The organism is Nonomuraea sp. NPDC052129 (genome assembly GCF_040680095.1).
Taxonomy (GTDB): Bacteria; Actinomycetota; Actinomycetes; order Streptosporangiales; family Streptosporangiaceae; genus Nonomuraea.
On sequence record NZ_JBFAVX010000014.1, the window covers coordinates 169,204 to 260,817 of the forward strand.

79 protein-coding genes (1 of these 79 only partly in view) are annotated in these 91,614 nt (G+C 70.6%); 32 read left to right on the forward strand and 47 right to left on the reverse strand.

Features of this window, described 5'->3' with window-relative positions:
- The 3 genes in view from AB0L53_RS29185 to AB0L53_RS29195 are tightly spaced (each overlapping or abutting the next) and all read right to left on the reverse strand, a layout consistent with a single transcriptional unit that may run on beyond the window.
- Window positions 1–779, reverse strand: partial view of an FAD-dependent oxidoreductase gene (locus AB0L53_RS29185; RefSeq protein ID WP_364000255.1) — the 5' portion only. It extends 538 nt beyond the left edge of the window; only the first 779 of its 1,317 coding nucleotides appear in the window; the start codon lies at window positions 777–779; the stop codon falls past the left edge of the window.
- Window positions 776–2,155 carry an NAD(P)/FAD-dependent oxidoreductase gene (locus AB0L53_RS29190; RefSeq protein ID WP_364000258.1) on the reverse strand — a complete coding sequence of 460 codons (1,380 nt, stop codon included), beginning with the start codon at window positions 2,153–2,155 and terminating at the stop codon, window positions 776–778. Before AB0L53_RS29190 ends, AB0L53_RS29185 begins: the two co-directional genes overlap by 4 nt.
- Window positions 2,152–3,609: an FGGY family carbohydrate kinase gene (locus AB0L53_RS29195; protein WP_364000260.1), complete on the reverse strand. Its 1,458-nt coding sequence runs from the start codon at window positions 3,607–3,609 to the stop codon at window positions 2,152–2,154. Before AB0L53_RS29195 ends, AB0L53_RS29190 begins: the two co-directional genes overlap by 4 nt.
- A 122-nt stretch (window positions 3,610–3,731) precedes the next feature.
- Between AB0L53_RS29195 and AB0L53_RS29200 the strand changes: the two genes are divergently transcribed.
- The gene (locus AB0L53_RS29200) at window positions 3,732–4,466 is read left to right on the forward strand and encodes a GntR family transcriptional regulator (protein WP_364000263.1); all 735 of its coding nucleotides are present in this window, start codon (window positions 3,732–3,734) and stop codon (window positions 4,464–4,466) included.
- A gap of 29 nt (window positions 4,467–4,495) precedes the next feature.
- Here AB0L53_RS29200 and AB0L53_RS29205 read toward each other — a convergent pair whose 3' ends face one another.
- Window positions 4,496–5,131, reverse strand: coding sequence for a TetR/AcrR family transcriptional regulator (locus AB0L53_RS29205; RefSeq protein WP_364000266.1), 636 nt, complete (start codon window positions 5,129–5,131; stop codon window positions 4,496–4,498).
- Window positions 5,132–5,225: 94 nt separating this feature from the next.
- Between AB0L53_RS29205 and AB0L53_RS29210 the strand changes: the two genes are divergently transcribed.
- Entirely contained in the window at window positions 5,226–5,627 is a 402-nt protein-coding gene (locus AB0L53_RS29210) for a hypothetical protein (RefSeq protein WP_364000269.1), read from the forward strand.
- An 89-nt stretch (window positions 5,628–5,716) separates the two neighbouring features.
- Here AB0L53_RS29210 and AB0L53_RS29215 read toward each other — a convergent pair whose 3' ends face one another.
- On the reverse strand, window positions 5,717–6,349 hold the full coding sequence (locus tag AB0L53_RS29215; protein WP_364000272.1) for a TetR family transcriptional regulator: 633 nt from the start codon (window positions 6,347–6,349) through the stop codon (window positions 5,717–5,719).
- 67 nt (window positions 6,350–6,416) lie between these two features.
- Here AB0L53_RS29215 and AB0L53_RS29220 point away from each other — a divergent pair, with 67 nt between their 5' ends.
- The 6 genes from AB0L53_RS29220 (at window position 6,417) to AB0L53_RS29245 (ending at window position 11,349) form a co-directional block, all read left to right on the forward strand.
- Window positions 6,417–7,151, forward strand: coding sequence for an MFS transporter (locus tag AB0L53_RS29220; RefSeq protein WP_364000275.1), 735 nt, complete (start codon window positions 6,417–6,419; stop codon window positions 7,149–7,151).
- A 76-nt stretch (window positions 7,152–7,227) separates the two neighbouring features.
- Window positions 7,228–8,127 carry an NADP-dependent oxidoreductase gene (locus tag AB0L53_RS29225; protein ID WP_364000278.1) on the forward strand — a complete coding sequence of 300 codons (900 nt, stop codon included), beginning with the start codon at window positions 7,228–7,230 and terminating at the stop codon, window positions 8,125–8,127.
- Between the two features lie 47 nt (window positions 8,128–8,174).
- Window positions 8,175–8,738 (forward strand): NmrA family NAD(P)-binding protein, encoded by a 564-nt coding sequence (locus AB0L53_RS29230; protein WP_364000467.1) that lies wholly within the window; start codon window positions 8,175–8,177, stop codon window positions 8,736–8,738.
- Window positions 8,739–8,801: 63 nt separating this feature from the next.
- The gene (locus AB0L53_RS29235; RefSeq protein WP_364000281.1) at window positions 8,802–9,407 is read left to right on the forward strand and encodes a flavin reductase family protein; all 606 of its coding nucleotides are present in this window, start codon (window positions 8,802–8,804) and stop codon (window positions 9,405–9,407) included.
- Window positions 9,408–9,475: 68 nt separating this feature from the next.
- Window positions 9,476–9,796 (forward strand): plasmid stabilization protein, encoded by a 321-nt coding sequence (locus AB0L53_RS29240; protein ID WP_358440160.1) that lies wholly within the window; start codon window positions 9,476–9,478, stop codon window positions 9,794–9,796.
- Window positions 9,797–9,882: 86 nt separating this feature from the next.
- Window positions 9,883–11,349: a serine/threonine-protein kinase gene (locus AB0L53_RS29245; RefSeq protein WP_364000284.1), complete on the forward strand. Its 1,467-nt coding sequence runs from the start codon at window positions 9,883–9,885 to the stop codon at window positions 11,347–11,349.
- A 13-nt stretch (window positions 11,350–11,362) separates the two neighbouring features.
- Here the strand turns inward: AB0L53_RS29245 and AB0L53_RS29250 are convergent, their stop codons facing one another.
- The 4 genes from AB0L53_RS29250 to AB0L53_RS29265 form a co-directional block, all read right to left on the reverse strand.
- Window positions 11,363–12,154, reverse strand: a complete 792-nt coding sequence (locus AB0L53_RS29250; RefSeq protein ID WP_364000470.1) for an SAM-dependent methyltransferase — start codon at window positions 12,152–12,154, stop codon at window positions 11,363–11,365.
- A gap of 119 nt (window positions 12,155–12,273) precedes the next feature.
- A complete protein-coding gene (locus AB0L53_RS29255) occupies window positions 12,274–13,026 on the reverse strand; it encodes a peptidylprolyl isomerase (protein ID WP_357952477.1) in 753 nt (250 codons plus the stop codon).
- A 197-nt stretch (window positions 13,027–13,223) separates the two neighbouring features.
- Window positions 13,224–13,934 (reverse strand): hypothetical protein, encoded by a 711-nt coding sequence (locus tag AB0L53_RS29260; protein ID WP_364000287.1) that lies wholly within the window; start codon window positions 13,932–13,934, stop codon window positions 13,224–13,226.
- A 143-nt stretch (window positions 13,935–14,077) separates the two neighbouring features.
- Window positions 14,078–17,050, reverse strand: coding sequence for a LuxR family transcriptional regulator (locus AB0L53_RS29265; RefSeq protein WP_364000290.1), 2,973 nt, complete (start codon window positions 17,048–17,050; stop codon window positions 14,078–14,080).
- A gap of 191 nt (window positions 17,051–17,241) precedes the next feature.
- Between AB0L53_RS29265 and AB0L53_RS29270 the strand changes: the two genes are divergently transcribed.
- Both AB0L53_RS29270 and AB0L53_RS29275 read left to right on the forward strand, forming a co-directional pair.
- Window positions 17,242–26,808: a LamG-like jellyroll fold domain-containing protein gene (locus tag AB0L53_RS29270; protein WP_364000293.1), complete on the forward strand. Its 9,567-nt coding sequence runs from the start codon at window positions 17,242–17,244 to the stop codon at window positions 26,806–26,808.
- A gap of 41 nt (window positions 26,809–26,849) precedes the next feature.
- On the forward strand, window positions 26,850–27,164 hold the full coding sequence (locus AB0L53_RS29275) for a hypothetical protein (RefSeq protein WP_357952474.1): 315 nt from the start codon (window positions 26,850–26,852) through the stop codon (window positions 27,162–27,164).
- 7 nt (window positions 27,165–27,171) lie between these two features.
- Here AB0L53_RS29275 and AB0L53_RS29280 read toward each other — a convergent pair whose 3' ends face one another.
- Window positions 27,172–27,525 (reverse strand): VOC family protein, encoded by a 354-nt coding sequence (locus AB0L53_RS29280; protein ID WP_364000296.1) that lies wholly within the window; start codon window positions 27,523–27,525, stop codon window positions 27,172–27,174.
- A gap of 89 nt (window positions 27,526–27,614) precedes the next feature.
- Between AB0L53_RS29280 and AB0L53_RS29285 the strand changes: the two genes are divergently transcribed.
- Complete coding sequence (locus AB0L53_RS29285; RefSeq protein ID WP_358543971.1) at window positions 27,615–28,034, forward strand: helix-turn-helix domain-containing protein; 420 nt, start codon at window positions 27,615–27,617, stop codon at window positions 28,032–28,034.
- 51 nt (window positions 28,035–28,085) lie between these two features.
- Window positions 28,086–29,294 carry an MAB_1171c family putative transporter gene (locus AB0L53_RS29290; RefSeq protein ID WP_364000299.1) on the forward strand — a complete coding sequence of 403 codons (1,209 nt, stop codon included), beginning with the start codon at window positions 28,086–28,088 and terminating at the stop codon, window positions 29,292–29,294.
- On the opposite strand, the gene AB0L53_RS29295 is transcribed toward AB0L53_RS29290, so the two are convergent.
- From AB0L53_RS29295 to AB0L53_RS29335, 9 genes are all read right to left on the reverse strand, one after another.
- On the reverse strand, window positions 29,245–29,598 hold the full coding sequence (locus AB0L53_RS29295) for a hypothetical protein (protein WP_364000302.1): 354 nt from the start codon (window positions 29,596–29,598) through the stop codon (window positions 29,245–29,247). The two genes, AB0L53_RS29290 and AB0L53_RS29295, sit on opposite strands and share 50 nt — an antisense overlap.
- Window positions 29,599–29,609: 11 nt before the next feature.
- Window positions 29,610–31,631, reverse strand: coding sequence for a TOMM precursor leader peptide-binding protein (locus AB0L53_RS29300; RefSeq protein ID WP_364000305.1), 2,022 nt, complete (start codon window positions 31,629–31,631; stop codon window positions 29,610–29,612).
- On the reverse strand, window positions 31,624–33,849 hold the full coding sequence (locus AB0L53_RS29305) for a YcaO-like family protein (RefSeq protein ID WP_364000308.1): 2,226 nt from the start codon (window positions 33,847–33,849) through the stop codon (window positions 31,624–31,626). Before AB0L53_RS29305 ends, AB0L53_RS29300 begins: the two co-directional genes overlap by 8 nt.
- A 6-nt stretch (window positions 33,850–33,855) precedes the next feature.
- Entirely contained in the window at window positions 33,856–35,352 is a 1,497-nt protein-coding gene (locus AB0L53_RS29310) for a SagB family peptide dehydrogenase (protein ID WP_364000311.1), read from the reverse strand.
- Complete coding sequence (locus AB0L53_RS29315) at window positions 35,349–36,377, reverse strand: thiopeptide maturation pyridine synthase (RefSeq protein ID WP_364000314.1); 1,029 nt, start codon at window positions 36,375–36,377, stop codon at window positions 35,349–35,351. The genes AB0L53_RS29310 and AB0L53_RS29315 overlap by 4 nt, the downstream gene beginning before the upstream one ends.
- Window positions 36,378–36,380: 3 nt before the next feature.
- Complete coding sequence (locus AB0L53_RS29320) at window positions 36,381–37,388, reverse strand: lantibiotic dehydratase C-terminal domain-containing protein (protein WP_364000317.1); 1,008 nt, start codon at window positions 37,386–37,388, stop codon at window positions 36,381–36,383.
- Entirely contained in the window at window positions 37,381–40,050 is a 2,670-nt protein-coding gene (locus AB0L53_RS29325) for a lantibiotic dehydratase (RefSeq protein WP_364000320.1), read from the reverse strand. Before AB0L53_RS29325 ends, AB0L53_RS29320 begins: the two co-directional genes overlap by 8 nt.
- 58 nt (window positions 40,051–40,108) lie before the next feature.
- Window positions 40,109–40,297, reverse strand: a complete 189-nt coding sequence (locus AB0L53_RS29330) for a thiomuracin/GE37468 family thiazolyl RiPP peptide (RefSeq protein ID WP_355448036.1) — start codon at window positions 40,295–40,297, stop codon at window positions 40,109–40,111.
- Between the two features lie 178 nt (window positions 40,298–40,475).
- Window positions 40,476–43,280, reverse strand: a complete 2,805-nt coding sequence (locus tag AB0L53_RS29335; RefSeq protein ID WP_364000324.1) for a BTAD domain-containing putative transcriptional regulator — start codon at window positions 43,278–43,280, stop codon at window positions 40,476–40,478.
- Window positions 43,281–43,505: 225 nt separating this feature from the next.
- On the opposite strand from AB0L53_RS29335, the gene AB0L53_RS29340 reads away from it, so the two are divergent.
- Window positions 43,506–44,021 (forward strand): hypothetical protein, encoded by a 516-nt coding sequence (locus AB0L53_RS29340; protein ID WP_364000327.1) that lies wholly within the window; start codon window positions 43,506–43,508, stop codon window positions 44,019–44,021.
- Window positions 44,022–44,095: 74 nt separating this feature from the next.
- Window positions 44,096–45,103, forward strand: a complete 1,008-nt coding sequence (locus tag AB0L53_RS29345) for a LacI family DNA-binding transcriptional regulator (RefSeq protein ID WP_364000330.1) — start codon at window positions 44,096–44,098, stop codon at window positions 45,101–45,103.
- Window positions 45,104–45,109: 6 nt separating this feature from the next.
- On the opposite strand, the gene AB0L53_RS29350 is transcribed toward AB0L53_RS29345, so the two are convergent.
- From AB0L53_RS29350 to AB0L53_RS29375, 6 genes are all read right to left on the reverse strand, one after another.
- Window positions 45,110–46,441 (reverse strand): MFS transporter, encoded by a 1,332-nt coding sequence (locus AB0L53_RS29350; RefSeq protein WP_364000333.1) that lies wholly within the window; start codon window positions 46,439–46,441, stop codon window positions 45,110–45,112.
- A gap of 78 nt (window positions 46,442–46,519) precedes the next feature.
- Window positions 46,520–47,125: a bifunctional 4-hydroxy-2-oxoglutarate aldolase/2-dehydro-3-deoxy-phosphogluconate aldolase gene (locus AB0L53_RS29355; RefSeq protein WP_364000336.1), complete on the reverse strand. Its 606-nt coding sequence runs from the start codon at window positions 47,123–47,125 to the stop codon at window positions 46,520–46,522.
- On the reverse strand, window positions 47,112–47,873 hold the full coding sequence (locus AB0L53_RS29360) for an IclR family transcriptional regulator (RefSeq protein ID WP_364000339.1): 762 nt from the start codon (window positions 47,871–47,873) through the stop codon (window positions 47,112–47,114). Before AB0L53_RS29360 ends, AB0L53_RS29355 begins: the two co-directional genes overlap by 14 nt.
- Window positions 47,845–48,810 (reverse strand): sugar kinase, encoded by a 966-nt coding sequence (locus AB0L53_RS29365; RefSeq protein WP_364000342.1) that lies wholly within the window; start codon window positions 48,808–48,810, stop codon window positions 47,845–47,847. Before AB0L53_RS29365 ends, AB0L53_RS29360 begins: the two co-directional genes overlap by 29 nt.
- A 7-nt stretch (window positions 48,811–48,817) precedes the next feature.
- Window positions 48,818–49,552, reverse strand: coding sequence for an SDR family oxidoreductase (locus AB0L53_RS29370; RefSeq protein WP_364000345.1), 735 nt, complete (start codon window positions 49,550–49,552; stop codon window positions 48,818–48,820).
- Window positions 49,549–50,634: an alcohol dehydrogenase catalytic domain-containing protein gene (locus tag AB0L53_RS29375; protein WP_364000348.1), complete on the reverse strand. Its 1,086-nt coding sequence runs from the start codon at window positions 50,632–50,634 to the stop codon at window positions 49,549–49,551. Before AB0L53_RS29375 ends, AB0L53_RS29370 begins: the two co-directional genes overlap by 4 nt.
- A gap of 100 nt (window positions 50,635–50,734) precedes the next feature.
- Here AB0L53_RS29375 and AB0L53_RS29380 point away from each other — a divergent pair, with 100 nt between their 5' ends.
- From AB0L53_RS29380 to AB0L53_RS29395, 4 genes are all read left to right on the forward strand, one after another.
- Entirely contained in the window at window positions 50,735–51,922 is a 1,188-nt protein-coding gene (locus AB0L53_RS29380; protein WP_364000351.1) for an enolase C-terminal domain-like protein, read from the forward strand.
- A 126-nt stretch (window positions 51,923–52,048) separates the two neighbouring features.
- On the forward strand, window positions 52,049–52,198 hold the full coding sequence (locus AB0L53_RS29385; RefSeq protein ID WP_364000354.1) for a helix-turn-helix domain-containing protein: 150 nt from the start codon (window positions 52,049–52,051) through the stop codon (window positions 52,196–52,198).
- 199 nt (window positions 52,199–52,397) lie between these two features.
- A complete protein-coding gene (locus AB0L53_RS29390) occupies window positions 52,398–53,369 on the forward strand; it encodes an alpha/beta hydrolase (protein ID WP_364000356.1) in 972 nt (323 codons plus the stop codon).
- Between the two features lie 120 nt (window positions 53,370–53,489).
- A complete protein-coding gene (locus AB0L53_RS29395) occupies window positions 53,490–54,521 on the forward strand; it encodes a hypothetical protein (RefSeq protein WP_364000358.1) in 1,032 nt (343 codons plus the stop codon).
- A 74-nt stretch (window positions 54,522–54,595) separates the two neighbouring features.
- Here the strand turns inward: AB0L53_RS29395 and AB0L53_RS29400 are convergent, their stop codons facing one another.
- Together AB0L53_RS29400 and AB0L53_RS29405 are read right to left on the reverse strand one after the other, a co-directional pair.
- Window positions 54,596–55,255 carry a response regulator transcription factor gene (locus tag AB0L53_RS29400; RefSeq protein WP_358440091.1) on the reverse strand — a complete coding sequence of 220 codons (660 nt, stop codon included), beginning with the start codon at window positions 55,253–55,255 and terminating at the stop codon, window positions 54,596–54,598.
- Complete coding sequence (locus tag AB0L53_RS29405) at window positions 55,228–56,496, reverse strand: sensor domain-containing protein (RefSeq protein WP_364000360.1); 1,269 nt, start codon at window positions 56,494–56,496, stop codon at window positions 55,228–55,230. Before AB0L53_RS29405 ends, AB0L53_RS29400 begins: the two co-directional genes overlap by 28 nt.
- A 133-nt stretch (window positions 56,497–56,629) precedes the next feature.
- On the opposite strand from AB0L53_RS29405, the gene AB0L53_RS29410 reads away from it, so the two are divergent.
- Both AB0L53_RS29410 and AB0L53_RS29415 read left to right on the forward strand, forming a co-directional pair.
- Complete coding sequence (locus AB0L53_RS29410; RefSeq protein WP_364000363.1) at window positions 56,630–57,268, forward strand: methyltransferase domain-containing protein; 639 nt, start codon at window positions 56,630–56,632, stop codon at window positions 57,266–57,268.
- On the forward strand, window positions 57,261–57,884 hold the full coding sequence (locus tag AB0L53_RS29415) for a VTT domain-containing protein (RefSeq protein WP_364000366.1): 624 nt from the start codon (window positions 57,261–57,263) through the stop codon (window positions 57,882–57,884). Before AB0L53_RS29410 ends, AB0L53_RS29415 begins: the two co-directional genes overlap by 8 nt.
- 15 nt (window positions 57,885–57,899) lie before the next feature.
- On the opposite strand, the gene AB0L53_RS29420 is transcribed toward AB0L53_RS29415, so the two are convergent.
- The 5 genes from AB0L53_RS29420 to AB0L53_RS29440 all read right to left on the reverse strand — a co-directional run bounded on the left by AB0L53_RS29420 (window position 57,900) and on the right by AB0L53_RS29440 (window position 63,478).
- Window positions 57,900–59,171, reverse strand: a complete 1,272-nt coding sequence (locus AB0L53_RS29420; protein ID WP_358440081.1) for an alpha/beta hydrolase — start codon at window positions 59,169–59,171, stop codon at window positions 57,900–57,902.
- Between the two features lie 185 nt (window positions 59,172–59,356).
- Entirely contained in the window at window positions 59,357–60,010 is a 654-nt protein-coding gene (locus tag AB0L53_RS29425; protein ID WP_358440078.1) for a response regulator transcription factor, read from the reverse strand.
- Entirely contained in the window at window positions 60,007–62,469 is a 2,463-nt protein-coding gene (locus AB0L53_RS29430) for a histidine kinase (protein WP_364000371.1), read from the reverse strand. The genes AB0L53_RS29425 and AB0L53_RS29430 overlap by 4 nt, the downstream gene beginning before the upstream one ends.
- 11 nt (window positions 62,470–62,480) lie before the next feature.
- The gene (locus AB0L53_RS29435) at window positions 62,481–62,606 is read right to left on the reverse strand and encodes a hypothetical protein (protein WP_358440074.1); all 126 of its coding nucleotides are present in this window, start codon (window positions 62,604–62,606) and stop codon (window positions 62,481–62,483) included.
- 101 nt (window positions 62,607–62,707) lie between these two features.
- Window positions 62,708–63,478: an IclR family transcriptional regulator gene (locus tag AB0L53_RS29440; RefSeq protein WP_358440070.1), complete on the reverse strand. Its 771-nt coding sequence runs from the start codon at window positions 63,476–63,478 to the stop codon at window positions 62,708–62,710.
- Window positions 63,479–63,604: 126 nt separating this feature from the next.
- On the opposite strand from AB0L53_RS29440, the gene AB0L53_RS29445 reads away from it, so the two are divergent.
- From AB0L53_RS29445 to AB0L53_RS29485, 9 genes are all read left to right on the forward strand, one after another.
- On the forward strand, window positions 63,605–64,579 hold the full coding sequence (locus AB0L53_RS29445; protein ID WP_364000375.1) for an ABC transporter substrate-binding protein: 975 nt from the start codon (window positions 63,605–63,607) through the stop codon (window positions 64,577–64,579).
- A complete protein-coding gene (locus AB0L53_RS29450) occupies window positions 64,572–65,636 on the forward strand; it encodes an ABC transporter substrate-binding protein (protein ID WP_364000378.1) in 1,065 nt (354 codons plus the stop codon). The genes AB0L53_RS29445 and AB0L53_RS29450 overlap by 8 nt, the downstream gene beginning before the upstream one ends.
- Window positions 65,633–66,460, forward strand: a complete 828-nt coding sequence (locus AB0L53_RS29455; RefSeq protein ID WP_364000381.1) for an ABC transporter permease subunit — start codon at window positions 65,633–65,635, stop codon at window positions 66,458–66,460. The genes AB0L53_RS29450 and AB0L53_RS29455 overlap by 4 nt, the downstream gene beginning before the upstream one ends.
- Window positions 66,457–67,185 carry an ABC transporter ATP-binding protein gene (locus tag AB0L53_RS29460; RefSeq protein ID WP_364000384.1) on the forward strand — a complete coding sequence of 243 codons (729 nt, stop codon included), beginning with the start codon at window positions 66,457–66,459 and terminating at the stop codon, window positions 67,183–67,185. The genes AB0L53_RS29455 and AB0L53_RS29460 overlap by 4 nt, the downstream gene beginning before the upstream one ends.
- Window positions 67,182–68,204 (forward strand): hypothetical protein, encoded by a 1,023-nt coding sequence (locus tag AB0L53_RS29465; RefSeq protein WP_364000386.1) that lies wholly within the window; start codon window positions 67,182–67,184, stop codon window positions 68,202–68,204. Before AB0L53_RS29460 ends, AB0L53_RS29465 begins: the two co-directional genes overlap by 4 nt.
- Before the next feature lie 65 nt (window positions 68,205–68,269).
- Entirely contained in the window at window positions 68,270–69,040 is a 771-nt protein-coding gene (locus AB0L53_RS29470; protein WP_364000389.1) for an LLM class flavin-dependent oxidoreductase, read from the forward strand.
- The gene (locus AB0L53_RS29475) at window positions 69,030–70,223 is read left to right on the forward strand and encodes an LLM class flavin-dependent oxidoreductase (RefSeq protein ID WP_364000392.1); all 1,194 of its coding nucleotides are present in this window, start codon (window positions 69,030–69,032) and stop codon (window positions 70,221–70,223) included. The genes AB0L53_RS29470 and AB0L53_RS29475 overlap by 11 nt, the downstream gene beginning before the upstream one ends.
- Window positions 70,220–71,101 carry an ABC transporter substrate-binding protein gene (locus AB0L53_RS29480; protein WP_364000395.1) on the forward strand — a complete coding sequence of 294 codons (882 nt, stop codon included), beginning with the start codon at window positions 70,220–70,222 and terminating at the stop codon, window positions 71,099–71,101. Before AB0L53_RS29475 ends, AB0L53_RS29480 begins: the two co-directional genes overlap by 4 nt.
- Window positions 71,102–71,150: 49 nt before the next feature.
- A complete protein-coding gene (locus AB0L53_RS29485; RefSeq protein ID WP_364000398.1) occupies window positions 71,151–72,185 on the forward strand; it encodes an LLM class flavin-dependent oxidoreductase in 1,035 nt (344 codons plus the stop codon).
- Window positions 72,186–72,187: 2 nt separating this feature from the next.
- Here AB0L53_RS29485 and AB0L53_RS29490 read toward each other — a convergent pair whose 3' ends face one another.
- The 11 genes from AB0L53_RS29490 to AB0L53_RS29540 all read right to left on the reverse strand — a co-directional run bounded on the left by AB0L53_RS29490 (window position 72,188) and on the right by AB0L53_RS29540 (window position 85,234).
- On the reverse strand, window positions 72,188–73,174 hold the full coding sequence (locus AB0L53_RS29490) for a glutathione S-transferase C-terminal domain-containing protein (protein ID WP_364000401.1): 987 nt from the start codon (window positions 73,172–73,174) through the stop codon (window positions 72,188–72,190).
- 75 nt (window positions 73,175–73,249) lie between these two features.
- A complete protein-coding gene (locus AB0L53_RS29495) occupies window positions 73,250–74,356 on the reverse strand; it encodes an LLM class flavin-dependent oxidoreductase (RefSeq protein WP_364000404.1) in 1,107 nt (368 codons plus the stop codon).
- Window position 74,357: 1 nt separating this feature from the next.
- Window positions 74,358–75,389, reverse strand: coding sequence for an aldo/keto reductase (locus tag AB0L53_RS29500; RefSeq protein ID WP_364000406.1), 1,032 nt, complete (start codon window positions 75,387–75,389; stop codon window positions 74,358–74,360).
- Window positions 75,386–76,432, reverse strand: coding sequence for an aldo/keto reductase (locus tag AB0L53_RS29505; protein ID WP_364000409.1), 1,047 nt, complete (start codon window positions 76,430–76,432; stop codon window positions 75,386–75,388). Before AB0L53_RS29505 ends, AB0L53_RS29500 begins: the two co-directional genes overlap by 4 nt.
- A gap of 87 nt (window positions 76,433–76,519) precedes the next feature.
- On the reverse strand, window positions 76,520–77,785 hold the full coding sequence (locus AB0L53_RS29510; RefSeq protein ID WP_364000412.1) for an acyl-CoA dehydrogenase family protein: 1,266 nt from the start codon (window positions 77,783–77,785) through the stop codon (window positions 76,520–76,522).
- On the reverse strand, window positions 77,782–78,744 hold the full coding sequence (locus AB0L53_RS29515; protein WP_364000415.1) for an LLM class flavin-dependent oxidoreductase: 963 nt from the start codon (window positions 78,742–78,744) through the stop codon (window positions 77,782–77,784). The genes AB0L53_RS29510 and AB0L53_RS29515 overlap by 4 nt, the downstream gene beginning before the upstream one ends.
- 29 nt (window positions 78,745–78,773) lie before the next feature.
- The gene (locus AB0L53_RS29520) at window positions 78,774–80,009 is read right to left on the reverse strand and encodes an LLM class flavin-dependent oxidoreductase (protein ID WP_364000418.1); all 1,236 of its coding nucleotides are present in this window, start codon (window positions 80,007–80,009) and stop codon (window positions 78,774–78,776) included.
- 21 nt (window positions 80,010–80,030) lie between these two features.
- Complete coding sequence (locus tag AB0L53_RS29525; RefSeq protein WP_364000421.1) at window positions 80,031–81,710, reverse strand: ABC transporter ATP-binding protein; 1,680 nt, start codon at window positions 81,708–81,710, stop codon at window positions 80,031–80,033.
- Complete coding sequence (locus AB0L53_RS29530; protein ID WP_364000424.1) at window positions 81,707–82,561, reverse strand: ABC transporter permease; 855 nt, start codon at window positions 82,559–82,561, stop codon at window positions 81,707–81,709. The genes AB0L53_RS29525 and AB0L53_RS29530 overlap by 4 nt, the downstream gene beginning before the upstream one ends.
- 10 nt (window positions 82,562–82,571) lie before the next feature.
- A complete protein-coding gene (locus tag AB0L53_RS29535; protein ID WP_364000427.1) occupies window positions 82,572–83,540 on the reverse strand; it encodes an ABC transporter permease in 969 nt (322 codons plus the stop codon).
- On the reverse strand, window positions 83,519–85,234 hold the full coding sequence (locus tag AB0L53_RS29540; protein WP_364000430.1) for an ABC transporter substrate-binding protein: 1,716 nt from the start codon (window positions 85,232–85,234) through the stop codon (window positions 83,519–83,521). Before AB0L53_RS29540 ends, AB0L53_RS29535 begins: the two co-directional genes overlap by 22 nt.
- A 191-nt stretch (window positions 85,235–85,425) precedes the next feature.
- Here AB0L53_RS29540 and AB0L53_RS29545 point away from each other — a divergent pair, with 191 nt between their 5' ends.
- The gene (locus AB0L53_RS29545; RefSeq protein ID WP_364000433.1) at window positions 85,426–86,496 is read left to right on the forward strand and encodes an LLM class flavin-dependent oxidoreductase; all 1,071 of its coding nucleotides are present in this window, start codon (window positions 85,426–85,428) and stop codon (window positions 86,494–86,496) included.
- Here the strand turns inward: AB0L53_RS29545 and AB0L53_RS29550 are convergent.
- From AB0L53_RS29550 to AB0L53_RS29560, 3 genes are read right to left on the reverse strand one after another with little or no spacing between them, the layout of a single operon-like run.
- Window positions 86,441–87,172, reverse strand: a complete 732-nt coding sequence (locus AB0L53_RS29550) for an ABC transporter ATP-binding protein (protein ID WP_364000436.1) — start codon at window positions 87,170–87,172, stop codon at window positions 86,441–86,443. The two genes, AB0L53_RS29545 and AB0L53_RS29550, sit on opposite strands and share 56 nt — an antisense overlap.
- Window positions 87,148–87,972: an ABC transporter permease gene (locus AB0L53_RS29555; protein WP_364000473.1), complete on the reverse strand. Its 825-nt coding sequence runs from the start codon at window positions 87,970–87,972 to the stop codon at window positions 87,148–87,150. Before AB0L53_RS29555 ends, AB0L53_RS29550 begins: the two co-directional genes overlap by 25 nt.
- Window positions 87,972–89,024: an ABC transporter substrate-binding protein gene (locus AB0L53_RS29560; RefSeq protein ID WP_364000439.1), complete on the reverse strand. Its 1,053-nt coding sequence runs from the start codon at window positions 89,022–89,024 to the stop codon at window positions 87,972–87,974. The genes AB0L53_RS29555 and AB0L53_RS29560 overlap by 1 nt, the downstream gene beginning before the upstream one ends.
- A 290-nt stretch (window positions 89,025–89,314) precedes the next feature.
- Here AB0L53_RS29560 and AB0L53_RS29565 point away from each other — a divergent pair, with 290 nt between their 5' ends.
- Window positions 89,315–90,262, forward strand: coding sequence for a TauD/TfdA family dioxygenase (locus tag AB0L53_RS29565; protein WP_364000442.1), 948 nt, complete (start codon window positions 89,315–89,317; stop codon window positions 90,260–90,262).
- Window positions 90,263–90,425: 163 nt separating this feature from the next.
- On the opposite strand, the gene AB0L53_RS29570 is transcribed toward AB0L53_RS29565, so the two are convergent.
- Window positions 90,426–90,803, reverse strand: coding sequence for a hypothetical protein (locus AB0L53_RS29570; RefSeq protein ID WP_364000445.1), 378 nt, complete (start codon window positions 90,801–90,803; stop codon window positions 90,426–90,428).
- A 507-nt stretch (window positions 90,804–91,310) separates the two neighbouring features.
- Between AB0L53_RS29570 and AB0L53_RS29575 the strand changes: the two genes are divergently transcribed.
- On the forward strand, window positions 91,311–91,481 hold the full coding sequence (locus AB0L53_RS29575) for a hypothetical protein (RefSeq protein WP_364000448.1): 171 nt from the start codon (window positions 91,311–91,313) through the stop codon (window positions 91,479–91,481).
- Window positions 91,482–91,614 lie beyond the last annotated feature (133 nt).

Here is a 91,614-nt window from a genome sequence, read left to right on the forward strand (position 1 = left end):
CCGGTGTCGAGGTTCTCAATGTCGACCGAGGTCACCCGGCCCTTGCCGTTGACGGCGACCAGCCGGGTGCGGGTCCGGACGAGCACGCCGAAGGCCAGCCGGCCCGGGACGTGGAAGGCGGTGCAGGCCTCGGGTTTGGCGTGCTCGCTGGTCATCAGCACGGTACGGCAGCCCGCCTCGTGCAGGGTCAGCACCGCCGACCAGCTGACCAGCTCCGCGCCGACGACCACGGCGCGCCGCCCGACCTCGCGATGGTGCAGGTGTACGAGGTTCTGCAGCTGGCCGGTGGTGTAGACACCGTCGGGCCGGTCGCCGGCGATGAGCCGGGCCGAACGAGGCCGCTCCCGGGCGCCGGTCGCCAGGACCACCGCGTCGGCCTGGACGAGGCGACGGCCGCGCGGCGAGGTCACCTCCAGGGTCCGCGCTCCGGCCGCTCCAGTGAGCAGGGATTGTGGTCCGTCCCCTCCGGTGACCAGGGTGCGCGGTCCGGCCGCTCCAGTAAGCAGGGCCCATCCGGTGACCATGGCCTCCGTCTCCAGCCGCGCTCCGGCCTCGCGGGCGACGCGGGTCAGCCGGCGCGCGTACTCGGGTCCGGAGATGAATCGGCGCAGGTCACGAATGCCGTAGCCGGGATGGTCGCTGTGCCGGGGGATGCCGCCGGTCTCCGGCTCGCGCTCCAGGACCAGGACATCGCCGTCCACTGCCGGGGCGAGCGCGGCGGCGGCCGTCAGTCCCGCCGGTCCACCGCCGATGACGGCCACCCGTACTCGCTCGGTCATTCCGTCTCCCCCTCGAAGATCTCGCGTACCCGGGCTCCGCAGAAGAAGCCCTGGCAGCGTCCGTTCATGGCTCTGGTGCGGCGGCGCAGGCCGTCCAGCCCGGCGGGCGGGATCACCGACGTCAGCGCGTCGCGGATCTCCCCGCGCGTCACCCGCTCGCAGAAACAGACGATGCGGCCGTACTCGGGGTCGGCGGCGATCGCGGCGGCGTCCTGGTACGGGCGCGCGAACGCCTCGCCCAGGTTCGGCATGCGCGGCGGCGCGGGCAGGCCGGCGCGCGCGGTGAGGTCGAGATGGCCGGCGAGCAGGTCCCCGATGTGTTCGGCGATCGCCATGCCGGCGGTCAGGCCGGTGGAGCGGATGCCGCCGATCAGGAGGTAGCGCTGTGAGACGTCGAGGTCGATGAGGTAGTCGTCGCGCCCGATCGAGGCCCGCAGGCCCGCGTACGTCGCGGTGACCTCCTCCTTCATCAGCCGGGGCATGAGCGCCGCGCCCTTCTCGCGCAGGAACGTCAGCCCCGCTTCGGAGGTGCCGGTGGCGCCGCGATGGGTCAGGTCCTCGGCGGTCGGCCCGACCATGACGTTGCCGTAGATCGTGGGGCTGACGAGCACGCCCTTGCCCGCCGACGAGGGCACCGGCAGCACGATGCAGGGCGCCAGCGGCCGGGCGAGCTTGTCGAGGACCAGCAGTTCGCCGCGGCGCGGCGTGACGGTGAAGCGGTCGTGACCGAAGAGGGCGTCGAGCGTGTCGGCGCCGAGTCCGGCGGCGTTGACCACCCAGCATGCGGTGATCTCGCCCGCGGTGGTCGCCAGCCGGGTGGTGTCCGCGCCGACGTGAACCTCGGTGACGCGGTGGCCGCGCAGCAGCGTCACGCCTCGGTTGACGGCGTCGGTGGCCAGGGCGAGGTTGGTGGTCCAGGTGCAGATGATGGACTCGCCGGGGACGGTCAGGCCGCCGAGCGCGCCGGGGCCGAGGGCGGGGACCCGTCGGTAGACCTCGGCCGCGTCGACGGTCTCGCAGGCGGTGTAGCCGTTGCGCTCGGCCTTGGCGCGCAGCTCGGGCAGGGCGTCGAGCTGTTCGGGGGTCCAGGCGACGAGCAGCGCTCCGGTACGTTCGACCGGGATCCCGGTGGCCTCCGCGTAGTCGCCGAGCAGGTGGTAGCCACGGGCGACCAGGCGGGATTCCAGGGTGCCGGGTTTGGCGTCGAAGCCGGTGTGCAGGATGGCGGTGTTGGCCTTGCTGGTGCCGTCGCCCACGTCGTCGCGCGCCTCCAGGAGCGCCACCGACAGGGCGGTGCCGCCCAGCAGCCGCGCGATGGCCGAGCCGACGATGCCGCCGCCGATCACGGCCACATCGTAGGTACGGGGTGCGTTCACGAAATCTCCTTCGACAACCGGGCCTCCTTCGACAACCAGGTCTCCTTCGACAGCGAAGTGGCGGCCTGCCACCGCTCCAGGTACTCGGCGGCGCGAGCGGCGGGCCAGGCGGGCTCGTAGACGGCCGACGGCCGCCAGCCGTCGACCACCGTGGCCGCGTCCAGCCCGGGGTCGAGGGCCATCAGGGCGCAGGCGGCGGCGCCGAGCGGCGTCGCGTGCGGTGACGGGTAGACCTCCACGGGGAGCTGGGCGAGGTCGGCCTGCGCCTGCATGAGGACGCGCGAGCGGGTCAGGCCGCCGTCGACGCGCAGCCGGGACAGCGGCGCGCCGAGGTCCGCGCCGACCAGCGCGGTCAGCGCGGCGACCTGGGCGGCGACGCCCTCCAGGAGCGCCCGTACGAGATGCCCGCGGCCGGTGCTGAGCGTCATGCCGGTGAACGAGGCGGTGGCGGCGGCGTCCCACCACGGCGCGGCCAGGCCGGCGAGCGCGGGCACGCACAGCACGCCATCGCTGGAGGGTGCCGCGACGGCGTCGAGCTGTTCGGCGCCGGAGATGAGGCCGAGATCGGCGAGCCAGCGGACGGCCGAGGCCGCGGTGTAGACCTGGCCGTCCACGCAGTAGCGGGTCTTTTCGCGCAGCCGCCAGGCGATCGACGTCGCCAGGCCAGACGTCGATCGAGTGGGAGACGTGCCGAGCTGGGCGAGCAGGAAGGCCCCGGTGCCGTAGGTGCACTTGGCCGTGCCCGCCTCCAGGCACGCCTCGGCCAGGAGCGCGGCCTGCTGGTCGACGATCAGGCCGGTCACCGGGATCTCCGGCCCGAAGGCGGTGGTCATACCGACGACGGCGTCGCTGGCGACGATCTCGGGGAGCCGCTCGGCGCCGAGCCCGAAGACGTCGAGCAGCTCACCGCTCCACTGCCCGTCCGCCAGGCCGAGCAGCAGAGACCGGCTGGCCGTGGCGGCGTCGGTGACGAACGCCCCGCACAGCCGGTGCACCAGCCAGGTGTCGGTGGTCGTCACGACGCCTTCGGTGGTGAGCTCCTCACGGATCCAGCGCATCTTCGGCGCGGAGAAGTAGGGGTCGAGCACGAGGCCGGTGAGCGCGGCGACCCGGTCTGCGTACGGAGCCCGTGCCGCGCACAGCCGCTCGGCCCGGCGGTCCTGCCAGACGATGGCCGGAGTGATCGGCTCGCCGGTGGCCGGGTCCCAGGCCAGGACGGTCTCGCCCTGGTTGGCCAGGGCGACGGCGTCCAGCGGCACGCCCGCCGCCGCGCTGGCCCGCCGTCCGGCGGTCAGGACGGAGTGGAGCAGGGCGTGCGGGTCCTGCTCGACGCCGCCGCCTTCCAGATAGCGCGGGCGCAGGGCCTCCTCGGCGATCGCCAGGACGGCCCCGCCCCCGTCCACGACGATGGCCTTGGTCCCGGACGTACCCTGGTCGATCGCGAGGATGTACATCGTCAGATCTGCTCCTTCTACGCGAAAGCGCCGCCGATCGAGTGCATGTCCAGCGCCACTCTTGGTATATACCATGTGGCGTAGACCGAAAGGTAAGGACCAAACGGGCTAGGGTGTCAACCATGGTTAACAAGGCCGCAGCCTCGCCGCGTTACGTGACGATCGCCGCGGAGCTCCGCGACCGCATCACCGGCGAGAAGCTCGGCCCGCACACGCTCATGCCGTCAGAGCGGGAGCTCAGCGAGACGTACGGCGTCAGCCGGATGACGGCCCGGCAGGCCCTGGCACTGCTGGAGAAGGAGGGCTACGTCTACCGGCGTCCGCCACGCGGGACGTTCGTGGCCGAAGCGCGGGTGCCCTTCCACATCGGCAGCTTCTCCGACGAGATCATCCTAGCCGGACGGCGCCCATCGGCCCAGCTCATCTGGGCCGAGGAACGCCCGCCCACCCCCTCGGCCCGTGAGGCGCTCGACCTGGCCGGCGACGAGACCGTGCACGCCCTGCACCGGCTGCGGTTCGCCGACGACGAGCCGATCGCGCTGGAGACCACCTACTTCCCCAGCGCCCTCACGCCCGGACTGCTGGAGCAGCCTCTCACCGGGTCGCTCTGGCACATCCTGCGCACCCACTACGGCGTCGTACCGGCCGACGCCTCCGCCGTCATCGAGTCCATCGTCATCGACGACGCGTCCTGCGCCCGGCTGAAGATCCGCAGCGCCTCCAACGGGATCCTGCTGACCCGCCGCACCTACACTGCCGATGGGCGCTGCGTCGAGTTCGCCCGCGACGTGTACCGGGCTGACCGGGCGTCGTTCAAGGTCGAGGCCCGGATTCCCGTACCGGTCGAAGACGCCTGAGCGGCGGCGAGGCCTCGTACGAGACGCCTTCAGCCCTGGGCTGAGAGCCAGGGCGGCGACGCCGCATCGGTGGCGGACGCGTGCAGGCGTCTCTGGATGGCGCTCCTGGCGCGTCGGTAGGCGACGGGATCGTCGTGCAAGAGTGAGACGGCGTTGGCGGTCTCCATGAACGCGATCAGTTCGAAGGCGAGCTGATCGGGTTCGGTGTCCTCGGTGAGCTCTCCGAGCCCGCGCGCGTCGCCGATGGCGCTCGCGACCAGGAGGTTCCACTCGCGACCTGCGGCGGCGACGGTGTCCCGTACGCGACCAGGGCGGGCGTCGAACTCGGCGGTGACCGTGAAGAAGAAGCACCCTCCGGGGAAGACCCGCCGCTCCGAGTAGCTCAGCCAGCGCTCGCACAACTGCCACAACCGCCCCAGGCCCGGCGGCACCGTCAGGGCGGGGTGGACGACCTCGCCGAGGTAGACACCCGTCGCGGCCCGGATCGTGGCGAGCTGGAGCTCTTCCTTGGAGCCGAAGTAGCCGAAGAGCCCGCTCTTGCTCACGCCGAGGTCGGCGGCAAGTCGCCCGATCGACAGGCCCTCCAGCCCGTCCTTGGAGGCGATGTCCGCCGCTCGGCGCAGGATCGCGTTCCGTGTCCCCTCGTCTCGTGGCCGACCCGCCATTGCCGCTCCTTTCGCGCACGAACGTTCGGTCAATTATGTCGCACGTGATACCGTCCCATCCAAGCACGAACGTTCGTGCTGAAAAGGAGGTGCCATGAGCATGCTGAGAAGCCGTTGGACCTCGGGGCCGGCCGTGGACATCGCCGGGCCCGTGCTGGTCGCGGTGACCGCGTACCAGGCCGACAGGGCGCGCGACCTGCCCGGTATCTACCGGTCCGGGATCGCGCTGCGCCGAGCCTGGCCCCAACTGGAGGGCGCGGTCGGGATGTGGCTGTGGACGCGACCGCTGGAGCTCAGGTGCGGCTCGGTGTCGATCTGGCAGGACGAACAGGCCCTGCGGCGGTTCGTGGGGTGGCCGGAACACGTCACGATCGTGCGGCGCTACCGCGGGCGGGGGCGGCTGACGTCCACCACCTGGAACGCCGCCGGCTTCGAGCCCGCGGCGATCTGGGCCGAGGCACGTCCGCACCTGCGGCACAGAGCACCTGCCCAATAACCGTTCCTTCCGGGAGTCCCCGTGCGGTCGCAGATCGATCCGGCCATCGGCGACGTGCGTCTGACGGCCGGGAGTGAAATCCAGCTCGGCTACCGGCAGGCATCATCAGGCGCGGGGCCGCGCAGCAGGGTCATGAGCTGGTCGTGCGCGATGCGCCGGTAGTCCTCCGACAGCGGGTCGACGCCGAGGATCGCCTCGACGTGGTCGGGCAGCGCGAGGGGCGCGAAGGTCAGCGCGTACGCGAGCAGCATCACGAACTCCGGCGACGGCGCGTCGCTGATCTCCCCGTCGCGCTGCCGCCGGCGCAGTCGCTCGATGCCGTCGCGCAGCTGCTCGCGCTGGGCATTGGACATGCCACCGCCCTCGCCGGGATCGTCGCCGAGTGCCTGCCAGAGCACCATGCGCGCCCATTGGGGCCGTTCGAGCGTGGTGTCGAGGACGGCGGCGAAGGAGTCGGCGAAGGAGGACTCCGGCGGCGGCAGCCCGGCCCCGGTCTCGGTCCACCGTCTGCGCAGCTCCGTCAGCAGGCCCTGCTTGCCACCGAAGTGGTAGCTGATGAGCTGCTGGTTGACCCCGGCCCTGGCCGCGATGGCCGCCGTACGGGCTCCCGAGTAGCCCTTGGCCCCGAACTCCTCCAGCGCCGCCCGCAGGATCCGCTCCCGGGTCCGCTCCGCGGCGGTCCCCCGCTCGTCCTCGGTCACCGCACGTCGCCGCGTTGTCATGGCCGCCATCCTAGCGATTCAATCATTTAGTTGACAAAATTCATCTGAATGAGTGAGTCTTTGCCCCATGTCACGACGCCCGATCTCGGCGGTCGTCGGCGGGCTCATGGCGGGTATGTTCCTGTCCGCGCTCGACCAGACGATCGTCTCGACGTCCATGCGGACGATCGCCGACGACCTGCACGGCCTCAGCCATCAGGCGTGGGTCACGACCGCCTACCTGATCGCCTCCACGGTCACGATGCCCTTGTACGGGAAGCTGTCCGACCTGTACGGCCGCAAGCCCTTCTACCTCACCGCCGTGACCGTCTTCGTCACCGGTTCGCTCCTGTGCGCGACGGCCACGTCGATGGGCGCGCTCGCCGCCTTCCGCGCAGTGCAGGGTCTGGGCGCGGGCGGGCTGATGTCACTGGCCTTCGCGATCTTGGCCGACCTGCTGCCGCCCCGCGAACGGGCCCGCTACCAGGGCTGGTTCGTCGCCGTCTTCGGCCTGTCGAGCGTACTGGGGCCGCTGGCCGGGGGCACGCTCGCCGAGGTGGGCTGGCGCTGGGTCTTCCTGGTCAACGTACCGGTCGGCGCGGCCGTACTGGCGCTGGTCGCCCGTACCCTCGACCTGCCCGCCACCAGGCGCGAGCGCCGGCTGGACTGGGCCGGGGCGCTGACGCTGGTGGCCGGGTGCGGCCCGCTGCTGCTGGTGGCCGAGCAGGGCAGGACCTGGGGGTACGGCTCGCCGGCCGCGCTGGCCTGCTACGCGCTGGGCCTTACGGGCTCGTCGCAATCCTCGCGGCGGCGGGCTTCCTGATGGCGCTCCTGATCAAGGAGCTGCCCTTGCACACCACGACGGGCCCGCGAGCCCGCGCGACCGAAGGGATCACCCGATGAGCAAGGCCATCGTCTTCAACACCTACGGCGGCACCGACGTCCTGGAACTCGTGGACACCGAACCGCCCGTCCCGGGACCGGGCCAGGTACGGCTGCGCGTACGGGCGGCCGGCGTCCAGCCGTTCGACAACCTCTTCCGCGACGGCTCCGCGGCGCGGTACGCGCCCGCCACCTTCCCCCAGCGCCTGGGCAACGAGGCGGCCGGGATCGTGGACGCGGTCGGACCCGGCGTCACGGACTTCGCCGTGGGCGACGAACTGCTCGGACCCGTCACGCTCGCGGCCTTCGCCGAACACGCTGTGGCCGACACCGAACAGCTCGTCCGCAGGCCCGAGTGGCTGCCGTGGGAGGAGGCGGGCGCTCTGTCGGCCTCCGGGCAGACCGCCCACACCGCGCTGCGCGAGCTGGGCGTGGGCGCGGGTGACACGGTCCTCATCCACGCCGCCGCCGGGGGCGTCGGCCACCTCGCGGCGCAGATCGCCATCGCGTGGGGCGCCAGGGTCATCGGTACGGCCGGCGCCGGCAACCACGACTTCCTGCGCACGCTCGGGGCCGAGCCGGTGACCTACGGCGCCGGGCTGGCCGAGCGGGTGCGCGAGCTGGGCGGCCGGGTGGACGCCGCGCTGGACTGCGTGGCCACGCCCGACTCCCTGGACGCCTCCGCCGAGCTGGTCAAGGACCCCGACCGGGTGGGCACGATCGCCTTCTCCCCGCTCGCCAACGAGCGCGGCGTGCGCCGGCTGGGCACCTCCCGCTCGGCCGAGCGCCTGGCCGAGCTGCTGGAGCTGGGCGTCAGGGTGTCGGTGCAGGCGACGTACCCGCTGGAGCGTACGGCTGATGCCTGTGCCGCGGTCGAGGCGGGACACGTACACGGCAAGGTGGTCATCACGCCGTAACGGCAGGGGCGCGGCTTTCGCGCGAGCTTCAGCCGCGCCCCCGCATCCTGCGATCAACCCCTACTCAAGGCGGCGACCGGGCGCGGGCCACCAACGTCGACCACGCCGACAGCAAGCAGCTCATCGAGGCGTACCTGCGCGAGCAGCCGGTGCGCGCGACGGTGCTCGGACCGGTGTACTTCATGGAGAACGCGCTCAACCTCGGCTTCAGCCGGCTCGGCGACGGCCTGCTCGCCAACCCGCTGACGCCCGGCAAACCGCTCGACCAGGTGACCGTCCTGGACATCGCGGGCATGGCCGTGTACGCCATCGAGCACCCCGCCGAACTCGTCGGCGAGCGCGTCGACCTCGCGTCCGACCGCGTGACCGGGGAGGAGGCCGCCCGGATCTTGAGCGAGGTCATCGGCCGGGACATCCCTTACCAGCAGCTGCCTCTGGACATGGTGCGCCAATGGGCCGGGGACGAGGTGGCCACCATGTTCGAGAGCTTCGAGAACAACACCGACTTCATCGACATCGAGGCGCTACGCGTCAGGTTCCCGGCCGTGCGCTGGCACAGCTACGCCGACTGGGCCCAAAAGGTGGACTGGGAATGGGTTTTGGCGGGGTAACTTCAAGTCCGCCGCCCGCGTGGCGATTGGCGAACAGGGCGAGTGCGGCGAATATTGATCGTCATGCGCGTCGACTTCGATCCTGCGGAAATGAGCGGGCCGGCTTTCTACAGGTTCCTGACCTCGGTCGTCGTCCCGCGCCCGATCGCGTGGGTCTCCACCGTCACGCCGGACGGAACCGTCGAGAACCTCGCCCCGCACTCGTTCTTCAGCATCGCCAGCACAGATCCGCCGATCGTGCAGTTCACCTCGATCGGCCGCAAGGATTCCCTGCGCAACGTGGAGGACACCGGCGAGTTCGTCGTCAATTTCTCCGCCGAACCGCTGCTACAGCTGATCAACGCCACCGCGACCGACTTCCCTCGGGCCTTCAGCGAATTCGACTATGCGGGAATCGAACGCGAACCCAGCCGTCATGTGCGGCCGTCCAGGGTGGCGGTCTCGCCCGTGGTCATGGAGTGCCGTTCGCACACGACCCTGCACATGGGCAACTCCACCCTGGTCTTCGGACGGGTGTTCCTCGCGTCAGTACACGAGGACTACATCGTCAACGGCCGGCCCGACGCCGAGCGGCTGCGCCCGCTGACCAAGCTCGGCGGCGACGAGTGGGGGACGCTGGGCACGATCCTGCACCTGAGCCGCATCCCATACGAAGAACCGGCGATGTGACGCGACTGTTTCGTGGTTCTCGTCTGGGTAGGGGCCGTAAGGTCTGACGGTTCTCATGAGGAGGAGAAATGCCTCGCGGATCGAGCCCGAAGCGGGAACGGCAATACGAGCACATCAAGGACAGCGCCAAGAAGCGGGGAGAAAGCACCAAGCGGGCGACCGAAATCGCCGCCCGTACCGTGAACAAGGAGCGGGCCAGGGCCGGTGAGTCCCGGACCGCGAGCCGTACATCCACCAAGGACATCTCGTCGAGCCGCCGGGGCGGGCTGCGCTCCCATTCCGGCGCGGGCGGCCGTACCAGGGATCAGCTGTACGCCGAAGCCAAGAGCCGCAACATCAAAGGCCGCTCGAAGATGAGCAAGGCACAGCTGGAAAAGGCCCTCGGCTGAACCGGGTCGTACGGACGGCCGGCACCCCAGGGGTCCCTGCGGCACAAGAGGCGAGATTGTAGAATATATGTCCGTATAATCGCGTGATGACCATCGTCGCGAGCCGCTACCGACTCCTGGCACCGCTCGGTCAGGGTGGCATGGGCACGGTCTGGCGGGCCGTGGACGAACTGCTCCGGCAGGAGGTCGCGGTCAAGGAGGTGCGCCTGCCGGCGGAGCTCGACCACGCGGCCCGAGCCGAGCTCACCGAGCGCACGCTGCGCGAGGCCAGGGCGGCGGCGCGGCTGCGCTCGCACCCCTCGATCGTCACCGTGCACGACGTGGTCATGGACGGAGGGCGGCCATGGATCGTGATGGAGCTGATCCACGGCCGCTCCCTCGATCAGATCGTGCGTACGGACGGCCCGCTGTCGCCGCGCCAGGCCGCCTGGGTGGGTCGGCATGTGCTCGACGCGCTCGGTGCCGCGCATGCGATGGGCGTGCTGCACCGCGACGTCAAGCCCGGTAACGTGCTGCTGACCGACGACGGCCGCGTACTGCTGACCGACTTCGGCATCGCCACGGTCGCCGGGGACGCCGCGCTGACCCAGACCGGCCTGCTCAACGGCTCGCCCGGCTACATCGCCCCAGAACGGTTACGTGGCGAGGACGACGGGCCCGCCGCCGACTTATGGTCACTCGGCGCCACGCTCTACACGGCGGTGGAGGGCGGCCCCGGGTTCTCCGGCCCCAACGCGGCCGCGGTCATGGCCGCCGTGCTGATGCGCGATCCCGCCCCCGCCAGATTGGCGGGTCCGCTCGCGCCCCTGCTCGCGGCCTTGCTGGAGAAGGATCCCCAGCGCCGGTGCACGGCCGAGCAGACGGCCCACTGGCTCCACGACATCGCCCAAGGCGACACCCCCTCCACGATCCCCGCACACCGCGAAGCCCCCGTGAAGCGCCGCCGTACCCTCGTCGTGGCGGGCGCGCTGGCGGTGGCGGTGTGCGGCACGGCCGCCACGGCGATCTGGCTCAACCTGCCGCCCGCGACTCCGAACGCGAACGCCGATCCGTCACCGAAATCCCCGAAGTCCGCGAAGCCGTCCCCGACGAAGAGCGTCGTGAAGCTGTTCGGCCAGGTGCCCGACGCCTGCAAGCTCCTGACCAACGTGCGGGCGCGCACGCTGCTCGGGGGCACGGCGCGACGCCAGGTCCTGTCCACCTCGCAGTGCCAGTGGCACGGCGCCGGCTACACCAGTGTGACGGTGACGACGTACGTTACCTTGAGCGTCAAGAGTTGCGGGCTCAACCTCGATGGCGTGGTCACCCGCGGGAAGGACGAGCGCGCGCGCCACCCCGACACCAAGCTGCGCTCGACGCGGGTCGTCGGCGACAGGACGTCCGCCTACACCCGCCGCGACCCCGATGTGGCCGCGGGCTTCCACAACACGCAGGTGTCGTTCTGCCTGGCCAACGTGCTGGCGTACGTCAACTACCTGGGCCCCCGGGCCGGCTACGGGACCGCCGACCAGGCGGCCAAGCACGTCGCCGCGGCGCTGAAGGCCCGCCGCTAAGTACCGGTCGCGGTCAGGGAACCCGGCCGACGCCGCCCAGGATGCCGCCCTTCTCCAGCCCGGGGACGATGAACGGGTCGTCGTTGCGCCACTCCTGTACCGGCACCACGCCGGGTTCGAGCAGCTCCAGCCCGTCGAAATAGCTGCGCACCATGTCGCGGTCGCGCCAGTGCAGCGCGCCGGAGGTCGTTCGCCGGTAGACGTCCTCGGTCTCGATCCGCCGGTCGAGGGTGCTCTGGCCGCTCTCCACATACGCGTGGGAGATGATCAGGTGGCTCCCCCGAACCAGCGGCTCGCGCAGGGTCTGGACGATGCCGGCCACCTCGTCGTCACCGCTGAAGAAGTGGAACAGCGCAACGGCCAGGACCGCTACCGGCTGGCCGAAGTCGAGGTGCTGGGCGGCGGCGGCCAGGAGCCCCTTGGGGTCGTGCGCGTCGCCGTCGATGATCACCGTGTCGGGGTTGTCGGCCAGCAGTGCGCGGGCGTGGACCAGCACGATCGGGTCGTTGTCCGAGTAGACGACCTTGGCGTCGGGAATGATCCGATGCGCGACCTGGTGCACGTTGTCCTGAGTGGGCAGGCCGGTGCCGATGTCGAGGAACTGCCGAACACCGGCCCTGGCGACCGTCTCCACGGCGCGGATCAGGAAACCACGGTTCGCCCTGGCCATCTCCCGTACGTCCGCGCCGCCCGCGCGGCTCAGTTCGAGGACCCGCTCGGCCGCCTCGCGGTCAGCCGGGAAGTTGTCCTTCCCACCGAGGAAATAGTCATACATTCGGGCGACCGTGGGGACGGTCGGATCCATCTTCCCCGGAGGCCGCTCAGGCTCGGTCACGCTACACCCTTCGTCATCTATGACGGCATCTTAGGGGAATCTGCAGATATGTGATCAGGACTCGCCAGGTGCCCGGTATTCAAGACGGTCTACCTGCGGCACACCCGGGCGTCTCGGATGTCGGCCGGGAGTACGGGCTTGCCGTCCACCGGAGGTGTGGGACCGTCCGGCTCCGGCTGGATGCCGCCGGCGGCGATGCGGTCGAGGACGGCGAGCCCGGCGGCGTCGACCGTGCCGAAGATCGTGTAGTTGGGCGCCAGCCCGGAATCACCGTAGACCAGGAAGAACTGGCTGCCGTTCGTGTTCGGGCCGGCGTTGGCCATGGCCAGCACCCCGCGCGCGTACGTCTTGCGCACCCCGGTCGAATCGCCCGGCCACGGCGGCAGGTCCGTGGGCAGCTCGTCCTTGTACTTGTAGCCCGGCCCGCCCTCACCGGTGAAGCTGGGGTCGCCGCACTGCAACACCTTCAGCCGGTCATACGCGGTGAGCCGGTGGCACGACGTGGCGTCATAGAACCGGTGCTGGATCAGGTGCACGAAGCTCTGTACTGTGCACGGCGCCTTGGCCGGGTCGAGGGCGAGGCCGATGTCGCCGTGGTTGGTCCGGAGCACCGCGGAGACCGGACGCGTGGGCGTGCGGCGCGGGTCCGGCGGCAGCGGCACGTCACGCACGGCCGGGTCATCGGGGGTCTCGGTGTACTGGCACGGTCCCTTGGTCGTTCGGGGCGGCTTGTCCAAGGCCGCCGCCGAGGCCGGCAGCGCACCGATCGCGATCAGCGAGCCCGTCGTGACCGCGGATAACGCGGCGCGGGCCGCGAGTCGTACCAATGCTCTGCCGGACATCTGTCCTCCACTGCGTGATGATCGCTGGGTTTCCTGAGGTCTAATCGATCTGACCAGCGCAGTCAAGGGATTCTCACCTTGGAGGGCTTGATGGTCGCACCGGGCCTGGCCTCGCTGCGCCGGAGAAGGCGTCTCGGGCGGGACACAACGCGGAGCGGATGCCCGGCCGGGCGGGCATCCGCGGCGGAAGAAGAAGGTCAGCGGGTCTCGGTGGTCACCGTGCTGGGATTCGGCGCCTTGATCGACACCTTGCTGCCCCACCCGGTGTAGCGGCTGTCGACGGTGACCATGTTGCTGTCCCCGTCCTCCGTCACCGTGTACGAGCTCCGCGCCCCGCTCACCAGGCCTGTCGAGGCCAGGGTGAGCGTGTAGGAGATCTTGATGCCTTCGTGCTGCTTGTCTATCCCCGCGGCGGCGATCCAGGCCGAGACCGCCTTGAGCTCCTTCACCGTGATCGAGCCGGTGATGGAGTTGCCCTTCGACTTCCCATTCTTGATCAACGCGGCCAGGGTCTTGGGCTCGGCCGGATTGAGGAACTGCGCCCAGGAATCGGGAATGGCGCCGCCCTTGCCCTTGTACCAGGTCTTACCATCGGGGAGCACCCTGGCGACGTCACCGCCCGAGTAGTAACCGGTCTTGCCGATGGAGATGACCCGCTCCCGCTCGTCGCCGGAGATCATCGAGATGTCGAAGGCGGCGATGCCCTTCTTGCCGAACTGGAAGACGCCCTTGCTGTCCCGGGCCCCCTCCTCGTCGGTGCCGTCCGACCAGGTGACGGTGTCGGTGAACCGTACGCCGTGCCCGGCCACCAGCGTGGCCTTCAGCGCGCTGACGGGGTCCTTGGGGGCCGCCTGCGCGGGCACGGCGGCCGCCATCAGCGCGCCACAGGCCGCCACTAATGTGATCATCTTTTTCATGAGATGTGATCATGCCGGAGGCGGATCACAACCCGGGATCACGATCGGTTTGGCCGACAATCGTTATCCGGACGATGCGGGCCCTGTGGACGCGGCCGATGATCACATCGGCATCGCGGGACCTGTGGACATGATCACATCGGCATCGTGGTCATTTCCGGACGTGGGCGGCCGGTCATCGGCGCGACCGTTTCGGCGGCCGGCGTGATCGTCTCGTGGCCGGCTTGCCGCAGCAGTTCCGCCAGCTCGGTCCTGGAGGTGATGCCCAGCTTGGGAAAGGCGCGGTAGAGGTGGAACCCAACGGTCCGCGGGCTGAGGAAGAGCTGGGCGGCGATCTCCCGGTTGGACGACCCCTGTGCGGCGAGGAACACCACGTGCCGCTCCTGCGGCGTCAGCCCGCGCAGTGCTTCCGGCAGCGGCCCCGCGGGGCTCGACTCCCCCGACGCGCTCAGCTCGGCCGCGGCGCGCTCCGCCCAAGGGGTCGCGCCCAGCTGCTCGAACGCGGCGCGCGCGGCCCGCAGATGAGAGCGGGCTTCGGACCTGCGCCGGATACGGCGGAGCCACTGCCCGTAGGCGAGCTCGGTCCTGGCCCGCTGGAAGGCGGTCAGGGACGGGCCGTGCAGGTCGAGCGCGCCGAGGAAGAGCGGCTCCGCCTCGCCGTCCGGCGCGGCCAGCGCCCGGCAGCGCAGCGCCACCGCGCCCACCCAGCGCTGGCGCGTGTCCCCCGCCCACCGCTCCAGCAAGGCGAGCGGCTCGACGGTGGCGGCGGGCAGGTCGGCCTGTACGGCCGCGTCCACCAGATCGGCCGCGCAGTGGACCGCGATCACCGGGTGGTGCGCGGGGCCCGCGACCACGCGCTCGAGGTGCGCCACAGCGGCGCCCGCCCGGCCCAGCCCCAGCTCCAGCAGGCCAAGCGCCCAGGTGGCCAGCGCCGCGCTGGCCGGCGCGTCGTGGTCGGCGCAGTAGTCCAGGCTCGATTCGGCGTAGGCCCGGCAGCGCTTCTCATCGCCGCTCAACGCGGCGATCAGCGCGACCAGGCCGCTCAGGTGCCCGACTCGGTGGGTCTGGCCGAGGTCACCGGCCAGCTTCAGCCCCTCGGTGGCCAGTCTGAGCGCTTCGGCGCTGCGGCCGCTCAGCATGAGGGCCTGGGCCTGGAGTTGCAGGGCGTACGGCAGGAGGCCCATCAGGTCCTGGTGGCGGCAGTCGGCCACCAGCGTGGAGGTCAGGCGCAGCGCCGAGCCGGCGTCGGCGGCCATCAGGCCCAACGAGGTGGCGGTGATGGCTTGCTGGGTCGCCAGGGCGGGCGTGTGCTCGACCAGCTCGCCGATGACGGCGAAGCCGCTGAACGGGTCACCGGCCATGATCTTCGCCAGCGTGGGCAGCGACCGGGCCAGCGGAGCGGACCAGGTGGGCTGGGCTCCTGATCGCACGACCTGCGAAGAAGCTGGTGACGAGGCTCGCGCGGAACCTCGCACAGACGCTCGTGAAGAAGCCCGCGCAGAGGCTCGTGGAGAAGCTTGCGTGGAAGTTCGCGCAGAACCTCGTGACGAAGCTTGCGCGGAAGCTTGCGAAGTCGCCGGCGCCGACCAGACGGCGGTGGCGATCTCGGCTGCGAGCCCCTCATCGCCGCTGTAGCCGAACAGGCGGATCGCGTCGGCGATCATGACGATGGCCATGGCGTGGTCGTCGTCGCCGATCCTGGCCGCCGCGTCCAGCAACATCCGCGCGGCCTTGGTCGGGGAGCCGATCTCGGACTCCACGGCGGCCAGCACGCGGGCGGCCGAGGCCAGCGTCGAGGGTTCGGCGCTCAGCTTGGTCGCGCACGTCGCCAGGTCCGCCGCGCGGCGCAACTGACCGGCGTCGCACGCGGCGACCGCGGCGGCGGCATAGCGCCGGGCGCGGGGCTCGGGGTCGGTGGTCAGCTCGGCGGCGCGCTCCAGCGCCGACGACGTCCCGATGCCCTCCAGCTCACGCGCGATCTCCTCGTCCGGCCCCAGCACGGCGGCGGCGAGATGCCAGACCCGCCGCTCGGACGACGTCTCAGCCAGGGCTCGGTGCGCGGCGATGCGGGCCGAGACCGGCGCGGACTGGTAGGCGGCGACCAGGATCAGCAGGTGGCGAGGGGTCAGCCTGTCCGGCCGCACCTCCACCAGCCGGGCGGTCTCGGCGGGCTCCAGATCAGTCGGAGTCGCTCCGGTGGCGGCGAGCAGCTCGGGCAGGGAGGCCGCGGGGTCGGCGGCGGCCAGTAGGAGGAGGAAGCGAGTGCGCTCAGGCAGGGCCCGTAAGCAGGCGCCGTACAACTGATCGGCCCGTCGCGACCGGCCGGCCCAGCCGGTGTGCAGGCCCAGTGGCGACAGCCTGCCCTCGACCTGCGCGGGGCTGATCCCCGCGGCCAGCTCGCGCAGGGCCAGCGGATTGCCGCGGGCGTCCTCGACGATCCGCTCACGCACCTGCGGGACGATGCCCGGCCGGCACTCGGCGACGATGTCCAGCGCCGCCTGCCTGTCGACACCGGGCAGGTCCAGCTCGTCGATCCCCTGGAGCGCGGGCACCTCGCCCTCGGCGGCCAGCAGGATCACCACGCGCGCGGCGGCGAGGCGGCGGACGCAGAAGGACAGGACCGCCAGGCTCTCCCGGTCCAGCCAGTGCGCGTCGTCGATCAGGCAGAGCACCGGCCGCTTGCCCTCCAGATGGCGCAGGAGGTTCCAGACAGGCAGGTACGGCGAGCGCGGCCAGGCGGGTTCGCCTACCGCACGGATGTCAAGACTCCACGGTTCCGGGGCGCGCAGGCGGTCGACGGCGTCGGGCACAAGGCTCCGCGGTTGCGGCTCGCCCAGCTGGTCGAGGACGTCGCGCTGCTGGGCGGGCAGGTGTTTCCAGCGCGGGCGGGTGGTCGCCAGCAGCATGTGCAGCCCGCCGTACGGGAGGTGGGACTCCTCCGGGCTGCCGGAGGCGCGCAGCACGATTTGATCACTCGCGAGCTCGGCCGCGAAGGCGAGCAACGCGCTCTTGCCCGCCCCGGCTTCCCCGCGCACCATCAGGGCGCCGCTCTCACCAGCGAGAAGTCGCGTGATTCTGGCCTGCTCCGCGATGCGCCCGTGCAGCACCAGGCGAGAGTACCGGACTCGGAGTTGATCTCATACCTAACCGGGAACATTCCGACACCCTCGAACCAGGTCATCCGTACAGATGTGGTGCGGATAGGCGGGGACTACGTTCGCCGCCGGAGGTCGGCATGAGGAATCGTTGGGCCACTCGTCTTTGCTCGGCACTGACAGTGACCACCCTTGTCATCAGCATGGCAGGTCAGGGAGCCCACGCGGCTGCCAAGGAGCCGACGCTCCCCGAGCAGCGCTTGGGCTCGGCGGCGAACCGCGCGCACCAGGTGGCGGCGGAGGCGACCCGGGCGCAGACCGAGTTGCCGGAGAAGAAGGCCGCCAAGCTGCCCAAGGGGGTCGTGCCCCGGGAGGCCCAGCAGCCGCCCAAGCTGGTCTCCCATCTGTCGAACAAGACGCAGCGGGTGGGCAAGGCGACCGGCAAGCCGGGAAACGGGGAAGTGCGCGGGTTCGACGCCAAGCAGAGCCGGGTGGCTCCCAAGCTGGGCGACGCGACGTCGAGGGTCTTCCAGAACCCCGATCAGACCTACACCGTGCGTACGTACTCCCGGCCAGTGCGGTACCGGACGGCCACCGGCGAGTGGGCCGACATCGACCTCAACCTGACCGGCGCCAACGGACGCTGGCGGCCGGCGGCCAACGACGTCGCGGCCGAGATGGCCGACGACGCCGCCGACCCCAGGCTCCAGTCGCTCACCTTGGACAACGAGCACAGCCTGTCCTTCGCCCTACAAGGGGCAAAAAGCACAAAAGCCAATATTTCGGGAAATATCGCGAAGTACGGCGAGGTGCTGCCGGGGACGGACCTCGAGGTCGAGGCCGCCTGGAACGGGATCAAGGAGTCGCTCGTCCTGACCTCACGCCAGGCCGCGACGGGCCCCTGGGACTTCCCCTTCCAGGCCAAGGGCCTGACGCCGCGAAACTCGCCGCAGGGCGTGGAGTTCGTCGACGAGCAGGGCGCGGTGCGCATCACCGTGCCCGCCGGATTCATGCAGGACGCCAAGGGCGCCCGCTCCGACGCGGTCCACTACACCCTCGTCGGCGACGTCCTGCGGGTCAGCGCCGACCAGAAGTGGCTGCGCGCCAAGGACCGCGCGTTCCCGGTGGTCATCGACCCCTCCTCCTACGTACGCACCACCAGCGGCGCCTCCTCCGACACCTACGTCGACAACCACTCCGGCGCCAATCACTCCGGCAGCGACCAGCTCCTGGTCGGCTCCCAGGACGGCACCAAGCGCAACAACGCCTACATCAACTTCAACCTCGCCTCGCAGATCCCCCACGCCTATGTGACCGGCGCCGCGCTCTTCCTCTACAACACCCTGTCGAACTCCTGCGCGGCCAACCCCGTCACCGTGAAGCAGATCACCAGCAGCTGGAACGTCGGCACGATCTCCTCCTATCCCGGCGTTAGTCTCGGCGACACCTGGGGGTCGGCCAGCTTCAGCGGCGGCGTGACCTGCGGCGGCGCCGGCTGGGCGTGGATCGGGATCAACAGCGCGGGCCTGTCGGCCCTGTCGGACTGGTCCAACGGCGCGGGCAACAACGGCCTGGCGCTGACCGCCGACAGCTTCAAGGAGTTCGCCAGCGCCAACTCGGCCAACCCGCCGTACCTGCAGGTGGACTACAGCCCCTGGCGGGCGCTGTACGCGATCGACTCCGGTGCCACGATCGACCCGCCGGTGACGGCCAACAGCTTCGGCAAACTCCCCGTCACGGTGATCAACAACGGGATGAACTCCTGGTCCCCCGGCTCGGTGAAGCTGGGCTACAAGGTGTACACCCTCGGCGGCAGCTTCGTGGGCAGCTCCACCGCCGCCGCCGCGCTGCCCGCCACGATCGGCAACAACGGCTCGGCGAAGGTGAGCGCCACGATCGACCCGCTCAACCCGGGCTCGTACCAGGTCTGCTGGGACATGGTGGCGAACGGGCAGTTCTTCTCCGACTGGGGCGTACCCGTCTGGTGCGTGAGCCTGAGCGTGGTCAACGTGCCGCCCCAGATCGACTCGATGTGGCCGGGCAGCGGGTACGTGGAGTCCACGCTGATGCCGGAGTTCACGGTCACCGGCCATGACCAGGACGAGTGGCCCGGCGGGGAACTGAACTTCATCTTCAACATCTGCCTGGTCTCCGCCCCCAGCACATGCCCGGCGACCGGCCTGGTCACGGGCGACTCCAACACCGGTGAGCAGACCGCGAACTGGACGGTGCCGCAGGGCAAGCTCAAATGGGGCCAGCAGTACATGTGGCAGGCCCTGGTCACCGACGGCAAGACCTCAAGCCCGGCGACCGGATGGAGCACCTTCCGCACGGTCGTGCCGCAGCCCCTGGTCTCCTCGCACGTCTCCGACAGCGCGGGCACGGCCGCCGTCAAGGGCATCGACCCGCTGACCGGCCAGTACGCGGCCACCACCACGGACGCGAGCCTGACCACCGCCGGTCCCGCCCTGGCGATCACCCGCTCGTACAGCAGCCTGAACTCCCGCTCGGGGCTGTTCGGCGTGGGCTGGACCACCGCCTACGACATGAAGATCGTCACCGACAGCGACCTGACGGGCAACGTCGTGGTCACCTACCCGGACGGGCGGCAGGCGCGCTTCGGCCGCAACTCCGACGGCACGTTCGCGCCGCCCGAGGGCCGGTCGGTGAGCTTGGTGAAGGCCGATACGGCGTGGTTCCTGCGCGACAAGTCCGGCGGCGCGTACGTGTTCGACACGAACGGCCGGTTGACCGCGATCTACGACGACGACCAGCACGGCGAGTTCCTCACCTACAACGGCGACGGCACCCTCGCCAAGGTCGTGAACAAGGTCAGCGGCCGCGGCCTCTACTTCACCTGGACCAGCGGGCTGGTGACCTCGGTCGCCACCGATCCCGCCCAGGGCGCGCCCGCGTGGACGTACGGCTACGGCTACGGCCTGCTCGCCCAGGTCTGCCCGCCGGGCACGACGACGGCCTGTACGAAGTACACCTACAAAATGGTCTCGCACCACCGGACGGCCGTCGTGGACGCCGCCCCCGCGATGTACTACCGGCTCCACCAGAGCACGACCAACGAGACCCAGATGTTCGTCGGCCAGGACGACGCGCAGGCGGTCAACCTGACCTACGGCGCGGCGGGCGCCCCGGCCGGGACCACGGACGGCTCGGCGACGTTCAACGGCACGAGCTCCTACGTGCGCATGCCGTACAACATCACCGACGACACCACCTACGCGGCGGTCGGGATGTGGTTCAAGACCACCAAGGCCGGCGTGCTGTACGGCGCGCAGATGAACACGCTGGAGGACTCCCGGGGCCCGCTCCCCTGGGGCTTCCTGCCGATGCTCTACGTCGGGACCGACGGGAAGCTGCACGGCCAGATGGCCGACGACGGCAGCTGCGGCTCGATGACGTCGACCGCGGCGGTGAGCGACGGGGCCTGGCACCACGTGGTGCTGACCGCGAGCGGAACCTGGCAGGGCATGTACCTGGACGGCGCGATCGTGGGCAGTCGCTTCAACCAGGTCAAGGCGACCCATCTGCCGAACGCCAGCATCGGGGCGGGCTACGTGAACACCTCGGGCTGGTGCCCCGCCGCGCCCACGGACACGCGCGGCCATTTCACCGGCCAGATCGACGACCCCGCCTTCTACACCCATCCGCTCGGCCCCACGTCCGTCGCCGCCCAGTACGCGGCCGGGCAGTACACGGGCGCGCTGGAAACGGTCAAGCTGCCTTCGGGCAAGCTGCAGGCCACGCTCGCCTACGACACCCAGGGCGACCGCGTCGCCTCGATGACCGACGCCAACGGCGGGCAGTGGCGGGTCTACCCCGCCCAGACGCAGGCCAGCACGGAGTACTACCCGAACGCGGTCCTGAGCGCCCGGCCGCGCGAGTACTACCGCCTCGCCGAGTTCTCCGGCACCCAGGCGGCCAGCACGGCCTACGGCGACGGTCGCGACACCGACGCGACGTACCACAACGTCACCCTGGGCCAGAGCGCACCCATCGTCCTGGCCACCGGCGGCGACACGGCCGCCGGGTTCAACGGCTCCAGCTCCTATCTGGAGCTGCCCGATGGCGAGATCAAGGGCGGCGGCGACCTGTCGGCGGAGCTGTGGTTCAAGACCGCCAAGCCCGGCGTCCTGCTCGCCTACCAGGCCCAGGCCATCACCGACCCGGCCGGGCCGCAGGCGAACTACACGCCCGCGCTGTACGTCGGGACGGACGGCAAGCTGCGCGGCCAGTTCTGGGACGGCGCGGCGGTCGCGCCCATCACCACGAGCGCGGCCGTGACCGACGCGAGCTGGCACCACGCCGTCCTGACGGCCTCCGGTGACACCCAGTGGCTCTGGCTGGACGGCGCGGTGGTCGGGACCAGGTCCAAGGGCCCGGTGTCCACGATCGCGCAGAACCATGTCTACGTCGGCGCCGGTTTCATCGCGGGCAACTGGCCCGCCAAGCCCTCGGACACGCTGGGCCACTTCAACGGCACCATCGACGAGGTGGCGATCTACTGGAACAGCCTGCACACCGACGCGATCCAGGCGCACTACAAGGACGTCGCGACGTTCGGCATCCCGGCCACCACCGTGCTCGCCGCCGACCCGCGCGGCAAGGCGATGGTCTACAGCTATGACCCTCAGAACGGCGGCCGGCCGACCTCGCTGTACGACGCCTCGGGCGGCACCACGCGCTACGGCTACGACCTCAACGGCAACCTGGCCACGGTGAGCGACCCGGACGGGCACACCACGCAGCTGTACAACGACGACCGCGGCAACCCGGTCATGAAGGTGACCTGCCGCGGACCGCGCTCCTGCCAGACCTCCTACTTCACCTACTACCTGGACGCCGGCGACCCGCTGAACCCCCGCAACGACAAGCTCACCGGCGCGTTGGACGCCCGAGCCGGCGCCGGGAACGACGCGGCGCACCGCACCAGCTACACCTACGACATCTCGGGCGACCTGCTCAGCGTCACCACACCTCCCGTGGCCGGAGCCACCAACGGCGGCACCACCAAGTACGCCTACACCGACGGCGACGAGGCCGCCACGGACGGCGGCACCGTCCCGGACGGGCTGCTCGCCTCCACGACCACCCCCGGCGGCAAGACCACCCGCTACAGCTACCGCCAGAACGGCGACCTCGCCCAGGTGGTGGACGCCGCGGGGCTCACCACGAAGTACGACTACGACAGCGCCGGCCGCCCCATCTCCGAGACGAAGATCTCCGACACCTTCCCGAACGGCGTCAGCACCTCCATGGGCTACGACGCCCTGAACCACCTCACCGCCACCGTCGGCCCCGCGACCACGGACGTGATCAACGGCGTCAAGCACCTGCCGTGGGTCCTCTACACCTACGACGTCGACGGCAACGTCACCAAGGCCGAGCGGACGGACCCCACCGGCAAGGACGTCACCCGCACCACGAACTACACCTACGACGCCGCCGCCCGCGTCTCGTCCGTCAAGGACCCCGAGGGCAAGACCACCACCTACGGCTATGACGTCTACGGCAACCTCACCAGCACCGTGGACGCCACCGGCGCCGACTTCCGGCACACCTACGGACCGACCGGTCTGCCGCTGACCACGAGCCTGGCCAACTGGGTGGGTAACCCGCTGGACAACGACGCCCCCAAGGAACTGGTCCTCGAATCCCGCGCCTATGACCCGGCCGGGCGCCTGGCCACGGTCACCGACGCCATGGGCCGGACCACCCGCTACCGCTACTACGACGACAACCTGCTCGAATCGGTCTGGGCCGAGGGCTTCCACAACGCCGACGGAACCACCCGGGACATCCCGCTCCAGCAGAACACCTACGACAGCGCGGGCAACCTCATCAAGCGGGTCACCGGTAACGGCAAGAGCACGACCGCCTACACCGTGGACGCCGCCAACCGGGTCACCGAGGCGCTGCTGGACCCCGCCGGCATCAAGCGCAAGACCACGTACGGCTACGACGCCGACGGCGGCGTGGTCTCCCTGGTCCAGGCGCAGGACAGCGGCTACACCTGGACCGCGTTCGACCTCGACGCGCTGGGCCGGCCCCTGTCCCAGAAGGTCTGGGACGGCGACGAATGGCTCACCACGTCCTGGACCAGGGACCAGCGGGGCCTGCCGAAGACGATGACCGACCCCCGTGGCGCGGTGACCGACTACACCTACGACGAGGCGGGCCGGCTCACCACGACGAAGGCGCCGACGGTGGCCATCGAGCACTCGGGCGGCACACCGTACAACGTCAGGCCGACGACGCGGTCCGGGTACAACAGCTTCGGCGACGTCGTGACGAGCGAGGACGCCGAGGGCTACCGGACCACGATCACCTACGACGGCATGAGCCGGCCGCGCGTCGTCACCCTGCCCTCTTACCGGCAGCTCGGCGCCGGTGCCACGGTGACGGCGAGCTCCACCACGACGTACGACGCGCTGGGCCGCGTGACGCACGTCGAGGACGCGCTCGGCCACGGCGACACCCACACCTACGATCAGCTGGGCAACCTGGTGGCCACCACCGACGCGGCGGGCAACCAGTCGCGCTCGGGCTTCGACGTGGCCGGGGAATGGCTCTGGACACGGGACCAGGCGGGCCGGGTGACCGGGGCGACGTACGACGACCTCGGCCGCCGCATCTCCAGCACCGCCGTCGACCGCACACCGGCCGCGGCGGGATACACCACCGCCTACGAGTACGACGACGCGGGGAACCTGACCTACGTCACCACACCGTCGGGCGCGCGCAGCCAGTACGGCTACAACGCGGCGGGCGAGGTCGTGGTCGACGTCGACCCGCTGACCCAGGGCCACTGGTACACCCGCGACCACGCCGGCCGGGCGACCAAGATCGCCAACCCGGACGGCACCAGCAGCACGCTCACCTTCGACGGCGCCGGCCGGGCGACCGCCGCGGCCGACTTCGACGCGGCGGGCAAGCAGCTGCGGTCCACGACGATCGGCTACGACGACGCGAGCAACCCGGTCACCGTCAGCAGGCCCGGCGGCGGATCCACCACCTACGACTACGACGCGCTGAACCGGCTGACCGGCCAGCACGAGAAGACCACGGCGACGCACACCATCAACACGACCTTCGGCTACGACGCGGTCGGCAACCGCACCCGCTTCACCGACGGCAACGGCAACGCGACCTCCTACGCCTTCAACCCGTGGAACCTCCAGGTGGCGATGTTCGTCCCGCCGACCACGGCCTACACCACGCTCGCCGACCGCCAGACGATCACCGACTACGACGCGGCCGCCCGCCCCGTCCAGGTCACCAAGCCGGGCGGGGTCACCATCGCCCGCACCTTCGACCCGCTGAACCGGCTCACCGCGGAGACCGGCGCGGGCGCCGAGACCGCCACGACCGCGCACAGCTTCGGCTACGACACCGTGGGCCGGCTGACCTCGGCCGGGGGCAACACCTTCGGCTACGACGATCGCGATCATCTCGTCAGCACGGCGGGGCCGTCCGGCACGGCGTCCTTCACCTATGACGCCGACGGCCGCATGAAGACCCGTACCGACAAGGCGGGCACGGCCGCCTACGACTACGACGCGGGCAGCCGCCTCACCACGGTCCGCGACCCGCTCACCGGCGGCACCTCGATCTACTCCTACGACACGATGGACCAGCTCAAGGGCGTGGACTACGGCGGCGCCAAGCGCTCCTTCGACTACGACGCGCTGCACCGGCCCACCTCCGACACGCTCAAGACCACCGCGGGCACGGCGCTGGCCGGCATCACCTACGGCTACGACGACGCCGACCGGCTCACCACCAAGACCACGACCGGTACTGCGGGCGCCGCCGCCAACACCTACGGCTACGACCTGGCGGGCAGGCTGACGTCGTGGAACTCGGCCGCCTACGAGTACGACGACGCGGGCAACCGCACCAAGGCGGGCACGGCCGCCTCCGTCTACGACGCGCGCAACCAGCTGGTCTCCGACGGATCGGCCGGCTACGCCTACTCGGCGCGCGGCACCCTGAAGTCCAGGACGCCGAGCGGCGGGGGCGCGAGCGCGACGAGCTACGACGCCTTCGACCGGATGATCAACGACGGCGCCTCGACCTACGCCTATGACGGGCTGGACCGGCTCGCGTCCGCCGCGGGCCGCACATTCAGCTACTCCGGCCTGGGCAACACCCCGGCCGCGGCGGGTGCCGAGCTCTACGGCAGGGACCCGGCGGGCGACATCGTCTCCGTCGCGGGCCTGTACGCCTACACCGACCGGCACGGCGACCTCACCGCCACCTTCACCGGCGCGGGTGTGCTGACCGATTCGGCGGCCTACGACCCGTACGGGAAGGTCGTCGCGAACTCGGGCACCAAGCGGGACGTCGGCTACCAGAGCGGCTGGACCGACCCGGCCACCGGCAAGGTCAACATGGCCGCCCGCTGGTACGACCCCGGAACCGGCGCGTTCCCCAGCAGGGACACGCTCGACGTGAACCCGATGCCGTCGATGAAGGGCAACCGCTTCACCTACGCGGACGGCGACCCCCTCAACCAGGTGGACCCGACCGGTCACTTCGGCTGCCCCGCCTTCGTGTGCGGCACCGCCAAGCAGGCGATCAAGGTCGTCTATCGGGACATCGCCAGGCCGGCCTGGAGCGCGGCCGACTACGTCCTCACCGGTGGCGGGGAACTCGGCGCGCTCGGGCGCGGTTCACGGTTCTGTGGTCCCGCCTGGCTCGGCTGTCTCGCGGCGGTGGCCATCGGCGCCGGCGCCGGCTACCTGGCCGGGAAGTGGTGGCAGAACAACTGGTGGAAGGGCTGGCCGGACGGCAGCGGGCCGTACATCCAGTATCCGGACGGCGGCGGCTCGCCCGGCAAGGGCAAGTCCGACGACGGGCCCGGCGATGACGGGCCCGGCGACTCGCCCCACAAGGGCACCAACGGCCCGCCCAAGGCGGATCCGCCGCCGCCTCCGCCGCCCACGCCCCAGGAGCTGGCCGACATCGCCGCGAAGACGCGCGCGGCCAAGCCAGGCCCGGTCGACCACGACCAGCTGCCCGGTCCGGCGGGCATCTCGCTCGCCGACGCGCTCGACAAGGGACTCAATCACCGGGTCGACAACGCCATCGACAAGATCCTGGACAAGGTCGGCGTGGCCTTCACGCCGGTCGAGGCCAGGGCCGGCGACGGGCAACCCAACGGCGGCCTCGACCCAGCCCCGCACGTCGTCGGCCAGTGCTCGGGGGTGTTCGGCGCGGACGCGATGCAGGACTGCCGCGTCGACCCGGGCCCCGGCGTCCCGCCGGACCCGACGGTGCAACTGGCCCCCTGCCGTGGCGTGACGGGCGCCGGCGCCGCCTGCTCCTCCTCCGAGGAGACGGCGGCGGCCCCGGGGAGCGAAGGCGCCGGCTTCGGCGACGACTTCCTGACGCTGGCCCGCCGCCCCAGCGATCGGCCGAAGTGGAGCGAGAGGCTCCCGATGAACATGGACACGGTCCAGCGGGTGGCCCAGGACTGGGACATCCGGATCGACGACCTGACCATCAAGATCGACAAGGTGAAGGACGGGCAGGCCGGCGTGACCTTCCCCAACCAGATGGTCCTGCTGCGGCGAGCCGCCTTCCGCAGCGAGGAGCTGCTGGCCCGTACCCTCGCCCACGAGCGCTTCCACGTGGAGGACATACGCGGGGGCGGCGTCTTCCCGAAGACGCTGGAAGAGGCGCGACCATGGGAGGACCGGGCCTATGCCTTCGAGGACGACTGGTGGGACAACCATCCACGTAACCAGTAAGGGACCATAGGCGAAACGGCTCGAGCACCGAGGTGGCCCCAGTGTCGAACACTCATGACGAGGCGCTCCGATGGGAGAGCTGGCTGCACGCTTATGAGCAGGCACGGGACGAGCTGCCCGGACCGATCACCAGGCGTTGCCCGAACTGCGGACGGGCGTGCCTCCGCCTGGTGTATCGGCTCCGGATCCCCCACCTGCTCATCGGTGACGCCCACTTCTGGTGTGACCACTGCCTGCAGGGGCCGTACCTCGGCCGCGTGGAGATCCCCGAAGCCGCCGCGGCGGCTTCGGGGGAGCAGGAGTATCAGCGGGTGAGACCCACGATCCCGAACTACGAGCTCATCCCCCCTGCGTGAAGACGCGTCAGCTCGGCTGCCACAGCTCGATCCGATTGCCCTCAGGATCGGTGACCCAGCCGAACCGGCCGACACCCTCCATGTCCTGAGTCTCCTTGGCCACGTCCGCGCCCTTGTCGCGCAGTTGCGCGAGCATCGCGTCCAGGTCGCGGACCCGGAAATTGAGCATCGTCTGCTGGGCGCGAGAGCCGAAGTATTCGGTCTCGGACTCGAAAGTCGCGAACACCGTCTCCCCGCTCTGCTGACGCCACAGGCCGTTCTCGTCGGCGTCCAGGCCCAGACAATCGCGATACCACGCGCCCAGGGCCACCGGGTCGGCGGCCCGCAGGAAATATCCGCCGATTCCAAGCACACGTTCCATGCCGTTATCTTGCCAGGACTCGCCCGTCAACCTCTGTGTAGGATGACGGCAAAGTCGCTAAACTCTGGCTGTTAAGGATCGGCACTCCGATGAGCGTTGATGAGACTCCCCGGACGCTGGCCGACAAGCTGAACCGGTTGTTCCAGACGGTCCGCCGCCAAGGTGACGCCGAATACAGCAACGTCGCGGTCGCGGAGGCCATCAGCAAGGGCCAGGACGTACAGATCTCGCACACCTACATCTGGCAGTTGCGCACGGGCCGGCGGGTCAATCCCACGATCATGCACCTGACGGCGCTGGCCACGTTCTTCGGGGTACCGGTCGCCTACTTCCTGGACGACGCGGAGACCGCCAAGATCGACAAGGATCTGGAGCTGCTGGCCGGCATGCGGAAGGCGGGTGTCACGCACATCGCCTTGCGCAGCGCCGAGCTGACCCAGGGCAGCCGGGCCGCCATCACCGAAATGGTCAATCAGCTCTGGAAGCTGGAGAATCCCTCCGATGAATGATCTCTTGGCGGCCGATCTTCGATGTCCGCCGCCGGTCATGGCGCGCCTATCTTGATCGGCCTGGCCGTCGCCGGCTGGATCGCGGTGGGCATCAAGCTGTTCCACCTCCGCGCCAGACCCGGCTGCCAGTCGACGCGTTGGCTGTGTGCCGCGCTGCTGGCGCTCTCGGTGTCGATCTGCTTGCAGGACCAGACCGTCCACGAGGTGATCGACGGCCACACGGCGCTCAACACCGCGGGCACCCTTTCCAACTGCCTGACCTTGATCGCCGCGACATCCGGGCAGTGCGCGTTTCTCCACATGGTCTATCCGGCGGAGCAGGCCATGCGGAGCGCCCGGCTACGCCTGCGGCTGCTGACCGGCGTCCTGGCACTGATCGGCGTTCTGCACGCGACGACCCCGTCGAACTACGCGGAGGCCCTGGCCAGCCAGCAGCTGGCCGAGCAGGTCCCGGTGATCTCGGCCGCCGCCTACGTCTACGTCGCCTATCTGGCGTTGACCGTCATCGAGATCGCGCGCGCCACGCACTACCGCGCGAGCGCCGCGAGAGGCTTCTCCCTCCGCAACGGCCTGCGGCTGCTGTTGCTCGGTCTCGCCTGCACCATCGCCTACGCCGGGCTGCGGTTCGCCGCCATGTCCGCCCACCTTCTCGGATGGCACGTGCCGTGGCTGTACGGCAACCTGATCGGCGATGTGTTCCGCCTCGCGATCCTGTTCGTCGTGGCCGGCATCCTGCTGCCCGTCACGGGCCCGCGACTGGGCCTGGACCATCTCGCGCGGTGGTGGTCGCTCGATCGCTCCTATCGCAAGCTCTTCCCGCTCTGGAAATTGCTGTACGACCAATTCCCGGCCATCGCCCTCGATCCTCCGGGGACCCGGCACGTCGATTTCCGGGAACCGGAGCAGGCCCTGTACCGGCGGATCGTGGAAATCTGGGACGGCCGCCTGCTGCTCCTCCCCTACTTCGACCCACGCGTCGCCGAAACGCGAGGGGCGCGGGCCACCGGCCTGTCCGATGACGCGCGCGGAATCGCCGTCGAGGCCGCGCTGATCACCTCCGCCCTGCGCCGCAGCAGGCTCGGCGAGCGGCCGGACACACGCGGACCGGCGATCCCCGACAACAGCCCGGCCCACCCTGACGCCGAACTCGACTGGCTGATCCGGTTGGCGGCGGCCGTCAGGGCCGAGAGCTCACGGTATGCGAAGCCGCTCAGCCCACGGCCGAGTGGTCTCCTTCCAGCGCGGCGCCGAGCCCTGTGAGGCTCTCGTAGACACTGACGCCTTCCGCGATGGCTTCAAGCTGGAAGACGCTCACCGACGTGGGCGGGTAACCGATGAGCTCGATGACGCGGCTCACCCGGGCAGGCCCGTCCATGGCCTCGGCGGAGTCCCAGAGGTAGACCGCCCCCCAGGTCTGGCGGGCGGGATTGGAGAACCACGCCTTCAGCCGCATCCCCTCCAGCGTGGCGTAGGCGTCGACGGCGTAGTCCCGCAGGTAGTCGCGCAGGCTCTCCACGGTCTCCGTGGACCTGCTGAGATCCCAGGCGACGATCGATACGAACATGGCCGGCCCTTCTACGGGAAAGCGTGCGGGTACGGGTTGACGTCCTGCGGCTCCAAGGGCCGATCCCGGTAGCCGAGCCGGTACGGCACCTCGTACAACCTCGGCAGACCGTCGACCCGCCGGTAGTCGTGGCCGAAGGTGACCGGCAGGGTGCCGGGGATGACGACCTTCACGCAGGCCAGGTCGGACACCTCGTGCTCGGGAGTCGTCTGATCCACCACGATGACGTCGGCACCGGTGACGAGGTAGCGGTCGACCAGCTCGATCAGGTCGTCCCGGAGATCGGCGTTGCGGAGTCGCGCCGGCGACGGAAGGTCGTCGATGTGCCGCCATCGTGGCGTCTCGGTGAGGAAGCGCAGCCGGTCGTACGTCCGGTGGTCGCCGTACAACAGGCGATGATCCTCCATCTCCTTCACCAGCGACGAGTCGTCCACCATCCGGCCGGCCTCGTCCATGTGGTCGGGATAGCGCTTGATGAGGTCGGCGAGGAGCGGGCCGAGCTCGTTGAGCGCGTTCTCGATCGCGCGTTCCGGTACCGGGTGAGCGCCCGCCGAGCAGGCGGCCTTCGGGCGTTTCTCGTCATCGCCGGGATCGACGGCCATCGCCCAGACGCAGGGGATGCCCTGTTCGAGGGTGGTGTCGAAGAGCATCACCTGGTAGCCGCTCTCGGCCTCGATGGCTTCAGTGATCAGCGGGATCATCGAGTCGCGGGCGGAGGTCACGTCGATCCGCGGGACCGGCATGCGCGCGTACCACGTCATCATGAAGGCGTCGCGCTCGGCCACTTCGAGGATCCCGTGGAAGACGGCCTCCTCCAGGCTGCCGCCCAGGGCGCAGCCGTTGGAGACCTCCTGGACGAACGGCGGGCGGGCGGCGTCGTGGTGGCGGGCCCGGTAGTAGGCGTAGGTCTCGGGGACCAGCACGGGAGCGCTGCGGGCGAAGGAATACCCCCAGACCCAGCGGCACACCTGCGCCTCGTCGAACGGGCGGTACGGGAAGCCGGAAATCCGATGCCGCTCCGCCGGATAGAGGCCGAGCGTCCGGGGGTCGATCGCGTCGTGGCGGACCTCGGCGTAACTGGCCGACACCGTGGTGCGCTTTCCCCCGGGCTCCATGCCGCCGTGCCGTTCCAGCGTCTCCAGCATGGCGGTGACCTGACTGCCCTGGTAGTTACGGGTACGTCCGAAGCCGTACTCGGTCGAGCCCTGGCGCAGGCCCATGGGCGCCGCGGCGACGACGATGCCGCCCTCAGTGCTCTTGAGTACGGATCGGATGAGACCGCTCTCGCCGTCGACGTACCTGGCCTTGAGCGTGTCCACCTCGCCGGTCATCGACCGGAGCCGGTAGACGTCCGGGGCCGGTTTGGGGCGGGACCGGAGGGAGATGTTCGCCCGCGACCGGTCATCGGGCGGCAGCGTCCCGCAGGTGCCGCAGAGCGGGTCGGGCAGGAACGGGTGCGGCTCGACGGCCAGCGTCTCCAGATCCAGGTAGACGAAGGCGGATCTCGTGCGCGCGGTCTCCCGGTTTCTCGTGCGCGCGGTGACCACGGCTTCCCGGTTGACGGGCCGGGTGACCTCCTCGGTGGCCACGGCTCCCCGGTTGATGAGCCTGGCGATCTCCTCGGTGACCAAGGTGGCGGCGAGGTCGGCCGCGAGTCCGGTGAGCCAGGCCGACGGCAGCGCGGACAGGGTGGCCCCCTGCTCTCGCCACACCGTCTCGTGCCCGTCTGGCTGGAGATGGGCCAGTCTCCGCCGGAACTCGCCGCAGTCCACGCAGCCGGGCAGCCCGTCCTCCTCCAGAGGGCCGAGGACGACTCGCCCCAATTCTGCCCGTACCGGCAACCAGGGCACGCCCGCCTCTGCGGCGGCGGCTCTGACCTCGGCGTAGCCGGACAGGTCCCAGCGGTCACGGGCCACGACGACCGCGACCGCACCGGACGTCAGGAACGGCGAGACAAAGGATCCGCCGCTGGACAGCGCCTCGACGATGCTCTCCCTGAGCAGCCCTTCACCGAGGACGGCGATCTCATGCATGGGTCAGCACCACGTGGACGGTGTACGGCATGATCGAATGAACCTCACGATCGTGGTCGAGGGGCACCGCCACCGGCGAGAGACCGCGTCTGGCCAGCGCGGACACCAGACTCGCCGAGTCGGTACGGGAGGCGTCGGGCAGGCGTCGGATCGCCGAGCCGCGCAGCTCGGGCGGTATACCCGGCGGCGCGGGTGGCGCGTAGGTGGGCTGGGCGTTCTGCCGCGCCTGGTAATGGAGAAGGGCCTGTTCGAGCGCGCCGGTCACGGCTTCGGCCGCCGACGACCCACCGGCGTATCCGACAGGCGTGTCACCCAGGTAACTCATGGCGGCCGGAATCTCCGTCGGCCCGGTGAGGTCGTAGCAGGTGACCGCCTCGCCCGTGGCCTGGATCATGGACCTGTACCGTTCACCGCGCGGCGGGAGCGACCCGCGGTCCAGGTCGAACCGGGGCAACGGCGTCGTCCGGTGCTCCAGATCGGCGAGTGCCAGCCGTCCCGCCTGCTCGGCCAGCGCGACATCGACGGCCTCCTGCCAGCTGTATCCGGCGGCGATGCCCGCAGTGGTTCCTACGGCAATGCCCGCAGTGACTCCGCCAGCGACTCCCCCGGCTATGCCCCCAGTAACTCCCGCAGTGGCTCCTGCGGCAATGCCCCCAGTGACTCCCGCAGTCTGGGTCGGCGCCCGGCCGCCAGCCCGGCTCGTGCCGGACAGCACGGGGAAGGCGACGTCGGCGGCGACGACTAGCGTCCCGCCGTCGGCGAGCCGGTGGCCGAGGACGAACCCGCTGATCCTGCCGGCCCGTAGGTCCGCGAGCAGGGCATCGGGGTCGGACTCCGGCGCGGCCAGCGGAGTGCGGCCGTCCGCCGAGAGCAGCCGGCGCGGATCCACCATCAGCGAGGCGTAGACGGCGAACGCCTTCAGGGCGGCCTGGTGGCGCGCGGACTCGAAGTCGAGACCCGTGCCGACGACCCTTGAGACGGCGCCACCGAGCAGCCCGGCCGGGTCTGGCACCTCCACCTCGCTGACGTGCAGGGGAATCTGCGCGTAATCGCGCTCGGTCGGCTCCCCGAACACACCCAGGAGATCGTCCGCGCACACCACCGCCCGCCGGGAGAACGCCTCCCGACCGAGAACCGCACCGTCGCGGGCCGGGTCAGCGGATCCGGGGAGCGCGGGTTCGGAGAGCGCAGGTTCGGAGAGCGCAGGTTCGGCCGACTGGGCGTAGGGGTGCGGGACGAAGGCATGTGACGTCCGGCGCAGCGTGGAAAGGTCGATCCTGGTCAGCCGGGCACGGCGGTCGTCCAGCAAGCCGTTGGCGGTCCGAAAGGCCATTTGGACCAAGGCGGCGGCGATGGCGGCGGCCCGCGTCCCGGCGACGGCCCCGGCAGCAGCGAGCGTCTCGGCGACGGCGATGGGCGGGCGTGGCGCGGGCCGGGCCGCCACCCGGCGGCGGCCCGCCGTCCAGCTCGCCACCCGGCGCAGGCCGGCCGTCCAGCTCGCCGCCGATCGCGTGCCGAGGTCCTCGGGGCCGAGCCAGACCTCGCCGTCCAGCATGACCGCCTGCGCCAGGGGGATCCCGCGCTCCGCGCAGAGCCGGTCGAGCAGCGGTTCGTGAGCCGCGTCGCCGGAGACGTGCAGAAGGAGGTCCGCGCTGTCGAGCAGGGGCAGCAACCCCTCCTCGCTGAAGTCGGCGAGGAAGTGCCGCTCGACCTTCTGGTCAGGGGTACGCCGCCCGCGCTCGACCCATTCGACGCCCAAGTGCTCCAGGCTGGCCATCTTCACCAGGCGCGACCCCGTCCGTATGGCGGCACGCGCCACCCACGGCACCATGTCCCCCGCCCCCAGAACGAGCACCACTTTGTCCCTATATGCCCGAAATATGCTGATAGGCGAGTCTCGGAAATGCCCGATGAAAGCCACCTCATGGCGATATTCCGGATATTCCAGAGCGGCGTCGGGGCCAACAGTGCCGACGTCTCTCACGATGTCCCGCTCCAGCAGCGCGGTGAGCAGGCTCTCCACGGCGGCCCGGCGCTCGGGCGGCAGCTCCTCCGTCAGCTCGGCCAGCGTGTGCCGCCCGTCGAGGTAGGGCTTCAGCAGATCGAGCAGCGGACCGACGGATCGGCCTTTCAGATGACTGGACCCTCGGTACGTGAGCAGGTACATCCCCGCCGAATCCGGGGCATGGAACGCATCCGGGCGTAGCAGTAGGCCCACGTTCGTTTACTCCTGTTCCTCGTCGGCGGCCTGTTCCTCGTCGGCGGTCGGGCTCGGCCGGCTCCCGAGCATGAACTCACCCACGCTGGCCTCGACCGCCGGGTCGGCTCCCGTGGCCTCGTTGAAGGCCGGCGCGTCACCTCCGCCAAGCCCGGAGGCGGCCAGCCCCATCGCGGTCGCGACCAGGTACATGGTCTGGAAGAGCACCCCGACATGCTTGAGAATCAGGGCGTACGGCATCTCCTCGTACGTCCACATCACCCGCCCGAACCTGGCCGACACCACGATCAGGACCTGCGGCCACGTGGTGGTGGCCGCCGCCCGGCTCGCGGTCGCGAGCAGCCGCCCGACCGCCGGGCCGGGGTCGCGGACGAGGCGCAACCGGTGCTCGTGCGCGTCGTAGTGGTACATGCCCGGCGCCAGGCCCGCGACATTCCGGACGACCGGGTACAACTCCAGCTCGTCCACCCCACCACCGGCGGGACGGGGCGTGTCGACGTACTCCACGCCGTCCCACACGTTGACCCGGCGTACCCGGGCACATCGGTAGAGCAGTTCCGCGAGCTGATCGACCGTGATCGGGTGCTCGTCGTCGTGCTCGCGGATCGAGCGCCGCTCCTCGATGGCGTCGGTCAGCCCGAGGTCGCGCACGCGGATCTCGTCCAGGTCCGGTACCCGCAGGTCGATCGCGGGTCCCGGATAGGGTTCCCGGCGCGCGGGGATCGGAGGGAACTGTCCTTGTCCCCATTTGGTACGGCCGAATCCGGCGTCGAAGTAGCCGCCGTTCCCGTTGCGGCTGCGGGAGTGGAACCACAGGTCGTGCGGTCGCCACTGGCGCAGGCGCCACTCGGACTCCGCGTCGCTCCCGGCGGGGATCGCGATGCCGGTCCAGCGCAGATCCCGCAGCAGCCTGGCGATCAGCTCTTCGGGCAGCGGGCCCTTCAATGCGGCGGTCGAGAGCGGCCGCGCCATCTCCGTGAGCATGGCCGCGACTTCCGGATCATGGATCAGCACCTGCGCCCACGAGGTCGGCGCCTCGGCGAGGATGTCCTCCCCTTCACGCCGGAACACCGCGAAACCGGACAGCTTCACCTCGTGGTCGATGTCCTTCTCCACAACGTCCTTCTCCACAACGTCCTGCTCCACAACGTCCTTCTCCACAACGTCCTGCTCCACGTCGGGGTCGGGCGCTCGGACGGGCTGCACGGTGTACAACGGCCTGCCGAGATGGCTCAGCGTGGTGGTCACCCATCCCCCGCTCCGCAGGGTCCCGAGGAATTCCGGGTCGGACGCGCCGAGCGCCATCAGCTCCGACGGCGGGCACGGCCCCTCAGCCAGGCGACGCAGTACTGCACGACCGCCCGCGCCCACCGACCCGAACGAGGCCACCCTCCGCCACAGATCATGACGGAACAGGTGCAGCTCGCCGTTCGCGCCCGTCGCGCTGTAGACCCCCGGCCGCAGCCGCAGATGTTCCTCGTACGCCGGAGCCTCGCCGCTCATGATCCACTTCCTTCCAGGTACGCCTCCACGGTGTTGGCGAGCAGATGACACAGGAGAAAGCGCTCGACCGGCACGAGGCCGAGCCGGGTCATGTGCAGATAAGTGAGGTTGAGCATCAGCCTGTACAAAAGGAACTCGGGCGCGTCCCGGATCTCCGCCCACACCGGATCGGCGTAACCCGCCCGATGAAAGGGACTCGACTCGGCCAGCTTCGACTCCTGCTCGACGCTGACGGTCGGCACGACGAACGCGCCCTGTTCGAGGAGCCGCGCCCCCCGCCGTTGATACGGAACGAGTGCGGCCTCCCAGTCCGCCAGCAGCGCGGCGTCAACGTCGTCGCCGCCGAGCACCGCCCGCAGCTGGGCGAGGAGGATCAGGCGGTGTTCGCCGTAGTAGCCGTCCCACATCGGCCTCATCCCGCGCGCTTCAGGAAAGGTCGACAGAAAAGCCTCGGTGTGGGACCTGAAGGTGAAGTATCCCTGGGAGATGTCGGTGCCCGACAGGCGGTGCGCCGTCGCCACCATCAGCTTGAACGCCAGCTGCCGCCGTCGCGCGCCGCCCCCGGCCTCGGTCATCGCGAAGGCGAGGTCGGTGGTGTCGGCGTAGAAATCCGCCACGAGGTCGGCCATGTGCGGCCCGCCCAGCACCTCTGTCCGGTCGTCGTACTCGGCGACGCGGAGGGTGTTGTCGGGAAACCACGGCGTCAGGGGGCCGGTTTCCCGTTCCAGCTCGGCCAGCCGCTGATGCGCGGAGAGCTCCTGCTGGGGGTCGAGCGGCAGCGATGAAGGGTGCTCGGCCAGGCAGCCGCCGATGATCTTTTCCGCGGCCGGCCGCACCACGTGCGTGAAGGTGTCGTGGTCGGTGCGGAAGTTGAGCCGGAGATGCGGTCCCTGCCGCCAGTGCCGGGTGTAGGAGAGCCCTGCCACCTGCCCGGCCAGCTCACGGAAGAGCGGGCGTACTCCGTGCAGGATCAACGGATCCTTGTCGTGGTCGTAGTAGCGGACGTGAATGCTGTTCCAGCGCACGGACTATCTCCCCTCCCCCGCGAGCACGGCCACCGCGTCCGCGCACAGCAGCCGGACGGCCCCCTCTTCCTGCACGGTCACGCCCAGCCGGTTGCAGACCAGGTGGGCGCAGATGTCGAGAACGGTGAGGACCTGCCGCGTCTTGACCGCGCCCTCCCCCTCCCAGCCTCGGGGTGGTGGCTCGAACCGGCCCGCGGCGGCCTCGGCGGCCAGCGCGTCACGGAGCGTGGACACCGATCGGGCCCACTCCGCCAGGGAGCCCGGCCCGGAGACGTGCTCCAGGTGCGTGGCGAGCCCTCTCATCCGGCGAGCGAGGCCGATGACGCGATCACGCTGACGCCCCGTCGGTTGCGCGTTCGGTTGGGTGAAGCCGACCTCGGTCGCGTCACCGGGCCGGTCGGCCGCGGACACATCGCCGCGCCGGTCCTGGTCGACGCTGACCCACGGCGCCAGCCGGGCCACATCCCGTTCACCGCAGAACCAGGTGAGCAGGATCATCGCGGCTCCCGCGGTGGTGCGGTCCGCCGGCCGCAGGCCGTCGCGCAGCAGGCCGAGGGCGATGCGACTGGACTCCGCGAAGTGCCGCTCCACCGCCTCCATCGAGGCCCCGGTGCCGTAGCGGTCGTGCTCACGCCGGTACGGGATGAACGCCACGGAATTGTTCGGAAAGAGCCGCTCGGTATGGCCGGGAAGTCCCTCCCACTGCGCCAGGGCCTCGCCTATGCCGGCATAGTCCCGTTGGCTCATGGAGCGACCCGCCGGGTTTTCGGCGAGATACTTCTCGAACCGCTCCGTGATGACCCGTTCCACCTCGGCCCGGTGCGCGGGGTCGGCAGGCAGCGCGCGGAAGCGCAGATGCGGCCCCCCGTCCCAGTACCTCAGGAAGAACGTGGCCTCCGCGAGCCCGCTCCCGGCCAGCTCGGCGATCAGCGGACCGGCCGCGTTCGTCAGCAGCGGGTCCAGGTTCTCGTGATAGAAGACGTGGGCGCTGACCCAGTCCGATTCATGCATGCCGGCCGTCCTGGTCAGAGATCTCGATGAGAAATTCGGTGACGCTGGGGTCATCGGGGTCCGGCCCCAGCGCGTCCTCGAAGCCGGGCAGCACCTCGTCGAAGATCACCATCGGCCCCGAACTCACCAGCATCTTCTCGAAGGCCGTGACCAGGAACCAGTTGGCGAAGTCGACGTAGACGGGCTTGCGGGACTTGTCGAAAATCCACTGCGTCCAGTCCCCCGTCTCCTCGCCCGCGCCCCCGTCCGGGCGGGCGAAGCGGACGAAGGATCGCACCGGGATGTCGTGCTCGTGCAGCCACGACGCCAGGCGCAGCAGATAGGCGGCGTCGGTCTCGCCCTTGGCCCGTTCCGGAAGCGTCTCCTTCGGCACGATCCAGCGGGCGCGCTGGACCACCACGCCGCCGATCTCCACCCGGGGATAGGCCACCAGCGACGAGGGAAGGTCCAGATCGGCCGGATCCGCCAGCAGCGGGATGCTGGGATGCACGTAGTGCGTCTCTCCCGAGACCTGGATCAGCAGGCGAGCCGCAGGTGGGAGCAGCAGGTCGGACATCATGCCCAGATGCAGTGCGGACAGATCGGCGCCCAACCGCTCCGAGACCACCTTGAGCAGGCCGCCGCGCGGATCGAGGACCACCCCGAGGTCTCCCAGCGGGATGCGCTCCTCCGCCGGACGAGTGCTGACCGCGAACGGATAGTCGATCTCGTACGCGACGTGCGGCACCCGTCTGTTCAACGCCGAGGCGGCCACTCCGCCCAGTTCGGCGAGCACCCGGCCGCTCGGCCGGTGCTCCGTGGCCTGGCTCTCGCCCGTGGCCTCCGCCATCAGGGCCAGCACCCGGCTCCGTCCACGGCCGTAACCGGTGTGCGCCGCGTTGAGCACCAGGCCGATCCCGCCGTGGCCGGGCACGACCTGCACGTAGCAGGCGAGGGAGCGCGGCGGGACCACCCATGACGGCCAGTCGTCCGTCAGCTTCCTGATCAGCTCCGCGGGGACGCTCACGACACCGTCCCGCTCCGGCTGGGCGAGCACCGCCTGACGTGCCTCCCGCTGGATCGCGGCCAGCTCCCGAAGCCGCGGCAGCCGGCTCTCGGACAGAGCGCCGCCCGCCCCCATGGACGGGCCCATCAACCGGGCGACCTCGCGCGCCGCGTCGCTCAGCTCGGCGGACTCGCCGTCCTGGGCGAGCACCTCCTGGAGCGCTCGGTGCAGGACGAGGAGGGGCACGTGGGCATCCGCGCCGAAGCGCTCGGAGAAGTAGGCGCCGAGGGCGATCCGGAACGGCAGCGTCAGGTCGAAGGCGCCCAGCCAGCGCCGTACCACGTCCAGATCCTCCAGAGCCGGACGCCATGCCGCCGACCCGGCCTCCGCCACCGGACTCGTGAAGACGGCGTTCTCGCGGAAGGTGTGCCGGCCCTGCCCGTCGAGCGCGGCCGGCTCGAAGCCGAGCGGTTCCGCCAGGTCCGTAAGCGCGGTTTCCAGTTCGTGCTGCCGCTTCCAGTGGCCCTCGACGTCGTCCACGACCACGGGCAGCCGCGCCTGCCGGCGTACGCGCCGCAACGCCTGGACGACGTCCGCGAACTCGGCTCCCCCATGGTCGGCGACCCATTCGGCCAGGTCGCCCAGCGGATCGGCCGACTGGTCGGCGACAGGGTGCTGCTCCTCCAGGAGTCCGGCCCGCACCAACGCCTGGAGGAACGCCTCGACCGGGGACTCGTCGGCGGCGCCGCCCGCCAGGCGGGAGCGGAGCTCGGCCCGCGTGGATCCCGGGCGGCGCGCCGCCAGGTTCAGGCATGCCTCGACCGCGGCGGTGGCCGGCAGGGTCACGATGGGTTCCTCGGCGGAGCGCCCGATGAAGCTGACGGTCCCGTCCCGGAAGGTCGCGCTCGGGTTGACCCGCAGGGCCAGGTGCCGGGCCAGGCGGGGATCGCGGGTGAGCGTCTCGCCGATCCGCTGGAGGAGGAAGGTGTGGATCTCGAGCACTCCATGGACCTCGACGGGAGTGAACCGTACGGGTGACTCACCGTCCGCCCACGTCCCCGTGCCACTGGCCATGAAGGTGCCGTACGGGCTCGTCTTGGCGGCCGCTCTCGCCAGGTACTTCGCCAGGCGGGCCATGGACTGCCTGCGCGGTCGCCGCCGCGGGTCCGCCAGCCACTTGGCCAGCTCGCCGAACAGAGCCGGGCTGGCCTGGGACAGTGCCCGGCGGAAGCCCGGATGACCGGCCACGTCACGCAGGACGAGCTCCTTCTCCCGCAGCTCGGCAGCGAACACGTCGTCGAGCGCGCGTCGCCCCTCATCGAGGCGGTGCCTGGTGACGATCCAGGATTCGATCGCGTCACCGATCTCGGCGGGGACGAGCGTGGCGACACGCGCGTTCCATTCGGTGTCGCGGGGCAGGCGTCGCTGGTGCAGCGCCCGGCGCAAGCCGACCAGCGCCGGCTTGGCCGTGCCGGGACCCAGCGCTCCGATCAGGGGATACAGTGCCTGCGCCAGCGCCTCGCCGTCGCGCCGTAACGTGGCCGCCTGCCGGGCCAGCTCTTCCGCCCGGCCGTACGCGCTGTCCAGGCGCAGTCGCGACAACGCCGCCACCGGCACACCCGCGACCCGCACCACGACAGACGACTCCACGTGGGCGCCGCTCGTTAAGATCACCATTTCCTCCGGAAGCGCCAGAGCCGGGCCGCCCGCGCCACGCCGACGGCCCGGCCGGGAATCAGCTGCTGCTCGAGCTCGTCGACGACGTCGAGGTGCTGCAGACGCTCGGGCAGAGGACGGACGCGCCGTTCTCCGCCATCCCGTGGCCCGCGGTCAGCGACTCGATGGCGAGGCCGCTGTCGGCGAGGTCGAAAACGTCCATCGGCAGGTTCTTGAGGTCGAAGTCGAGCTTCTGGGAAACGCTCATTCTCTTTTCAGCCTTTCTCGGGAGAAAATCGCAGGACCCATAGCCGCGAATAATCCGCCAGGAAACATGCGGCTAATGGCTTCCGAAGGAAGGCTAACTCCGACGCGCGGAAAACCGCCTTTCGCCGACCTGTCACCGACCTGTCGGCGCGCTGAAACGCTCCTTGGAAAGGCCGCACTCACGCGGTGGACGCGAGAACGGCCTCGATGTCGTGGGCTCGCGGGTCGGCCAGCCCGGTCATCAGGTCGAGCGCCGTCCGCAGGATGCCGCGGGCCAGCACGTCGTAGCCGGCCCCGTTGAGCGCGTGGCCGAGATCGGCGAGGGTGATCGCCTCCCAGCGCTGGTTCCTCGTACGGCGGAACAGGTCGATGGACTGACGGAAGGCGTGGACGGCCTCGCGGGTGTCGCCCGTCATGACGTAGGCGTGGCCCAGGTGGCGCAGGCACATCGCGTCGGAGGTGTACTCCCTGAGCCGCAGGTTGATCCGGTGCGCCTGCTTGAACGCCTTGACCGCGCATCGGTAATGGCCCGCCACGGTCTGCGCGATTCCGATGTTGTCCAGGGCCAGGGCGATGCCACGGGGATATTCGTTGCGCACGTGCAGATCCAGCGCGCGCATCAAATGCCGCTGGGCCTTTTCGTATTCTCCGGCCTCGCCATATGTCATGCCGAGATTGCACAGCGCCATGGCCTCGCCGTACGGGCTCTTGCTCCGCTTGAAATGAATGAGCGCCTCGCGGAAATGTCGCTCCGCCAGATCGACGTCACCCCTGTCGGAGTAGATGCAGCCCACGGAGTTGAGGGTGTAGGCCTCGCCGATAGGCTCGCTCGCGGCCCGAGCCGCGCGTACCGCCGACTTCAGGCTGTCCAGGCCGTCGGACCACGGGATGCGCGCGTCGTAGAAGCTGGTCATGGCCATGGTCGTACGCCATGAGTAGTGCGCCCACCCGTTCGTGGCCGCCCACGACATCACCGCCCGGAGGGAGTCGTACTCCAGCTCCAGCCAGGCCATCGCCTCGTCGGCGTCGGCGAACGCGAGCGGGCGCCGGCGCGGCCGCAGCGGCGCGAGGAAGTCGCGGCGGCGGTAGGGCACCAGGTGCCGGTCGGCGCTCACGGCGGCGAAGAGGTAGTGATCGAGGAATCGCCGTACGGCGGCCTGCCGCTCGCCGGGGGGCATGTGCAGCCGTGCCTGATCGACGGCGTACAGCCGGATCAGGTCATGCAGCTGGTAGCGGCAGGGGCGGCGCTGTTCGAGCAGATGGGCCGCCATGAGCTGGTCCAGCCCCCGCTTGACCTCGGCGGGCGGAAGGTCGACCAGCGCCTCGACCGTCTCCAGCGCGATGTCACTGGCGGGGTGCAGGCCGAGCGCGTGGAACGTGGCGGCCGCCGCCGGGCTGAGCGCTCCGTAGGACCAGGACAGAACGGCGCGCAGGTCGATGTTCGGATCGTTCTCGCCGGTTCCCAGGTTGTCGAGGCGGGCCTTCTCGTCCGCCAGCCCGTCGACGACCTCGGCGAGCGTGGCGGCGCGCTGCGCGCGTTCGGCGATGATGGCCAGCGCGAGGGGCAGATGGTCGCACAGCTCGACCAGCCGGGAGGCCGCCGCGGGCTCGTGGGCGACCCGGGAGGGGCCGACGGCCGCCGCCAGCAGCTCGACGGCCTGGGATTCGGGCATCGCGCCCAGCGTGACGCGGTGCGCGCCGTCACGGATGGACAGAGACCGTAGCTGGTCGCGGCTGGTCACGATGACCAGGCCGCTGGCGCCCGGCAGGAGCGGGCGCACCTGGTCGGCGTTGCGGGCGTTGTCCAGCAGGATGAGCGCGTTGCGGTCGGCGAGGATGGTACGCAGCAACGCGCACCGCTCGTCCACGTCGACGGGGATGGCGTCGCTCTCCACGCCGAGACCGCGCAGCAGGCTCTCCGCCGCGGCGGCCGGGGTCATCGGCTCGCTCGGCCCGTAGCCGCGCAGGTTGAGGTAGAGCTGGGCGTCGGGGTAGTCATGGGCGACTCGGTGGGCCCAGTGCGCGGCCAGCGTCGTCTTGCCGGTCCCGGGAGCGCCGTCGATGGTCACGATGATCGGGGCGTTCGTGCCTGCGCCGTTCCGGCCCGATGCCGCCACGCCTGAGGGCAGCCGGTCCAGTGCCGCCAGTTCCTCCTCCCGGCCGGTGAAGCGGGCGATGCCGTGGGGCAACTGCCGGGGGCTCGGCGTCTTTCGCCGGACGGCCGTGCTGACCGGGTGGTCGTCGGTGTCGCCCATGAGCACCGTCTGGTGCAGCTGGGCCAGTTCTTCGCTCGGGTCCAGGCCGAGCTCCTCGCGCAGCACCGTACGTACGCGCTGGTAGGCGCTCAACGCCTCCGCCCGCCTGCCGCTGCGGTGCAGCGCGGTGATCAGGCGCGTCCACAGCGGCTCGCGGCTCGGGTATCGCTTGGTCAGCTCCGTCAGCTCGGCGATGAGGCGCCCCGGCGGCTCGCTGGCCAGCTCCAGGTCGATCCGGCGCTCGGTGGCGCCGAACCACTCCTCGGTCAGGAGGGGTATCACCTCGCGTTCCAGCCAGGGGCCGCTGGCGTTGCCGAAGGGCTGACCGCGCCACAACCGCAGCGACTCACGTAACAGGGCCATCTCCTCCTGCGCGGAGCCGGCGTCGTCGGCGCGGCGCACGAGGCCGCGGAACCGGTGCAGGTCCACCGCGTCGGGCTCGATCTGGAGCTGGTAGCCGTCCGGCTCTGTCTGGATGAGGTCCGCCCCGATCAGCCGCCGTAGCCTGGTGACATAGGTGTGCACCGCGCCGCGCGGCCAGCCCGGCCCCTCGCCCGGCCAGAGTCGCTCGGCGAGCGTGGGCGTCGAGACCGACTGGCCGACCGACAGCAGCAACGACGCGAGGACCGTCCGCAGTTGCCCGACGGGCACCGCCACCGCGCCCTGACCGACCCGCACCTCCCAAGGCCCCAGGACGCCGAAGCTGACATCGCCGCCATGTGCTTCCACAGCCGTTCCGGATGACGCGCCTGCCAATGCCTGACCTCCCACGGGGACGAGCTACGGACCGTGTTGCCGGGATTTGCCGGGGTATGGATGGTTGATAAACGGCAGTTGCCGCCCTCCCTGTCAATCTAAGCGAAGACGGGCGGCTGCGTGCTTAAACTTCTGTTGAAGCTTTGCGGGCGGCCTATGATGTGGGTGTTGTGGCCGGTACGCCCCATGAGGAGGTTCGTGAGCGGCGAACGCCTGGAAGAGATCGTCGAGCGGTTCGAGATCACGCACCCGTTCGACATCGTGGAGTTCACCCACCGGGTGGCGCGGGCCCGGGAGCGCCGCATCGAGCTCAGGCCCGTCGACACCGCCGCGGACGGCCCCAGCGGCATGTGGCTGGCCACCGACACGGTCGACTACATCTGCTATGAGCAGCGGACCAGCCGCATCCATCAGGAGCACATCATCCTGCACGAACTGGGCCACATGCTGTGCGAGCACGCGTCGGCACCGATCGCCCCCGACGAGCTGCTGCGCATCCTGCTGCCGACGCTCGACCCGGCCATGGTCCGCTCGGTGCTCGGCCGGACGACATACTCCGAGCCGCAGGAACACGAGGCCGAGCGGTTCGCGATGCTGGTGCTGCGACAAGCCGGCCGTCTTCCCACGATGCGCAGGCCGTCGCTCTCGGCCGAGGCGGCCGGGATCCATGACCGCATCCAGGCGGCACTGGCCCCGCGCACCAGGCCGTCCTGACATCAGCGGGACTTGGCGAGAAGGGATACCCCATGGTCGCGCCCGAGCGACGACGACGAGTGACCATTTCCGACGTGGCGAAACACGCCGGGGTCTCCAAGGCGGCGGTCTCGAAGGTCATCCGCAACGACTACGGGGTCAGCGAGGCCATGCGCGACCGCGTCCAGCGGGCCATCGAGGAGCTGGGCTACCGGCCCCAGGCCGCCGCGCGAGCGCTGCGCGGACGGGCGTACACCATCGGCGTGCTCCTGCGGCACATCGGGATCCCGTTCTACGCCGAGATCATGAGCGGCCTGGTGGAGCACCTCGCGGAGTCCGGCTATCAGGCGATCATGATCCAGGGCGGCACCCAGGACAAGACCGAGGAACGAGCGATCGACGCCCTGATAGATCGGCAGGTGGACGGCATCCTCATGATCGCTCCGCTCGCCAGGCGCACCCGGCTGGAGCAGGTCGCCCGCGAGATCCCCACCGTGGTGCTCGGCAGGCACGACCGGTCGCCGGCGTACGACTCGATCGTCGATGACGACCGGACCGGCTCCGAGCTCGTCATGGAGCACCTGATCGCACTCGGCCACCGGCACATCGGGCACATCACCTTCCACCAGGACCAGCGGCAGCCCGCCGACCAGGTGCCGCACATCAGGGCCGAGAGCTACGAGCGCGTGATGCGTGATCACGGCCTGGCCGAGGAGATCGCCGTGGTCGCGACCTCATATTCCGAGGAGGGCGGCCATCGCGGCGCCTACGAGTTGCTGAGCCGGTCCCCACGCCCCACCGCGATCTTCGCGGGCTCCGACGAGGCGGCTCTCGGCGTCCTCGCCGCCCTCCATGAGGTCGCTCTCTCCGTCCCCGGCGACGTCTCCGTCGCCGGCTACGACAACACCCGGCTGGCCGCCCATCCCAACATCGCGCTGACCACGGTCGATCAGGACGGAGCGGTCATGGGCCGGACGGCGGGACGGCTGCTGCTGGAGCGCATCGAAGGCCGCACGTCGGCGGTGCACTTCTCCGTCACGCCGACCTTGGTCGTCCGCCGCTCCACCGCGCCTCCCGGCGGCCCGGCCCAGGACTCGGCGTAGCCGAGTTCAGACGACGAGCGGCGCGCCCACCGGCTGTGACAACCGCCGCGACAGCAGCACCCCGGCGATGGTGAGCGCCTGGCAGACCACCGCGAACACGATCACCAGCCACGGCGATCCACCGGCCGCCTGGACCAGGGCGGTGGCGATGAAGGGTGTCGTGCCGCCGAGCAGCATGACGTTGATCTCCCGGGAAGCGGCGATCGCGGTGAAGCGGTAACGCGTCTCGAACAGCTCCGACAGGAACGCCGACTGCGCGCCGAGCATGGCACTCTGCCCGACCCCGTAGGCGATCGCCATCGCGATGATGATCAGAGCGGGCTGGCGGGTACCCAGCAGCAGGAAGTACGGCCCGATGTAGAGGGCGGTGAAGACGGCGCCGCCCATCAGGACCGGCCCGCGCCCGACGCGGTCGGCGAGCTTGCCGAACAGCGGGACGGCGAAGACGCTCGATCCCGTGGCGGCCACGACGCCGAGGGTGGCGACGGTGGCCGAGACGCCGAGCGTGGTCTTGATGTAGGTCAGGGAGAACGTGTTGACCATGTAGCCCGCGACGTTGAGGCCCGACCCGCACAGCACGCCGGCGACCAGACCGCGCGGCGCCTCGCGGAAGGCCTGCATGAGGGGGATCTTCTGCGGCGCGGCGCCCGCGCCGGCGGTGACCTTCGCCTTGGCCGCCACGAACTCCGGCGTCTCCTGGATACGGCGGCGGATGAAGAAGGCCACGCCGAAGATGACGACGCTGGCGATGAACGGGATGCGCCAGGCCCAGCCCAGCAGCACGTCCTGCGGGATGGCGGCCAGGATCGCGAAGAAGCCCGTGGACAGGACGAAGGCCAGTCCCACGGAGGCCTGGGCGAAGGAGGTGTAGAAGGCCCGCCGGTTCGGGGGCGCGTACTCGGCCACCGTGGTCACCGCCCCGGCGAACTCCGCGCCCGCGCCCACGCCCTGCAGCATGCGCGTGACGACGAGCAGGATCGGCGCCCAGATGCCGACCGACTCGTACGTCGGCAGCAGCCCGACCGCGACCGTGGCGGCGCCCATGAGCGAGATCGTGAAGATCAACACCGGCTTGCGGCCGACGCGGTCGCCGATGTGCGCGGCCAGGAGCCCGCCCAGCGGCCGGACGAAGAACGCGACCGCGAAGACCGCGAAGGACGCGAGAGTGCCGCCGACCTCGCTCTGCTCCGGGAAGAAGAGGGGGCCGAAGACCAGCGCGGACGCCGCGCCGTACAGGGCGAAGTCGTACCACTCGATGACGGTGCCGATGGAGCTGGCGATGACGACGCGCTTGGCGGCCCGGCTGTCGAAGGCCGGTGCGGTGGGTGGCTGTGACACGGGTGACTCTTTTCTCTGTTGCATATATTGCAACGCATATGCGATACTTGCAACCCTAGGCTGGCCGAAATACGGCTGTCAATAATTCGTCACCTTCCGCAGCCGTTCGAGGGCGTCCGGGTCGTTCAGCGCCGAGCCCAGGGCGACACCCCGGCATCCGGCCGCGAGAAAAGCGGCGGCGTTGGACGCGTCGATGCCCCCCGTCGCGACGAAGCTGACTCCGGGGAACGGCGCGAGCTGCGCCTTGATCCAATCGGCGCCGAGCTGCGCCGCGGGGAACGCCTTCAACCAGGTGAAGCCACGGGCCAGCGCGGCGGCGATCTCCGTGGAGGTGGCCACACCCGGCAGGTGCGGCAGTCCGAGCCGCAGCGACTCCGCGGCGACCTCGGGATGCAGCCCTGGCGCGACCGTGAAGGCGACGCCCAGCTCGCTGACGGCCGCCAGCTGCTCTGCCGTGGTCACCGTGCCCGCGCCGACGCTCTTTCCGTTGGCCCTGGCCGCGTCCAGCGCCGCGCGCAGCGACGGGTAGGCGTCGGCCGTCTGCACGGGCACCTCGATGAGCTCGATGCCGGACGCCCAGGCGCGCTCGCACATCCGCACGGTGGCCGGCGGGTCGAGGTTGCGGAAGATGCCGAGGATCGGGTTGCGGTCGAGGTGTCTGCCGAAGAACTCAGCGGCGTCCATGTTCATCTCCTGTCCAGCCCAAGGTCTTGGAGATCTCGTGGGCTGCTTGGCGGAATTCGTCGATGTGCTCACGCAACTGCTCCAGCGGCGCGACCGCTCGCAGGGCGGTGATGGAGATGCCGTGGGTGACCTTGCCGCGGGCGTCGAACACCGGCAGGGCCACGCAGTTGATGTAGTCCTCGTGCTCGCCGTCGTCCTCGGCCCAGCCCCGCTGCCGGGTCAGGGCGAGCTCGGCTTCGAGCGTGCCCGCGTCCGTGGTCGTCGTGGGGGTGAAGCGGGTGAACGTGGTGCGCTCCAGAACACGGGCCCTGGTCCTGTCGTCCTGGTAGGCGAGGATGACCTTGGCGACGGCCGCGGTGTGCGCCTGGGCGGGCAGCCCGATGCGCGAGCCCATGGCCACGCTGCCCCGGCCGTCGATCTTGTCGACGTACACGACCTGGTCTCCGGCCAGCTCTCCGAGGTGGACCGTGTGGCCGTAGCGCTCGCTCAGGTCGTTCAGGATCGGGTGCGCGAGCGAGCGGGCCTCGACCTGGTCGAGGGCCAGCTGGCCGAGCGCGATGAGCTGGAAGCCCATGCCGTACGCGCCGCCGGGGACGCGCCGCACGAAACCGCCCTCCTCCAGCGTCTGCAGCAGGCGCAGCGCGGTCGACTTGTGCACGCCCAGGTGATCGGCGACCTCACCGAGCGTGCGATGTCGTACGGAGACGAAGGCGATGATGTCAATGGCACGAGCGACGGTCTGCGACATGGTGGTGCCCTCCTTTTGCGAGCAGCGAGACGACCTCGTGAGCGGGGGGAAGATCGGCCAGGTCGGCCGGGGACATCAGCACCCGGGAGGCCGCGTAGTGCCCCAGGCGCAGCCGCGTGACCTCGTCGCGGCCGTCCAGGAACCCGCTCAGCCACCCGGCCGCGAACGCGTCACCCGCGCCGACCGCGTCGAGGACCTCGACCGGCAGGGACGGCGCCCGGTGCACCCCTGTCGGGGTGAAGCCGACCGCCTCGATCGCGGCGTCCTTCACGATCACGTACGTGGGCCCGCCGAGCAGCGCGCGCACGCTTTCGGCGTCCGTGGTGCCCCACAGGGCCGCCGCCTCGTCACGGCCGACGAAGACGATGTCGGCCCGCTGCGCGAGCTCCAGCAGCACCGACGCGGCGTCGGCGCCGTCCCACAGGCGCGGCCGGTGGTTGACGTCGAAGCTCACCACGGACGGCCGCAGCGGCCGGTCGAACACGATGTGCCTGGTCAGCTCCAGGCACTGCGGGGAGATCGCCGCGGTGATGCCGGAGATGTGCGTCACCCTCGCCGGCCGCGCGGCCCAGCCCGCGACGTCGGCGGCGGTCATGACCGAGGCGGCCGAGCCGCGCCGGTAGTAGTAGACGGAGGTGCCCGAGGTGGTCGGGTCCTTGAAGTACACGGCGGTGGACCGCTCGTCGTCGCGGTGGACCAGGCCGACGTCCACGCCGCGGGCGCGGAGCGAGTCGACCACGAGGTCGCCGAGCGGATCGCGGCCGACCGCGCCAGCCCAGGCCGTGGTGTGGCCGAGCTGGGCGAGCAGCGCCGCGACGTTGGACTCCGCGCCGCCGGGGCGCAGGATGAAGCTGCTGTCCGCGTCGAGGCGGCCGCCCGCGGTCGGGGTGACCATCACCATGGTCTCGCCGATCGCGAGCACGTCTGCGGGTCTCATCGGCCGCTCATCCCTCATAGGCGCTGGAGTCGATGTACATGCGGTTCCACACGGGTGTGACGACCAGCTCGTTGACACACACCTGCGGCGGCAGGGCGGCGACCGCGCCGATGACGTCGGCGACGTGGTCGGGGCTCAGCATGCGCTCCAGCTCCTCCTCCGGGACGGGCACCGGTCTGGTGCGCAGGATGGGCGTGTCGACCTCGCCGGGGCACAGATGGGTGGCGCGTACGCCGTTCCGCCCCTCCTGGTCGTTGAGCGACTGCACCAGCGCGCCGAGCGCGGTCTTGCTGGCCCCGTACGCGGCCCCGGCGGCCGACATGAACTGCCAGCCCGCCCACGAGGAGACGACGATGACCGTGCCGGAACCCGCCTCGCGGAAGTCCGGCAGCACGCTGAGCACGCAGCGGGTGACCGCGTTGAGGTTCGTGTCGACGACGCGGGCGAAGTCGGCGCTGGTCAGGTCCGACCACCATCGGTTGCGCACGTTGGTGCCGGCCGAGCAGACGAGCAGCTCAAGCGGGCCTGCCGCGCGGCGGGCCGCGGTCACGGAGGCGTCATCGGTCACGTCCACCGGCACGGCCTCGGCCTGGCCGCCCGCCGCGACGATCTCATCGGCGGTTTCGCGCAGCGGGCCCTCGCGGCGGCCCGAGACCGTGACGCGGTAGCCGTCGCGGGCCAGCCGCAGCGCGGCCGCCCGGCCGATGCCGCTACCGCCACCGATCACCCATGCGCCCCTCATCGGCCGACTCCGTCCTGGGCCGATTCGACGTCCTTGGACAAGTGGACGTCGTTCTGGGACGGGTCGATGAGGACCTTGACGCTGCCCTCGCCGCGGCCGGCCGCCGCGAACGCCTGCGCCAACTCGGTGGCGGGAAACGTGGTGATGGGCAGGGCCGCGAGATCCAGCTCGTCGCCCTCGATCAGCTCCACGGCGGCGGCGAAGTCGTCGCGCGTGTAGACGCGGGTGCCGATCAGCCGGTGCTCGGCGAAGTTGACCGTGCGCAGATCCACCTCGGGAGGCGACTTGTAGACGCCGACGATCACGATCGTGCCCTGGATGCGCGCGGCCTCGGTGAGCTGCCTGGCCACGGCGGGATGCCCGGCCGAGTCGAAGACCACGTCCGCGCCGTCACCCGAGGTGCGCTCGCGGATCGCGTCCGGGGTGCCCATGTCCGAGTCGAGCACCGTGAATCCGTAGCGTTCGGCGATCTTCCGCCGCCAGGCGTTCGGCTCGACGATCATCACCTCGCCGGCGCCCTCGTGCCTGGCCACCAGCGCGGTGAACAGGCCGATCGGGCCGCCGCCGTAGATCGCGACGGAATCGCCCCCGGTCAGGCCCGAACGCGACACCGCGTGCACGGCCACCGCCAGGGGTTCGGCCAGGGCGGTCAACGCGGGGGCGACGTCTTGGCGTACGGGATGCAGCGCGGCCGCCCGTACGGCCACGAATTCGGCCAGACCGCCCGGCTCGTCCACGCCGTACAGGCCCAGAGTCCGGCAGACGTGTGCGTTGCCCGACGCGCAGGCCCGGCACGGCGGGACCGTGCCCCGATCGGCGCAGGCGATCAAGGGGCGCACCGCCACCTGGGTACCGACCGGCGGCCCCTGATCGGACCTGGACTCGGCGACCGTGCCCGCGAACTCGTGCCCGAGGATGACACCCGGCCGGGCGCGGGCGTGCTGGCCGCGCAGGATCGCCAGATCGGACCCGCAAATGCCCACTCTCGACACCTTGACGAGCACCTGACCGCTCGCGATCTCCGGAGCCGGAACCTCTTCGTGGGCGAGCCGATCCACCCCCGCCCATGTGACTACCCGCATTGACCCTCCCTGTTGCATTCTCTGCAATGATCGTGCTGCATTTGCAATATAGTCGACGCTTCCACCTACCATGGGCCTGGGCACCTCGAAGGAGTGGAAGATGGAGATCATCCGAGTCGAAGCGCGGCACGTGGCGCGGTCGATGTGGGGCAACTTCTGGCAGCAGCAGAAGAGCGTCCGCGGGCCGAGCCCGATGAACCGCTTCCCGCGCCGCGGCGAGGGATGGTCCTGGTACACCTGGCCACAGGGCATCGTCGTGGTCCGCGTGACCCTCGCCGACGGCACGACCGGTCTCGGCTACAGCGAGGACGGCATCGGCGCGGCCACCACCATGGTCAACGAGCACCTGGGCCGCATCGCCACCGGCCTCGACGCCCGCGCGACCGAGCAGATCTGGGAGCAGCTCTACCGCTCCTCCATCGTGTACGGACGCAAGGGCGCCGCCATCGAGGCGATCAGCGCGATCGACATCGCCGTCTGGGACGCTCTCGGCAAGTCCTTGGGCCAGCCGGTGTACCAGCTGCTGGGCGGCCCGCACGGCGCGCCGGTCCGCGCGTACGCCAGCAAGGTCCAGCCCGACGACGACCTGGCGCAGGTGCGGCGCATGGCCCGCGACTACGCCGAGCGCGGTTACACCGGGGTCAAGGCCAACTGGCCGTACGGCCCGGCCGACGGACGGCAGGGGCTGCTGGCCAACCTCCGCTACATCGAAGCGATCCGGGACGAACTGGACGACGGCATCGAGCTGATGAGCGACGCCTACATGGGCTGGGACCGCGCCTTCGCGGTCGAGATGCTGCGCGGCCTCTCCGGCCTGGGCCTGCGCTGGGTCGAGGAGCCGCTCATCCCCGACGACGTCCAGGGCCACGCCATGCTACGCGGGCTGGGACTGGTGCCGATCGCGACGGGCGAGCACGAGTTCACCAGGTACGGCTTCCAGCAGCTCATCGACGCGGGCGCCGCCGACGTACTCCAGCCCGACGTTCACCGGGTGGGCGGCATCACGGAGCTGCGCCGGGTCTGCCAGATGGCCTCCGGTGCCGGCATCGACGTCATCCCGCACGTCTACTCCGCCGCGACCCTCCACGTGGTGCTCTCGCAGCCCGGCTGCACGTGGATCGAGCACCTCACCAACCCGTCGTACTGGGGGCTGGACCAGCGCGTCGAGCCGCTGTTCCTGGGCGAGCCCGAGGTGGTCGGCGGCGTTCCGCAACTGCCGGCGGAGCCGGGCATCGGGCTGCGCGTCAACGAGAAGGCCCTGCCTGAGCTGGCCGACTGGGCGGAGTAGGCGCCGTCCGGGGGTGAGTCGAGCTCACCCGGCGCCGTCCGGGGGTGAGGTGAGGCGCTCGATCAGTTCCAGTGACCGGCCGCGGCGGTTTCGGTGACGTAGTCCTCGAAGGGCCTGGGCCGACGGATGACCTTGGGGTCGGACCTGCTTCGCGACACCGACATGAGCATCGCCGCGGTGGCCCGTGCGGTCGGGTACGAGGACCCGTTCGCCTTCAGCGTGGCGTTCAAGCGCGCCCGCGGCGCCAGCCCTTCTCTCTGGCGCCGAGCGCGCTGATCCCGAGTCAACGCGGCCTAGTATCCCCGAGCGGGTTTGCCGAAGTGGCAACGCGATTCGCGGCGGCCTCACGGTCTCCCGGATGATTCCCGCGAAAGCCGCCGGCCGGTGGTGCACTCGGCCGGGGAGGATCGAAAGTCTTGGAGGGTCGATGGTGCGACCCGCTTCGGACACAGAGCTCACAAGCCTTGGAGGATCGATGACGGAGCTCACACATCGGCTGGTCATGACGCGCACCGGCCGCGTCCACCTGGTGGAGCAGGGCTCCGGGCCGCTGGTGCTCTTGGTGCACGGCTTCCCTGAGTCCTGGTACTCCTGGCGCCACCAGATGCCGGCACTGGCCGCGGCCGGCTACCGGGCCGTCGCGATCGATGTACGTGGCTATGGCCGCTCCTCCAAGCCCGCGGACATAGCCGCGTATCGGATGCTCGACCTGGTCGAGGACAACGTCGATGTGGTGCACGCCCTGGGCGAGCGGACAGCGGTGATCGTGGGCCACGACTGGGGCGCGCCCATCGCCGCCAACTCCGCCCTGGTCAGGCCGGACGTCTTCCGCGCGGTCGGGCTGCTCAGCGTGCCGTACACCCCGCGCGGCGGGCCGCGGCCCAGCGAGATGTTCGCGCGCATGGGCGGGGAGGAGGAGTTCTATGTCGGCTACTTCCAGGCGCCCGGCCAGGCCGAGGCGGAGATCGAGCCCGACGTCCGCGGCTGGCTCGCCGGCCTCTACGCCGCCCTGTCCGCCGACACCATGCCGCCCGCCGACGCCCCCCATCCGCTTCTCGTCTCCCGGGGCGGGACGCTGCGCGAGCGCTTCCCCACCGATCGGCTGCCCGCCTGGCTCAGTGAGGACGACCTCGATGTCTACGCCGCGGAGTTCGAGCGGACCGGCATGAGCGGGGCGCTCAACCGCTACCGGAACATGGACCGGGACTGGGAAGATCTCGCCGGCTTCGACGGCGCCCCCATCACCCAGCCGTCCCTGTTCATCGGCGGCGCGCTGGACGCCTCCACCGCCACCTGGCTGGCCGGCGCCATCAAGGCGTTCCCGACGACCCTGCCGGGCCTGGTCTCCTCACACATCCTCGACGACTGCGGTCACTGGGTCCAGCAGGAACGCCGTGCGGAGGTCAACGAGATCCTGACCGGCTGGCTCGCCCGCCTGCCGGCCTGAAGCCGCGGACCGGGAGTTCCAACAATCGTGACTTACGGCAATGAACATAAGTCAAACAGTGAGGTATGGGAAAGCCGCATAGGCAAGAATCGGTAAAGACCGTATTCAAGGAGGTTTTCCGTGCGCGCAGTTCTCACCGCCGTGCTCGCGACGCTCACCATGTTGGCCACCGTGGCCAGTTCGGCCAGCGCCGCACCATCCCAGTCATCCTTGCCCGGCGGGAAGGCCAACTTTGTGGTCTCGCAGGGCTTCCTGCGCGCCGGGTCCACTCAGAACTGGGTGCGTCTGGGTACGTACCAGTTCAAGGCCGGCGGTACCGTCAGCGCGAACACCTACCTCTGGTGGCAGCGCAACCCCGAGGGCAGGCAGAAAACCGGTGTCGTCCCGGATTCGAGCTGCGCGACCAAGGCGGGCGGCTCCAGCTCCCGCGTACGCGCCTGCGACGTACTGACCGCCGCCGGCTTCACCGGCGCTCCGGACGAATCCCGCACGGGAACGTACACCGTGGCGGGCGACGTGCTGAGCATCAGGTGGAAGATCGCCCAGACCTGGACCGAGAAGTGGCGCGTGAAGCTGTCGCCTGACGGCAAGCTCGCCCAGCTGCAGTTCGCCGGCAGCAGCCTGGCCACCAACGGATACGGCTACGGGAGCAACGCCTCGCTCACCACTCGCCGCGCGATGAGCTCCGTGCGGGCCTTCTCCGGAACGCTCAAGCAGGACCTGGTCTCCTGGGCGGGCAATCGCATCGTGAAGTCGGACGGCCAGGTCTTCAAGCAGTCCTCCTTCCGCAACTGCGCCACGACGACCTGGTGCCTGACGTACCTGCAGCCGTCGTCGCCGGGCGCCTGCCAGAAGTCCGGCGGTTGCCCCAACGTCGGCGGCGGCACCAAGGCGAACGTCAGCTCCATCCAGTATTACCTCGTCAAGGTCTCCAACCGCGATCGCCGCGACACCCTGTGGCACTGGTGCACCTGCCTGGCCATGGAAGCCAAGCAGTTCTGCTACTCGGGCAACTCCCACATCAAGCCGCTTGAGCAGATCATCGACGACAGTGGCGCCTTCCGCGGCTGGGTGGGCGCCGAGGCGTCCTTCTACTCCGGGGTCAGGACCAAGGACATGATGGCCGTGTTCCGCGTCTCCGACTTCCGCTGACGCGTGCGCGCCGGCGGCGTTCGGCCCTCGCACAGGGTCAGCGCCGCCGGCGGGCCCCGGGTCGAGGGGCGGCATCAGCCTCGTAGGTAGGTGACGACCGCCAGTACGCGGCGGTGGTCGTCTTCGGCGGGCGGCAGGTCGAGCTTGGTGAGGATGTTGCCGATGTGCTTGCCCACGGCGGCCTCCGAGATGACCAGTTCCCGGGCGATCGCGGTGTTGGACCGCCCTTCGGCCATCAGGGCGAGCACCTCCCGTTCCCTCGGGCTGAGGCGCTCAAGCGGGCCGCGGCGGCGCCGCAGCAGTTGCCTGACGACCTCCGGGTCCACGACGGTGCCGCCCGCCGCGACGGCGTGCAGGGCGTCGAAGAACTCCTCGACGTCGCCGATGCGGTCCTTGAGCAGGTAGCCGACTCCGGTGCCGTCCCCGGAGTCGAGCAGCTCGGAGGCATAGGTCTGCTCGACGTACTGGCTGAGCACCAGGATGGCGAGGCTCGGGTCGGCGGTGCGCAGCGCGACGGCGGCGCGTAACCCCTCCTCGGAGAAACCTGGCGGCATCCGTACATCCGTCACGACGATGTCGGGCCGGTGCTCGGCGACGGCCGTGATCAAGGCGTCGGCGTCTCCGACGGAGGCGGCCACCTTGTGGCCGAACCGGGCAAGCAGCCCGGACAGCCCCTCGCGCAGCAGCACGCCGTCTTCGGCGACGACTATCTTGAGGGAACGTGCGACGCGCAAGGGATCTCCACCCGTAACAGGGTCGGGCCCCCGGTGGGGCTGGACAGCATCAGTCTGCCGTCGACGACGGAGACGCGGTCGGCCAGGCCCGCCAACCCCGTACCGGCCGAGGCGTCGGCGCCGCCCACGCCATCGTCCCGGATCTCCACCGTGAGCCGCCCGCCCTCGAACCGCCCGTCAACTGCGGCCTGCCGGGCCTTGCTGTGCTTGGCGACGTTGGCCAGCGCCTCGCAGACGACGAAGTAGGCGATCGACTCCACGGACCCCGGCAGGCGCTCGGAGAACTCGACGGACACCTCCACGGGCACCGGAGAGCGGTCGGCCACGTCCGCCAGCGCGGCGGGCAGACCTCGGTCGGTGAGGATGCGCGGGTGGATGCCCCTGATCAGGTCGCGGATCTCGGCCAAGGCCAGCTTCGCCTGCTTGTGCGCCTCATCGACGAGCTCGGCGGCCTCTTCGCCGTCCGACATCTTCGCCAGCCCGAGCGTCATCGTCAACGACACGAGCCGCTGCTGAGCGCCATCGTGCAGATCCCGCTCGATGCGCCGCCGCTCGGCTTCGAAGGCTTCCACCAGGCGGGTGCGGGAACGGGTCAGCTCGGCCAGTTGCTCGTCGTCTCGAGGGGTGAGGAGGAAACGGGCCAGCATGGCGTGGGCCAGCGCCAGCGCCGTCAGGGGATAGATGGTGAGGACCAGCACGACGACGCCCAGCACCGCCACGAGGAACGCCTGGGGATAGCCCTCGACGTGCCACACCTTGAGCACGTTGATCGAGCCCGTTTCGCCGACGGCGAGCGGCGTACAGATCATCACGACGGGCACCACCAGCCCGTAGAGCGCGATGGCGAACTCGACCGGCCACAGCACCAGGGCCAGGAGCCCGGTGTAGGCCAGCTCCCTCCAGGTGGCCTGCTCACTGAAACGCAGCTCCAGCCACGCGCGCGGGCCGGGCCGGGCCGGCACGCGATGGGGAGTGGTGACCGGCTCCCCGTCGATGATCCGCAGGCGCCTGCGCTCCAGCGCGGCCACCGGAACACCGCCGAACCCCAGCGCCAGCACCACCGGGATGCCGATCAGCACCAGATTCAGCACGGAACCGGTGACCAGCAGGCCCAGGCACAGCGCGAGCACGATCACGCCGACGCCCACCCCCGTGACGAGGTAGGCCATCGCGCGCCATGGCAAGGAGGAGAGGATCAGATCTCTCCGGGCGAGCGCCTGCCAGGCCTGTCGTGGTCGCACTCCCAAAAGATAAGGGGGTGGCGGGGGCACTGCCGATGGGCCTCGCACTACTGCGGAGGTATACCCAGCCCTACCTCGAAGAGTAGGCCCTCTCTCCCTGCGCCCGCAGCGTCGCCGCCGATGTCATTGCCCCATGAACGAGACAGCTGCCTTGCGGTCGGCGAAAGCTACCGACGGTGCCGCCGACCTGCGGGCCTTCCTGTCGGTGGCCGTGCGCAACCAGGGTGTGGTGGGCGCCGTGGCACCGAGTTCGCCGTCGCTCGCGCGGGCGCTCACGGCGGTGGTGCCGTACTCGGGGACCCCGGTCGTGGTGGAGCTCGGCCCGGGTACGGGGTCGATCAGCGAGGCCATCCGGCGCAGGCTGCCGCCCGGCGCCCGCCAGCTCGCGATCGACGTCGAACCCTCGATGGTCGCCCACCTGCGCCGCGCCAAGCCGTGGCTGGAGGTGATCCACGGCGACGCGGTGGAGCTGGGCGCCCTTCTGGCGGCGGCCGGCGTGACCCGGGTCGACGCGGTGGTCAGCACACTGCCGTGGTCGCTGTTCCCCGGCCCCCGCCAGTCGCGCATCCTGCACGAGATCGGTCGCGTGCTGGCGCCGGGCGCCGCCTTCACCACGGTGACCTACCTGTACGCCATGCCGCTCCCGAGGTCCAGGGCGTTCCGGCGGCGGCTCCGGTCCGCCTTCGAGGAGGTCTTGACCACCGGGCCGGTCTGGCGCAACCTGCCGCCCGGAATGACGTACGTGTGCCGGCGGCCGGTCCTCGATGTCTGAGCTGCTGGGGCAGCTTTCACCGCCGCTGGTGCTCATCGTCGGCTGGCTGCTCATCGTGGCCGAGGCCGGCCTGCTGATCGGGGTCTTCCTGCCGGGGACGAGCGTGCTCGTGGCTCTCGGCTATCTGTCTCATCTGGGTGTGGTGCCGCTGGGCGCGACGATCGCGGTGGCGGCGTTCGCGGCGATCACCGGTACGCAGCTGTCCTTCCTCATGGGACGGCGGCGCACCTTAGGGAGGCGGCGCACCTTGGGAAAGTGGTGCACCTCGGGAAGTCGGCTTGACGCTCTGGCGGGATTCTGGGAGCACGGCCGCCGCCTGCTGGTGCGGCGTGGGGTCTGGGCCGTCCTGGCCGGTCAATGGCTGGGCAGCGCCCGCACGCTGGTTCCCCGTCTCGCGGGCTGGTCTGGCATGTCGTACCGGGCCTTCGCGTGCGCGAGTCTGCCGACCGCCGCCGCCTGGGCGGCTACGCTCGTGAGCCTGAGCCGCTTCCTGGCTCCGGAGGTCATCCACCGCATCACCGGCCATCTCGCACTCGCCGGCCCGTCGGCGGTCGCCCTGCTGCTGCTCGCCTTCTGGCTGCGACACCGCAGGCAGGCTCGCCAGGCAGGCCGGTAACGCCGCCGCGCCCGGTCAGCGGGGTGGGTCGGCCGAGTCGTGGGCGGGCAGGGGCAGGGGCCGGTCGGTGAGGAAGGCCTGGAGAAGCCTGGTGTAGGTGGCGGGCTGGTCGCCCGCGATGGCGTGTCCCGCCCCCGCGATGGGCACGAGCGTCGAGCCAGGCAGCGTACGCCGATACTCGTACGTGCTCTCCCAGGGAATGAAGTCGCAGCTACCACGCATGATCAGCGCCTTCGTCCCGATCCGCCGAAGCTTGGGCCGGGGGTCGGGGACCTGGCGGAAGTCGTCGCTGGTGACCTGGTTGACGTAGAAGCCCTGGCGGTTGTGATGGGGCTCGCGTGAGGGAGTGCCGGGGCACGAGCCGGTGTCCTTGCTCACCAGAGCGAGTTCGTGGAAGCGCTCGTCCGCCTCCTGATCGCCGAGCAGGGCGTGCGCGGCCTCGGGGTTGATGCCCAGCAGGAGGAACGTGGTGAGCATCCGCGGTGATTCGGTCAGTTCGTCGTGGCGTTCCCGCTGCGCCGGAGTGAGTAGCTGCGAGAGATCGCGGTCGGGGTTGGCGCCCGGCCAGAGCGTGCCCGGCGAGGTGAAGACCACCTTGGCCACGTTACCGGGATGAGCGGCCAGGTATTGGGCCGCGAGCGACCCGCCCCACGACTGGCCGACGATGATGACCTTGTCCGCGCCGATGACGCGGCGGATCGCTTCGAGATCGGCGACGTGCCGGGCGACGGTGTAGCCCGTGACGTCGTCAAGCCTGGTGGAGCGTCCCGCGCCGAGCTGATCGTAGGCGTACACGTCGAAACCCGCCGCCGCCAGGGCCTCGCCACCCACCGGTATCCCCTCTCCTGGCGTACCTGGGCCGCCGTGGAGGAAGATCACTGGTGTCGGGCGGGGCTTGCCGGCCGCGGCGGCGTGGACGTACGCGATCCTGGACCCGGTCGGCAGATCCCAGAAACGGACGCCTTCGGGAGCCGGGGCGGTGCTCGGGACCGGGCCTGGCCGGAAGACGGTGGCCGCCGCGAGCCCGGCGATGACGGCCGTCAAGCCGATGGCGGCCAGCAGCGCGACCATCCGGCTCCGGCGCGCGCCGAGCAGCTTGAGCGCCGGAGCGGCGAGCAGGAAACCGGTGCCGGCCATCGTCACCAGCCCAGCGGCCGCAAGTATCGGGATATGTGCGCTTATGGCGGCGGTGGCGAGGAAGCCGGCGGCCCCGGCGGGCGGCGCCACCACAAGAGCGGCCAAGAGGAGAGCGCCTCCGAGGAGGCGGCGCGGAAAGGTTCGGGCCATGGAGATCACGCTAGGAGCGGGAAAAGGCCGCTCCCTGGCCCTTCAGAACCGTTTTTCACCCGCCGGAACCCCGCTTCCCGGCGGATACCGCCCCCGCTTCCCGGCGGATGCCACCCAGGCTTCCGAGCAGGTGGTTCAGACAGCTCCCGGCCGTAGCGGGACCCGCCTCCTGGTCAGGTCCTGGGTCAGACGACTCCCGGCCGTACCAGGCCCGTCTCGTAGGCCACGATCGTGGCCTGAACCCGGTCGCGCACGCCGAGCTTGCCGAGTACGGCGGCGACGTGGTCCTTCACGGTCGCGGGGCTGAGGCCGAGCGCGAGCGCGACTTCGGCGTTGGTCAGGCCGCGCGCCACCCGCAGGAGCACCTCCGTCTCGCGGGGGGTGAGAACGGACAGCCGCCCGGCGTCGGCCGGACCCGGGCTGGTGGCGAAATGGTCGATCAGCCGCCGGGTCACGACCGGATCCAGCAGCGCGTCGCCTCCCGCGGCCACGCGTACCGCGTCGATCACCCGCTCGGGGTCGGTGTCCTTCAGCAGGAATCCGGCGGCACCGGCGCGCAAGGCCGCGAACACATAGTCGTCGAGATTGAACGTGGTCAGGACGACGACCCGCGTCGCCGGAACCTCGGCGGTGATCCTGGTGGTGGCGGCCAGTCCGTTCATGCCCGGCATCCGGATGTCCATGAGCGCGACGTCGGGTCGGAGCGCGGTCACGAGGGCCACGGCCGCTTCCCCGTCGGCCGCCTGGCCGACCACGGTCAGGTCCGGCTCGGCGTCCAGGAAGGCGCTGATCCCCGCCCGGACCACGGCCTGGTCGTCGGCGACCACCACTCTGATCATGTGAGGGACACCTCCGGCAGCCACACCTGTGCCGAGCCGTCGTCGGCGACGATGAGCGTACCGTCCGCGGCGTCCACCAGCGCGCGCAGTCGCCCCCCGCTCGTCGGTGACTGACCGGACACCGTGACGCCCCCGTCGAGGAAGGTCACGGCGACGGCCGCGCCCTCGGCGAGCAGTTCCCTCGCGACCTGATAGGCGGTGACCTCGACGGCCGGCGGCAGCGGCCTGCGGAGCCCGACGTAGCGGGCCGCGCCACCGCGTCGCGCGGTCAGGACGGCGATGCCGCTCACCGTGTGCGGCGGCTCGTCGCCATCGTCCCGCTCCTGCTCCATGAGCTCCCGCAGAGCGGCCAACCCGGCTCGGGCTTCGGCGAGCACGACGTCCAACCGCCCCGCCTCGGCTCCGTCGACCACCCGCTGCGCGTGCCGACGTGCCGTACGACGCAACCCACCGACGATTCGCCGCCGCTCGGCCGCCGCCGCCACGGCCGCCGCGCGTTCGAGCAGGTCCCGCTCCCGCGCGACCGCCGTCCTGCGCCGTCTGCGGCGCGCCGCGACGAACCTCCCCAAGCCCCAGGCCGCCACAGCCGGTACGGCCAGCATGGCAGTCAGCACCAGCCACGCGGCCGGCCGATCGCCCGTGATGCCGTCCCCGCTGACGAGTGCCAAGCCGCCGACCCCGGCCATCACGATCGGCGCGGGCCAGTCCCGGGATTGTGTACGGGCGCCGATCGCGTACAGGAGCGCCAGCTCCATCCAGCAGCACCACAGGAACATGTCGCTGACCGGCGGCCCCGCCCACCCTGCCAGGTCGAGACACAGCCAGACCAGGACGGAGACCAGCGTGACCGCCAGGCCGCGGCGGGACGCGTTCGTCCTCCACCCCAGGGGCAGCGCGTGCAGGGCGAACAGCAGCGCCAGCAGCAGGCCGGGGAGGGGTGTGGCGAAGGGGTCGAGGTCATCGCCCGGCAGCAGGTTCGCGCCCAGCGTCAGCGCGATCGCCAGGACGACCAGCGCTCCGTCGAGCGCCCTGGACCCCCGCCAATCGGCCATCCGCCTCGCCCTGGCCATGCCCGGCTCATCTGTCGCCGCATCTGTCGCCGCCTTCATGCGACGTCTCAGCCGTGGTCGCGCATGGCTCACTCGTCGCGTCGGAGCGGACGGGTCCAGGGGGAGGTCGGCCCGCACCTCCCAGCCACCGTCCTTGAGCCCTTCCGAAAACGTGCCGTCCCTGGGCCCTGCCGAGAACGTGCCGTCCTTGGGCCCTGCCGACAACGTGCCGTCCTTGGGCCCTGCCGAGAACGTGCCGCCGACGGAATGTACGGCGGAGCGCAGTCCGGCCAGCCCGTTGCCCGTCCCGAGGTCAGAGGCCGCCGCGTCACCACCCTCGTCGGTGACCGTGACGACCAGGTGTCCGGCCAGGATGTCGAGCCGAACCCGGGAGGCACCCGCGGCATATCGGGTCGCGTTCGTCAGCGCCTCGCGGACCACCCGGTAGGCGATGGAGATGACTTCCGGAGGCGCGCTGATGGCGGTGCGCCGATAGTCGAGGCCGATGTGCTCGGCGACGAGTACGTCGATGTCCTGCATGGTCATGGGTTCGACGGCAGCCATGGGTCCGCCGGCCTCGGCGAGGCGATCGAGCTCCGTCACGGCCCGACGCCCGGCCTCCGCGAGACGGTCCAGCTCCGTCACGGCCCGACGCCCGGCCTCCGCGAGACGGTCCAGCTCCGTCACAGCCTGACGCCCGGCCTCCGCGGCGTGCCGGGTGGCGGCGGCGGCGAGTTCGGGATCGGTGAGCCGCGTGGCGGTGGCGGCCGACACCACGATGCCGGTGAGCCGATGCGCGGCCACGTCATGTAACTCCGCGATCAGCCGCCGCCGTTCCGCACCGGCGGCGAGTCGAGGCACTGACGCCGAGCCCGCGTGATAGGCCGAGCCGGCCGATCGGCCGGCTCGGCTGCGCCGTCGCGACCTCCCCATGACCCAGACCACCGCCGCCATCGCGGCCGCCTGGAACGCGACCCCGGCGACGATCTTCGCCCCCGCGCCGGCAGCGAGCGTCAGCGCGGCACCGGCCAGCGTGACGGCGCAGGCCCCGACCGCGGCGACCCCAGCCGTACGATGCAGGGACAGCGCGTAGAGCGCCACCATCACGGTGACCACCCCTGACAGGACGCCACCGCCACCTGCGCTGATGCTCGGTACCGCTGCCGCGAGCGTGCCCCCGAAGGCCCACACCGGCGCGATCCGGCGAAAGACGAGGGCGACGCAGGCGGCACCCGAACCCAGCATCGCGTACGTGGTCGCGAGAGGACTGTCCGCCGCGAGCGGCGACCCCGGCTCAGCCACCCACGTGAGCGCCGCCGGTAAGCGATGCGACACCGTCAGCGCCATCAGCGCGACGGCCAGGATCCCCGGCAGCAGCACGTCCCGCCACTCCGGCCGACCATCTCCCACAACGGCCCAGCCTACGATCTCGGCCGGCCCGAGGCGGCGGGCAGGCCGGCGCGAGGCAGCGCGTCTTCGAAGAACGGGACGACCATCGACCCGGGCGACAACACGATGGTGAACGGGGTGATCCGTGACGTCTGCATCACCGGCTCCGGCGGCGCGGGCGTCAAGGTGCTCGACCCGGCGGGCGTCAAGGTGCTCGACCCGGCGGGCGTCAAGGTGCTCGACCCGGCGGGCGGCGTGATCAGCCCGCGCGCGGCCTGCGTTCGGCCGGAGGGAGCAGGAGCACCTCCAGCGCCCGCGCGCAGGCCCGCGTGTGCGCGACGAACCAGCCGATCCGCGCGTCGCTCATGACCAGCGGCGTGGAGCGCACGGCCAGCGCGTAACGGACGTGGTCGAGCCTGTCGAGCACCGGCACCGCGACCGTGCGGATCCCGTCGCCCGATTCCCCGTCGTTGAGCGCGTACCCGGCCTCGCGTACCCGGTCCAGCTCGGCGCGCAGCTCGCCGTGGTCCACGATCGTGCGGCCGGTCAGCGCCGGCAGGGGCCCGAGCGCCGCCAGGTCCGCCTTCCCCTCCGGGTCCCAGGCCAGCAGGACCTTGCCCAGCGCCGTGGAGTGCAGCGGGCGGCGCAGGCCGATGCCGCTGTCGCGGTTGAGCGAGCCGCCGCTCAGGATGACCGCGAGCCTGTCGTTGCGGACGGCCAGGTCCACGGTGGCGGAGGTGATACGGGCCAGCTCGGCCAGCTCGGGCGTGATCCGGTGCAGGCCGCGCCGGTGAAAGGAGAGCTGCCCCAGTTCCGTGATCGACGGCCCGAGCCGGTAGCGGCCCGTCCGCGCCTCCTGCTCCAGGAAACCCGCGCCGGTCAGGGTCTTGGCCAGGCGGTGCGCGGTGGAGGTGGGCAGCTCCATCCTGCGGGACAGGTCGGACAGGCTGAGCGAGACGTCCCCGCCGCCGAAGCAGTCGAGCATGCCGATCGCCCTGTGTACGGACTGGACGCCGCCTTCTGCTGCCATGCGGGAAACTCCGTCTTCCGAGTAGGGAGAGCAGGGACCAGGTGAGAGCCGGTCCGGCCGGAAACGCTTCCCGCATCGCGGGACATTCTTTGCATTTCCTACCAATTTACTAGCAAACTCTCTCCCATGACCACCACCGCACTCGACACCCTCTGGTTCACCCGCTGTCCGGTGCCCACCGCCACGGGTATCGCGGCGGACCAAGGCTGGCTGGCCAGGGAGTTCGCCGGCGACGGGATCGAGGTCCGGTCCCTCCAGGACGACTCTCCCGACGTCCCCCGCGAGACGCACTACACCCACGCCCTGACCGGCCTGTTCCGCGAGGGCGGCAACGTGCCCGCGCTCTGGGCGCGCTCGCGCGGCGAGGCCACCCGGCTCATCGGGCTCACCTGGATCGAGGAGCGGCAGGCCATCCTGGTCCGTTCCGGCACCGACCTGGAACACCCCGGGCAGCTCAAGGGCCTGCGGCTGGCCATTCCCCGGCACCGCATCGCGATCGACTTCTGGCGGGCCATGGCCCTGCACGGCTTCCACGGCGCCCTGAGGCTGGCCGGGCTCGGGCTCGGCGACGCCGAGCCGGTGGACGTCGAGGCCGAGCCGGGCGGCGGCCAATGGGAGGCCGAGCTGGCCGCGCTGGCCGCCGGCGAGGTGGACGCGGTCTACGTCAAGGGCGCTCTCGCCGTCGAGGCCGCCCTGCGCCACGGCGTGGAGGTCGGCATCGACCTCGACCAGGTGCCGGACCGGCGGGCGCGGGTCAACAACGGCACGCCACGGCCGATCACCGTGCACCAGCGGCTGCTGGACGAGCATCCCGACGTGGTCGCCCGCTTCCTCGGCGTCCTGGTACGCGCGGCCGACTGGGCCGCCCAGCACCCGGCGGAGGTGGCCAGGATCCTCGGCGCCGAGACCGGCGCGGGCGCGACGGGCGTGACCGCCGCCTACGTCCCCGGCGCCTCGCTGCACCTCAGTCTGTCGCCCGAACGCCTCGACCTGCTGGCCCGGCAGGAACGCTTCCTGCGCGCCCACGGCTTCCTCGAATCGCCCGTTGACGTCGCGGCCTGGGCCGATCACACCCCGCTGCAAGGAGTCACCCATGCGTAAGTTGCTGCTCGCCCTCCCCCTCGTCCTCCTGGCCGCGGCCTGTGGCAGCACCGACGCCGCCGCGGGCCCCGAGCAGCTGGTGGTCAGAATCTCGGACCCGGGCAACAGCGGCTTCCTGGCCGTCGCGAAGAAGGACGGCAGTCTGGACGCCGCCCTGGCCAAGGTCAACGCCAAGGTCAAGTGGGCCGGCGACTTCTCCGTCTTCGCCCCGGCCGCCCAGGCCATCAACGCCAGCTCGCTCGACATCGCCACCGGCTCGATCACCTCCGGCGTCACCGCGCTGGCCGTCAAGCCCAGCTTCAAGATCTTCGCCACCGTGCCGCCCGACCTCGCCGGCGAGGGAATCGTGGTCAAGAACGGCTCCCCGATCAAGTCGGTCGCGGACCTGGCCGGGCGCAGCGTGGCCGTCGGGCACGGCGGCACCAGCGAGTACCTGCTGCTCAAGGCGCTGCAGACCTTCGAGGTGCCGGTGGACAAGGTCAAGCGCGTCTACCTGCCGCCGCCGCAGACGGCACCGGTCTTCGGTTCGGGCAAGGTGGACGGCTGGTCGACGTTCTCCACCTTCCTCATCCCCGCCGTCACCGACCTGGACGCCCGGATCCTGGCCGACGGCGAGGCGATCAAGTCCGACAACTACGTGATCTACGTGGCCGCCAAGAAGCTGCTCGACGAGCATCCCGAGGTGGTCAAGGCGCTGTTCGAGTTCATCAAGGAGGGCAGCGCGAAGGAGATCGCCGACCCGGCGGCGTACCTGAACGTCTTCACCCAGGCGGGCCCGCAGGCCGTACAGGGCAAGCAGAAGGACCTGGTGGTCGACATCCAGAAGAAGGGCAAGCCCGCCCAGGCGGTCACCCCAGCCGAGATCGCGAAATATCAGGACGTCGCGAAGTTCTTCCTCGACCAGAAGGTGCTCACCGCGCCGCTGGACGTCTCCCAGCACGTCGTTGACGTGACCAAGCTCGGCGACTCGACCAAGCAAGGGAACGCGGCCGAGCTCGAGAACACGACCAAGGACAGCGCGGCCAAGGACAGCGCGGCCAAGGACGCCGCGTCATGACCGCGCAGACCCTCGTGGCGGGGCTGGTCGCGCCGGATCCGCCCCGCTCGGCCGGTCGCCACCCCGCGGCGACGTTCGCGCTGCGGGCCATCGGCCCGGTCCTGCTGCTGGTGGCCTGGTACGCGGCCACGGCCTCCGGCGCCCTCACCAAGGACGTGCTCGCCGGTCCCCAGGACGTCATCAAGACCTTCGGCGAGCTGTGGGCGGACGGCCAGCTCCCGGAGGCGCTACGCGTCTCCATCACCCGGGCCGGCCTCGGCCTGGTGCTGGGCGCCTCCACCGGCCTGCTGCTCGGCGTCGTCTCCGGCTTCACCCGGCTCGGCGAGGAACTCCTTGACTCCTCGATACAGGCGCTGCGCGCCATCCCCTTCCTGGCGCTGACCTCGCTGTTCATCGTCTGGTTCGGGATCGAGGAGGCGTCCAAGATCCTGCTGATCGGGGTGGCCTGCACCTTCCCCATGTACGTCAACGTCTCCAGCGGCGTACGCAACGTGGACCGCAAGGTCGTCGAGGCGGCCCGCTCGTTCGGCCTCGGCCGGCTCGCGATCGCGCGCGAGGTCGTGCTGCCGGGCGCGCTGCCGTCGGTCTTCGCCGGGCTGCGCCTGGCCACCACGCTCAGCGTGATCGCGTTGATCGCCGCCGAGGAGATCAACGTGACGGCCGGGCTCGGGTATCTGATGGCCCGGGCCACCGACTACCTGCGCACCGACATCCTGGCGCTGTGCGTGCTGCTGTACGCGGTGATCGGGCTGCTGGCCGACCTGACGCTGCGGGGGGCCGAACGGGTGCTGATGCCCTGGCGCAAGGCGGTGACGATCCGATGAGCCTGGCCGTACGGACAACGGGGCTGCGCAAGGTCTTCGGCGACCGCGCGGTGCTCGATGGGGTGGACCTGGACGTGCGGCGCGGCGAGTTCCTGGCGCTGCTCGGCGCGAGCGGCACGGGCAAGACGACGCTGCTGCGCATCCTGGCCGGGCTGGACGCCGCCACCGGCGGGAGCGTGCTGGTGCCGCCGGTGCGCACGGTCGTCTTCCAGGAGCCGCGGCTCATCCCGTCGAAGCGGGCGCTGGCCAACGTGATCATCGGCCAGGGTCGTTCCGCGCGGGCCAAGGGTCTGGCGGCGCTCGCGGAAGTGGGTTTGAGCCGGCACGCCGACGCCTGGCCGGCGACGCTGTCCGGTGGCGAGGCCCAGCGCGTCGCGCTCGCCCGGGCGCTGGTCCGCGAGCCGGAGCTGCTCCTGCTGGACGAGCCGTTCGCCGCGCTGGACGCGCTCACCCGGCTGCACATGCAGGACCTGATCGCCGAACTGTGCGCCCGGCACCGCCCGGCCGTGGTGCTGGTCACGCACGACGTCGAGGAGGCGATCCTGCTCGCCGACCGGATCGCGGTGCTGCGCGAGGGCAGGTTCGTCACGGATCTGCGGGTCGGCATCGACCGTCCGCGCGACCGTACGGACCCCGACTTCGTCGAGTTGCGCCGCAAGCTGCTCACCGACCTCGGCGTGGACACCCACGCGGGGGCGCCGCGCGAAGAGGTGCGGGCGCCGTGACGAGCGTGTGGATCGACGAGAACGCGCCCGCGCTGACCGGGCTCGGCTTCAACGTCGAGTACGACGCGCTGCCCGGCCTGTCCCAGCGGGCGGGTGTCGTCGAACACGAGCCCGTCACCTTCGAGGGCGACGCGTACGCCCCCTCCTACGGCCCGGGACACGGATGCGGGCACAACGCCCTGGCGGCGGCGTCGGTCGGCGCGGCCATCGCCGCCGCCAGGATCCTCCACGACCGCGCGACGATCAAGGTGTTCGCCTCCACGGGCGAGGAGCAGCTCGTCGGCAAGGCGTACGCGGTGCGCGAAGGCGCGTACGACGGCCTCGACGCCTTCCTCGACTGGCACCCCGCCCCCGTCACCGGGACGGGCTGGGACGTCACCAGTGCGCTGTACTCGGCCACGTTCTCCTTCCTCGGCTCCCCCGGCCACGGCTCGAACCCGCTGGGCACCCGCAGCGGCCTCGACGGCGTGCTCCTGCTGACCGGCATGATCGAGCGGCTGCGCGCGGGCAACGTCGCCCCGTCGGGCCGGATCAGCTACGCGATCGGCGGTGGCGGCGCCCCCAACGTCACCCCTGACCTGCAGACGCTGTGGGTCTATGTCCGCGAGTCCACCCACGAGCGGGCCAGAACGCTCTACGACAAGGTCGTGGCCTGCGCCACGGCCGCCGCCACCGCCAGCCAGACCCGGCTGGAGCACCGCCTGGTGACGGCGATCAGGGAGTCCCGCTCGGCGTGCCGCTGCACTCGTGGGCGGCCACGGCCTCGACCGGCACCGCGATCGCCCACGCCGGGCTGCTGGCCGCCGCCCGCTACCTGGCCGCGGCGGCCGTCACGCTGGTCGAGCAGCCCGAGACGCTGGCGGCGGTCCGCCAGGAGTTCGCCACCCGTGAACGGGGGCGCGACCCGCTGCCCGCCGGGGCGGAGCCTCCGTACCACCTGCCGCCACCCGCGTTCCTCGAAGAGACAGGGCAGTCGGCGCGCCCGGTCAGGACGCCGCCCGTCTCCACCGAACTCCTAGGAAAGATGTGACATGACCGCCCTGTTCATCTCCGGCAGCCAGTCCACCCTGCGGGCGGTGGCGTGATGACGCGCTTTCACGTGATCCTCCCCACCAGAAGTCCCGCCCGCGCGGAACTGCCCGCGTTCGTCACCGACGTACGGCCCGCGCCCACCGATCCGGCCGGGCGGATCGCCGTGGCCGCGGACCTGGCGGGGCTGGCGGGGGCGCTGGTGCCGTTCGACCCCGGCGGGCAGGAGTCGCTGACCGTCGCGGCCAACGTCCTGCGCCGCACCCGGCACCTGCGGGTGGTCGCCGAGTTCCACGCCGCCGTCGCCACCCCCGTCTACGCGGCCAAGGTCTCGGCCTCCCTGCAGCGCTTCACCGCGGGCCGCCTGGGCTGGCGGCTCGCGGTGGACCTGGACCCGGCCGTGGCCAGGGCGCAGGGCGACTTCCTGACCGGCGCCGACCGGTACGCCCGCGCCGAGGAGTTCCTGACCGTCGCCAAAGGCGTCTGGCGCGGCTCCTTCGACTTCCACGGCGACTTCTACGAGGTCATCGAGGGCGGTTTCGGACTGCCGCTGTCGGCGCCGCCCTTCCCCGAGGTACAGCTGTCGGGCACCTCTCCCGAGGCCCTGGCCCTGTCGCGGCGGCACGCGGACGTGCACGTCTTCGCCGAGGGCGACGACCTGGACGCCCTCGTCCCCGAGCTGCCCGGCCTGCGGTACGGCGTCCAGTTGTCCTCGCTCGACCACGCGGACGCGTACGCCGGGCGGGGCGTCACCGAGTTCTTCCTCCAGACCGAGGACGTCTATCGCCTCGGCGAGCACATGAAGGAGCGGGCTCTTGCCGGTTGACATCTACTGGCGCATCCACATGGAGGGCGACCAGTCCTCGCTGCGCCGCAGGGTCCGCAGCCGCGGCGGGTTCGCCCCCGGCGGCACCGCCCCGGGCACTCGGGACGGCCGGGACGACGGCTACACGCACGCCGACTACATGGCCGAGGTCGCGCGGGCGGCCGAGGAGTCCGGCTTCGTCGGCGGGCTGCTGCCCAACTTCCCGCACACCGACGATCCCTGGGCAGCCGCCGCGACACTGGCCCGCGAGACCACGTCGTACCGGTTCATGGTGGCCTTCCAGCCCGGATTCCTGCACCCGGTACAGGCGGCCAGGATGACGGCCACGCTGCAACGGGCGACCGGCGGCCGGGTCGTCTACAACGTCATCTCCGGTGGCGGCGGTCCAGCGCAGCTGTGGTGGGGCGACAAGGTCGACCACGACGAGCGCTACGCGCGTACCTCGGAGTTCCTCGACGTACTCAAGGGGGTCTGGGCGGGTGACCTCACCCACCACGGCCGCTTCTACCGTACGGAGCACGCCGGGCTGCCGGCGGAGCTGGCCGGGCAGCCGTTCCCGGAGATCTTCTTCTCCGGCTCCTCCCCCGCCGCCATCGCCGCCGCCGGACGGCACGCCGACTACTACCTGTCCTGGCTGGAGCCGTACGAGGCGCTGGCGGAGAAGTTCGCGGCCGTACGAGCGCACAGCGACACCCCGCCCAGGTTCGCCGTACGCGTGGACCTGCTCGCCCGCGAGAGCGAGGAGGAGGCGTGGGAGGAGATCGCGCACGGCTGGCGGGCCCGCGCCGTCGACCCGGAGCGCGCCCGCCAGGGCGGCGCGGGGCAGGGCGGCGCGGGGCAGGGCGGCGCGGGGCAGGGCGGCGCGGGGCAGGGCGGCGCGGGGCAGGGCGGCGCGGGGCAGGGTGACTCCGTCGGGGTGCGGCGCAGCCGCTCCTTCCTCGCCGAGGCCGGCGACGACCACCGCGCCCTGGAGGTCGCGCCGAACGTGTGGGGCGGGTTCAACGCGCTCCGCGACGGCCCCGCCTTCGGCCTGGTCGGGGACTACCACCAGGTGGCCGAACGCCTCGACCAGCTCCTCGACCTCGGCGTGGACGCCTTGATCCTGGCCGGGATCCCCCATCTCGAAGAGGCCCGCCGCGTGGGCCGCCACGTATTGCCCCTGTTGAAAGGACGTACCTCATGACCACCCGAGTCGGCTTCTTCCCGCAGAACAACACCCTGTGGGTGGCCCGCCACCGCGACCTGCTGCCCGACGTGGAGTGGGTGGGCCTGAACAGCCTGGGCAGGGGTGAGCGGGTCGATCCCACGAAGGCGCTCCCGTCCGCCCACGGCGACCACCTGTTCGACGGCGGGTACGACTTCATCGGCACCGGCTCCACTCCCCCGGTCACCGCCCAGGCCAAGGGGCACGACATCGTGTACGTGGCGATCTCGGGGCCGCGCGTCGAGAACGGCCGCCTGGTGGTCCGGGACGACTCGCCGATCGGCTCCGTGGCGGAGCTGAAGGGCAGGCGGGTCGCGCTCGGGCACGGTTCCTGGCAGACCACCCTGCTGCTGCTGGCGCTGGAGCGGGCCGGGCTCGGCTGGGGCGACATCGTCCCCGTGGACGCCTACGGCAACGCCACCGAGCTGCTGGTGAACGGCGACGTGGACGCCTGGGTGGGCTCCTACCCGTACCTGACGCCGGTCGAGTCGCGTACGAGGACGCTGGTGGAGACCGACGGCCTGTTCAGCCACCGCTCTCTTTGGTTCACCCGCCGCGACTTCGCGCTGGAGCGGCCCGACGAGCTGGCCAGGATCGTCACCGCTCTCCAGGGGGCCGACCGCTGGACCGAGGAGCACCCGCGCGAGGCGGCCGCCCTGTTCGACGGGGACCTCGACGCCTGGGAGCACGCCCTGCGTACCCGGCCCTGGGGTCTGCGCCCGGTGAGTGCGGAGTTCGTCACCGAGCAGCAGCATGCCGCCGACCTCTTCCACGCCAACGGGCTGATCGAGCGCGAGATCTCGGTCGCGGACGCCGTACTGCCCGAGATCGGCGACCTGGTGGCACGGACGCACTAGGTCCGCGACTATTCTCCGCTGCCAGGAATGACGAGGAGGAGGAACCATCGTGCCGCTACCCACGCAACCGCTGCGCAAGCTGGGTTTCCTGACGATCGGCCTGTTCGACGGTGACGACCCGCGCCCCGGCCACGAGTCGACGCTGCGGATCATCGAGCTGGGCGAGCAGTTGGGCTTCGACAGCGCATGGGTGCGGCACCGCCACCTCCAGTACGGCATCTCCTCCCCCGTCGCCGTCCTGGCGGCGGCCTCCCAGCGCACCACCCGCATCGAGCTGGGCACCGCGGTCATCCCCCTCGGCTGGGAGAACCCGCTGCGGCTCGCCGAAGACCTGGCCACGGTGGACATCCTGGCCGGCGGCCGGCTCAATCCAGGCGTCAGCGTCGGCCCGCCGCTCCACTATGACCAGGTCAAGGACGCGCTCCATCCCGGCACCGCCGACCAGGAGGACTTCAGTTACGAACGGGTCCGGCGGCTGCTGTCCTTCGTACGCGGCGAGCCGGCCACCGACTTCAGCGGCGTCGAGGGCTTCGAGGTCTTCTCCGATCGGGTCCAGCCCCACTCGCCCGGCCTGGGCACCCGCATGTGGTACGGCGGCGCCAGCCTCCGCTCGGCCACCTGGGCGGGCGAGCACGCCATGAACTTCCTGACCAGCAGCGTCGTGAAGGCCGAGGAGTCGGCGGACTTCGCCGAGATCCAGCTCTCCCACGTACGGGCGTTCCGCGCGCGGCACCCCGACGGCGAGCGGGCCCGCGTCTCCCAGGGCCTGGTCGTCATCCCCACGGACACGGCCACGCCGGAGCAGCGGGCCAGATACCAGGCCTACGCCGACAAGCGCACGCCCCGCACCGCCACACCGCAGGGGCCGGCCCGCATGATGTTCGCACCGGACCTCGTCGGCAGCTCCGCCGAGATCGCCGAGCGGCTGTACGCGCACGCCGCCTTCCGGGAGATCGACGAGGTGGCGTTCGCGCTGCCGTTCACCTTCGAGCACGAGGACTACGTGCAGATCCTCACCGACATGGCCACCCGGCTGGGGCCCGAGCTGGGCTGGCGACCCGCAGCGGACCGCGGCCCGGAGTGAGGCTAGACATCGAGGCTCTCCCGGCCGTGAGGTGAGTCCCAGGCGCCCTGGAACGGCTCCACGTCTATGCGCTTGACGTCCGCGCCGGGAGTGAAGGCGCTATGGCGGTAGGTGGAGAAGTCGGTGGTCTCGCGGAAGGCGGGGCGCTGGTAGAGGTCGCGGGCGTAGGCCCACAGGTGGGTGAAGTCGGTCAGCCCGCGCTCACTGATGCGGGCGCCGGGGTTGTCGGCGAGGTCGAAGCGGGCCAGGGTGACCCACAGCCGTACGTCGGCCTCAGTGATGGCGTCGCCCAAGAGGAAGCGGCGCTCGGTCAGGCGCTCGTCGAGGCGCTCGAACGCGGCGACGGTCTCGCCGCGTAGCTGCTCGTAAACCTCCTGCGTGGCCGCCCCCGCGATTTTGGGGGCCGCAGTGTTGACGTCGCGCAGGATCTCCTCGTTGAGCTCGTCGATCTCGGCGCGGGACTCGGCGGGGTAGAGCCGGACGGACGGGTCGGCCCATTCCGCGAACTCGGTGGCCAGGTCGAGGGTGATGTCGGGGTAGTGGTTGCTGACGATCCGGCCGCTCACGCGGTCCCAGAGAGTGGGGACCGAGATGTGGCCGGTGAAGCCGGGCTCGGTCCTCTCGTACGCCTGGGCGAGCAGCGTGAAACCGTTGACGGGGTCGGGGCCGCGACGCTCCCGGAAGGCCCAGCCGCGGGCGTCGCGCTCGTCGTCGACGTACGACAGCGACACCACGTCCTCAAGCCCCGCGAGCTTGCGGACGATGGCGGCGCGGTGCGCCCAGGGGCAGTGCCAAGCGTTGTAGATGTGGTAGCGGCCGGGCGCGGCCGGATAGCCGCTGGATCCGTCGGCAGTGATGCGCCCGTGGAAGGGGTAGAGCGCGCGAACTCCCTTGGGGGCGGCGTCGAGGCGGCCGGGGCCGTAGGGGCCATGGACCTGGACGTCCGCAGGGGTGGCGTAGGTCGGAGTGTGCTGTTTGGGGCCGCTCATGGGTGAGCCTCCAGGGTCGATCGCGCCGCTGCGGTAACAGGGCGGCATTTCATTAAATTCCTACCAACATTGCCGCTATGCCACACCGTTCAGCGGACCCGATGAGGTCCCCCGAGATGGCGCGGGCCGCCAGCCGAGCAGGGGTGCCAGCTCCTGAGCGCCGGCGGCGAGCAGCCGGACATGCTCGTCGAAGTCAGGCACGCCGGGGGCGAAGCTCACCAGCAGGTCGGTGATCTGCCGCAGCGCGGGATCGTCCGCCAGTTCGGCGGCCAGCTCCTGCGATGGGCCGAGCAGGGCGCGGTCGGCCTTCAGGTACTCCTCGACGCTGAGGCCCGCGACATCGCGCCGGGAGGACAGCCAGCTCTGCCAGCGGCGAGCACCGGGCGTGACCAGCCGGATGGCCTCCGCTCGGTCGGGGTGGGGATAGATGGCCCGGGAGACCTGCACCCGGGGCCGACCGGCCGCCGCGCGGTAGGCCGCGATCCACTCGGCCTGCTGCCGCTGTGCCTCGCGTACAGTGCTGCCCCGCCAGCCGGTGGCGCGGGAGAGCTGCAGCCCGTCACCGGCCCGGCCGGCGGCGGCCGCTGCCGCATGAGCCAGCTCCGGGTCGCCGGTGGTCGCCTGCCACAGCCGTCGCCGCACACCGGCCCCGGGCGGGTGGAGCGCCTCGCCGAGGCTGTTGAGCGCCACACCCTCCAGCACCTCGTGGAGCCGCGCGACCGAGGCGTCGAAGAGCCGGTGCCTGTCGGCCAGGTCCTTGCCGAACGCCTCCCACGCTCCGGGGAAGGGACCCGAACCCACCCCGAGCTCGAGCCGGCCGCCGCTGAGCTCGTCGAGCGTGGCCGCGTCCTCGGCGACCTTCAGGGGATCCTCCAGCGGGAGCACCAGCACGCCGGTGCCCAGCCGGATCCGGGTGGTGCGCTCGGCGATCGCGGCGAGCATGACCAGCGGCGCGGAGACGTGCTCATTGCCCTGCCGGAAGTGCCGGTGGATGACCCAGCCGGAGTCGTAGCCCAGTTCTTCGGCGGCCACGAACAGGTCGATCGCCTCCCGGTAGGCCCGCGCCGGCGGCAGGTCACTGTCGAGGTGCAGCAGGAAGCCCAGGCGAAACGGTCGGCCGTCCTCGACGCCGGCCCCTATCGACCCTGTCGTCTCGGAGTCCCTGACCCCAAAGTTCGTCATCTCAAAGCCTCAATCCGGTTCCGTGCACGCCGTGCTCGTCGATCAGTGCCAGCTCCTCCTCCGTCAGGGGCGGAAAATCGAGCCCCTTGACGTTGTGGTCCAGCTGCCACGTCGAGCTGGCCCCGATGAGCGCCGAAGTCACCTGCGGCTGCCGCAGCACCCACTGCAGCGCGAGTTGCGCCAGCGACTGGCCACGCCCTTCGGCGATCCGGTTGAGCGCGGTGGCCCGCTGCCGGTAGACGTCGTCGATGACATCGGGCGACAGGAATGTGCTGGTCCGCGCGCGAGCACCCGCCGGGATGCCGTCGAGGTACTTGTTCGTCAGCAGGCCCTGCGCCAGCGGCGAGTAGACGATCAGGCCGAACCCGTCCTCGGCGGCCAGCTTGAGCAGGCCGTTGAGCTCGGGCCGACGGTCGAAGATCGAATACCGCGGCTGGTGCGCCAGCAGCGGCACCCCCTCCCGACGCAGCAGCTCGGCCGCCTCGTGTGCCCGCTCGGGTGCGTAGTTGGACAGGCCCACGTAGAGCGCCTTGCCCTGTCGCACCGCGCTGACGAGGGCGCCGACGGTCTCCTCCAGCGGCGTGGTCAGGTCGGGGCTGTGGCTGTAGAAGATGTCGACGTAGTCGGTACCGAGGTCGCGCAGGCTGTGCTCCAGCGAGGTGAGCAGCGACTTGCGCGAGCCGCCCTTGTGGTATGGGCTGGGGCCGATGGGGTTGCCGGCCTTGGTGGAAAGAAGGAGTTCGTCCCGGTACGCGGCCAGGTCGCGCTTGAGCACCTTCCCGAAGAGCTGCTGCGCGGCACGGTGCGGAGGGCCGTACCGGTCGGCGTTGTCGAAGTGGGTGATGCCGAGGTCGAAGGCGTGCAGCACGATCTCGCGCTGGGTCTCGTACGGGTGGTCGGTGCCGAACTTCTGCCACAGGCCGAAGGAGACGGCCGGCAGGTCAAGGCCGGAGTTTCCAGCCCGCCGATACTCCAGGTTCTTGTAGCGATCTTCGGCCGCCGCGTAGGTCTGCTCGAAAGTTCCGTAGGTCATGACTGAACGCTCTCTGTGCGGTCGCGGCGGAGCGCGGCCGGCTGGAGCGACGGGGTGTCACGGCCGGTGTCGCGCTCGACGAAATGGGTGCCCGGATCGACGATCTCGTCGATCCGGTCGAGGATGTCCGCGCCGAGCTCGATGGTCGCCGCCTTGAGATAGCCCTCCAGGTGCTCGAACGTGCGCGGGCCGATGATCACGCTGCTGACGGCGGGGTGGTTGAGCGCGAATGCCAGGGCCAGGTCGACCAGCGTCAGCCCGCTGTCCTCCGCGAGCCGGGCCAGCGCGTCGGCGGCGGCCAGCTTGCGCCGGTTGCTGTCGAGGTCGATGTCGAACCGGCCGGGGATGAGCCCGGCGCGCGCCGACTCCGGCTGCTCGCCGCCGACGCGGTACTTTCCGGACAGCCAACCGGCGGCCAGCGGGCCGTAGCTCAGAACGCCGACGCCGTACTTCCGCGTGACGGGGAAGACCTCCCGTTCGGCGCTGCGGACAAGAAGGGAGTACGGCAACTGCTCGGTGTGCGGGGCGATCAACCCGTGCTTCTCGGCCAGCCAGTGCGCCTCGACGAGCTGGTGGGCCGGGAAGACCGAGGTGCCGTAGTAGCGGATCTTGCCCTGGCGGATCAGATCGTCCAGTGTCCGCAGCGTCTCCAGCAGGTCGGTGTGCGGGTCCGGACGATGCGCCTGGTAGAGGTCGAGGTGGTCGGTGCCGAGCCGGCGCAGGCTGTCCTCCACGGCGCGGATGATCCAGCGCCGGGAGTTGCCGGCGTGCTGGGGGTTGTCACCGATCTGCCCGTGGAACTTGGTGGCCAGGAAGAGGTCGTCACGGCGGCCCTTGATCGCCTTGGCGACGATCTCCTCCGACACGCCCTGAGCGTAGACGTCGGCGGTGTCGACCGCCGTGATGCCGGCGTCGAGGGCGGCGTGGATGATCCTGACGCTCTCGCCTTCCTCCTGCCACCGGCCGAAGTTCATGGTACCGAGAGTGAGGGGACTGAGCAGGACACCGGTGCGGCCCAGTATGCGGTCGACCTTGACGGTCATCGGATTCCTTTCAGCCGGCCACTCAAGGAGAGGCCGGTCTTTCGGTCGGGATTCTGGAAGAGGCTGCCGGTCTTTCGGCCGGGTGTCCTAGAAGAGGCCGGTCGTGGGCGGAGCCTCGCCGGTCAGGTGATAAGCGCCCGCGACCGCGGCCTTCCACTGCCTGGGGTTGTGGTTGGCGACCGTGCGAGCGTTGCGCCAGTGCCGATCGAAGCCGAGCTCGCGGTTGGTGATGGAGCCTCCCGCGACGTCGAAGAGCAGTTCGGCGGCCCGCAGCGCGGACTCGATGGCGATCACGCCGGTCTGCCCCACGGTGACCGCGGCCTCCGCACCGGCGCTACGCGCTTGCGCGCCGGTCAGGCCACGTACGCTCTCCAGCGCTTCGGCGGCGAGCAGCACCACCGACCGGGCGGCCTGGGCCCGTGCGGCGATCTCTCCCACGGTCTCGCGCACATACGGGTCCTCGACGCTCCTGTCCGCCGTACTGTGCTTGATCGGCCGGGCCTTCTCACGGGCGAACCAGATCGCGTCGTCGAGCGCCGCGGCGGCGATGCCCGCCTCGACCGCCGCCAGGTAGAGCTGGGCGAACGAGCCCAGCCACGGGTTTTCCAGCAGGGAGTTGTCGCGGGCTACGACCTCGCTCTCGCGGACGCGCACGTTGACCAGCCGCGTGGTGCCGCTCGCGGTCAGCCGCTGGCCGATCGCGTCGAAGTCGTCGAGCCGCTGTATGCCCTGACGATCCACCGGCACCGTGAAGCCGAGCACGGTGCCGTCCTCCTTCTTGGCCAGGCCCGAGAACCACGAGGCGTACAGAGCGCCCGTCGAGTAGTACTTCTCGCCGTCGATGACGTACCCGTCACCGTCACGCCGGATGGTGGTGTTGACGGACCCGTTGGCGCCGCCGGTGCGCTCGTTGGCGGTGCCGGCGAACAGGTCGCCGTCGCGCAGCCGCCGCAGGGTCAGCGCCCGGTGGGGCAGGTCGCGCCGGCTCGCCACCTGATTGGCGGTGAGGAAGCTGCTGCGCAGCGCCTGCGCCACGTTGGAGTCGGCCCGGGCGATGGCGATGACCAGGTCGATCACGTCTCGCACCGAGCCACCGGCGCCGCCGTCCTCCCTGGTGATGCCGACCAGCGTGATGCGCTGCTCGGCGAGCGCCCGGACGTCGTCGAACGCGTAGTCGCGGGCGAGCTCCCGCGCACGGGCTCCGGCGCGCAGGCGCCGCAGGATGGGTACGACGGCCGCGCGAATGCCTTCGACGGTGTACCCGACTCCCGCGGGAGTCTCCGGCACGGTGGCGTCCGACACGGTCGGCCCCGGAACGATGGCGCCTTCGAGGCCGACGCGCTCGGCGGTCATGCCGCCACCGCCATGAGCTCGGGCAGGCCCAGTGCGGACCGCAGGGTGGAGTGCGCGGATGTGGGATGCGCGGAGCCGACGGCCGTCAGCCTCGGAACCAGCGCCCGCAACGCGGTGAGCACCGCCGCGGCGCCGCCCGTGAGCACCAGCTCGAATCCGTCCAGCCGGTGCTCCGCGGCCCAGGCGAGAAGCTCGGCCGGGTCGTCGAGGGCGGCCTCGACCCGGCCGAGCAGTGCGACATCCTCCCGGGACCGGCCGGCTGCCCGCAACGCCTTCGCCAGCGCGGCGTCCGCACCGGCGGCACGCTCCCGATCCACCACGACGACGTCTGCCGACTCAGCGACCGCCGTGGCGTCGAGAACTCCCAGGTCGGCGACGACGACCGGGCGTCCTTGCACCGACGACGGCCCGTCCAGCGGCCCGGCGACCCGGTAGAAGGCGCCCTCGTGGCTGATCGGCTTGATGTGCGACTCCCGCACCACGATCCCGGCCTCCTGATCGCCGATCAGCGCCGTACGCGGGAAGGACTCCCACAACCGGGTCAGCACGTGGGCGTACTCCCTCCAGCGCTGGACCGGGTCGGACGCGCCGGGGTCAGGAGCGGTCGCCTCACTCACCTCATCGCCCCCGCCCGCCCGCAGCGCGACGCCGGCCCGGCCGCCGGTGGCCCGGTCAAGGGAGAGCACCCTGCGCGCGGCGTTGTACGGCGCGTTGTGGCTGGTCGGTACCTCGGCTACATAGCCGATGCCACCGTGGACGCCGGCGAGGTAGGCGCCCACCACGGTCGGGTCGAGCGTGCGACCCGTGGCCCCATCGTCAGCTGAACCGTCGGCGAGCCGGATCGCCGCGACCCCGAACTCTTCGGCCACCGCCGCGATGACCACGGCGTCGGCGAGTGACACCAGCGCCGGGCCGGTCGGTGCCCCGACCGCGAGGGCGAGTTGGATGGTTGTGCTCATGAAAAGATCACCTTCGGTTGTGGAACAGGTCAGCGAGCCGCTTCAAGGGGACGGCCCTGGTAGGCCCCGGCCGGCGCCGTGGGCAGGCCGAGCCCGAGGTGGTCGCGCAGGGTCGTCCCGTCGTACTCGGTCCGGAACAGGCCACGACGCCGCAGCTCGGGAAGCACCTGGTCGGCGAAGTCGGCGAACCCCGACGGCAGCACGTCGGGCATCACGTTGAAGCCGTCCGCGGCCCCCTCGCGGTACCACCGCTCCATGTCGTCGGCGATCTGCTCCGGCGTGCCCACGACGATCCGGTGGCCACCGCCGCCGGACAGCTTCTTGAGCAACTGACCGAGTGTCGGCCGCTCCGTGTCGATGATCGCCTTGACGACCCGGTAGAAGGTCTGTGAACCACCGGCCTCGTCGGGATCGACGAGGAGCTCGGCCGGGATCGGCTCGTCATAGGGCAGCCCGTCGAGGGAGATCCCGAGCTGGGCGGCCAGCCGGCCGCGGGCATAGGCGTCGGGCAGGATCTCGTCCAGCAGTTCGCGCCGGGCCTTGGCCTCGGCCTCAGTGCCGCCTACGACGGTGGACAGTCCGGGCAGGACGACGATCTCGTCGGGGCGTCGCCCGAACTCGGCCGCGCCGGCGCGGATCTCGGTGCGGAACGCGCGGGCGTGGTCGAGATCCTGGTCGGCGGAGAAGATCACCTCTCCGATCCGCGAGGCCAGCCGGCGGCCGTCGCTGGAGCCACCGGCCTGGACCACGACCGGTCTGCCCTGCGGGGAGACGAGCTCGGTCCGGCCCGCCCAGCCGGTGACGACCTGCTCGGTGAACTCGGCGGCGCGGTGGTAGCGTAGCGCGTGCTCGGGCTCGCCGGTCCGGCCGAAGTTGCGCGCCGCCACGGGCCCGGCGGTGGTCACCACGTTCCAGCCGAAGCGGCCCCCGCTGATGTGGTCGAGGTCGCCGAGCCGGCGCGCGAGCTCCACCGGGTCGTTGTAGGACGACGACAACGTCCCGATCAGCCCGATCCGCTCGGTCTGGGCGGCGATCCGCGCCAGTACCGTCGTGGGCTCCAGGTTGTTGGCGGTGCGGTGTCTGATGTTCGGGTCGAGCGACGGGCCGTCCGCCAGGAAGACCGCGTCGAGCTTGGCCTCCTCGGCTTTCCGCGCGATCGAGGTGTAGTGCTCGATCGTGTAGCTGGCGGTGCCGTCGGTGCCCGGGAACCGCCACGAGCCGCCGAAGACGCCCGCGTTGAGGATGTTGACGTTGATGTGCAGCACGATCTCTCCCTGACGTGCGACCTACCGTGCGACTTGACCTGCGACTTGATGCGCCACTTGATGCGCGCCTTGATGTGCGAGGGCGAGCCGGGCTCCCGGGATCGCCTCCAGCAGCTCCCGGGTGTACGGGTGCCGCGGTGCGTGGAACACCTGCTCCACGGGACCGGTCTCGACCACGGCGCCGTTCTTCATCACCGTGACGTCGTCGGCGATGAGGCGTACGACGCCGAGGTCGTGGGTGACGAACACGTAGCTGAGCCCGAACTCCGCCTGCAGATCGACCAGTAACCGCAGGATCTGGGCCTGGACCGACACATCGAGCGCGCTCACCGCCTCGTCGAGTACGACGATCTCGGGGTTGAGCGCGAGCGCCCGCGCGATCGCCACCCGCTGCCGCTGACCGCCGGACAGCTGGCTCGGGAGCCGATCCAGGTAGCTCTCGTCCAGTGCCACCGCGTTCAGCAGCTCCACCACCCGGGCCGTCCGCTCCTGCCCGAAGGCGCGCAACGGCTCTGCGATGATCTTGCCCACCGTGAACCTCGGGTCGAGCGAGGTGAACGGGTTCTGGAACACGAACTGCAGGTCCCGGCGGAGCTCCCGCAACTCCCTGTGCCGCAGGCCGGTCAGCTCCCGGTCGCCGACGTGCACCGTGCCGCTGTCGGCGGAGGTGAAGCGGACCAGGATGCTCGCCAGCGTGGACTTGCCCGCTCCCGACTCGCCGACGATGGCGTGCGTGGTGCCCCTGCGTACGACCAGGTCGGCGCCGTCCAGTGCGCGCAGCTCACGCCGCCCGCCCCGGCCGCGCAGGTGGTAGGTCTTGGTGAGCGCGTGTGCCCGCAGCGCCACCGGCGCGGCGTCGAGGACCGGCCGCGGGCCTGACCTCGGCTCCAGCCGACCGGCGTGCCGCGCGGGAGCCGCGTCGAGCAGCCGGCGTGTGTAGTCGTCGGTGGCGTTCTCCAGCACCTGGCGTACCGGGCCCTCCTCCACGATCTCGCCGTCGCGCATGACCAGGATCCGGTCGGAGCGGTCCAGCGCGACGCCGAGATCATGGGTGACCAGGAGAATGCCGATGCCGAGCTCCTCGCGCAGCCGTACCAGGTGGTCGAGGATGACCTTCTGGACGGTGACGTCGAGCGCGCTGGTGGGCTCGTCGGCCACGATGATCTTCGGCTGGCCCGCCAGCGCGATCGCGATGAGCGCCCGCTGCTTCATGCCGCCGCTGAGTTCGTGAGGGTACTGGTGGAACACCCGCTCGGCGTCCTTCAGGCCCGCGGTGCGCAGACTTTCCAGCGCGTGCTGAGCCGCGTCCCCGGCCGCGGGCTGGTTGAACCGGACCGCCTCGGTCACCTGCTTGCCGATCTTCTTGACCGGATTGAGCGAGGTGTTGGGGTCTTGGGGGATGAAGCCCACATAGTTGCCCCGCACCCGCGCCATCCGCTGGTCGTTCCAGCCGGTGACCTCGACGCCCGAGTAGGCGATCGAGCCGGCCCGGATCCGCGCGGCGGCCGGCAGCAGGCCGAGCGCGCCCTGGACCAGCGTGGTCTTGCCCGAGCCGGACTCTCCCACGAGCGAGACGAACTCCCCCGGCTCCACATGGAGGCCGGCGCCGCGGACAGCGGGCGTCCACTGACGGTGCCCTGTCCGATAGTCGATCGCGAGGCCGGTGATCCGCAGCAGCGGGTCCTTGGACGGATCGGTCATCGGCGGTGTTCCTTCCGGTACGAGGTGCTGATGCGGTGGGTGGCGATGACGACGATCGCGAGCGCCACGCCGGGCAGGATCGACGCCCATGGGTGCACCGCGACGTAGTCGCGGCCCTCTGCCACCAGCAGGCCCCATTCCGGCTGCGGCGGAGGTGCGCCGTAGCCGAGGAAGCCGAGCGAGGCGACGGCGAGCACGGCCGTTCCGACCTCGAGCGCCGCCAGCGCGATCACCGAGCTGAGCGCATTGGGTACGACGTGCCGGAGCATCACGCCCAGCCGGCCGACCCCGAGGCCGTACGCCGCCTTGACGTAGTCCTGGGACACGACCGCGAGCACCTGCGCCCTCATCACCCGTGCGAACGACGCGATGGACGAGATGCCGACCGCCAGGGCGATATTTTGAGTGGAGTAGCCCAGCACCGAGACCACCACCATCGCGAGCAGCAGGCTGGGGATCGCCAGGAACACGTCGATCACCCGCATGATGGCGGTGTCGACACCCCCTCTGGCGAAGCCCGCGACCAGCCCGACCGCCGTGCCGACGCCGAAGGCGATGAGGACGGCCAGCAGGGTCGCGGTCAGGGTCGTATGCGCCCCGTACACACTGCGGGCGAACAGGTCCCGGCCCAGCCGGTCGGTGCCGAACCAGTGCTCCGCGCTCGGCGGTGCGAAGCTCGCGACGGGGTCGCCGTCATAGGGACTGTACGAGGTGAACAGGCCAGGGACGACAGCCCAGCCGATCACGACCAGCACGATGATCCACGAGGCCACGAGGGCCGGCTGCCGCGCGAGCTCACCGAAACGCTGGATGGCGCCGAGCCGGCCGTTCGTGGCGAGTGCGACGGTCATGAGATCCTCCTCACGTGGCAGCCAGGCCGGCCCGCAGCCGCGGGTCCAGCAGCGGGTAGAGCAGATCGACGATCAGGTTGATCAACGCGAAGCCGGCCGCCACGAGCACGACGATCCCCTGCACCAGCGGGACGTCCAGCGTGTTGATCGCGGCCTGCGTCATCCGGCCGATGCCCTTGCGGGCGAAGACGGTCTCGGTGATGACCGACCCGGCGATCAGGTTGCCGAACGTGATGCCAGCGATGGTGAGCGCCGGCAGACTGGCGTTGCGGAAGACGTCGCGGATGATGATGCCGCCGCGTGTGGCGCCCTTCGCTCGGCTCGTCGTGACATACCCGGCGTGGAGTTCGGTCGCGAAGCTGCGGACGAGGAGCTGCGCGATCGGACCGGAGACCGGGACGGCCAGCGTGATCAGCGGCAGGACGACACTCTTCGCACCGCTGTCGCCGAAGGCCGGGAACCAGCCCAGCCGGAACGAGAAGATCTGCAGCACCAGGATTCCGGACAGGAAGACCGGCACCGAGACCGCGCCCGACGGCAGTGCCTCGACCAGGTTGCGCAGCCATTCACGGCGGGTCGCGGTCGCGGCGAGCGCGATCACGAAACCGATCAGCACCGCCAGCGCGAGGGCGCCGGACGCCAGGACGAGGGTGCTCGGGAGCGCGTTGAGGATCGTGGCGGTGACCGATCGCCCCGACTGCACCGAGTCGCCGAAGTCGCCGATCAACGCGTGACCCAGCCGGGCGAGGTACTGCAGGAGCACCGGCCGGTCGAAGCCGTAGCTCGCCGCCACCTGCTCGCGGACCTCCGGTGGGATGCTGTTGATCTCGGCGGGGTCGAAGAGCAGGTCCGCCGGGTCGGCCGGCAGCACGAACAGCAGGACGAAGGTCAGGGTGAACGCGGCCCACACCACGAACAGGGCGCGACCGGCCTTCAGTGCCAGGTAGCGGGCCATCGTCACTTCCCGTTGCTCTTCCACGCGTCCACGAAGTGGTTGCGTGACTGGGCGTCGAAGACGATCCCGTGGACGTAGGCGGCGTGGGCGATCACCTGCGCCGGGTTGTAGACCGGGTTGACCAGCGCGTACTTGTCGAGCAAGAGGTCCTGCGCCGCCTTGGCGTACTGCTTGCGCGTGGCCGGGTCGAGCGTGAGGTCGAGCTTGCCCACGGTCCGCGTGACCTCGTCCACGTCGATCCCCGAGGAGTCCTTCGTGAGGTAGGTGACGTTGCCGAGCAGCGGGCTGTACTGAAGGTTGAGGACCGCCGGGTCGTTACGCGAGCGGTTGGACGCGGTGACGTTCCAGTCGGTCTTCGCCTTGGCCAGGCCGGCCGTGTAGTCAGGGATCGGGACGACCGTGAGCCGCAGGTCGACCCCGATCTTCTTCAGGTCCTGCTGGATCGACTCGTACGCCGGCTTGTTCACCACCAGGTTGCTGATGCCGAGCAGCTTGACCACGAGCGGCTTGCCGTCCTTGACCCGGATCCCGTCCGGGCCCTCCTTCCAGCCGGCCTCCTCCAGGAGGCGCTTCGCCTTCTCTGGGTCGTACTTCAGGACCGAGCCGCTGTAGTCGGCGTACCCGGTGACCGACGGCTCCAGGACCGAGGTCGCGACGGAGTAGGAGTCTGTGAGCACCGTCTTCTTGATCGCCTCACGGTCCCAGCCGAGCTGGATCGCCTTGCGGACCGCGATGTCGCTGGTCGGGAACAGCTGGGAGTTGAAGTTGAACAGGATGGCACTGCCTGAGACGGCCCGATGGATGATCGTGAAACCCTGGTCGGCCAGTGACTTCTCGTCCGTGGTGCCCACGTCCAGGGTGGCGTCGATCGCGCCGGAGGCCAGCGAGCCGGTCCGGACGCTGGCCTCCGGGATCGTGTTGAACACGATCTTGTCCAGGTACGCCTCACTCTTGTGCCCGAGCGACGGCGGGGACCAGTTGTAGCCCTTGCGCTTGATGAGGACGGTCTTGACCTGCGGTTCCCACGACTCGTACACGAACGGGCCGGTGTCGATCACCTTCTTCGGGTCGGTCCGTTCCTTCGCGCTCAGCCGCAGCGTCGAGAGCGACAGGAAGCCGGGCTGCGCGTTGGCGGTGAAGGAGGAGGCCTGCAGGAAGCTCGCGAGCGGCTGCTTGAACCGCACGACGGCGGTGTAGCGGTCGGGGGTCTGCGTCTCGATGTACCCGGACAGCAGGGCGGCGCCGTTGGGGTTGATGCCCAGCTTCTCGTCGCCGTGCACGTACTGGTCGAAGTTGGCCTTGACCACTTCGGCGTCGAACGGGGTGCCGTCGCTGAAGGTGACGTCCTCACGCAGGTGGAAGGTGAACTCGGTCAGGTCCTTGTTGTACTCCCACGACCGCGCCAGCCACGGCGTGATCTCACCGGTCTTCGGGTCCTGCCAGGTCAACTTGTCGGTGATGTTGTTGCCGATGAGTGACTCGGCGTAGTTGGTGCCCCATTGCGGGTCCGGGCTGCGCTGGTAGTCGATCAGCGCGAACTGCAGCGTGCCGCCGCCGACGGGTGCGTTGGCAGTGGCGTTGCCGCCGCCGGAGCCGTCACCCCGGGTGAGGGCGAAGCCGGTGCCGGCGATGAGGAGGACGGCGACGACGGCGGCGATCCAGGGCCACTTCTTGCGTCCCGGCGCGGAGCGTTCGATGGAACTGCGAAGGTCGGACATGAGCTTTCCTCGTACTTGATGCTCGATGGGCAAAGGGTGCGAAAGCCGGTCAGCGCTGACACAGCGCGCCGGCGAAGAAAGCGAAGTCGATCTCGCGCCTGGAGTACCGAAGTGGCCTGGACACAATCTACACTTTACCTACATGAAGAGTAGGTTTTTAGGTGATCTGAGTCACAGAAGGAGAGTCCCTGATGAGCCTCCACTTCCTCTGGTACATCCCGAACCAGGGCCGACCTGGGCACCGGGGCGACGACGTCGTCGCGAACCACAACAGCCTGGAGACCCTCACCGGCCAGGCGAAAGCCCTGGAGAAGCACGGGTGGGGCGGGGCGCTCATCGGCACCGGCTGGGGTCGGCCCGACACTTTCACGGTCGCCGCCGCCCTGGCCGCGCAGACGACGACGTTCCAGCCGCTGATCGCGATCCGGCCCGGCTACTGGCGGCCGGCCAACTTCGCCGCCGCCGCCGCGACCCTGGACCATCTCACCGAGGGCCGCGTGCTGGTCAACATCGTGTCGGGCAAGGACAACCTGGCGGCGTACGGTGACAGCGAAGGCGACCAGGCTCACCGCTACGCCCGTACGAAGGAGTTCATCCAGATCGTGCGCCGGCTGTGGACCGAGGAGAACGTCACCTATCAGGGCGAGCATTTCAGCGTCACCGATTCCACGGCGGTGCCGCGGCCGGTCGTCTGGGGCGAACGCACGCACCCCCGGCTCTACTTCGGCGGCGCCTCCGAAGCCGCCGAGAGGGTGGCCGCCACCGAGGCCGACGTCCAGCTCTTCTGGGGCGAGCCCCTCGACGGCGTCGCCGCGCGGATCGAGCGGCTCAAGCGGCTCAGCGAGCGACTCGGCCGCGAACACCCTCCGCTGGAGTTCGGGCTGCGGATCACCACCCTGGTACGCGACACCACCGAACAAGCCTGGGCCGACGCCGAGGCCAAGGTCGCGGAGATGGCGAAGGGGAGCATCTCCCGCGACCCCAACCGGCACGCCGCCGTCGGTCAGCAGCGCCTGCTCGACCTGGCCGCGCGGGGAGAGGTGCTCGACGACAACCTCTACACCGCCCCCGGCAAGTTCGGCGGCGGCGGCGCGGGCACCACCTGGCTGGTCGGCTCGGCCGAGGACGTGGCCAAGTCGCTGCGCAGATACCAGGCGCTCGGCATCACCCACTTCGTCCTGTCCGACACCCCCTATCTGCCGGAGATCAAACGGCAGGGTGAGCAACTCCTGCCGCTGCTCCGCGAATGGTCGACAAGGTAACGCCGAGCGTCCGCAGCAGCTCGGTCCGGAGTTCGGTGGCGCTCCTGCCCGCGTCGAGCCGCTGTTCGGCCGCGATCCTGCCCTGGTCCAGCACGAGAACGCGGTCCGCCAGCGCGATCGCCTCATCCACGTCGTGGGTGACGAGGAGGACGGCGGGGCGGTGCTGCTCGACCAGGCGGCGCAGCAGGCCGTGCATCTTGAGCCTGGTCAGGGCGTCGAGCGCGCCGAACGGTTCGTCGGCGAGCAGCAGCCGGGGCTCCCGTACGAGGGATCGCGCCAGTGCCACGCGCTGCTGCTCGCCCCCGGACAGCTCGTTCGGCCAGGCGCGTTCCCGCCCGGCCAGACCCACCTCCCGCAGGCTCTCCCTGCCCCTTTCCGCGGCGCCGTTCAGGCCGAGGATGACGTTGTCGAGCACCCGCTGCCAGGGCAGCAGCCTGGCGTCCTGGAAGACGACCGACACCTGCGCGGGCACCTCGACCAGCCCGTCTCCGGCCACGTCGCCGTCCAGCCCGGCCAGGGCGCGCAACAGCGTGCTCTTGCCGGATCCGCTCTGCCCCAGGAGGGCCACGAACTCCCCCGGCGCGATCTCCAGATCCAGGCCGTCCAGGATGGTGCGGGCACCGTAGTGGCGGGTCAGGGCCTGTACGCGGATCAGCTCGCCAACGTCCGTCGCCATGACAGCGCCCTCCTCTCCACCAGCCGGACCGCGGCGTCGGAGAAGAGCCCGAGCAGGCCGTACACGACGATGCCGACGAGGATGACGTCCGTCTGCCCGTACGTGCGCGCCAGGTCCATCATGTAGCCGATGCCGCTGGTGGAGTTGACGAGCTCGGCCACGACCAGGAACAGCCAGGCCGTCGTGACCGCGAACCGCAGGCCGAGCAGGAATCCCGGCAGCGCGCCCGGCAGGACCACCTTCCGCACGAACGCGCCCCGCCCGAGATCGACCGTCTCGGCGAGCTCGACGTAGCGGCTGTCGATGCCGCGCAGTCCGTTGTGGGTGTGGATGTAGATGGGTACGAGCACGCCGACGGCGATGAGGGTCACCTTCATCCCCTCGCCGATGCCCAGCCACAGGACCAGCAGCGGCATCAGCGCGAGCGCGGGGATGGCCCGCTTGATCTGGATGGGCCCGTCGATCACCGCCTCGCCCCAGCGGTTCAGCCCGGACACCAGCGCGAGCAGCGTCCCGAGCGGCACGCCGATGGCCAGCCCGGCTCCGACACGCTGGACCGAGGCCAGCAGGTTGTCCTGGAGGCGGCCGGTCTCGACCAGGTCGGCCGCCGTGGTGAGCACCGTCCATGGCGCGGACAGGAACCGGGGATCCAGCCGGCCCGATGCCGAGGACGCCGCCCAGAACGCGAGCAGAAGCACCGGCCCCACCAGGAACCCGAACTTGATCGGGCGGCCGGGCCGCAGGCGGCGCCGGTTCCTGGGGCGGGCAACCGTGGCGCGGCGGGAGGTGACGAGCGTCATCACGCACCGCCCTTGATCGCGTCCGCGCCGACCGCCTGGTAGCGCAGGTCGTAGAGGTCCTGGGCCTTCAGCGGTGGGTTCCCGGTCTCCTTGGCCAGGATGTCGATCGTCTCCTGGTGCCGGGCGATGGCCTGCGACCAGTCGGCGGGGATGTCGGGCTCGCCCGCCAGATCGACCAGGTACTGGCCGTCGGCGGCGGACAGGCCCTGATCCTTCACGTAGTAGCCCTCGATCCACTCCTTCGGATGCTGGTAGACCCAGATCGAGGCCCTGGCCCACGCCGCGACGTACTCGCGGATCGCGGCGGCCTTGGCCTGGTCCCGCAGCGTGACCGTCCGCACGTACAGGTGGGCCGGATCGTCGCGTAGCCCATGGCGGAGGGTCGTCGCGCCGTCCTTGCCGAACTTGGCCGCGTATCGCTTGATGTTGACGCCGCCGATCGGGGCCACGTCCACCTGCTTGGCGGCCAGGGCGTTGGGATAGACGTCGCCGGTGCTCGGCAGCTCGACCAGCGTGACGTCCGCCTTGGTGAGCCCTGCTTGCTTCAGCACCTTGAGTACCAGCGCGCCCTGCGCCTGGCCTGGACTGTAGGCGATCTTCTTGCCCCGCAGATCGGCGAGGGCCTTCACGCTCACGCCCGGCGCGATGCCCAGCTCGTACGTGGGATGGTTCAGCGGATCCTTGCGGAACTTCGAGGCCACGATCTTCACCGGCAGGCCGGTCCAGGTGGCGTGGATAGGCGGAATCTCCGCCACCGCGCCCACATCCAGCGCGCCGGCCCGGAACGCCTCGCTCGTCTGCGGGCCACCGCTGATGTTGGCCCACTCGATGTCGAACGAGAACTTGTCGATCTCACCGGCCAACTGCAGCGCCACCTTCGTCGGCGGATCTCCGACGATCAGCTTGGTGCCCTTGGGGACGGAGTTCGGCAGCGGCGCGTCCGCCGCGAGCGCCGCCGCGGGTCGTTCCGGCTCGCCGCCTTGGGCACACCCGGTCAGCGCGACGAGCAGGAACGCGGCGAGCGCGGGTCTCAAGAGGGAGGAAACAGGCATACGACGTGCCCTTCAGCTGCGGAGGGATCAAGAGCCTGCTCTCACCATAAGCACGCCCTAAGGCCAAAGCAACATTCCCTACAGGTTATACATGAATTTCGATATTCCCTATTGCAAGTGTGGGGAATATCGCGGAAGATCTGGGCTGTGAAGAGCAGTGAGCTTCTGGTGGCTCGCCTCCACGTCGATCTCAGACGACAGGCGAGCGCGCTCTGTGCCATGCGGTGACCTCAGGGTCCCGCACCCCCGTCTCCCCTTTTCACACTCCACGATCCGAGGAGCGCTTCAGCATGCCCATTCTCACGATCAAGCGCGTAGCCGGGTACATCGGTGCCGAGATCAGCGGCATCGACCTGGCCCACCCCCTGGACCCCTCCACAGTGGCGGAGATCCGTCAGGCACTGCTCGCCCACAAGGTCGTCTTCTTCCGCGGCCAGACCCTCGACCACGCCGGGCAGATCGCCTTCGCCCGCCAGTTCGGGGAGCTGACACACGCCCACCCGCACGAGGACGCCCCACCGGAGGACTTCCCGCAGATCCTTACCATCGACCCACGCCGCTACGAGGAGCGGTACGGCCCTGGATACCGCCAGCTCTCCCGCAAACGCCGCTACTCCTACAACGCCGGCTGGCACACCGACGTCACCGCCGCCGTCAACCCGCCCGCCGCCTCGATCCTGCGGGCCGAGACCGTGCCGGAGTTCGGCGGCGACACCCAGTGGACCAACCTGGTCGCCGCGTACGAAGGCCTGTCCGAGCCGCTGCGGGCCTTCGTGGACGAACTACGCGCCGAGCACCGCTTCCTGGCCGGCTACCAGCCAGCCGAACAGGACGGCAAGCTCGTCAAGCGGATCAACGACAACCTGCTGGTGTCGGTACACCCGGTGGTGCGGGTGCACCCGGAGACGGGCGAGCGCGCGCTGTTCGTCAACCCCGGGTTCACCGACCACATCGTCGGCCTGTCCGCGCCGGAGAGCCGGCGCGTCCTGGGACTGCTCTATGAGCAGATCACCCGGCCTGAGTACACGGTCCGCTTCCGCTGGCAGCCGGGCAGCATCGCGTTCTGGGACAACAGGGCCACCGCCCACCTGGCCCCGTCGGACCTCGACCACCTCGACGTCCAGCGGACGCTCCACCGGGTCACGCTGATCGGTGACCGCCCGATCGGGCCGGACGGCTTCGTCTCCGAGATCGTCGCCGGGCGGGAGTTCAGGGCCGAGTCCCTCGTCATCGCCTGACGACCCGACAGGGCCGAGTCCCTCGTCGTCGCCTGACGGCCTGAGAGCGTGCGGGCGGCGCCGGGGATCGACCGCCCGCACCCCCATTCGTGGGTGGGGACACCTCAAGCCTTTTTCAGCGCGCCGTTGAGACCAGGCCGGCCCGCAGCGTGTCCCGCAATCGTCAGGCGCTGACCTTCAGCTGGTGGACGCGCTGCTTCGACAGGCCCATGACACGTGCCGTGTCCGGCTCCGACCAGTGGCTCGTGAGAGCCTTCGCGGTCTTGACGGCCAGCTCCGCAGCGCGCTTGGCGTGGGCTTCGGCCAGCTCCCTTTCATGACGGTATTCGGCCACCAGCACGGCCACGTCCTCAGGCAAGTCGAAGACGAACTCCACGCCAGGGGTGTTCTCCGGCCAAGCCCATGCGTGGATCTCCGCCAAGTCACGCTCCAGCTGCGACAAGGAGCCGGCCACACCGACTCCCTCCGTCTCCCCGGTAGGACAACGCGACACCCACCGCTCGTTCTCGTAGGTGATGACATAGGTGATCGGCTTGCCCATCGGCTCATCCTTCAGCCGTGGCACCTGCAGCGGCCACTATCGCTGCTACCTCGGCAAGCTGGCGCATGTGTGGTGGAGGGACTTCGGTCACACTCGTGAGGATACCCCACTAGGAGTATGGCTCCTAGGGGAATAGGAAGCCGCGTTGTCGGCACCTCGGGAGGTCCGCATGCGCCGGCTCGCCGTCCGACCGTCGTGGTGGCCCTGCTCGCGCCGCCACGTCTTGAAGCCCGCTTCGGAATCGGGCACGATCCACTGGTTCGAGCAACCGGGAGTGCGCCCTGTAGATTCGAGGCATGAGCGCGGAAGACCGGCGGCCTCCGCTCTTCGAGGTCCTCCCGGACCAGGACGAGCGGCCTGAGCCGATCACTATGCACACCTCGGACGGCACCCTGAGCGTCGCGGCCGACCTGACCGCCGAAGCCGAGCGACGTCATCCTGCTGGCCAACTGCGACATCGGAACCGGCGCCCATCCCCTGAACGTCGCCCGGCGGACCGGCCACGTCGTGATCGCCGCCGACTCGGCGATCATCGTCACGAAGGAGGGCCACATGCGCGCGGTCTCCCCCGAGTTCGGCCACCTGGGCGGCCGCGGCCAGTTGCGCATCTACCTGCCGAGCGACCCCGTCTCCGGCCGGACGTACGACACGATCAACGCCTGGTTCCAGGCGCCCTGACGATGGGGACGTACCGGCGCCGAGGGGTCACTGGTCGGCGTACGACTCCCCCTGGGGCTCGGGCCGGCTGAAGGCATCGAAGTCGGACTTGGCCGGCTCCTGGCTGAACGTGTCGAACTCGTCCGGATGCAGC

Bases quoted from the DNA above. Each gene is read 5' to 3' on its own strand.
- AB0L53_RS29195 (WP_364000260.1), bottom strand. From the start codon at position 3,609: ATGTACATCCTCGCGATCGACCAGGGTACGTCCGGGACCAAGGCCATC.
- AB0L53_RS29200 (WP_364000263.1), top strand. From the start codon at position 3,732: ATGGTTAACAAGGCCGCAGCCTCGCCGCGTTACGTGACGATCGCCGCG.
- AB0L53_RS29205 (WP_364000266.1), bottom strand. From the start codon at position 5,131: ATGGCGGGTCGGCCACGAGACGAGGGGACACGGAACGCGATCCTGCGC.
- AB0L53_RS29210 (WP_364000269.1), top strand. From the start codon at position 5,226: ATGAGCATGCTGAGAAGCCGTTGGACCTCGGGGCCGGCCGTGGACATC.
- AB0L53_RS29215 (WP_364000272.1), bottom strand. From the start codon at position 6,349: ATGACAACGCGGCGACGTGCGGTGACCGAGGACGAGCGGGGGACCGCC.
- AB0L53_RS29220 (WP_364000275.1), top strand. From the start codon at position 6,417: ATGTCACGACGCCCGATCTCGGCGGTCGTCGGCGGGCTCATGGCGGGT.
- AB0L53_RS29225 (WP_364000278.1), top strand. From the start codon at position 7,228: ATGAGCAAGGCCATCGTCTTCAACACCTACGGCGGCACCGACGTCCTG.
- AB0L53_RS29235 (WP_364000281.1), top strand. From the start codon at position 8,802: ATGCGCGTCGACTTCGATCCTGCGGAAATGAGCGGGCCGGCTTTCTAC.
- AB0L53_RS29240 (WP_358440160.1), top strand. From the start codon at position 9,476: ATGCCTCGCGGATCGAGCCCGAAGCGGGAACGGCAATACGAGCACATC.
- AB0L53_RS29245 (WP_364000284.1), top strand. From the start codon at position 9,883: ATGACCATCGTCGCGAGCCGCTACCGACTCCTGGCACCGCTCGGTCAG.
- AB0L53_RS29250 (WP_364000470.1), bottom strand. From the start codon at position 12,154: ATGGATCCGACCGTCCCCACGGTCGCCCGAATGTATGACTATTTCCTC.
- AB0L53_RS29255 (WP_357952477.1), bottom strand. From the start codon at position 13,026: ATGTCCGGCAGAGCATTGGTACGACTCGCGGCCCGCGCCGCGTTATCC.
- AB0L53_RS29260 (WP_364000287.1), bottom strand. From the start codon at position 13,934: ATGATCACATTAGTGGCGGCCTGTGGCGCGCTGATGGCGGCCGCCGTG.
- AB0L53_RS29270 (WP_364000293.1), top strand. From the start codon at position 17,242: ATGGCAGGTCAGGGAGCCCACGCGGCTGCCAAGGAGCCGACGCTCCCC.
- AB0L53_RS29280 (WP_364000296.1), bottom strand. From the start codon at position 27,525: ATGGAACGTGTGCTTGGAATCGGCGGATATTTCCTGCGGGCCGCCGAC.
- AB0L53_RS29285 (WP_358543971.1), top strand. From the start codon at position 27,615: ATGAGCGTTGATGAGACTCCCCGGACGCTGGCCGACAAGCTGAACCGG.
- AB0L53_RS29295 (WP_364000302.1), bottom strand. From the start codon at position 29,598: ATGTTCGTATCGATCGTCGCCTGGGATCTCAGCAGGTCCACGGAGACC.
- AB0L53_RS29300 (WP_364000305.1), bottom strand. From the start codon at position 31,631: ATGCATGAGATCGCCGTCCTCGGTGAAGGGCTGCTCAGGGAGAGCATC.
- AB0L53_RS29310 (WP_364000311.1), bottom strand. From the start codon at position 35,352: ATGAGCGGCGAGGCTCCGGCGTACGAGGAACATCTGCGGCTGCGGCCG.
- AB0L53_RS29320 (WP_364000317.1), bottom strand. From the start codon at position 37,388: ATGCATGAATCGGACTGGGTCAGCGCCCACGTCTTCTATCACGAGAAC.
- AB0L53_RS29325 (WP_364000320.1), bottom strand. From the start codon at position 40,050: ATGGTGATCTTAACGAGCGGCGCCCACGTGGAGTCGTCTGTCGTGGTG.
- AB0L53_RS29330 (WP_355448036.1), bottom strand. From the start codon at position 40,297: ATGAGCGTTTCCCAGAAGCTCGACTTCGACCTCAAGAACCTGCCGATG.
- AB0L53_RS29355 (WP_364000336.1), bottom strand. From the start codon at position 47,125: ATGGACGCCGCTGAGTTCTTCGGCAGACACCTCGACCGCAACCCGATC.
- AB0L53_RS29360 (WP_364000339.1), bottom strand. From the start codon at position 47,873: ATGTCGCAGACCGTCGCTCGTGCCATTGACATCATCGCCTTCGTCTCC.
- AB0L53_RS29365 (WP_364000342.1), bottom strand. From the start codon at position 48,810: ATGAGACCCGCAGACGTGCTCGCGATCGGCGAGACCATGGTGATGGTC.
- AB0L53_RS29370 (WP_364000345.1), bottom strand. From the start codon at position 49,552: ATGAGGGGCGCATGGGTGATCGGTGGCGGTAGCGGCATCGGCCGGGCG.
- AB0L53_RS29375 (WP_364000348.1), bottom strand. From the start codon at position 50,634: ATGCGGGTAGTCACATGGGCGGGGGTGGATCGGCTCGCCCACGAAGAG.
- AB0L53_RS29380 (WP_364000351.1), top strand. From the start codon at position 50,735: ATGGAGATCATCCGAGTCGAAGCGCGGCACGTGGCGCGGTCGATGTGG.
- AB0L53_RS29385 (WP_364000354.1), top strand. From the start codon at position 52,049: ATGACCTTGGGGTCGGACCTGCTTCGCGACACCGACATGAGCATCGCC.
- AB0L53_RS29390 (WP_364000356.1), top strand. From the start codon at position 52,398: ATGACGGAGCTCACACATCGGCTGGTCATGACGCGCACCGGCCGCGTC.
- AB0L53_RS29410 (WP_364000363.1), top strand. From the start codon at position 56,630: ATGAACGAGACAGCTGCCTTGCGGTCGGCGAAAGCTACCGACGGTGCC.
- AB0L53_RS29415 (WP_364000366.1), top strand. From the start codon at position 57,261: ATGTCTGAGCTGCTGGGGCAGCTTTCACCGCCGCTGGTGCTCATCGTC.
- AB0L53_RS29420 (WP_358440081.1), bottom strand. From the start codon at position 59,171: ATGGCCCGAACCTTTCCGCGCCGCCTCCTCGGAGGCGCTCTCCTCTTG.
- AB0L53_RS29425 (WP_358440078.1), bottom strand. From the start codon at position 60,010: ATGATCAGAGTGGTGGTCGCCGACGACCAGGCCGTGGTCCGGGCGGGG.
- AB0L53_RS29435 (WP_358440074.1), bottom strand. From the start codon at position 62,606: ATGCAGACGTCACGGATCACCCCGTTCACCATCGTGTTGTCGCCCGGG.
- AB0L53_RS29440 (WP_358440070.1), bottom strand. From the start codon at position 63,478: ATGGCAGCAGAAGGCGGCGTCCAGTCCGTACACAGGGCGATCGGCATG.
- AB0L53_RS29445 (WP_364000375.1), top strand. From the start codon at position 63,605: ATGACCACCACCGCACTCGACACCCTCTGGTTCACCCGCTGTCCGGTG.
- AB0L53_RS29450 (WP_364000378.1), top strand. From the start codon at position 64,572: ATGCGTAAGTTGCTGCTCGCCCTCCCCCTCGTCCTCCTGGCCGCGGCC.
- AB0L53_RS29455 (WP_364000381.1), top strand. From the start codon at position 65,633: ATGACCGCGCAGACCCTCGTGGCGGGGCTGGTCGCGCCGGATCCGCCC.
- AB0L53_RS29460 (WP_364000384.1), top strand. From the start codon at position 66,457: ATGAGCCTGGCCGTACGGACAACGGGGCTGCGCAAGGTCTTCGGCGAC.
- AB0L53_RS29470 (WP_364000389.1), top strand. From the start codon at position 68,270: ATGACGCGCTTTCACGTGATCCTCCCCACCAGAAGTCCCGCCCGCGCG.
- AB0L53_RS29480 (WP_364000395.1), top strand. From the start codon at position 70,220: ATGACCACCCGAGTCGGCTTCTTCCCGCAGAACAACACCCTGTGGGTG.
- AB0L53_RS29490 (WP_364000401.1), bottom strand. From the start codon at position 73,174: ATGAGCGGCCCCAAACAGCACACTCCGACCTACGCCACCCCTGCGGAC.
- AB0L53_RS29495 (WP_364000404.1), bottom strand. From the start codon at position 74,356: ATGACGAACTTTGGGGTCAGGGACTCCGAGACGACAGGGTCGATAGGG.
- AB0L53_RS29500 (WP_364000406.1), bottom strand. From the start codon at position 75,389: ATGACCTACGGAACTTTCGAGCAGACCTACGCGGCGGCCGAAGATCGC.
- AB0L53_RS29505 (WP_364000409.1), bottom strand. From the start codon at position 76,432: ATGACCGTCAAGGTCGACCGCATACTGGGCCGCACCGGTGTCCTGCTC.
- AB0L53_RS29510 (WP_364000412.1), bottom strand. From the start codon at position 77,785: ATGACCGCCGAGCGCGTCGGCCTCGAAGGCGCCATCGTTCCGGGGCCG.
- AB0L53_RS29515 (WP_364000415.1), bottom strand. From the start codon at position 78,744: ATGAGCACAACCATCCAACTCGCCCTCGCGGTCGGGGCACCGACCGGC.
- AB0L53_RS29525 (WP_364000421.1), bottom strand. From the start codon at position 81,710: ATGACCGATCCGTCCAAGGACCCGCTGCTGCGGATCACCGGCCTCGCG.
- AB0L53_RS29530 (WP_364000424.1), bottom strand. From the start codon at position 82,561: ATGACCGTCGCACTCGCCACGAACGGCCGGCTCGGCGCCATCCAGCGT.
- AB0L53_RS29540 (WP_364000430.1), bottom strand. From the start codon at position 85,234: ATGTCCGACCTTCGCAGTTCCATCGAACGCTCCGCGCCGGGACGCAAG.
- AB0L53_RS29545 (WP_364000433.1), top strand. From the start codon at position 85,426: ATGAGCCTCCACTTCCTCTGGTACATCCCGAACCAGGGCCGACCTGGG.
- AB0L53_RS29550 (WP_364000436.1), bottom strand. From the start codon at position 87,172: ATGGCGACGGACGTTGGCGAGCTGATCCGCGTACAGGCCCTGACCCGC.
- AB0L53_RS29555 (WP_364000473.1), bottom strand. From the start codon at position 87,972: ATGACGCTCGTCACCTCCCGCCGCGCCACGGTTGCCCGCCCCAGGAAC.
- AB0L53_RS29560 (WP_364000439.1), bottom strand. From the start codon at position 89,024: ATGCCTGTTTCCTCCCTCTTGAGACCCGCGCTCGCCGCGTTCCTGCTC.
- AB0L53_RS29565 (WP_364000442.1), top strand. From the start codon at position 89,315: ATGCCCATTCTCACGATCAAGCGCGTAGCCGGGTACATCGGTGCCGAG.
- AB0L53_RS29570 (WP_364000445.1), bottom strand. From the start codon at position 90,803: ATGGGCAAGCCGATCACCTATGTCATCACCTACGAGAACGAGCGGTGG.